The organism is Microbacterium sp. SGAir0570 (genome assembly GCF_005491085.2).
In the GTDB taxonomy this organism is placed as follows: Bacteria; Actinomycetota; Actinomycetes; order Actinomycetales; family Microbacteriaceae; genus Microbacterium; species Microbacterium arborescens.
The window spans coordinates 2,320,697-2,434,436 of sequence record NZ_CP027929.1; the positions used below are offsets into that span (position 1 = coordinate 2,320,697).

Consider the following 113,740-nt stretch of genomic DNA (forward strand, 5'->3'; position numbering starts at 1 on the left):
GGCAGAACGTCGATGAGGCACGCGGCACCCTCGAGGCGGCCGGCTTCGCCGTGAACGTCGCCGAGCCCACCGACTCGACCGAACCCGAGGGCCGGATCGTCTCGCAGGACCCTGGTGCGGGTCGTGCCCCGGGCGGCACGACGGTGACCATCACCCCGAGCAACGGCCAGGGCGCAACGGTGCCGCCGGTGACGGGCAACCCGCAGGAGGCGGAACGCCAACTGCGAGCGGCAGGCTTCACCAGCGTGACGACGGCGTGCACCGAGAAGGACGATTCGCCGCAGCCGACGGTGACGGGCACCAGTCCCGCCGCGGGCGAGGCGGTTGGCCGCGGGACGCAGATCACCATCGAGTACACCGCGAAGACCTGCTGATGGCCGGCGTCCGCAGGACGCTCTCCACGATCGCCACCGCCGGCGCCTTGGGCGCCGGCGGTGCGGTCGTGTGGGGGGTCGGAATCGAGCGCTATCTGTTCACCGCCCGGCGTCACGAGGTTTCCGTGCTGCCGGCCGGTAGCCCGAGTATCACCGTGCTGCACCTCTCCGACGCCCACATGGCGCCGTGGCAGCAGCGCAAGCAGCGGTGGATCGCAGACCTCGCCGAGCAGACGCAGCCCGATCTCGTGGTCAACACGGGCGACAACCTCGGCCACACCCGAGGCCTCGACGGCATCCGCCGGGCCTTCGCTCCCCTGCGCGGCGTGCCCGGATTCTTCGTCCACGGTTCGAACGACGTGTACGAGCCGAGCGGACGGAACCCCCTGCGGTACTTCACGGGCCCGTCGCAGCACGCCAAGGCGGCGCCGAAGCTCGATACGGCGGCGATGGACTCGTTCTTCGCAGGCGACCTCGGCTGGTCCGAGCTCGACAACGCCGCCGCCACGGTGCGCGTGGCCGGCCTGCGGATCGACGGTATCGGCGTCGACGACGCTCACCGCGACTGGGACGACCTCGACGCGCTCCCCGGCGCTCTGGCAGCCCTGGAAGGCCGCAAGCGCGCCGACCTGACCCTCGGGGTCACCCATGCCCCGTATCGCCGCGTGCTCGACCGTTTCGTCGATCTGGGAGCCGACATGATCTTCGGCGGGCACACCCACGGCGGGCAGGTGCGGATCCCCTTCGCCTCGCGCGCCCTCGTCGCCAACTGCGACATCCCCCTCGACCAGGCGCGCGGACTGAGCTCGTGGGGCCCGACGTCTGTGCCGCTGAACGTCAGTGCGGGTCTCGGACACTCCATCTACGCGCCCGTGCGGTTCGGATGCCGCCCGGAGGCATCCGTCATCGTCCTCCGCGCCCGGGCGTGAGCCGATTCGTCTTCCGAGCGAGATCGGGGTAAGCTTGGAGGGTTGCCACGGGGTGTGGCGCAGCTTGGTAGCGCGCGTCGTTCGGGACGACGAGGCCGCAGGTTCAAATCCTGTCACCCCGACAGCGAAGAGGCTCCGCCGCGAGGCGGGGCCTCTTTCATGCCACCGGAGAACGGAGCACGGATGCCCATCCCCCGCCTGGTCGCCTTCGACCTCGACGACACGCTCGCTCCCTCGAAGAGCGCCATCGACCCGCGCATCGGACGCCAGCTGCTCGAGCTCGCGGCCCGCGTCGAGGTCGCGATCATCTCCGGCGGACAGCTCGCGCAGTTCACCGCTCAGGTCGTCGACCAGCTGCCCGAGACGGATGCCGAACTGCTGTCGCACTTCCACCTGCTTCCGACCTGCGGCACCCAGTACTACCGCCTCTCCCCCGCCGGCATCGAGACGATCTACGCCCGCTCGCTGACCGACGACCAGAAGACCCGCGCCCTCGCCGCTGTCGAGGAGGAGGCGCGTCGCCTCGGGCTGTGGGAGACCGAGACCTGGGGTCCCATCCTCGAAGACCGCGGATCGCAGATCACCTTCTCGGCGCTCGGTCAGCAGGCTCCCGTCGACGCGAAGATGGCGTGGGACCCGACCGGCGAGAAGAAGAACGCGCTGCGCGCGGCGGTCGCGGACCGCATCCCCGACCTCGAGGTGCGCGCCGGCGGCTCGACGTCGGTCGACATCACCGAGCGCGGCATCGACAAGGCATACGGCATGACCCGTCTCATCGAGCAGAGCGGCATCCCCCAGGACGACATCCTGTTCGTCGGCGACCGTCTCGACGAGAACGGCAACGACTACCCCGTGCTCGCGATGGGCGTGGCCTGCCACGCGGTCGAGGGCTGGGAGGACACCGCCGACTTCCTCGACCGGCTCATCCCCACGCTTCCGCTGCGCTGATGCGCTGATGCGCTGACGCGGACGACCCCGCGCGACACGTGCTCGGGCCCCGGGCCGGCCAGCCGATCGGCTGCCGGCACCGGGGCCCGCTGCTTTGCGTCCCGTCGTCAGGCTCGGGATGCGGTTTTGGCGCGCGACGGGGCGCGACGAGGGGCTGAGCCTGCGATCGGCACGAGCCGCTGGAGCTGAGTGACGTGACGGGGCTCGAGCTCCTCGAGGCTCGAGACGCCGAGCAGCTGCATCGTTCGCTCGATCTCGCTGCGGAGGATCGCTATCGTACGGTCGACGCCCTGGCGACCGCCGGCCATGAGCCCGTAGAGGTATGCGCGCCCGATCAGCGTGAACTTCGCACCCTGCGCGATCGAGGCGACGATGTCGGCGCCGTTCATGATGCCGGTGTCGACCATGACGGTCGCGTCCTTGCCCACCTCGCGCACGACCTGCGGCAGGAGATGGAACGGCACGGGGGCGCGGTCGAGCTGGCGACCGCCGTGGTTCGAGAGCACGATGCCGTCGACCCCGAGGTCGATGAGCCGCTTGGAGTCCTCGACGTTCTGGACGCCCTTGACCACGATCTTCCCGGGCCACATGCCACGGATGACCTCGAGGTCGTCGTAGCTGATGGTGGGATCCATCGCGGCGTTGAGCAGCTCGCCGACGGTGCCCCCGGTGGTCGTGAGCGACGCGAACTCGAGCTTGGGCGTCGTCAGGAAGTCGATCCACCACCAGGGGCGCGGGATGGCGTTGACGATCGTGCCGACGGTCAGGGCGGGCGGGATCGAGAATCCGTTCCGCTTGTCGCGCAGGCGGGCACCCGCGACGGGGGTGTCGACGGTGAACATCAGGGTGTCGAAGCCCGCCTCGGCGGCCCGCTTGACGAGGCCGTACGAGATCTCTCGGTCGCGCATGACGTAGAGCTGGAACCAGTTGCGTCCGTGCGGGTTCGCGGCGCGGACGCCCTCGATCGAGGTCGTTCCGAGCGTCGAGAGGGTGAACGGGATGCCGGCCGCGCCCGCGGCGGACGCTCCGGCGCTCTCGCCCTCGGTCTGCATGAGGCGGGTGAATCCCGTCGGGGCGATTCCGAACGGCAGGGCCGAGCGCCCGCCGAGGATCTCTGTGGACATGTCGACCGACTCCGCGGGACGCAGGATGTCGGGGTGGAACTCGATGTCCTGGAACGCCTGGCGCGCTCGCGCGAGCGAGATCTCGCCCTCGGCAGCGCCGTCGGTGTAGTCGAAGGCCGCCTTGGGCGTCCGGCGCTTCGCGATGGTCCGCAGGTCGTCGATCGTGAGGGCCGACGTGAGCCGGCGGCGACGACCGTTCAGATCCGGGGCCTTGAACTGCATCAGTTCGAGCAGCTCGGGGATCTTGGGCAGCTGACGGGTGACCATGTCTCTCCTCTGTTCCGGCCGGGGGCCGAAGGGGTCGGGTCGGATGGATTCAGGTGGATTCGGGGCGGACGGGGTTCGCTGACGCGTAGTACCCCGTGATGTGGTCGTGGACGGCGGTCCGGGCATCCGCGACCCGCCGCTCGTCGATCGCGGCCACGATCGCGTTGTGCTCGTCGCGCAGGCGGTCGACCGCGCTGTTCCAGTCGGGAATGCGCGCGGCACCCTCGAGCACGTAGTCCTCGATCGAGGAGCGGAGGCCGGCCATCATCGCGGCGACGACCTCGTTTCCCGACGCCTCGGCCAGGGCGACGTGGAACTGGGCGTCCAGCGCCAGGAAGTCGGCGGGACTGAGGTCGGCGGCATCCATGGCGCGGAGCGCCTCGCGGGCCCGTTCGAGATCCACGTCGGACGAGCCGGCGAGCTCGCCGGCGACCCACTCCTCGAGCAGGAGACGCGTGTTCACGACATCCGAGATGGCGAAACCCTGCGCCGCGACCTGCAGGCGCAGCAGAGCCTGCATGCCGCCGGTCGGCCGCGCGACCACGATCGCGCCGGCGCTGGGACCCGAACCGGTCGCGGTGCGGATGAGGCCCATGACCTCGAGCACGCGCAACGCCTCTCGGACGCTCGAACGCCCGACGCCGAGCTGCGCGACGAGGTCGCGTTCGGACGGCAGCCGGTCGCCGGGACCGAGCTTGCCGGCGAGCAGATCGGACTCGATCTTCTCCAGTACGACGCGCCAGGCGCGCGCCGGGGTTCCGTCGGCCATGACGCCCCTCTCGTTGGTGGCCGGACCACGATACATCTTGTGGTCTGACCGCGCAAAGCGCTGGACGGGCGCGTCGTGAAACGTATCAGGCGCGAGTCGCGTCAGGCGAGGCGACCACCCGACTCGCGGAGGTAGCACTCGGCGCACATCGACTCGTAGGTGACACGATCGAGAGCGAGCTCGTCGATCGCGACCTGGTCGCCCTCGAACACGAAGCGTCCACCGACCAGACGGGCGTTGAAGAGCGCCTTCCGTCCGCAGCGACAGATCGTCTTGAGCTCCTCGAGGCTGTGCGCCAGCTCCATCAGCCGAGCGGAACCGGGAAAGGCCCGGGTCTGGAAATCGGTACGGATGCCGTAGGCCAGCACCGGGACGTTCTCCTCGACGACGGTCCGCAGCAGATCATCGACCTGGTCGGATGTCAGGAACTGCGCTTCGTCGATCAGGAGGCAGGCGACATCCGAACCGGTCTCGGCACGGACGCGATCGCGATGAACGCCGAAGACGGCCCGCAGGTCATCGTCCGCGCCGACGAGGAAGTCGACGTCGCGCTCGACTCCCAGCCGACTGGCGATCTGCCCCGCGCCCTTCGTGTCGATCTCGGGCTTGGCGAGGAGAACGTGCTGGCCGCGCTCTTCGTAGTTGTAAGCCGCCTGCAGAAGAGCCGTCGACTTGCCGGAGTTCATCGCTCCGTAACGGAAGTAGAGCTTGGCCATGCCCGTCAGGGATTGATCGCGAGCGCTTCGGCGGTCGCCTCGATCGACGAGCGCGCGGCCTCGGCCCGCGGGTTGAGCGGCTGACCGTAGCTGGGGATGAGCTTCTTCAGCTCGGGCTCCCAGCCCGCGATGCGCTCGGGGAAGCACGTCTTGAGGAGTCCGAGCATGATGGATGCCGCCGTCGAAGCGCCCGGCGAAGCGCCCAGCAGACCGGCGATCGATCCGTCCGCGGAGGTCACGACCTCGGTGCCGAACTGGAGCACGCCGCCCTTCTTCGGGTCCTTCTTCATGACCTGAGCACGCTGGCCGGCCTGGATCAGCTCCCAGTCCTCGTCCTTCGCGGTCGGCATGAAGACGCGGAGCGACTCCACCTTCTTGCGGTGGTTCTTCAGCAGCTCGCCGACCAGGTACGAGATGAGGCTCGGATTGTCGACCGCGACCTTCAGCATCGGCAGCAGGTTGTGCAGACGCACCTGGGCGACGATGTCGGTGATGCGCCCGTTCTTGAGGAACTTCGGGCTGAAGGTCGCGAACGGACCGAACAGCAGCGACGCCTCGCCGTCGACCACACGCGTGTCGAGGTGGGGAACCGACATCGGCGGGGCGCCGACGGAGGCCTGCGAGTACACCTTGGCCTTGTGCTGCGAGACGACGGCGGGGTTGGTGGTCTTGAGGAACTGCCCGCCGATCGGGAAGACGCCGTACCCCTTGATCTCGGGGATGCCCGACTTCTGCAGCAGCTTCAGCGCCCAGCCTCCCGCACCGACGAACACGAAGCGCGCGTCGGTGTGGCCGGGGGTCTTGCCGAGGCGATTGCGCCAGAAGACCCGCCACGAGCCGTCCTTCTGGCGGCGCAGGGTGCGCACCTCGCGGTCGGTGATGACCTCGACGCCCTGCTCCTGCAGGTGCGAGAACAGCTGACGGGTCAGCGATCCGAAGTCGACATCCGTGCCGGCGGGAACCCGCGTCGCGGCGAACGGCTCGCCCTTGCGGCGCTCCTGCATCAGCAGCGGCGCCCACTGGTTGATGACGCGCGAGTCCTCGGAATACTCGATGCCCGCGAAGAGGGGCTGGTCCTTGAGGGCCTCGTAGCGGCGCTTGAGGAAGGCGACGTCCTTCTCACCGCGGACGAAGGTCATGTGGGGGGTCGCGTTGATGAACGTCGAGGGCTCGTCCAGGATGCCGCGCTCGATGAGCGAGGCCCAGAGCTGCCGGCTCTGCTGGAACTGCTCGTTGATCGTGATCGCCTTGCCGGGATCGACCGAGCCGTCGGGCGCCTCGGGCGTGTAGTTCAGCTCGCAGAGCGCAGCGTGGCCCGTGCCCGCGTTGTTCCACGGGTTCGAGCTCTCCTGCGCCAGATCCGACAGGCGCTCGTGCACCTCGATCTTCCAATCGGGCTGGAGCTGCTTCAGCAGCACACCGAGCGTGGCACTCATGATGCCCCCGCCGATCAGGACGACGTCGACCTTTTCACTCACGATGCACCAGTCTATCCCGGTGGCGGCGCGCGGCATCCCGCCGCCACCGTGGTCGGGTCAGAGGCGCTCGGCGACGATCTCCGCGATCTGCACGGCGTTCAGCGCGGCGCCCTTGCGCAGGTTGTCGTTGCTGATGAACAGGACGAGCCCCTTGCCCTCGGGTGCGGACTGATCGGCACGGATGCGGCCGACGAAGCTCGGGTCGTTGCCGGCGGCCTGCAGGGGCGTCGGCACCTCCTCGAGCACGACGCCGGGCGCCGCGGCCAGAACCTCCCGCGCCCGCTCGGGCGTGATGTCCCGCGCGAACTCGGCGTGGATCGACAGCGAGTGGCCCGTGAAGACCGGGACGCGCACGCAGGTCCCGGCCACCCGCAGGTCGGGCAGCTCGAGGATCTTGCGGCTCTCGTTGCGGAGCTTCTTCTCTTCGTCGGTCTCGTTGTCGCCGTCGTCCACGAGGTTGCCGGCGAACGGGATGACGTCGAACGCGATCGGGGCGACGTACTTCTCGGGCTGCGGGAAGTCGACCGCCGAGCCGTCATGCACGAGATCGAGCGTGTGCCCCTGAGCGAGGACACCCTCGACCTGACCGAGGAGCTCCTCCGCACCCGCGAGACCCGAGCCCGAGACCGCCTGGTACGTCGAGACGATGAGGCGCTCGAGACCGGCCTCGGTGTCGAGCACCTTCAGCACCGGCATCGCGGCCATCGTGGTGCAGTTCGGGTTCGCGATGATGCCCTTGGGGGGGTTCACGGTCGCGTGGGGGTTGACCTCGCTCACGACGAGCGGGACCTCGGGGTCCATGCGCCAGGCGCTGGAGTTGTCGATGACGACGGCGCCCGCCTCGGCGAAGCGCGGGGCGTGCGCACGCGATCCGGTCGCACCGGCCGAGAAGAGGGCGATGTCGATGCCGGCGGGATCGGCCGTGGCGACATCCTCGACGATCACGTCGTGGCCGGCGAACTCGATCGAGGTTCCCGCCGAGCGAGCGGTCGCGAACAGGCGCAGCTCGCGGATCGGGAAGTTCCGCTCGATGAGAATCTCGCGCATCACCTTTCCGACCTGGCCGGTGGCGCCGACGACGGCGACGGAGAGTCCGGAATCGGAGATGCGGGTCATAGCTGTTCCTTGCGTGAAGCGGGATCGGGTTTCCGCGATTCTATCGGCGCGGCGATACCGCCCCGACGCACGTGACAGCCGATGACCGTGCGAATCACGCCATCTCGGGACGGTTCCACTCCCCCGGCACGGCCAGCGCGCCGTAAGCCACGTCGACCCCGTCCGTGCCGACCGACGCCGTGCAGACGAGCAGCGACAGGGTCGGCACGCCGTACGGACGGTTGTCGCGGATGATGGCCGCGTCGTCGGTCGCCGGGGTGACCGCGGTGTCCTGGAGCACGTCGAGCCAGGGCTGCAGCCCGTTCGCGTGCTCGAGCTCGAGCTCGGGCGCAGCCGAAGCGAAGGCGCCGAGCCAGCGACGGATGCGGGCCGTGCGCGGATCGTCGACGTCGTCGTGAGCGATCATGTGGGTTCCAGGAGCCAGGTCGACGGTGCGCAGGGTCGCGGCATCCCACATCGTCACGCGGACCCCCGCGGCGGAGACATCGACGAGGTTGAAGCCGTGGGTGGGCGGGGCTCCCACCGGAGGCTGTCCGGCGACCGCGTCGAGCACGATGCCGCCGCGCGAGAGCGCCGGCGCATCGTCGGGCAGCACATCGGCGCGATTGAGGATGACCGCGAGGCGGGGCGCGGCGGGGTCGGCGGCCAGCCAGGCACCGCCCGCCCGACGGTCGCGCACGCCGATGACACCGGGGTACGCGTCGGGCCACCACGGACCGACCGGATCCCATGCGCGGGCCGGATCCTCGTCGCGCACGGCCAGCAGCCGAACCGGACGGCTCGGATCGGCGGGCACCTGGATGACGACGGTGCACATGGGATCACTCGCTCTCGGCACCCGACGGTCGCTCCGCGCACCCGCCCGGGGCCGTGGGAGGATCGGGGGCATGTTCATCGTAGTCGGGGTCACCGGAGGCATCGCCGCCTACAAGAGCGTCCACCTCGTACGGCTGCTCGTGCAGCAGGGGCACGAGGTCCACGTCATCCCGACGGACGACTCGCTGCGCTTCATCGGCCTGACGACGTGGGAGGCGATCAGCCGCAATCCCGTCACGACCTCGGTGCACGACGACGTGGCCCGTGTGCGGCACGTAGCCCTGGGGCAGAGCGCGGACCTCGTGATCGTCGCGCCCGCGACGGCCAACACGATCGCGTCGATGACGGCGGGGCTGGCATCCGATCTTCTCGGCACCACGCTTCTCGCCACGACGGCGCCCGTCGTGGTCGCCCCGGCGATGCACACCGAGATGTGGCGGCACCCGGCGACCACCGCCAACGTCGCCACGCTCCGCGAGCGCGGTGTGCTGATCGTCGGTCCCGCGGACGGCCCACTCACCGGCGGCGACAGCGGCCCGGGTCGCATGTCCGAGCCGGAGGACATCGTCGCCGCGGCCCTCGCGCTCGTGTCCCCGGCACCGGCCGACCTCGACGGCCTGCACGTCGCGGTCTCGACCGGCGGAACGCGAGAGCCGCTCGACCCCGTGCGCTTCCTCGGCAACCGGTCGAGCGGCCGCCAGGGAGCGGAGATCGCCGTCGAGGCGGCGCGGCGCGGCGCGGCCGTGACCCTCGTCGCGGCATCCGTCGACGCCGGCGTCCTCGACGCCGCCGCCGCGCACCCGCGCATCACGATCCGGCATGTCGAGACGGCGGCTGAACTCGGCGAGGCGATGTCGGATGCCGCCGCCGCGGCCGAGGTCGTCATCATGGTCGCGGCCGTCGCCGACTACCGCGCCGCACGGGTGTCGGATCACAAGCTGCGGAAGGAAGACGGTCCGCTCGAGACGATCGAGCTCGTGCCGAACGACGACATCCTCGCGAGGCTCGCCGTCGCTCGCCGCGACGGTCAGACCGTCGTCGGGTTCGCCGCCGAGACCGCCGACGACGACCTGCTCGGGCGTGCTCGGCGCAAGCGTGAGCGCAAGGGCGTCGACCTCCTCGTCGTCAACGAGGTCGGGTGGGACGCCGGTTTCGGCTCGGGCGAGAACGCCGTCGCCGTGATCGGTGAGGGCGGGACGGTGGTCGCCGAGGCCGCGGGCGCGAAGAGCGCAGTCGCCCGTGCGGTCTGGGACGCGATCGTCGCCACCCGCTCCGCGCACTGACCGCTCGGCAGGCGACGCCCGCCCGAGCCCGATACATCCGTCGGACGCGTGGTGCCCCTGAGCACTCTCCGCGGTGCGTGGGCCTCACGAGCCCCACCGGTCCGACCGATGTATCACCATGCGGGGTGTCAGCGGAGCGCGCGCTCCCGGATGAAGGCCGTGAGCGCGGCGGCGTCGTCGGGCAGGTCGACGACGTGCTGGGGCGCGTCGAGCATGGCCTGCAGCTCGTCGGAGTAGGTCAGCTCGACGCCGATGGCCTCGCGGATCGTCTCGGCGAACTTCTCGGGCTTGGCCGTCTCGAGGACGAGCATGACCTCGCCGGACTCGACGTACTCGCGCGCCACCGTGACGCCGTCCGCGGTGTGCGGGTCGATGATCTCGCCCGTCCCCTCGTGGACCGAGCGGATGGTGGCGAGACGGTCGGCGTGGGTCGAGGTCCCGCTGACGATGCCGAACTCGGCCGTGAAGCGCGCGAGATCGGCGGAGAAGTCGGCGAAGCCCTGAGTCTCGAGCTCGCGCCAGGCCGCGACGACGCGCTGGGGGTCGCGACCGACGAGCTCGAAGATGAAGCGCTCGAGGTTCGACGCCTTGGAGATGTCCATCGACGGGCTCGAGGTCTGCAGCGTCTGCGCCGCCGAACGCGGGCGGTAGATCCCCGTGCGGAAGAACTCGTCGAGAACGTTGTTCTCGTTCGCCGCCAGCACGAGCCGCCGGATCGGCAGGCCCATCTCGCGGGCGTAGAACCCCGACAGGATGTTGCCGAAGTTGCCCGACGGCACCGTGATCGAGACCTCGGCGTGGCCGTCCGCATCGGTGGCTCGCAGCCACGCCCAGAAGTAGTAGACGACCTGGGCGGTGATACGGGCGAGGTTGATCGAGTTGACGGCGCCGAGGTGCAGCTCGCGCTTCACCTCGAGGTCGCCCGCGAGCTCCTTGACGAGGTTCTGGCAGTCGTCGAAGACGCCCGCGACGGCGATGTTGTGGATGTTGGGCTCGTCGAGCGAGAACATCTGCGCTCGCTGGAACGGGCTCATGCGCCCCTGCGGCGAGAGCATGAAGACCGCGATGCGCTCCTTGCCGCGCAGCGCGTACTCCGCCGCCGAGCCGGTGTCACCCGATGTCGCACCGAGCACGTTGAGCACCGAACCGGTGCGCTCCAGCGCATGCTCGACGACCTGCCCGAGGAACTGCATCGCGAGGTCCTTGAAGGCGAGCGTCGGTCCCTCGGAGAGCCCGACGAGCGTCATCCCGTCGCCGATCGGGCGCAGCGGGACGACCGCGTCAGGGAAGGGGGCGTACGCGGCCTCGGTCATGCGCGCGAGGTCATCGCGCTCGATGTCGGTCGCGAAGAGCGCGAGCACCTCGGTGGCCAGCTGCGGGTACGTCAGCGCCCGCCAGCGCTCGAGCGTCTCGGGTGAGACGGTCGGCATCTCCTGCGGCACGGCGAGGCCGCCGTCGGTCGCGAGACCTTCGAGGAGCGCGTCGCAGTACGGCAGCGGCTCAGCGCCGCCTCGGGTCGAGATGTACAGCACGCGGGCTCCTCGGTGACGGGTCGGGGACGGCTTTCGATTCTCGCAGGTGCCGCGCCTGCGCGGCGACGGCGGGGTGCCGACGATCGGAGGGGGTCAGCGACCGGTGCCGGCGTAGACGACGGCTTCGGTGTCGCCGTCGAGCCCGTAGGCGGTGTGCACGACGCGCGCGGCCTCGGCCAGCTCGTCGCCGCGGACCACGACCGAGATGCGGATCTCGGAGGTCGAGATCATCTCGAGGTTGACGCCGGCGTTCGACAGCGCCTCGAACAGCGTCGCGGAGACACCCGAGTGCGTGCGCATGCCCGCTCCCACGACCGACAGCTTGCCGATCTGGTCGTCGTGCACGAGGCTCTCGAACCCGACCTCGTTCTGCTCCCCCGCGAGGGCGCGGAGCGCGAGCGTCGCATCCGTCTTGGGCAGCGTGAACGAGATGTCGGTGCGTCCCGTCGCAGCGGCCGACACGTTCTGGACGATCATGTCGACGTTCGCACCCGACTTCGCCACGATCTTGAAGATCTCGGCGGCCTTGCCCGGGACGTCGGGCACGCCGATGACGGTGATCTTGGCCTGGCTGAGGTCGGTGGCGACGCCCGCGACGATCGGCTCTTCCATCTCTTCTTCCTTTCGGCCTTCGGGCAGCGTCATGCCGGGACCGAGCACGAACGTGCCGGTTCCCGAGCTGAACGTCGACCGGGCGTTGATCATGACGCCGTGACGGCGGGCGTACTCCACCGCACGGATGTAGAGGACCTTGGCGCCGTTCGCGGCGAGCTCGAGCATCTCCTCCGCCGAGACGACGCCGAGCTTGCGAGCCTTGGGCACGACGCGCGGGTCGGCGGTGTAGATGCCGTCGACGTCGCTGTAGATCTCGCAGACGTCGGCCGAGAGGGCGGCGGCGAGCGCCACGGCCGTGGTGTCGGATCCGCCGCGACCGAGCGTCGTGATGTCGCGGGTGTCGCGGTTGAACCCCTGGAACCCCGCGACGATGACGATCGCCCCCTCGTCGAGGGCCTCGCGCAGGCGCACCGGGGTGACGTCGACGATGCGCGCCGCGCCGTGCGTGGCGTCTGTGATCATGCCCGCCTGGCTGCCGGTGAACGACCGGGCTTCGAAGCCCATCGAGTGGATCGCCATCGCCAGGAGCGCCATCGAGATGCGCTCGCCCGAGCTGAGGAGCATGTCGAGCTCGCGGGGAGCCGGGATCGGGGCGACCTCGTTCGCGAGATCGAGCAGCTCGTCGGTCGTGTCGCCCATCGCGCTCACCGCGACGACGACGTCGTGACCGGCGCGACGGGTGTCGACGATGCGCTTCGCGACCCGCTTGATGCTCTCCGCGTCGGCGACGGACGACCCGCCGTACTTCTGCACGATCAATGCCATGTGGGACTCCCGGATGCCGGTGCCGGCGCGATTGCTACGGGCGCCCGGATGCCGCGCCCACCGGACCATCTTACGGAGCGTCCCATGCGCGCAGCGCCATGTGACGACCCGCCCGGGGGCGAGGCTGCGGGCGCACGGACCTAGGCTGGAAGGCATGGGACGCCGCTCGCTCTTCACGGCGCTGAACGCGCTCGTCCACACCTCCGATCCGGCCGGCGGCCCGGCGACGGAGATGCTTCCGGTCATCGACGACGCCTTCGCCGTACGGGTCCTCGATCTGGCGATCCGGCTCGGGGAGACGATGCTCGTCGCAGGTTCGCCCGCGAGCGAGGTGACGCTGACGATCGTGCGGGTCGCGGGTGTGTACGGACTCGACCCCGTGCACGTCGACGTCACGTACAACTCGATCACCGTCGCGCACCATCGCAGCGGTGAGGACCGGCCCATCACGCTCATGCGCGTGGTCCGCGGCGCGGCGCCCGACCATGCGCGTCTGCAGCGATTGCAGGCGCTCGTGACCGAGATCCGCTCGGGACTCCCCCTGGATGCCGCAGCCCTGCGCTTCCGCGGCATCCGTCGCACACCGTTCCGGTACCACCAGCCCGTCGCCGTCTCGGCGCAGGCGCTGCTGGCGGTCGGGGTCGCGGTGATGTTCGGCGCGAACTGGCTCGTCATCGTGCTCTCGTTCCTCGCCGCCGGGTCTGCGGCCGTCACGCAGTTCCTGCTGGGCCGGGCGCGCGTGCCGTTCTTCTTCAGCCAGATCGCCGGGGCGTTCGTGCTCACGATCGTCGCGGCGGCCTCCCCACTCCTGCGCGCAACGGGGTGGGAGGCCGCGATGACCATGCGGCCCTCCGTCATCGTCGCCTCGGGCATCGTGCTCATGCTCGCGGGCCTCACGGTGGTCGGTGCCGCCCAGGACGCCATCGACGGGTTCGCGTTGACAGCCATGGGCCGCATCCTCGAGCTCGTGACCCAGACCCTCGGCGTCGTGCTCGGCATCCTCGCCGGCATCGAGACCGCCCGGGTCATCGGGCTGGGCCTCGAGGCGCCGACGGAGGCGCTGCCCCTCGGCCCCGTGCCGCTGCAGTTCCTCGGCGCGGGCCTGATCGCCCTTGCGGTCGCCGTCATCAACGGAGCCGGGCTCCGCATCATCGTCGTCAGCGTCGCTCTCAGCGTGGTCGCGTGGCTCGGCTACGTGGCGGCGGCGGCGATCGGCTTCGAGACGGCTGCGGCGAGCGGCGTCGGGGCGTTCGTCGGCAGCCTCGTCGGCATCCTGGCCGCCTATCGTCTGCACGTGCCCTCCGTCGCGATCACGACGGCGGCGATCCTGCCCATGGTCCCCGGCGCCGCGGTGTTCCGCGGACTCCTCGGAGTCGTCGAGTCGGGCGACAGTCCCGCGACCCTGCTCACCGGGTTCAGCACGCTCGCAGCGGCAGCGACCGTCGGCATCGCCCTGGCGGTAGGCGCGTCGCTCGGCATCTACCTGGGTCAGCCGCTCCGCGCGTCGCTGGGGTCGGTCATCCGTGCTCGCGCACGGGTGCGCTGACACCGGCAGAAGCGGAACGGCCGCGCCGCGCGCAGGCTGTGAGCCTGCCGCGGACGCGGCCGAGGTGACGCTAGCGCGAGATCAGCCGAACAGTGCGGCGGCCTCCTCGTAGCGGTACAGCGGAACGGTGTTCAGCTCGCCGAGGGCCTCGTCGAACGAGACGCGGACGATATCGGTGCCCTTGAGCGAGACCATCTGGCCCCATGCACCGTCGACGAGCGCGTCGGCCGCCGCGAGCCCGAGGCGCGTCGCGAGAACACGGTCGAACGCGGACGGCGAGCCGCCGCGCTGGATGTGGCCGAGCACGGTGGCGCGCGTCTCGATGCCGGTCAGGCGCTCGATCTCGGGGGCCAGTACCTCGCTGATGCCGCCGAGGCGGGGACGGTTGAACGCGTCGAGCCCCTTGTCGCTGTAGGCCTCGTCCTGGCCCTTGAGCTTGAAGCCCTCCGACACGACGACGAGCGGCGCGCGGCCACGGTCGAAGGCCTTGGTGACCTGGGCCGTGATCTCCTCGATCGACATCGGCACCTCGGGGATGCAGATGACGTGGGCGCCTGCGGCGATGCCGGCGTGCAGGGCGATCCACCCGACGTGACGGCCCATGACCTCGGCGACCATGCAGCGCTGGTGCGAGTCGCCGGTCGTGCGCAGCCGGTCCATCGCGTCGGTCGCGATGTTGACGGCGGTGTCGAAGCCGAACGAGTAGTCGGTCGCCTTCAGGTCGTTGTCGATCGTCTTGGGCACACCGAGCACGTTGATGCCGTCGTTGGCGAGACGGTTGGCCGCAGCGAGCGTGCCTTCGCCGCCGATGGCGATGATGCCGTCGATGCGGTGCTTGTCGAGGGTCGCCGCGATGTTCTCGGCGCCGCCGCGGGGGCCCTCGTACGGGTTCGTGCGGCTCGTGCCCAGGATCGTTCCGCCGACCTTCGACAGCCCCTTCACCTCGTGGCGCGTGAGCGGGAAGAAGTCGCCGTCGACGACGCCGCGCCAGCCGTCGCGGATGCCGACGAACTCGATGTTGTACGAGGTGGTGCCCTTGAGCACGACGCCTCGGATGACAGCGTTGAGTCCGGGGCAGTCGCCGCCGCTGGTGAGGATGCCGATCTTCATGGGGAGATCCTTCGTTGTTGCTCAAGGTGGAGTGTGGCGACGCTGCCTCAGGTCGAGACTATCGTCGCGGCGCGGGTGCTGCCAGGCGAGCCACCGGGAGAACTCGCCCAGCCGGGGCGCGCGCATCCGACAGCCTGCTCGAACGAGCTTGGCACGGAAGCTGCGGCTGCGACACGATCGGATGATGCGCAGAATCATCGACCGCCTCGCGGCGGCCTTCGGAGGCGCCGAACCCGACTACGTCGCCGAGATCGCCGCGGCCACCGACGACGCTTCCGACGTCGTCCTCGCCCATGCCCGGTGCTTCCCCGCCGCCTATACCCGCGGCGGCACAGCGGGCGTGATGTCCGTGGAGGGCGTCATCGGCAACGCCGCCCTCTCGGCGGCGCAGAACACGATCGCGGGAGCCCGTCATGTCTCGGGCGACGCGGGCTCGATCGCCGCGGACCTGTCGCGCGACGCCGCCCTCCGCATCCTCGCGCTGGGCGAGCGCCGCGTCACGTGGTGGGATTTCGGCATGTCGGGGACCCACCCGCCGGCGGAGCTCGTGCAGAGCGTCGCGCGAACGGCGGTGGGGTCGATCACCGACACCGGCGAGCGCGCTCAGGGCGGCGCCGTCGTGGTCCGTTTTACTTTCGTCGACGGGTCGACCTTCGACTACCGCTTCATCCGCCCGTCGGACGAGTTCTGGTCGGTCGCGAAGACCTATCCCGCGGCGCCCTGACGAACGACGGCCGGGCGCCGGTTCGATGACCGGGCCCGGCCGTCGCCGAAGAACGCTGCTCAGTCGGCGCCGAGCGCCTGGCGGAGCAGGTGCATGAGGGCCGACAGCTGCACCGAGTCGCTCGAGGTCGGGTCCACGGCCTCTCCGTCGAGCGCGCGGGCGGCGAGGCCCTGCTTCGAGTCGATCAGCTCGGCGATCTTCGTGTCGATCGTGTGGGCGGCGATGATCCGCCAGGCGGTGACCGGCTCCTCCTGACCGATCCGGTGCACGCGGTCGATCGCCTGCGTCTGCTCGGCTGCGGTCCACGACAGCTCGGCGAGGACGACGTTGGAGGCGGCCTGCATGTTCACGCCGACACCTGCCGCCGTCAGCGAGCACACCGCGATGGCGACATCCGGGTCGTTGTTGAAGGCGTCGATGGCGTCCTGGCGGGCGGTCGCGCTCTGATCGCCGCGCAGCGAGACGGTCCGCAGCCCGGCGGCCGCGAAGTGGGCCTCCGCGGCGTCCATGACGTCGATGTGCTTGGCGAAGAACACGACTTTACCCACCGACCGCTGCAGCTGAGCGGCGTAGTCGGCGGCGAGCACGGCCTTGGCCTGGCCGATGCGGCGGACCATCGTGAAGACGTTCTCCGCGCCGGCACCGGCGGCCTTCGATTCCTCGAGCTCCTGCGTCGCGACGAGGCGCACGATGTCGGAGTCGGCTTCGCCGACGAGCACGCGGTCGCCGCGCGCCTCGATGATGCGACGGTACCGGGCGGCCAGACGCTCGCCGAGCTCGTGCTCGGCCTGGCGGATCGACCGGCCGTACTCGTCGTCGAGCTGCACGGGCAGGTCGGCGATCAGCTTGTCGGGAAGGTCGGCGGCGACGTCCTTCTTCTTCCGGCGCACGATGCCCATCGAGATGACGGCGTCGCGAGCAGCGGGATAGAACGCCTTGTCGGCCGGCGTGAGGCCGGTCTCGTCCAGACGCTCCATGAGCGCAGGCCCCGGCTTCTCGCCGTTGGTCCAGCCGAGGAACCGCCAGATCGCGTCGAAGTCCTCGACGTCGTTGATCAGCGGCGTTCCCGTCAGCGCGAGCATGAGCGGGTCGCGCACCTGCTCGCGGATGCGGCCCGCGAGGGCGAGCACGTTCTGCGAACGCTGCGAGCTGAGGTTCTTGATGAAGTGCGCCTCGTCCACGACCATGCCGCGCAGGCCGATCGATCCGAGCCACGAGAGGTGACGGTCGAGCACCTCGTAATTGACGATGAAGACGTCGGCGAACGCGTCGATCTGGTCGCCGTCGCCCGAGATCACGGTCGCGCGGCGCTGGGGCGTCCAGCGCTCGACCTCGCGGGCCCAGTTCATCTTGACGACGTTCGGCACGACGGCCAGCAGCGGATAGGCACCGGCGACGGATGCCGCGAGCACCGACTGCGCCGTCTTTCCCAGACCCGGCTCGTCGGCGAGCAGGAACGAGCGGTGACCGGCTCGCACCGACTCGAGGAACCGCGACTGGTGCGGCATGATCTCGAGGCCCTTGGGCGACAGACGATCGAACTCGGGCACGGGAGGAAGGTCCATCGAGGCAGCCGCCCCGCCTGCGCCGGACTCGAACGCCTTGTAGAGCGGCCCCATCAGCTCCCAGCCGTCGAGCCGACGACGCGGTGTGTCGTGCGGGGCGTGCAGGTCGGGATCGGGTGCGAGGAACGGGTTGGCCTCGCGGCGAGCGACGACCTGCGGAGGCGTGACCTGCCGGTCGGCGAGGGCCGGAGGCACGACGGGGGCCTGCACCGGGACGACGTCGGTGATGATCAGCTCGTCCTCGGGCAGCTCGGCGCCTGACTCGAGCAGCCAGTCGCGCCGCATCCGCTTGGCGACCGGCGATGTCGCCTGGTCGACCTCGAGCAGCTGGATGAGGGATGTGTCTCGCGCCGCGGTCTTGGCGAGGATGGTGGCGACGCCGTCGAGCCGCTTGAGCAGCTCTGCGCGGGCGGCGGCGGAGACGTTCTCGTCTGCCTTCACCCGCGCACGCTCTTCGCGCACCAGGAAGGCGATGACCTGGAACTTCACGCGATTGGTCGGTCCGAGCTTGCCTCGCTGCGCCTTCGCCTCGACCTCGCGCACCTTGCGGGCGAGGATCGGGATGAGCGGGGCGTCGTCGTCGCGTCGGGCGGACGAAGACTTCCGTCGGCGGTTGGCGGTCGCTGCGGCGGTGGCCATGGTCGGCATGCTCCTCCTGAGCCTGAGTGCCGGAGTTCCGTCGTGACGGAAACGTACGGGTGCCGCTCGAACGGACGCCGAAGCGTCATGCGAGCGAAGGGCGAATCGCGCCGGCCGGCCGCGGGCACTCGCTTCAGCGAGCTGCGGCGTCGAACCCGACGATGTCCCCGGCAACCATTCTATGCCACGACCGGCGCGGCCCGCGAGGTGGGCGCGGGGCGCGCCGGTCAGCCGGGGCGGCTACGCGCTCCGGCGCGCGGGTCGCAGCGCCGATCGCAGCCGCAGGCTGTTGAGCACGACGAAGACGCTCGAGAACGCCATGGCGGCCGCGGCGACCATCGGGTTGAGCAGGCCGGCGACGGCGAGCGGGACGGCGGCGACGTTGTACGCGAACGCCCAGAAGAGGTTCCCGCGGATGATGCCGAGGGTACGACGGCTGAGTTCGATCGCCTCGGCCACCGCCCGGGGGCTGCCTGCGGTGAGCGTGATGTCACTGGCGTGCTTGGCGGCGTCCGTGCCGCCGCCCATCGCGATGCCGAGGTCGGCGGCGGCGAGGGCGGCCGCGTCGTTGACGCCGTCGCCGACCATGGCGACGCGCTCCCCCGCGGCCTGGCGACGTCGCACCTCGTCCAGCTTGCCCTCCGGGCGCACATCGGCGACGACCTCGTCGATGCCGAGCTCGCTGGCGACCGCTGCCGCGGCCCCGGCGTTGTCTCCGGTCACCAGGACAACCGAGGCTCCCGTGCGGTGCAGCCGCGTCACGGCTTCGCGGGCGTCGTGGCGGACACGGTCGGCGACCGCGATGACCGCTCGGGCGGCGCCGTCCCAGCCGACGGCGACGACGGACGCTCCGGATGCAGCGGCCTCGCGCGCCGCCGCATCGAGCTCGGCACTCAGCGCGCCCAGGCGCTGGGCGACGAAGGCGACGCTCCCTGCGGTGACCTCGCGCCCCTCGACGGACCCGCTGACGCCGCCGCCGGGAACCCCGGTGAAGTCAGTCACCGGAGGAACGGCGCCCGCTGCCGCGACGATCGCGCGGGCGATCGGGTGCTCGGAGGCCGACTCGACGGCGCCGGCCGCGCGCAACGCCTCGTCGCCGTCGATCCCGCCCGCGGTGACGACGGAGGCCACCGACATCCGCCCCTCGGTGAGGGTGCCGGTCTTGTCCATGAGCACGACATCGATGCGCTCGGCCGCTTCGAGGGCCTCGGGTCCGGTGATGAGGATCCCGAGCTCGGCACCGCGACCGGTGCCGACGAGAACGGCGATGGGCGTGGCGAGACCGAGCGCGCAGGGGCAGGCGATGATGAGGACGGCGACGGCGGCCGTGAAGCCCGAGGCCACGGGCGCACCGGCGATGATCCATCCGACCAGGGTCAGCACGGCCACGACGATGACGACGGGGACGAACACCGCGGAGACGCGGTCGGCGAGTCGCTGCACACGGCTCTTGCCCGACTGGGCCTCGTCCACCAGACGCGCCAGGTGAGCAAGACGGGTCTCGTCGCCGACCGACGTGGCGCGCACGCGCAGGCGGCCGCCCGAGGCGATCGTCCCGCCGGTCACCTCGGAACCGGGGCCGACGTCGACGGGTACCGACTCGCCCGTGAGCATGCTCTCGTCGACGGCGGCCGCGCCGTCGACGACGACGCCGTCGGTCGCGATCTTCTCGCCGGGGCGCACCACGAACTCGCCGCCCACGCGGAGCGCCTCGATGCCGACGCGGCGACCGTCCGAGAGCTCGACGTCGGTGGCCCCCAGCTCGAGCAGGGAGCGCAGGGCGGCTCCCGCGCGTCGCCGCGAGCGCTGCTCGATGTAGCGGCCGAGCAGGATGAGCACGGTGACGGCCGCGGCGACCTCGAAGTAGACGAGCGACGTCGGATCGTGCACGGGGCCGAAGAGGACGACATCGTGACGGATGCCGATGCGGCCGGCAGATCCGAACAGCACCGCCCACAGGCTCCAGGCGAAAGCGGCGAAGGTGCCGAGCGTGACGAGGGTGTCCATCGTCAGGGCGCCGTGGCGCGCGTTGGCGAACGTCGCGCGGTGGAAGGGCCAGCCGGCCCAGAACACCACCGGCGCGGTGAGGACGAGCGACACCCACTGCCATCCGGGGAACTGCCATGCCGGCACCATGCCGAGCACCACGACGGGCGCCGCGAGCACGATGCCCCAGATCAGCCGGGTGCGCAGGGTGGTCCGGCACGGCACGTCCTCGACGTCGTGCTGGTGACCCGCCCCGTGGTCGTGCGCTGCGCCGTGGTCGTCGTGCTCCTCGGGTGCGTCGTGCGCGCCCGAGGGGTGCGCCTGCGGGCGCCCCCGCGGCGCGCGGACCCGAGCGCTGTACCCCGCTTCACCGACGGCCTGGACCAGGTCGTCGACCGAGACCGCGGCGGGATGCTCCACGCGCGCGGATTCGGTCGCGAGGTTCACCGTCGCGTGGACACCGTCCAGGCGCTGCAGCCGCTTCTCGACCCGGGCGACACAGCTCGCGCACGTCATCCCCTCGATGTCGAGGACGGCGTGGCTGCTCTCCCGCCCGGCGGTGTCCGCGCTCATCAGCGTCGTCCGGTGACGGTGTAACCGGCCTCGGCCACAGCGGCCGAGACGACGTCGTCGTCGGGCGGCTGCACGGCCGTGACCGCGACGGTGCCGGCGTCGACGTCGACGGCGACGTCGGAGACACCCGGAACGAGCCCGAGCTCGCGGGTCACCGCTGCGGCGCAGTGCCCGCAGGTCATGCCTTCGACGGTGTAGGTCTGAGTCGTCATGATGCTCCTTCTTCGTTCGAGGACGCCAACAGGATACCCCCTAGGGGTATTCCCGTCGATGCCTGGACATCCGAACGGCGTACGCTGAAACCATGTCCACGATCTCCGAGCGCGAGCTCGCCGCGACCCTCGACCACGCCATCCTCAAGCCCGAGCTGACCCGCGAGCAGGTCGACGCCGAGCTCGACATCGCCGCCGAATGGCGGGTCTTCTCGGTGTGCGTGCGCCCCTCCGACATCGCGCACGCCGTCGCGCGACTCGACGGCACCGGCGTCGCCGTCGGCACGGTCATCGGCTTCCCGCACGGCACGACGTCCACGGCGGCGAAGGTCGCCGAGGTCCGTCAGGCCGCCGCCGACGGTGCCTCCGAGTTCGACATGGTCGTCAACATCGCCGCGCTGCGTTCGGGCTTCGACGACGTCGTCGTCGACGACATCCGTGCCGTGGTCGAGGCAGCCGAGGGCAAGATCGTCAAGGTGATCCTCGAGACCAGCCTGCTCGACGACGAGCAGATCGCCCGCGGCAGCCGCCTGACCGAGGCCGGCGGAGCCGACTTCGTCAAGACCTCGACCGGCTTCGCCGGGGGCGGCGCCACCGTGCCCCACGTCCGCCTGATGCGCGAGAACGTCGGCGAGGCCGTTCAGGTCAAGGCCTCCGGCGGCGTGCGCAGCTTCGCCGACGCGGTCGCCATGCTCGACGCGGGCGCCACGCGCCTCGGCACGAGCGGCAGCGCGACGATCCTCGGCGAGGCGCGCCGGCTCGAGGCCGGCGGCGAGGCCACCGGCGCCGTCGACGAGTCGTCGTACTGACCACGCGGGCCGCGGCCCGCTCCGGTGCGCGAGGCGCCGGCCTCAGGCGAGGGCCTCGCGCACCCGGACGACGTCGTCGTCCATCTGCTCGATGAGCGCCGGAATGCCCGCGAAGGCCACCATCCCGCGGATGCGGGCCGTGAAACGGACCTCGACGCGGTGACCGTAGAGGTCGAGGTCGGTCTCGTCGAGCACATAGGCCTCGACCTGCCGCTGCGGGACGTCGTCGAACGTGGGGTTCGTGCCCACCGAGATCGCCGCCGGATAACGGATGACGCTTGCCGGCAGCATCCCGTCGGCACCGGGCATCCCGAGGTCGATGAGCCATCCGGCGTACACGCCATCGGCCGGGATGAACCCCGCGGCATCGGTCGCGAGGTTCGCGGTCGGGTATCCGAGCTCGCGCCCGCGCTTGAGTCCGTGCACGACCTCGGCCTCGACCGCGTGAGGGCGGCCGAGCAGGCGGGCGGCCCCCGCGACGTCGCCGGCCGCGAGCAGATCGCGCACCCAGGTCGATGAGACGCGCCGTCCGGCGTCGCGGGCACGGACGTCCGTGACGACGTCGACGTCGAACCCGTGCTCGCGCCCGAGTGCGGCGAGTACCTCGGGATCACCCTCGCCGCCGCGACCGAACCGGAAGTCGTCGCCGACGAGGACCCCGACGGCGCCGAGCGCGCGAACGAGGATGCTCTCGACGAAGTCGCGTGCCGAGAGCGCGGCGAGCTCCGCGTCGAATCGCAGCACGAGGACGGCATCCACCCCCGCCGCCGCGAGGAGGCCGATCTTCTGATCGAGCGCGACGAGCGGCTCGGGGCACAGCTCCGGACGCAGCAGGCTCAGCGGGTTGCGGTCGAAGGTGACCGCGACGACGCGCGCGCCGCGCGCGGCGGCATCGACCCGGGCCCGGTCGATGACCGCCCGGTGCCCCGAGTGCACGCCGTCGAACTTGCCGATGGCCACGACGCTCGGGCCGAAGTCTGCGGGAACCTCGGCGGGGTCTCGATAGACGGTCACCATGACGATCCCTCCAGGACGGCCGGACGCTCGCGGCTGTCCTCAGCGCCGTTGCGGTGCGACACGAGCCACCAGATGCCCACGAACGGCAGGGCGAGCGGAACCCAGAAGTAGCCGAAGCCGTAGCCCGACCAGACGGTCGCGTCGTGCGAGAACAGGTCGGGAAGCACGAGGCTGAGCGTGCCGACGACGAGGACACCCACCAGCTCGAAGCAGATCGCGACCCACGCGATCGCGTACCAGGTGCGCGACCCGGACTTCACCAGTGCGACGGTGGCGAGCACGTACACGAGGGCCGCGGCCGCCGACAGCGAGTACGCCAGCGGTGCGTTCGAGAAGTCCTCCACGATCTGGACGAACGAGCGTCCCGTCGCGGCGAGCGCCATGACGGCGTACACGACCACCAGAACGCGGCCGATGCCGGTCATTCGAGGGCGGGGATGATCCATGACCTCACCAATGATAGGTGGCACGCGGGCGGCTTCAGACGACCTGAACCGTCCAGATCACCTGCATCCGCCAGACCATGATCGCGACCGACAGTGCGGCCACCCCGAGGATGACGGTGCTCCAGCGACTGCGTTCGACGAGCGCCCAGAACACGGCAGCGGGCGGCAGCAGCACGGCGGAGACGAGATACACCCAGAACTCCAGGAGACTCCCCGACGGGGCGTTCCCCGCGAGCGGCGCGATGATCGCGACGACGACCTGCGCGATCAGGAGCACCTCGACGAGAGCGAGCGACCCGACCGAGAGATCGCTCGGGCGGCGGTTGGCGAGGCCGAGGACGGTGCAGAGCAGGCCCGCGGCGACCGCCACCGCCACCTGCACGATGGTGAAGACCGTGATCATGCGTCCTCCGCCATGTTCATGAGGCTCTTGACGTCGGCACCGCGACGCTCGACGATGCCGACGAGTCGTCCGTTGGGATCGATGGCCGCCGGATGCGGCGCCGACAGGCGCGCCGCCGCTCCGAGGAGTCGCTTGCCGTGGCGCAGGTCGCGCGCCTCCTCGGCGCTCACGTCGAAGGCGCCGAGCACCGCGGCCGCGACATCCGCGTCGCGCAGCAGCTGCGTGTCGGGGGCGATCTCGGTCGCGGCATCCGAGACCGCGAACGGTCCGATGCGGGTGCGGCGCAGGGCCGTGAGGTGTCCCCCGACGCCGAGGTCGGCACCGAGATCGCGAGCCAGCGCCCGGATGTACGTGCCGCTCGTGCAGTCGACGACGACATCGACGTCGACGGCGCGGGATGGTCCCCCCTCGGCGGCGCCGGGGTCGGCCTCGAGCGCGACCTCGCGCACGTCGCGCACGTCGAAGCGCGAGACGGTGACGCGACGTGGCTTCAGCTCGACTTCTTCGCCCGCGCGCGCGAGGTCGTACGCCCGCTTGCCGCCGACCTTGATCGCCGACACCCGGCTGGGCACCTGGTCGATCTCGCCGGTGAGCGCCGCGATGCCGCGATCGATGCCGCCGCGGTCGACCGCGGCGAGTGCCTCGTTCGTCGCATGGTCCGTCACGGTGCCGTCTGCGTCGTCGGAATCGGTCGAGACGCCGAGGCGAATGGTCGCCTCGTACGTCTTGTCGAGCCCCACGATGTAGGTCAGCAGGCGAGTCGCCGGCCCCACACCGAGGACGAGCAACCCCGTCGCCATCGGGTCCAGCGTTCCGGCATGACCGATCTTGCGGGTGCCGAGGGCTCGGCGGGCACGGGCGACGACGTCATGACTGGTCATCCCGCCCGCCTTGTCGACGAGCAGGATGCCGCGGAGCGCGGTTTCGGGCATGCCTCCCAGCCTACGGCGGCACCCCGCCGGCCCCGGACGCGGTCAGTCCAGCGCCAGCTCCACGGTCGCGAAGGAATGCGGCGGCATCGTCACGACGAGCTCACCGCCCTCGAAGGCGGTCGTGAGGGGCCGCGGCTCGACACGGTCGGGCACGTCGGCGTCGTTGTACGTCGTCGCGCTGTCCGCCCCCAGCACACGGGCACGCGTGACGCGCGCGCCGCGGCCGCGGAGGTCGATGCGCACCTCGCACTCGTCGTCCGTCGAGAGGTGGGTGAGCGAGATGAGCGCCGCCCCCTCCTTCGTCGAGGCCGACATCGACACCAGCGGCAGCTCTCCCCCGCGCGCCGTCGTCGCGGGCGCGTCGAGCACGTGGGCGGCGAGCGCACGGGCGTCCTGGTGCCCCTTGTTCATCTCGAACACGTGATACGTCGGGGTGAGGACGAGCTTGTCACCGTCGGTGAGGATCATCGCCTGCAAGACATTCACCGTCTGGGCGATGTTGGCCATCGAGATGCGCCGCGCGTAGCGGTGGAAGATATCGAAATGGATGCCGGCGACGAGGGCGTCGCGAATCGTGTTCTGCTGGAACAGGAACCCCGGGTTGGTCCCCTTCTCGGCGTTCCACCACGTGCCCCACTCGTCGCAGACGAGGCTCACCCGGTTCTCGGGGTCGTACGAGTCCATGACCGCGACGTGTCCGCGGACGACGCGCTCGAAGTCGCGAGCGTACGCCATCGTGTCGTAGAACTGCTCGTCGGTGAACGTCGTCGCGTCCTCGCGATTGATGCCCGATCCGGTGTGCGTGTAGTAGTGGAACGAGATCGCCTGGTACGGATGCTTGTCGTACAGGTTCGCGGCGTGCGACTCGACGAGTGTCTTCACGAGCACCCGCGTCCACTCGAAGTCATCCTCGTTGGCGCCGGCAGCGATGAGCGTCAGCCGGTTCTCGCCGTGATCATGGCAATAGGTCGCGTACCGCCGTGCTTCTTCCGCGTAGAACTCGGGAGACAGGTTGCCGCCGCACCCCCAGGGCTCGTTGCCGATGCCCCAGAACGGCACACGCCACGGCTCGTCGCGACCGTTCTCACGGCGCAGCCGCGCCATCGGGCTGTCGTCGTCACGCGTGAGGTATTCGACCCACTCCGACATCTCCTGCACCGTGCCACTGCCGACGTTGCCGTTGACGTACGCCTCGGTACCGAGCAGGTCGCACAGATCCATGAACTCGTGGGTTCCGAAGTGGTTGCTCTCGACGACGTCGCCCCAGTTCGTGTTCGCGATCTTCGGACGCTGCTCGCGCGGACCGATCCCGTCGCGCCAGTGATACGTGTCGGCGAAGCATCCGCCGGGCCAGCGCAGGTTCGGGATGTCGAGCGCGCGGAGGGCATCGACGATGTCGGTGCGGATGCCGCGGATATTGGGGATCGACGAATTCTCGCCGACCCAGAAGCCGTCGTAGATGCAGCGCCCGAGGTGCTCGGCGAAGTGCCCGTAGATGTGTCGGCTGATGCGATCGCCGACGACGTCGAGGTCGATGACCGCACGTGCGGACGAGGTCATGTGGTTCTCCAGTGCTCGTGCTCGGTGAGCGGGACCAGCGGAGGACGCTCCGCGGTCGTGGTCAGGGTGATGCGGCGGCCCTCTCGCGCCGACCGGGTGAGAGCGCTCATGATCTCCAGGACGTGCAGGGCGACCTCGCCGCTCGCACGCCCCGCGCCGGCGCCGCCGCGCACGACGTCGAGAACCCCAATGCCGCGGCCCGCGCCTCGGTAGCCGGCGCGCGGTGCGATCGCGGTCCACTCCGCTGCCCGCGGCCGGCGCATGGTCACCTCGCCGTCGAAGAAGTTGGGGTCGGGCAGGGTCAGCGAAGCGCTCTCGCCGTGCACCTCGATCGGTGCGGCATGGGTCGCGGCGGCGTCGAAGCTGAAAGTCACCGTCGACAGGGCACCGCCGGCGTGCTCGAGCACGCCGGTGACATGCGTGTCGATCTCGACGGGGATGCGCTCCCCCGCGCGCGGACCGGAACCGATCGTGCGCTCGTCGCGGGACCGCGATGACGCGCCCGATACGCGCACGACGGGCCCCAGCAGATGGAACAGGGCCGTGAGGTAGTAGGGCCCCATGTCGTAGAGCGGTCCGCCGCCTTCGCGATAGTAGAAGTCGGGATGCGGGTGCCAGGCCTCGTGTCCCGACGACAGCCACGTCGCGACCGCCGCGACCGGCCGGCCGATCTCACCGGCGTCGACGACCGCGCGCGCGGTCTGCACCCCCGACCCCAGCACGGTGTCGGGAGCCCCGCCGACCCAGGCACCGTTCGCGCCGGCCATGACCCCGAGCGCCTCGTCGAAGGTCGCGGCCAGCGGCTTCTCGCCGTAGACGTTCTTGCCCGCGGCGAGTGCGGCGCGCGCGACCTCGCCGTGGGCGGCGGGGATCGTCAGGTTCACCACGGTCTGCACCGCCGGGTCGGCGACGAGCTCGGCGACCGACAGCGCCCGCGCCCCCGGGAACCGCTCGGCGACCGACCGGGCGCGGTCGGCGTCGAGGTCGGCCGTCGCCGCGATACGGACGGCGGGGTGTTCGCCCAGCGTCTCCAGATACTGGCCCGAGATGACCCCGAGGCCGACTACACCGATGCCGTGCGGCTCGCCCACAGCATCCCCCTCTCGATAATGGTGCGGACGTTGACGTCGCGCAGGACGACGAGACTGTGCCCCGGCGTCGCGACGAAGATGCGCCCCTGTCCCCACTCGCGCGTCCAGACGGCGGGCGAGGTGATGGGGCGGTGCCACGGGTGGTACGGCTGCACGGGGTGCGTCGTCGTCGCGAGAACGTCGTTGAGGTCGTCGCAGAGCACCCAGTACTGCTCCGTGCGCAGCGTGAAGTCCTCGAGACCGGCCATGATCTGCGACCGGCGCCCCGCGTCGGTGAGGTCGACGGTGTAGCAGAGGTAGTTATCGGTCTCGTCGCCGACCCGGGCATCGGGGTGCTTCGCGGGATGCGTCGCGAACTGCCCGCCGATGAGCTGCAGGTAGTCGGAGTTGTCGCGGTACGAGTCGGCGATGCCGCCGTGCCAGCCCGCGAGTCCTGTTCCACGCTCGACCGCGTCGCGGAGGCCCGCGAAGGCCTCGCGCGAGATCTTCGACATCGTCACCGATTGCACGATCAGATCGGTGCGCTCCATCGTCTCCCGGTCGGTGTAGACCTCGTTGTCCTCTTCGATGCGGACCTCGAAGCCGTTCTCCTCGAGGAACGGGACGAAGAGGTTGGTGGCCTCGACGGGCTTGTGCCCCTCCCAGCCGCCTCGGACGATGAGCGCCTGTCTCGCGGTCATGAGCTGACCCCTTCCACTCGGATGCTTCTGCTGTCGGATGCCGCGCTCTCCTCGACCGCCGCGAGCACGCGCTGCACCCCGGCGGCCTCGGCGAACGACGGATGCGCGTCGATCTCACCGGCGACGGCGCGGACGAAGTCGACGCTCTGATGCGTGAACAGGTGCTCGTAGCCGAGCCCGTGCCCCGCTGGCCACCAGGCTCCCGCGTAGGGGTGCTCGGGCTCGGTCGCGTCGATGCGCCGGAAGCCCTGCTCGCCGGCGGGGAGTGTCGCGTCGGCGAAGAGCAGGTCGTTGAGGTGCGAGAAGTCGAAGGCGACCGCCCCGCGGTCGCCGCTGATCTCGATGCGGTTGGCGTTGCGGTGGCCCGTGGCCATGCGCGTCGCCTCGAAGACGCCGAGAGCGCCGTCGGAGAAGGATGCCGTGAACGCCGCGGCGTCGTCGACGGTGACGCGCTCGGCCCCGGCCCCGGCTCCGGCCCGGCCGCCGAGCCCGACGCGCTCGTCGAGGACGGGACGCTCGTCGACGAAGGTGCGGAGCGTGCCCGAGACGCTCGTGATGCGCGATCCCGTGAGCCATTGGGCCGCATCGATGCTGTGCGCTCCGATGTCGCCGAGAGCGCCCGATCCCGCGCGGTCACGATCGAGGCGCCACGTGAACGGAGCCTCCGGATCGGTGAGCCAGTCCTGCAGGTACTGGGCGCGGACGTGCCGGATGCGGCCGACGCGGCCCTCCTCGATCAGGCGCCGCGCCAGAGCGAGGGCGGGCGTGCGGCGGTAGCTGAACCCGCACATCGCGACGACGCCGCGGGATGCCGCCGCGGCGGCGGCATCCGTCATCCGGTCGGCGTCGGCGACGTCATTGGCCAGCGGCTTCTCGCACAGGACGTGACGGCCGGCGTCGAGGGCGGCGAGCGCGATCTCGGCGTGGGTGTCGCCGGGGGTGCAGATGTCGACGGCGTCGATGTCGTCGCGTGCGATGACGGCGCGCCAGTCGTCGCTCGACTCGGCGATGCCGAACCGCGACGCGGCATCGGACGCACGCTGCGCATCGCTGCCCGCGAGCACGACGACCTCGGGCTCGAACGGCAGATCGAAGAAGCGCGGAGCAGTGCGCCAGGCGTGCGCGTGCATCCGTCCCATGAACCCGGTTCCGATGATCGCGATGCGCAATCGTCTCGACATCCTCGTCTCCCTCCGCACCGGTGCGTGTGATCGCGGACCACGATGTCACAGCCTCTCGACGCGGCCGTCGCGCTTTGCGCAAAATAGGCGCATGCCGTCTCACCGACCGAGTCTCACCGACGTCGCCGCGGCCGCCGGGGTCAGCGTCGCGACAGTCTCACGCGCGCTCCGCGGGCGCGGCGAGCTGTCGCCCGAGACCCGCACACGCGTGCTGCATACGGCCGAAAGGCTCGGGTACACGCGGGGCGGAACACCGCGAGGCCGGCCTCGCGGCGGTACGTCCCGCATCTTCGATCTGGTTCTGGGGCACTTCCACGATCCCTACACCGACGAGGTCGTCGCGGGAGCCCACACCGCTGCATCGCGCCTGAGCTACGACCTTGTCCTCACCGCCGAGCGCGACGATCCGGGCGACGACTGGCCCGCTCGCATCCGCTCGCGGGGATCGGCAGGGGTCGTGCTCGGCCTCATCCTGCCCACGGCCGCTCAACTGGAGATCGTGCAGAGCGCGGGCATCCCCGTCGTCCTGCTCGAGCCGCCGTCGGGGACCACCCAGCGCGTGCCGAGCGTGCGGAACACCGATCACGCGGGCGGCTCGGCGGCGGCGGAGCACTTGCTCGCGCAGGGCGCGCGGCGCTTCATCGTCATCGGCGGCGCTCCGTCCTACCGGTACGGCCGCGCGCGGATCGAGGGCTTCCTCTCGACGCTCGACGAGACGGCACCGGCCGCGCCCCGCATCCTGACGACGGCGGACTGGGGCGCGGCGGACGCGCGGCGGGCGTGCGCCGCAGCGCTCGACGACCTCGGCGGCGAAGGCCCCATCGGACTCTTCGCCTGCTCCGACGAGATGGCCGCGGGCGCCTACCGGGCGATCGCCGAGGCCGGGCTCGCGGTGGGGCGCCACGTTCTCGTCGTGGGATACGACGACGTGCGTGGTGCGCGGTGGCTGCATCCCCCGCTCACCACGATCCGCCAGCCCATCCGCGAGATGGCCGCGGCAGCGGTCGGCCTCCTCGCGCAGATGGCGGGCGGCGCCCAGCTCGCCGACGAGGTGGTCGAGCTGCCCACGGTCCTCGTCGCCCGCGGCTCGACCGGCCGCCCCCGGTGACGACCGCCGCGACGGCTCAGGATGACGCGACGACCGGGAAGTACACGGCGTAGCGCTCGTCGACGATCTCGTTCAGCGGCACGAATCGGATGCCGGCCGAGTTCCCGACACTGCGGTATCGCGTGAGCCACTGCGACCACTGCCTCTCATCGTCGGCGGCCAGCAGCGTCGCCGGGTCGGAGCTGTCGCCCACGAGCGGCGTCTCACGGTCGACGAGGCCCGCGAGAACGACGGCGCCCTCGACGAAGGCGACGGTCTCGGGCTCGTCGGGAATCGGCACCGTTCGCAGTTCGAATCCGAAACCCAACTCGACCTCGGTGCGCCCGCCGGGGTGATCGAGCTCCACGAAGCTCCCGCGACGCACCACCGCGAGGTCCGACCGAACGTGCACCTCGCCCATGGTCCAGGCCGGCACGCGCATCCGGACGCGGCCCCCGACGCTCGCCGGCGACTCGATCACGACCGACACCCGCAGCGCGTGCGGCCGATGCGCCGGGCCACCGGGGCCCGCGTTCGCGTCCGGACCGACGTAGAGCGCGTCGTCGAGGGTGCGCACCTCGACAACGAGGCGGCCCGCCGCGGTCTGCGCATCGGCGCGGACGGGGATGTACTGCGCGACGGTGACGGCGTCGTCGTCCGCGTAGACCGCGAGCGAAGAGTGCCGCGTGTGCGCCTGCACCACCGTGCCGTGGCAGCACCAGAAGTCTTCGGTGGGCGATCCCCATTCCTTGCGCGAACCGCTCTGCAGGGGCAGGAAGTAGCTCACCATCCCGGTGCCGGGATGCTGCTGCGCCAGGATGCCGTTCACCAGATTCGCCTCGATGTAGTCGAGGTACGACGCCTCCCCGGTCCACCGGTAGAGCACGTCCGCCAGCCGGATCATGTTGTACACGGCGCAGTGCTCCTGCGTCTTCGTGCCCCGCCGCGCGGCGAAGGCGAACGGCGGCGTCCAGATCTCACCCGAGGTCTGTCCGCCCGTGCAGAAGGTCCCGCGTCGCGTGACGGCCCAGTCCCAGTACGCCTCGACGACGCGTCGCCAGCGTTCCTCTCCGGTGACCTCGAAGGCGCGGGCAGCGCCCAGCACCTCGGGGATCGTGGTGTTGGCGTGCATGTTGGTCAGCATGTCCTCCCCCGCCAGCAGACCGTCGAAGAGCGACCGGTGGTCGTACCGGTCGAGGAGCTCGCGATACATGTGGTCGCCGGTGGCGTCGAGGAGGTCTGCCCACGCCTCGAGCATGCCGCCCGTCTCGACCTCGAGGATGGCCTGGAACTCCTCGGGCTCGAATCCCCGCGCCCATTCCGCGAGCACCCCGGCCGCCCGGTGGGCGATGCGCAGAGCTCGCTGGTCGCCGAGGTCTCGGTAGACGTCGACCAGACCCATGAGGGTCTTATGGATGTTGTACTGCGGCGCCCACACCTCGCGCCCCTCGGCGAGGCGGCGCAGGAATGTCTGCGGAATGCCGAACACCCAGCCGTCCCCGGCATCCTGGCACGCCTCGAGCTCATCGAGGACGACCGCGAGCTTGCCCCGCAGCACGGGGTCTCCGGTGACGGCGACCTCGCGCGCGGCAGCCGACATCCAGTGCCCGACGAAGTGGCCCCGCAGAAGCGCGCCCGGTGTCTCCCAGCCCCAATGGCGCCCCCAGCCGCTCTCGACCCCCGGGGTGGCCGACGGCTTCAGGTGCCATCCCTGGTCACCGATTCCCGCCTCGATGCGGTGGTTCTGCACGAGAGCGCGTTCGTCGAGCGACGCGAGGTACTCGCGGTTGACGCGGCGACGGCGATCGTAGGTGCCTGCGAGCAAGCGGGCGGCACCGGGCGCGAGAGCGGATGCGGTCATGGTTGTGCCATCTCCTTCGATGTGCTGAGATCGATCTCTGACTGTACCGCCCGAGCGATGCCAGCAGAATAGGAGCATGGATTCCATGCGCGTGATCCACCTCAGTGCCGAGGGAGTCTCCGTCGTCATCGCGACGACGAACGACGGGATGCCGGAGATCGTCCATTGGGGCGCGGCCGTGACGTCGGCAGAAACCGATCTCCTCACGTTCGTCGAAGCCGAGAACAGAACCGGGATGGTCGGTGATTCCGATGTTCCCTACCGCGCGAGCATGCTTCCCGAGCACAGCCGCGGGTGGTTCGGAGCACCAGGGCTGTCGGCGCATCGCGGCGGCTCGGGGTGGGCGCCCCGCTTCGCCCTGCGCTCTCTCGCCCTCGACGGCGAGGAGGTCGGAGCGGGGGTGACGTACGCGTACGGGGGCCGCGTCAGCGCCGTGCTCCACGACGCGTACGCCGAGATCGAGCTCGGACTAGAGATCGATCTCACGTCAGATGGGCTCATTCGCGCCCGCGCCCGAGTCCGAAACACGGCCGACGCCGACATGGCAGCGGTGCCGCTCGAGATCCACGCCCTGGCTGTCGCCCTTCCGATACCGACGTGGGCGCAGGAGGTGCTCGACTTCACCGGCCGGTGGGGACACGAGCGCATTCCGCAGCGGCATCCGATCGTCCGCGGCGATCATTCGCGCATCTCGCGCCGAGGCCGCACCGGCTTGGACGCGACGCTGGTCCAGGCGGTCGGGACCCCGGGCTTCTCGGCGAGCACCGGCGAGGTGTGGATCGGACACGTCGGGTTCAGCGGCAACCACGAGCACACGATCGAGCGGACCGACGGGCGCCTCCACTTCCGGGGCGGTGAGTCGTTGCTCCCCGGCGAGATCCGGTTGGCGCCCGGCGAGGAGTACTCCGGGCCGTGGGTGTTCGGCAGCTACGGATGCGGACTCGACGGCGCCGCGGCGCGCTTCCACTCCTACCTGCGTGAGCGCTCTCGTTCGTCCCGCCGCCCCCGCCCCGTGACGATGAACGTCTGGGAGGCGGTGTACTTCGACCACGAGCACCGGGTGCTCGTCGACCTGGCGGCCCGCGCCGCCGAGCTCGGCGTCGAGCGCTACGTCCTCGACGACGGCTGGTTCCGCGGGCGCAACGACGACCGTGCGGGGCTCGGCGACTGGACGCCCGACCCGGTCGCGTGGCCCGCCGGCCTCCGCCCCCTGGCCGACGAGGTCCGCGCTCTCGGTATGGAGTTCGGGCTCTGGGTCGAGCCGGAGATGATCAACGAGGACTCGGACCTCGCCCGTGAGCACCCCGAGTGGATCCTCCGCGCGGGACCCGAGCTTCCTCCGCGCTACCGGTTCCAGCAGGTGCTCGACCTCACGCAGCCGGGCGCCTTCGACCACATCCTCGCGGCCCTCGACGGGCTCATCGACGATATCGGCGTGAGCTACCTCAAGTGGGACCACAACCGTGACCTCATCGCGGCCGGGCACCCCCGTTCGGGCACCCCCGCCGTCCACGAGCAGACCCTCGCGGTGTACCGCCTCATCGACGAGCTCCGCCGTCGCCACCCCGACCTCGAGATCGAGAGTTGCGCCTCCGGCGGCGGGCGGGTCGACCTCGGCATCCTCGAGCGCACCGACCGGATCCATCCGTCCGACAGCCACGATCCACACGATCGCTTCGGCATCCTGAGGTGGACGGGGCTGCTGGTGCCCCCGGAGATGATGGGGTCGCACGTCGCCTCCCCCGTCTCGAGCGTCACGGGCCGCATACACGATCTGCAGTTCCGGTGCGCCGTCGCATTCCTCGGGCACTTCGGCATCGAATGGGACATCCGCGACCTCGACGCCACCGACCGGCGCATCCTCAGCGACTGGATCGCGCGCTACCGTCGGCACCGCGAGCTCATCGCGACGGGGCGCACCATCGGTGCGGGTGAGCTCGACGCCACATCTCCGCAGGTGCGTGGCGTGGTCGCCGCCGACCGTTCGGAGGCGCTCTTCACGATCGTCACTCCGACGACCTCGCCCGACACGATCGCCCGCGTGCGGTTCCCCGGCCTGGCCGCCGACCGCAGCTACCGGGTGTCGGTGAGCGGCTCGGACTCGTTCGGACCGCCGTGGCAGGTTCCGGCGTGGCTCCGGGAGAGCCCCGATCTCGGCGGTGACGGCGACGGCGAGCGCGAGGGCCGCGGTCCGGTGATCGCGGGGGCCGTGCTCGCACGCGTCGGGCTGGACTTCCCCACGTTCCACCCCGACCGCGCGGCGGTCGTTCACCTCGCGGCGGTGGTGGGCTCGTGATCGGCGAGCGCCGGGCTGCCGCATCCCGTCCCCCCATGGGGTGGAACAGCTGGGATTGCTTCGGGTCGTCCGTGACGGAGGCCGAGGTGCTCGCGAACGCGGAGTACGCCGCCGAACACCTACTCGCGTTCGGGTGGGACACGATCGTCGTCGACATCCAGTGGTACGAACCCGATCCGGGTGCGCACGACTATCGAGAGGTCTCTCGTCCGCTGCTCGACGCCTGGGGACGGCCCCTCCCCGCGCCCGGGCGCTTCCCCTCCGCTGCAGGCGGCAGCTTCCGGCCGCTCGCCGACCGCGTCCACGAACTCGGCCTGCGCTTCGGGGTCCACCTCATGCGCGGCGTCCCGCGCGCCGCCGCGGATGCGGGACTGCCCGTCTCGGGCCACCCCGACGCGACGTGCGACTCGATCGCTGATCGTGCGAACGTCTGCGCGTGGAACCCCGACAACTACGGCGTCGACATGACCGCGCCCGGCGCGCAGGAGTACTACGACTCGGTCATGGCACAGCTGGCCGCCTGGGAAGTCGACTTCGTGAAGCTCGACGATGTGCTCTACCCGCCTGTCGAGACGGCGGAGATCGCGGCGATCTCGCGCGCGATCGACCGCTCGGGACGCCCCATGGTCCTGAGCCTCTCGCCCGGCAAGCGACTGTCGCTCGCGCACCTCGACGCCCTCCGCGAGCACGGCCAGATGTGGCGGATCTCGGACGACTTCTGGGACGACTGGAGCCAGGTGGTCGAACAGTTCCAACGCGCAGCCCGCTGGGCGCCGTTCCAGATGCGCGGAGCGTGGGCGGATGCCGACATGCTCCCCTTCGGCCGCATCGGTGTGCGCGGACACGTCGGCGAAGACCGGCTCAGCCGCTTGTCGGTCGAGGAACAGCGCACCGTCATGACGCTGTGGAGCATGATGCGCTCACCGCTCATGATGGGCGGTCACCTGCCCGACACCCCGCCCGAGACGCTCGCGCTGCTGCGCAATCGCGGGGTCCTGGCGCTCCGTGACGGCGAGGAGTCGCGCGAGATCGTCCGCGACGGACACCTCGTCATCTGGAGCGCGCGTGTGGGGGCTCGGGCGTATCGTGCGGTGTTCTGGCTCGGCGATGACGAGCAGGAAGTCGTCGTCCACCTCGCCGATCTCGGGCTCGCGGGCACGGGGACGGCCGGTGCGTGTACGGACGTGTGGCATGGGAAGAGCGTCGAGATTGCCGACGGACGCGTCATGCTGACCGTGCCGGCTCACGGCACGCGTCTGCTCGTCTTCGACTGACACTCGGGATGCGCGGCCCCGCCCGACAGGCGAGCCGGCGCAAAGGGCTGTCATCTCGCCGCCGACACGACCATTCACGTCGGGTCGGCGTCGGGTCGGCGTCGGGGTGGCGTCGGGCCGACCGTCAGGGTACGCGGCGTGGGTCGATCCCGAGTCTGCCGGCGGCGTCATCGAAGCCCCCGGCGCGCGCGAGCTCCTCAGCACGCGCCGATGCCCGCTCGAACAGATCGTCGAACCTGACCGGTGCGCCGGCGGCCGCAGACGCCACGGCCGCCTCGACCATGGCGAGGCTGCCGATGTTCCGCGAGATCTCGCCCGACGGCTCCGGGCCGCCGTCGAGGGCCGTGACGAACTCGGCGAGCGCGGCATCCAGCCCCTCGGCGCCGCCCGCCAGTGCGACCGCCTGCGCGCTACCCTCTCGGGGCTGGACCACGACGTCGGTCTCTCCGTCCCAGGCAGCGGATCCACCGGCGGCGCTCCCCCGCCAGTCGCCGTTCCACGAGGTCGTGAGACCGTCGGCGCACCAGCTGCCGGAGTACGAGAACCGGCGCCCGTCCGCGAAGCGGAAGATCGCCTCGGCCGCGGCGGCGCCCCGATACCAGCTCCAGCTCGGCGAGAACTCATCGCAGAAGACCGAGACCGGTTCGCTCGAGAGCAGATATCGCGCCTGGTCGAACTGATGGATCGCCATGTCCACGAGCAGCGGCGACGGCATCTCGTCTCGGAAACCCCCGAACCGGGGGTTCTGGAAGAAGCGGACGTCGAGCTGCTCGGCGCCGCCGAGACTGACGAGGGCGTCGCGGAACGCCCGGATCCCGCGGGAGTGCCGACGCGACTGACTCGTCGCCATCAGGGTCCCGGTCGACGCGCTGACGGCGGACAGCAGCAGGGCCTCGGCCACGGTCGGCGTCACCGGCTTCTCGCTCAGGACGGGAACGCCCGCCCGCAGCGCTGCGGCGCTCACCTCGAGATGCGCCTGCGGGATCGTGACGTTGACGATCAGGTCGACGTCGAGGACGGCGAGCGCGTCACCGACCGAGCCGAAGCTCGGAACATCGAGTCCCCGTTCGAGTGCCGCGGCCCGCGCGGCGTCGGCGAGGATGTCGACGAGCCCGACGATCTCGAGATCGGGACGGCGAGCAACCGTGTCGATCCACGCCTTCCCCATCGCTCCCGCCCCGACGACGACCACACGACGGACGCGCTCCGTCACGACTGCTCCTCGCCGTCCCACTCCCGCGGAACGTCCCACTCCCCCGTGCGATGCATCGCCAAACGGGCCGCGCGGCGGGGGCGGTCGCTCCGAGCCCATCGTGCCGCGTTCGCGAGGACGAGCTGGATCTCGGGCTGATGGTAGACGGGATAGTCCTGGTCACCCGGCGAGAAGTAGAACACCCGCCCGTGACCGCGGAAGAACGTCATCCCCGATCGGAACACCTCACCGCCCGAGAAGTTCGAGACGAAGACCAGCTCGTCCGGCTGCGGCACGTCGAAGAACTCGCCGTACATCTCCTGCTCGGGGATGACGATCGGCTGCGGCACGCCGGCGGCGATCGGATGCGTCGGCGAGACCGTCCACACGAGCTCGCGGTCCTGCGCCTGCCGCCAGCGCAGCGCGCAGGTCGTCCCCATGAGACGGATGAAGATCCTCGAGAAGTGCGCCGAATGCAGCGCGACGAACCCGAGCCCGCCGAGCACGTGCCGGTGGACCCGCTCGACCACGACCTCGTCGACCTCGTCGTGCAGGAGGTGCCCCCACCAGAACAGCACATCCGTCTGCGCGAGCCGTTCCTCGCTCAGCCCGTGCTCGGGATCGTCGAGTGTCGCCGTCTCGACGACGGCGGCGTCGCCGAGCAGTCGCCGCAGGCCCACCGCGATGGTCCCGTGCATCGTCTCGGGATAGAGGGCGCGCGGGATGTCGTGATGCTTCTCGTGATGATTCTCGCCCCACACCAGCACGCGGATCGGGGCGGATGCGGTGCCGGTCACCCCTTGAACGCTCCGTCCATGATGCCCGCGACCATGCGGCGCCCGACGACGAAGAACACGATCAGCAGCGGCAGTGTCGCGAGGAACGATCCGCCCATCGTCAGCGCGAGGTCGATCGAACGGTTGGCCTGCAGCTGCTTCAGGGCGATCTGCACCGTGAACAGCTCGGGCGACTTCAGCACGATGAAGGGCCACATGAAGTCGTTCCACACCGAGGTGAACGTGATGAGTCCGAGCACGAAAGCCGCCGGCCGCACGACCGGGAATCCGATGCGCCAGAAGATCTGCCAGCTGTTCGCGCCGTCGATGCGCGCCGCGTGCATGAGCTCGTCATTGAGCGTGGTCGCCATGTGCTGCCGCATCCAGAAGATGCCGAACGCGCTGGCGAGCCCCGGAACGATGATCGCCTGCAGGGTGTCGACCCAGTCCAGCCACGAGATGATCAGGTACTGCGGGATGACGCTCAGCTGAGCGGGCACCGTCATGGTGAGCAGCACGATGACGAACAGGGCGCCCCGGCCCCGGAACTGCAGCTTCGCGAAGGCGAATCCCGCGAGCGCGCACAGCAGTGACGCGATGACCGCGATCGAGAGCGACACGATCGCGCTGTTCAGCAGCGACTGGAAGAACGGGACCGTGTCGAACACCTTCGTCGCGATGTCGAAGAAGTTGAGCCCCGGGTAGAAGCGCGGCGGGATCGAGGTGACGGCGGAGGCACCCACCGAGGCGATCACGAACATGTAGTACAGCGGGAACACGCTGATCACGACAGCGATCCCGAGCAGGACGTAGACCGGCCAGGGCACTCGGCCGACGCGCCCACCGCCGCGCCGCGGACGCTTGCGGGGCGCGCTCAGCGCGGTCGGGTCGAGGGGACGCGGCACAGCTGTGTCGACGGCGTCGGACATCATCGGGCCTTTCGTGTGCGGGTGGTCAGGAAGAAGTTGATCGCCGAGACCACGACGACCACGACGAAGAGGGCGACCCCGATCGCGGAGCCGTAGCCGAACTCGAACTGGCCGAAGCCCTGCTCGTAGAGGAACAGTGCGAGGGTCTGGCACTGGCGCCCACCACCGCAGGTCAGCCCCGACTCGGGAGCCACCAGCAGGGGCTCCGTGAAGATCTGCAGCCCGCCGATGGTCGACATGATGACGGTGAAGATGATGATGGGCCGCAGCGACGGGATCGTCAGGTGGATGAACTGCTGCCAGCCGGATGCGCCGTCGACCGAGGCCGCTTCGTACATCTCGCGCGGAAGCGCCTGGAGCCCCGCGAGGTAGAGCAGCGTGTTGTATCCGAACCATCGCCACATCACCATCGACGAGATGACGATCCACGAGCCGACCTGAGACGACAGGAAGTTCACCGCCGGGATGCCGAAGAGGTCGAGCACCCAGTTGATGAGCCCGAAGTTCTTGTCGAAGATCTGCGCGAAGACGAGGGCGGTCGCGGCGACGGAGGTGATGTAGGGCACCAGGAGCGCCATGCGGAAGAAGTTCGCCATCTTCAGGGTGGCGTGGTTCAGCAGGTGCGCGAGCCCGAGCGCCAGGAGCAGCTGCGGGATGGTGGAGATGAGGAAGATCCCGAAGGTGTTCACGAACGCGTTCCAGAATCGGGCGTCTTGGACGAGCCGTTCGAAGTTCGCCAGGCCGACGAACGTCTGCTCGCCAATCGGGTTCCAGTCGAACAGGGCCACGTAGAACGTGAACAGCAGGGGGAACAGCCCGAAGATCAGGAAGATCACGAAGAACGGGGCGATGTAGACGTAAGGCGCGATGCGCTCGGCGAGCGGCTGTCGGATGGCGCGCTTCGGCGGGCGCTCGCGCCGGGCGGCCTTCTTGTCGATGGTGATGGCGGTGGCGGTGGCTGTCGCAGTCATGATGCGTCCTCGATGAGGGTGGTGGTCCGCCCGCAGACGGACCACCACCGAACGGGTAAGGTCAACCGCCGATCGCGGCCCGGGCGCTGTCGACGCCGGTCTGCCACGCGTCGCGCGGCGCGACGTTGCCCGCTTCCATGTCGACGAGGGCGTTCAGAAGCGCCGCCCCGATCGCGCTCGTGTCGGGCCCGTTGTGGAAGGACTGGAACTGCAGCACCGAGTTGCTGATGACCTCGCCGATGCGGGAATCGCCGAAGAAGGGGTCGGTGTAGCTGGTGACCTCGGTGCTCTCGAGAGCGCTCTTGGCGGCCGGGAACGTCCCGGTCCGGGCGAAATGCGCCGTCTGCCCCTCCGGCGACAGCATCGTCTCGATGTACTTCCACGCCGCCTGCGGGTTCTTCGCACGGGCCGGGATCGCGATGACACTGCCGCCCCAGTTACCGCCGACGCCGGGGATCGAGGTCACCCGCCACAGCCCCTCGGTGTCGGGGGCGTCGTTCTTGTAGCCCGACAGCATCCACGACGGCGCGGTGCTCACGGCGAACGCGCCGTTCGCCTTGCCGGGAGCCCAGCCCGACGACCACGCGGCGATGCCGGCGCTGATGCCCGCTTCGTAGGTGCGCACAGCGACGTCGAATGCTTCCTCGACCTGCGGGTTGGTGTCGAAGATGAGCTCACCGTCGGGGGTGTAGTACTTCTCGGTGACCTGGTTCACTGTCGAGAAGAAGACACTCGTCTCGACGTTGTCGACGAAGGGCTCTCCGGTCGCGGCCGTGTACTTCTTGCCCATCTCGATGAAGCCGTCCCACGTCGACCACATCTCGGCGACCTCGTCGGGGTCGGTCGGGAGCCCGGCGGCCTCGAACAGGTCGGCCCGGTACGCGAATCCCAGTCCGCCGATGTCGGTCGGGATGCCGATGATCGAGCCGTCCTCACCGGTCGCCTCGGCGATGGCCCAGTCGAGGTAGCCCTCCCCGAGCTCGTCGCCCCCGAGGGTGCGGAGGTCGATGAAGTTCCCGGGGTTCTCGATGAACTTCGGGAGCTCGTCGTTCTGGATCATGACGAGGTCGGGGACCCGTCCGCCGGCGAGGGCCGCGGTGAGCGCGGTGGCAGTCTCGGCGGTGCTGCCGACCTCCGACAGCTTCACCTTGGCGTCCGGGTTCTGCTCCAGGTACTGGTTGACGGAGTCCTGCTGCCCGATGCCGGTGAAAGACCAGAACTCGAACTCGGCGTTGGGGTCGTCGGACCCGCCGCCGGACCCACCGGATGTGCACGCGGTCATCGCGATCGCGACGACGCCGAGAGCTGCGACGGGCAGGGCCAGTCTGCGACGATTCACAACTGCTCCTCTTCTTTGGGGACATGTGATGTGCGCGGGGCGTTGAGAGACCCCGCTGAGAGATCGTTCTCTCATGCCGGGACACAGTATCCCGAGATCGAAGGGCTGGCAAGCCGCGGCATCCGCCAGTTTCGTCACCGGAACCGTAAGACCACGACCGGCAGACGATGGGTTGCGCGCAGCGGCTGCTGTCGTGCAAAGATCGTCGCGTCAGAGAACGATCTTTCGCTCGATGACCCTGACTGAGGAAGAGGGAGCCATGTCTCGACCGACCATCGTCGACGTCGCCCGCGCGGCCGGCGTCTCGCGCGCGACGGCCGCACGCGTCCTGGCCGGAGCGACGAACGTCGACCCGGCGATGGCCGCCGCCGTCGGCCGGGAGGCCGCACGCCTGGGCTACGAAACGAACTTCGCCGCGCGCGTGCTGCGCGGCGGGCGCGCCGGGGCGATCGGCCTCGTCATCGCCTTCGACGAGCTGGGCGGGTTGAGCGGCACATTCTTCACCGCGGTCATGAAGGGCGCAGCCAAGGGGCTCTCCGCCGGCGAGGTGCAGCCCGTCCTGCTGCCCGCCGATCACGAGGACCTCGATCGGATCCCGCGGTTCCTGCGATCGGGGGCGATCGACGGCGCCATCGTGGTGCTCCAGCACGAGATCACGCACCTCGTCGACCGACTCGCCGACTCGCCCGTGCCGATCGCGTGGGTGGGCCGCCCCCGCGGCGAGATCGGCCCCGACCCGATCGTGATCGACTCCGACAACTACGGCGGCGGAGTCCTCGCCGCGCGGGCGCTCGTCGAGCACGGGCGCCGCAACATCGGCATCATCACGGGCCCCCTCGACATGGAGCAGGCCCGTGAGCGCACCCGCGGATGGACCGACGAGCTGGCACGCCACGGCATCGAACCCGGCCCCATCGTCCACGGCGACTTCACCCTCGACAGCGGCACGGCCGCGATGGCGCGGCTGCTCCAGCGCGTCCCGACCCTCGACGGGGTGTTCGCCTGCTCGGATCTCATGGCCGCGGGCGCCATGCGCGTGCTGCAGGCCGCTGGACGCCGCGTCCCCACGGATGTCTCGCTCGTCGGCTTCGACGACATCCTGCTGGCCGCGGCGAACGACCCCCCGCTGACGACCGTGCGCCAGCCGCTCGAGGAGATGGGTCGCGCCGCCGCCGACACGCTGCTCGGCGCGATCCGGGGAGCCGACGTCGAACGCGTGCAGGTGCTTCCCACCTCGCTCGTCCACCGCGAATCGCTGTGACCTCGGCCCCGATGTGAGCGCCCGCCCGGAGCTGGTCTTCCGCAGCACAGAGCCCGCCGACTCGTGGGAGGACGGCCTCATCGTCGGAAGCGGGAGGGTCGGCGCCGTCGTTCACGGGCCCGGCGACGAGCTGCGTATCTCGATGGCGCACGAGCGGTTCTTCCTCCCGGCGAATCCCCGCCCCCCGGCGCCGCTGCTGCACCCGGTGCTCCCGCGACTGCGGACGGCGCTCGCCGCCGGAGACTCGGGGTCGGCCGACGGGCTCCTGGGTGCGGCGCTGACCGATGCCGGGTTCACCGATCTCGTCTGGACCGACCCGCTCGCCCTCTGCGGCTCGCTGACGGTGACGACCCCGGGTGGGTGCGCCGCGACGACGCGGGAGATCGACCTCGTCCGTGGCGTGGCGAGCGTGACCTGGCGCGACCACTCCGACACGTTGCATCGGGTCAGCGTCGTCGCCCCGCGCGCGACCGACACGATCGAGCTCGCCCTCGAAGCCGGGGCCGACACCGAGATGCGCATCCGCCTGGCGCTCGACACAGTCGACGACACCCCCGCCGCATCGTTCGCGCCCGACTACACCGGCACCGTCACGGGCCGCGTGCGCGCCGGCGACACCGGGCGCCTCGAGATCGTCGACGTCGCCGGTCGAATCCTCGCCGCCGCGACCGCGACGACCGCCGAGTCCGGCGTCGTCTGGCGGCGGGATGCCGACGGGCTCGAGGCGCGCGTCCTCGTGCCCGCGGGCGCGAGACGGACGGTGCGCGTCGATCTGTCGGTCATCGGGCACCCGTTCGTTCCCGCACCCGCCGCCGACTGGGGCGAGCGTCTCGACTCGCAGGAGCGCGCTCATGGCTCGCTCGTCACGACATCACTGCTCGACCTCGACGGCGCATCCGACACGGTCGCCACGACGACGGAGCGGCTGTGGCGCGAAGCCCGCTCCGGGAACCCCGAGGCCGTCCGCCGCGCGATCGAGATCGCGTACATCTCGGGCAGGTCGAACATCATCTCGTCGACGGGCGAGCTACCCCCGACCCTGCAGGGTGTCTGGCAGGGCACCTGGAGGCCGGCGTGGTCGGCCGATTACACCATGAACGGAAACGTGCAGAACGGGGCTCTCGCGGGCGTGGGGGTGACGGGAACGCCCGAGCTCGCGCTCTCGCTCCTCGGCCTCGTCCTCCCGCACCTCGACGACTATCGAGAGAACGCGCGCCGGGTCTACGGTGCCGACGGGATGCTGCTCCCCTCGCGCATGTCGACCCACGGGATCGCCAATCACGTCGACCGGTCCTTTCCGCATGTGTTCTGGACCGGCGCCGGCCCGTGGGTGCTGCGCATCGCGGCCGACACCGTGGCCCTCACGGGCGACCGTTCGGTCGTCGACGACCGGCTCTGGGAGCTCGTCGAGGGCGTGCTGGCGTTCGGTGAGACCGCGACGGTCGTGGTCGACGGCATCCGCCACTTCTCACCGAGCTACTCGCCCGAGAACACCCCCGACGGCTCGGCGACGCCGCTCGCGATGGACGCCGCGATCGATGTCGCCGCCTATCGCGACGCCGCCCGCGCGGCCCGTCTGCTCGGGCGCGCCCGGGGCGACGACTCGCTCGACGACCGCTGGCAGGCGCTCGCGAGCAGCGTGCCCGACTTTGCCGTGGCTCCCGACGGGACGCTGGCCGAGTGGCTCGACCCCGCCGCGCAGGAGAACGCCGCGCACCGGCACGTCTCGCAGCTGTATCCGCTCTGGTACGAGACCGACGAGATGTTCGGAGCCGACGCGCCACCGGCCGCCGCGCTGCGACAGGCTGCGCAGCGCACGATCGACGCGAAGGTCGCGTGGCGTGCCGCCGATCCCGCTCCCCCGCCCGGCCGCATGGAGATGGCGTTCGGGCTCGCGCAGATCGGTCTGGCCGCGGCCGCGCTCGGTGACGCCGAGACGGCGGTGCAGTGCGTCGAATGGCTCTCGCTCCTGCATTGGCGGCCGTCGCTCACGACGACCCACGACGCCGACAGCATCTTCAACCTCGATGCCAGCGGCGCGCTGCCCGCCGTCGTCGCGTCGATGCTCAGCCGGTCCACCGTGGACTCGCTCCACCTGCTGCCCGCGCTCCCTGCGCGGTGGCCCCGTGGCCGCATCACGCGGCTCCGCGCGCGTGGCGGCATCGTGATCGACCGACTGTCGTGGGACGAGGCGTCGGCGACCGTCGAGGTGCGCAGACTCGCTGCGGCGTCGTGGCTGTGTCCATCGGGCACCACGACGGTGCACGCCGGCTCGGGCTTCACATGGGCGGACGAGCACGGCGGCGAGCACGGCGGCGCGCGCATCGTCGAGCTGGGCGAGGCCCCCGTCACCCTGCGGATGCGGCGGAAGGCGAGCACCACGGCGGAGGGGACGACATCGGCATCGTAGGCTGAACGGATGCCGGACCTCGCCTCGCCGCTCATCGCGTGGTACCGCGACAACGCGCGCGACCTTCCCTGGCGACGGCCCGGATTCGACGCCTGGGGCACGCTGGTCAGCGAGTTCATGCTGCAGCAGACGCCCGTGGCTCGTGTGATCCCGCTGCTGGAGGCCTGGCTCGAGCGATGGCCGACACCGGCGGATCTCGCCGCCGCGGCCCCCGCCGACGCCGTCCGGCAATGGGCGAACCTGGGGTACCCACGACGTGCGCTCTGGCTCCACCGCGCCGCCGTCGAGATCCGCGACCGCCACGCCGGCGTCGTCCCCCGTGACGTCGACGATCTGCTCGCGCTCACCGGCATCGGCGACTACACGGCACGTGCCGTCGCGGTCTTCGCCTACGGCGACCGGCACCCCGTCGTCGACACCAACACCCGGCGAGTTCTGGCGCGGGCCGTCCAGGGCCGTTCACAGCCGGGTCCGGCGGCCAAACGCGACCTCGTCGACATGGCCGAGATCCTGCCCGACGACATCGCCGCGTCGACTGTCGTGAACGCGGCGGCGATGGAGCTGGGTGCGCTGGTGTGCACGGCGCGCGTACCGCGGTGCGACGCGTGCCCGCTGGCCGACCGCTGCGCGTGGCGTGCCGCGGGCTATCCCGACACCGGCGACACCCGCGTGAAGCAGGCGCGCTACGAGGGCAGCGACCGGCAGGCGCGAGGCGCGATCCTGCAGGTCCTGCGCGCAGCGACGACTCACGACGTCGCCGCGGAGGACGTCATCGGCGACTGGCCCGATGCGGCTCAGCGCGACCGTGCGATCGATTCACTCGTGGTCGACGGCCTCGTCGAAGCCGTCGACGGTCGGCTGCGTCTGCCGCGCTGACCGGACAGAAGAGGGATGCCGCTGTGCCGCGGCATCCCTCTTCCTCAGTCCTCGTCCTCGTCGGCCTCGCGAGGCTTGACGTAGGGGTCGGCTTCTCCCGCGTAGCTCGCGCCGGTCGCGGTGGCGGCGGTAGCGGCATCCCGCTCGCGCGCCTCGCGGAGCAAGTGCTCGATGTGGCCCGCGTTCTCGGGAATCGCGTCGAGGATGAACTCGAGCGTCGGGGTGACCCGGACGCCGAGCTTTCGGCCGACCTCGCTGCGGAGCATGCCCGTCGCCGCGCGCAGCGCATCGGCGGAGTCGGCACGCTCCTGGTCGGAGCCGTACACGGTGTAGAACACCGACGCGTGCTGCAAGTCACCCGTGACCCGCACGTCGGTGATGGTCACGAAGCCGAGGCGCGGATCACGCAGCCCCTTCTCCAGCCGCTCCGCGACGAGCACGCGGATGCGATCGGCCAGACGCGACTGACGTTCGCTGGACATACCTTCTTCTCCCTCTTCCCCTCCACCCGCTCGGCGGATGGAGGCAGCGAAGGCGTTGGATGCCTCCTCGATAGTCGGGGTCTCGGGGGTCCTGTTATCGAGGAGGCATCCAACGCCGTAGCGTCTGACGAAATCAGCCGCGCGGCTTCTCCACCATCTCGGTCGTCTCGATCTCGTCGCCGATCTGGATGTCGTTGTACTTGCCGAGGCCGATACCCGCTTCGAAGTCCGTACGGACCTCGGTGACGTCGTCCTTGAACCGGCGGAGCGACTCGATGGCCAGGCCATCGGCGATCACGACACCGTCGCGGATGACGCGCGCCTTGGCATTGCGCGTGATCGTGCCCGAGCGGACGATGACACCCGCGATGTTGCCGAACTTCGAAGAACGGAACACCTCGCGGATCTCGGCCACACCCGACTGGACCTCTTCGTACTCCGGCTTGAGCATGCCCTTGAGCGACTGCTCGACGTCGTCGATCGCGTTGTAGATGACCGAGTAGAACCGGACGTCCACACCCTCGCGGGCGGCGCGCTCGCGAGCCTTCGTGTCGGGACGGACGTTGAAGCCGATGACGATCGCGTTGTCGATCGTCGCCAGGTTGATGTCCGACTCGGTAATGGCGCCGACGCCGCGGTGGATGATCCGCAGCTGCACGGAGTCGTCGACCTCGATCTTGAGCAGCGACTCCTCGAGGGCCTCCACGGCACCCGAGACGTCACCCTTGATGATGAGGTTGAGCGACTCGACCTTGCCCTCTTCGAGAGCGCGGGTGAAGTCCTCGAGCGAGATGCGCTTGCGGGCCTTGGCCAGCTGGGCGTTGCGCTCGGCGGCCTCGCGCTTCTCGGCGATCTGACGCGCGGTGCGGTCCTCCTCGGTGACGATGAACACGTCGCCGGCTCGGGGCACCGAGTTCAGACCCTGCACCTGCACCGGACGCGAGGGGTAGGCCTCTTCGACCGGGTCGCCGTTCTCGTCGATCATGGCGCGGACGCGGCCGTAGGCCGTTCCCGCGACGATCGCGTCGCCGACACGGAGCGTTCCGGACTGGATGAGCACCGTGGCGACCGAACCGCGGCCCTTGTCGAGCTTCGCCTCGATCGCGACACCGCGTGCAGCCTTGTTCGGGTTCGCCGTGAGGTCGAGACCGGCATCGGCGGTGAGCAGCACGGCGTCCAGGAGCTCCTGGATGTTGGTGCCCTGTCGCGCCGACACGTCGACGAACATGACGTCCCCGCCGTACTCCTCGGCGACCAGACCGTACTCGGTGAGCTGCTGACGGACCTTGGCCGGGTTGGCGTCGGGCTTGTCGACCTTGTTCACCGCGACCACGATCGGCACGTTGGCGGCCTGCGCGTGGTTCAGGGCCTCGACCGTCTGCGGCATGATGCCGTCGTCGGCCGCGACCACGAGGATCGCGATGTCGGTCACCTGCGCACCACGGGCACGCATGGCGGTGAACGCCTCGTGACCCGGGGTGTCGATGAAGGTGATCGCACGCTCGATGCCCTCGTGCTCGGTCCAGACCTGGTACGCACCGATGTGCTGCGTGATGCCGCCGGCCTCGCCCGCGACCACGTTGGTCTGACGGATCGCGTCGAGCAGTCGCGTCTTACCGTGGTCGACGTGGCCCATGACGGTGACCACCGGAGGACGGATCTCGAGGTCTTCGTCGCTCTCGGCCTCCAGCTCGGCGTCGAGGTCGAGACCGAAGCCCTCGAGGAGCTCTTTGTCCTCGTCCTCGGGCGAGACCATCTGGATCTTGTAGCCGAGCTCCTCGCCGAGCACCTCGAAGGTGGCCTCGTCGAGCGACTCGGTGGCCGTGGCCATCTCACCCAGGTTGAACAGGATCGTCACGAGCGTGCCGGGCTGCACGGTGTAGCCGCGCAGCGCCTCGAGCTTGTCGGCGAAGTCGGCGATCGATGCGCCGCGGCGCAGGCGGATGATCTCGCCGTTGCCCTTCTGAACGTTGACGCCGCCGACGACCGGCGCCGACCGCATCTCGAACTCCTGCCGCTTCGCCCGACGCGACTTGCGCTGCTTGGACTTGCCGCCACCCTTTCCGAACGCACCCGCGGTTCCGCCGCCGGGGCCGCGACCGCGACCACCGCCGCCGCCGGGACGACCGGCGAAGCCGCCGCCGGGAGCACCCGGACGCTGGAAGCCGCCGCCGGCACCGCCGGGACGACCGGGACCGCCGGGACGCTGCTGGAAGGGCGCGCCGGGACGACCGCCGCCACCGGGGCGACCGGCGCCACCGGGACGCGGAGCACCGGGGCGCGGCGAACCGGGACGCGGAGCCTGCGGACGCGGGATGTTTCCAGGCGTGGGCCGCTGACCCATGCCCTGCGCCGACGCGAAGGGGTTGTTGCCCGGACGCGGACCGGCGGGACGCTGACCCATGCCCTGCGAGGGGGCGAAGGGGTTGTTGCCGGGGCGCGCGCCGCCGGGACGCGGCGGCTGCGAGCCACCGGGCGTGGGACCGGCGGGCTTGGCCGGACCGGGCTTGCCGGCCCCGGGCGTCGGAGCCGACGGAGCCGAAGGCGCGGCGGGGGTCGCCGAAGGTGCGGCAGGGGCCGCCGGAGCCGCCGGGGCGGACGCCGCAGGTGCAGCGGGAGCGGCCGGCGCAGCCGGAGCGGCGGGCTTGGCCGGACCGGGCTTGGCGGCCGGACCGGGCTTGGCGCCGGCGGGACCGGGCTTGCCGGCGCCCGGGCGCGCAGCACCGGGCTTGGCACCGCCGGATGCCGCGGGAGCGGGGGCCGCGGCAGCGGAGCCGCCCTCAGCCTCGAGCGCAGCCCGCAGCTTGCGAGCCACGGGGGGCTCGATGGTGGATGAGGGGCTCTTGACGAACTCGCCGAGCTCCTTCAGCTTCGCGAGCGCGACTTTGCTGTCGACGCCGAGTTCGGAAGCGATCTCGTGTACGCGTGGTTTTGCCACAATTCTCCTGTCTGAAGGCCCACCCTCGGACAGGGCGGACCGCTTAAGCGCGGACGGGTCTCATTTCGAGCCGTTCACTTCGTGTCCATAGCCGTTCAGCCTTTGCGCTGGTGATCAATCGGGAAATCCTGCGTGTCCAGTGGGCCGGACACCCGCAGGGCTCGTCCGAACGCGCGGCGCCGCAGTGCGGCATCCATGCATTCGCGCGTCTCGTGCACCCACGCGCCCCTGCCCGGCAGCGACGCGGCTCGATCTGCGATCAAGACGCCGTCGCGGGCCACGACTCGCAGGAGTGAGGACCGGGAGGCACGCGCGCGGCAGCCCACGCACGTTCGAACAGGTTCCATTCTACCCCCTCGACCGAGTTCCCGGTTTCGTCAGGACTCCAGGATCGAGTCGGGCTGGATGTCGATCTTGGCGCCGGTGAGCTTCGCGGCGAGGCGGGCGTTCTGGCCCTCCTTGCCGATGGCGAGCGACAGCTGGTAGTCGGGGACGAGCGCCCGAACGGCCTTGGTAGCCGCATCGAGCACGAAGCTCGAGGTCACCTTGGCCGGCGACAGCGCGTTGGCCACGAAGGTCGGCAGGTCGGCGTTGTAGTCGATGATGTCGATCTTCTCGCCGCCGAGCTCTTCCGTGACGGCGCGGACGCGGCGGCCCAGCTCGCCGATGCAGGCGCCCTTGGCGTTGATCGAGGGGTCGTTGGCCTTGACCGCGATCTTCGTGCGGTGACCGGCCTCACGGGCCAGCGAGGTGATCTCCACGAGACCGTTGGCAATCTCGGGCACCTCCATGGCGAAGAGCTTGCGGACGAGTCCGGGGTGGGTGCGCGACACCGTGATCGAGGGACCCTTGGTGCCCTTGGAGACCGAGGTCACGTACACGCGCAGGCGCGAACCGTGACGGTACTCCTCGCCCGCGACCTGCTCCTCGGGCGGGAGGATGGCCTCGATCGTGCCGAGGTCGACGTGCACCATGCGAGGGTTCGGCCCCTGCTGGATGACACCGGCGACGATGTCGCCCTCCTTGCCCCGGAACTCTCCCAGCACGGCGTCGTCGGCGATGTCGCGCAGGCGCTGGCTGATGACCTGCTTCGCGGCGAACGCGGCGATGCGGCCGAAGTCGTCGGGAGTCGACTCCTCCTCGCCGATGACGGCGCCGTCCTCATCGCGCAGCGGCACGTAGATGGCGACGTGACCGGTCTTGCGGTCGAGCTCCGCACGAGCCCCCTCGGGCAGCTCGCCGTCGGGCGAGGTGTGCTTGGCGTACGCCGTGAGGACCGCCTGCTCGATGATGCGGACGAGTTCGTCGAAGGGGATCTCCTTCTCTCGCTCGACGGTGCGCAGCAGTGAGAGATCGATGTCCATGGGGGCCCTCCATATTCAGCTCTTGTCCGGGCGCGTTTCGCGCTCCCGGCATCCATCCCACGTTACCCGATGGGGCTGTGAACGTGTTTGCCCGGCCCCGAGGAGACCGCGATCGGCGGATGATCTCGCGATACTGGGGGCATGACCGAACGCGCTCCCCGCCTCGCAGACCCCGGACTGATCGGACTGCTCGGTTTCGTCATCGCCACCCTCACGGCGCAGCTGGAGCATCTCGGGCTGCAGAACGAGAGCCCGGTGTTCTGGGTCGGCGCCGTCTTCGGCGGCGTGGTCCAGGTCACCGCGGGGATGCTCTCCTACTTCGCGGGCGACGACTTCCACTTCATCGTCTACAACGCCTTCGGGTGGTACTGGATCTGCATGCCCGGCTTCCTGCTCGGCGGCGAGCTCGGGTTCTTCGAGGTCGAAGGACCCGCACGCGGCGTGTTCACGCTGATGTTCTCGATCCTGGCGCTCGTGTTCGCCCTCTCGGCGGCATCGCGCAACACCGTGCTGCCCGTCACGCTGCTCGCGGTCGCGGTCGGCCTCGGACTGCAGACGATCACGGCGTTCGGCGGGCCGGCGGCCGTGGGGGCAGCAGGCTCGGTCGCGCTGCTGGTCGCGTCGGCACTCGCGGCGTACATGCTTCTCGAGAAGTTCTACACGCGAACGCTGGGCCGCAGCATCCTGCCTCTGGGCCCCGCGTGGTTCCGGCCCGCCTCACCTGTATCGATTCAGGCGCATACTGTTTGAGGACCGGGCGGCCCGCGCTGCGGGAGACGACGCCCGATCGTGACATCGGTCGCGACGACGGCTCTGCCGCCGCGACCGCAACGCGAAAGGAACCTCACATGACCACCAACGCGCACGCCGCCGTCCTCCACGGCCAGGACGCCCCGTTCACCTTCGAGGAGATCGTCCTCGACGACATCCGTCCGAACGAACTGCTCGTGAAGGTCGCCGCCACCGGCCTGTGCCACACCGACCTCGCCGTCCAGCACGGTCACATCCCCGCGGCGTTCCCGTTCGTCCTGGGGCACGAGGGCGCGGGCACCGTCGAACAGGTCGGCGACGCCGTCGTCGGCTACGCCGTCGGCGACAAGGTCGCGGTGTCGTTCGCCTCGTGCGGCCACTGCACCAACTGCCTCACGGGACGCGAGGCCTACTGCCGCAACTTCATGGCGCTCAACTTCGGCGGAGCCCGCGAGGACGGCTCGGCCACCATGACCGCGGCCGACGGCTCCGCCGTGCACGGGTCGTTCTTCGGACAGTCCTCGTTCGCCAGCCACGTCATCGTCGAGGCCCGCAACGCGGTGAAGCTGCCCGCGACCGCCGACGTCGAGATCGCGGGACCCCTCGGCTGCGGCGTGCAGACGGGAGCCGGCACCGTGCTCAACTCGCTCGACGTCCCCGCCGGCGCATCGGTCATCGTGACCGGCACCGGCGCCGTGGGCCTGTCGTCGATCATGGGCGCGAAGGTCGCCGGCGCCACGACGATCATCGCGGTCGACATCATCCCGGAGCGGCTCGAGTTCGCGGCGAAGCTCGGCGCCACACACACGGTCAACAGCAAGGACGAGGACGCGGTCGCACGCATCCTCGAGATCACCGGCGGGGTCGGCGCGGACTACGCCGTCGACACCACCGCCGTTCCCGCCGTCGTCGACACGATCGTCGCCGCCACCGCATTCGGTGCGAAGATCGCGCTGGTCGGTGTGCCGAAGCCGGGCACCGAGATCGCGCTCGCCTCGATCTCGGGCTCGGGCAAGACCTTCGTGGGCGCGATCGAGGGCGACGCGGTGCCGCAGAAGTTCATTCCCGAGATGCTCGCGCTGCACGAGGCCGGACGCTTCCCGTTCGACCAGCTCATCACGAAGTACCCGTTCTCGGAGATCGAGCAGGCCATCGCCGACACGCAGTCGGGCAAGGCGGTCAAGGCCGTCCTCGTCATGGACTGACGGTCCGGATACGCCGATCGGGCCGGAGCATGCACATGGGTGCGCGCTCCGGCCCGATCCGTCTGGTCGGGCGCGGGAGGCCGTAGGCTCGCGGGATGGCCGAACACGGGGTGCACGACGCGGCGAGCGCCGTCGAACGGCATCCCGCGGCACGTGTGCTGGCCCGAGGCGGTTACGTCGCGAACGGCTTCGTGCACCTGCTGATCGGGTCGCTCATCGTCGCGGTGGCCTTCGGCGGCGAGCGCGACGCCGATCAGACGGGGGCCTTCCGCGCGGTCGCGGAGCTTCCGCTCGGTTTCGTCGCGCTGTGGGCTGCGGCCGCGCTCCTGGCGGCGCTGGGCGTGTGGCATCTCGCCGAGGGCATGCTCGCCTCGCGGCGGCGGCGCGGCGCGGCCGTCTGGGCGCTGCGGGTCTCGGAGTGGGGACAGGCGGTCGTGTTCCTGTTCTTCGGCGGGTTGTCCGCCGCGGTGGCGCTCGGTGCACGTCCGCAGGCCGACGAGGCCGCGCGCGACGCGAGCCGCGGCATCCTCGCGCTTCCCGGCGGGGTCTTCGCGATCGTGCTCGTCGGGGTCGGTGTCGCGGTCGCCGGAGTGGTCTTCGTCGTCATGGGCGTGCGCCGTTCGTTCCACACGAAGATGACGATCCCCGATGGCGCCGTCGGTCGCGCCGTCGAGGGCCTCGGGATTCTCGGCTTCATCGCCAAGGGCATCGCTCTGGGGTCGCTGGGCGGAGTGCTCATCGTCGCCGCCGTGAGGTCCCGCGCCGAGGAGGCCGGCAGCCTGGATGCCGCGATCCGAGCGCTGCTCGACCTGACGTTCGGCCCCGAGATCGTGGTCGTCGTGGGAGCCGGGCTCATCGCCTACGGCGTGTTCACCGTATTCCGCGCGCGCTACGCCGACCTCTGAATCCGCAGCAAGGAGTGCGCCGGATGCCGCGACCTGCGCGGCATCCGGCGACCGGAGGCTGAGATCAGCGGGCGGTGAGTCGAGCGACAGCGTCGGCGACCGCGACGGTCTCGCGCTCCCCCGTGCGGCGGTCCCACAGCTCGACCTGGCCGTCGGCCGCGCCGCGCCCGACGATGACGATGCGCGGCACACCCACCAGCTCGGCGTCGCCGAACTTCACGCCGGGCGACACCTTCGGGCGGTCGTCGTAGACGACCTCCAGGCCCGCCGCCTCGAGCTCGCCCGAGAGCTGCTCGGCCAGCTCGAAGGCCGCGGCATCCCGGCCCGTCGCCACGACGTGGACGTCGAACGGCGCGACCGATGCGGGCCAGATGAGTCCGCGCTCGTCGTTGTTGAGCTCGGCGATGATCGCCAGGATGCGGGTCACGCCGATGCCGTACGACCCCATCGTGACCGTGACGAGCTTGCCGTTCTCGTCGAGGACCTTCAGCCCCAGCGCCTCGGCGTACTTGCGGCCGAGCTGGAAGACGTGGCCGATCTCCATGCCACGCGCGATCGAGACCGGACCCGAGCCGTCGGGGGCCGGGTCGCCCTCGCGCACGGTGGCGACCTCGACGAACGCGTCGGCCGTGAAGTCACGACCCGCGACGAGGGAGTGGACGTGCTTCTGGTCGATGTTCGCGCCCGTGATCCACGAGGTGCCGTCGACGACGCGGGGGTCGAGGACGTAGCGGATGCCGGTGGCCGACTCCTCGCCGAGCACCGGGCCCTCGGGCGACCAGGGGCCGATGTACCCCTTGACCAGCAGCGGGTTCTCGGCGAAGTCCTCGGCCGTCGCCGGCTCCACCTCGGCCGGCGCGAAGGCGACCTCCACGCGCTTGTCGTCGACGTCGCGGTCGCCGGGCAGGCCCACGACGACGAGCTCGCGCGTTCCGTCGAGGTGCGTGAGGGCCAGCACGACGTTCTTGAGCGTGTGCGCCGCGGTGTAGTCGCCCTCGAGGTTCGCGTTGACGTGTGCCACGAGCGTCTCGATCGTGGGGGTGTCGGGCGAGTCGAAGACGACCGGCTCCGGCAGCCCGTCGACCGGCCCCGCCTCGGGGACGACCGTGGTGAACGCCTCGACGTTCGCGGCGTAGCCGCCCGCCGAGCGCACGAACGAGTCCTCGCCGACGGGCGTGGGGTGCAGGAACTCCTCCGACCGCGACCCGCCCATGGCGCCGGCATCCGCCTGGACGATGACGTACTCGAGACCGAGGCGCTGGAAGATGCGCTCGTACGCGTCGCGCTGGGCCTGGTAGCTCGCCTCGAGCCCCGCGTCGTTCGCGTCGAACGAGTAGGCGTCCTTCATCGTGAACTCGCGGCCGCGCAGCAGACCGGCGCGGGGGCGCGCCTCGTCGCGGTACTTGTCCTGGATCTGGTAGATCGTCAGCGGCAGGTCCTTGTACGACGAGTACAGGTCCTTCACCAGGAGCGTGAACGCCTCCTCGTGCGTGGGCGCGAGCAGGTAGTCGCCGCCCTTGCGGTCCTGCAAACGGAACAGCAGGTCGCCGTACTCCTCCCAGCGCCCCGTCGCCTCGTACGCCTCGCGCGGCATCAGGGCCGGGAAGTGCACCTCCTGGGCGCCGGCCGCGGCCATCTCCTCGCGCACGACGCGCTCGATCTTGGCCTTGACGCGCAGGCCGAGCGGCAGCCACGCGAAGATGCCCGCCGCCTGCGGTCGGATATAGCCGGCGCGGATCAGCAGCTTGTGACTGGCGACCTCGGCGCCCGCGGGGTCTTCACGGAGCGTGCGGAGGAACAGGTGCGACATACGGGTGACCACGAGTCGAGTCTACGGATCCCGCGGGGCCGCGATGTGCGCACGAACGTTCGTCATCCCGTCGCGTCTCGCATCGCCGACAGCACGCGCTCGGCGGCATCCACGACGTCCGGCGCCTCCATGATCTCGACGACATTCACGCCATCGGTCGCGAGGAGGTACGAGCTGTCGGGACGGATAGCACCGACGCCCCGCACGGCCTCGGTCGCGCCCGCGACGTCGACTGACACCGGAACGTCTTGTCGCCTGTCACCTGCGGCAAGCCGATCCCATTCCCACGCGCCTCCGGGATAGATCGTCACGATGACGGCGTCGAGACGCGCTGAATTCGGCGCGTACCAGCGGCAGACGGTGCCGAGCCCCGCGTCGCGCGCGATCTCGATATGAACGTCCGCGCCGAAAGCCGACGGGTAGCCCTCGACGAAATCGGTCGTGCCGAGGATGTCGGCCACCGAGACCTGTTGCAGCAGCTCATCGCAGGTCGTCGGAGACCACCACGCGGCGGTTCGAGCGGCCGGAGTCGGTCGACCCGCATCCGCAAGGGCTGAGATGAAGAGCGGGGCGACCGCGTCGAGTCGTGCAGTGACGACCTCGTTGCTGACTCCAGCAGCCTGACCGAACAAGCCGCTGACGGTCACGAGCATCCAGGTGTCGTCATCGGACAACGCCCGACGGCAACCCTCGTTGTCGTAGCTGAAACCCTCGCACACCGTGTCGGAGTATGTCGAGACGACGCCGGCGGGAACGACGCTCGCTGGAAGGGCGTAGACCGTCACGGATTCGAAGGTTGCGGATTCCCACGAGCAGCCGAGCCCACCGAGCGTCCGAACCTCGGGTGTACTGACGTCCGTTGCTGGCCCGACCTCCACCCCGAGGGACGCCGACAGCGCGCCCGTATCGACCACCTGCGCACAGTCGCCCTCAAAGGCCATGGTCGGGGCGAGCAGCTGCGGCTCCGGATCCGGGGTCGCTGTCGGGGTGGGCGCTGGCTCCCCGGTCGGAGTCGGTGTGGGCGTCGGCGTCGGGGCCGGCGTGGACGTCTCGACGGGAGTCGCGATGCGGTCGTCCGGGCGGAGGGCCGCGAAGGTGACGCCAGCGACGACGACGGCCACGAGGGCCGACGCGGCCGCTCCCGCGACGATGCGCGAGCGGCGGGCGCGGGCTGCCCGCATCCGCTTGGCGCCACCGACGACACGATCGCGCAGATCGCCGTGCTCGTTCGGGGTGAGCTGATCGTTCAGATCCACGATGCCTCCAGCGCCGTCATCTCGTCTCGTAGCCGGCTCTTCGCCCGTGAGAGGCGTGACTTCACCGTGCCGACCGGGATGCCCAGGGTCTGAGCGACGTCGCGCTCCGGGTAGCCTTCGAGCACGCTGAGGACGACGACGCTCTGCTCACCGGCCGGCAGCTGCTTGAGTGCCGCGAGCACACCGCTCTCGTCGTGGGCGGACGGTGCTGCGGATGCCGCCGCCGCCGGGGTCTTCGCCAGCAACGCTCGGTAGCGCCGCCCCGCTCGCTCGAGATTGCGCGCCGCGTTCGCGACCGTCGTCAGCAGCCACGGCAGCGGCGACCCGTCGACCAGGCGCACGCCTGTGCGCTTGCGCCAAAGCTCGAAGAACGCGATGGCGACCGCGTCCTTCGCGTCCTCGCGGTCGGTCAGCAGCCGGGTCGCGTGCCGGAACAGCCGCGGCTCGTATCTGTCGAACAGGTCTCCCAGCGCGGACTCGTCGCCCGCCCGCAGTCGCTGCCATGCAGCGGCTTCATCATCTCCCACACCCTGTAGTGTCCGGCACCACCGAGAAGGTTCGCGGTCGTGCGAACTAATCTGAGCGGATGACGACCGTACCGGAGGCCGCGGAGCAGCGACGTGAACCGATCGAATGTCGGAGCAGGCGCCTAGCCTGAACTGATGAGAACCGTGCTACTGACCGGGTTCGAACCCTTCGGCGGAGACGCGACGAACCCATCGGGCGACGCGGTCAACCTGGTCGCCGACCATTGGACGGGCCCGGAGAACCTGGTCATGGCGGTGCTGCCGGTGACCTTTCACGGGGCCAGGTTGCAGCTGCTCGAGCTCATCGTCGAGCACTCCCCCGACGTCATCATCGCGACCGGCCTGGCCGGGGGCCGCACGGGGATCGCCGTTGAACGCGTCGCGCTCAACCTCAAGGACGCGCGGATCCCGGACAACAGTGGCGAGCAGCCCGTCGACGAGCCGTCGGTCCGGCACGCGCCCGACGCACACTTCGCGACGCTGCCCGTGAAAGCGATCGCCGCGGACATCATGGCGGCGGGCATCCCCGCCTCGATCTCGTATTCCGCGGGCACCTTCGTCTGCAACCACGTGATGTTCACGGCCCTGGATGGCGGCGAGCCGGGCGATCGCGCCGCCGGCTTCATCCACGTTCCCTACGCCACCGAGAATGCACCCGAGGACCAGCCGTCGCTGCCGCTCTCTGACATTGCGCAAGCATTGCGCATCGCCATCCGCACGTCGTTGGACACCGAGATCGACCACTCGTATACAGCAGGCTCCATCTGGTGAGAGGCAGCTGGCTCGTCAGCTCGAGAACGCGAAGAGCATCCGTCCGAGGATCTGATCCACGAGGTCGAGGAATGGCGGAGGCGTCGGTCGCGCCAGCCACGTCCAGTTCGACGACCGGCGACTCTCCGCCGCGTCACGGAACCGATCTCAGGCGGTGACGACCTGCGCCGTACCGAGGGGCGCGTCGGGGCCCAGCTCGTCGGCGATACGGCGGGCCTCTTCGATGAGCGTCGCGACGATCTCCGACTCGGGCACGGTCTTGATGACCTCGCCCTTGACGAAGATCTGGCCCTTGCCGTTGCCCGACGCGACGCCGAGGTCGGCCTCGCGAGCCTCGCCCGGCCCGTTCACCACGCAGCCCATGACCGCGACGCGCAGCGGCACGGTGACATCCTTCAGACCCGCCGTGACGTCGTCGGCGAGCGTATAGACGTCGACCTGCGCGCGCCCGCATGACGGGCACGAGACGATCTCGAGCTTGCGCTCCCGCAGATTGAGCGACTGCAGGATCTGGTGTCCGACCTTGACCTCTTCGGCCGGCGGCGCCGACAGCGAGACGCGGATCGTGTCTCCGATCCCCTCTCCCAGCAGGATGCCGAACGCGGTGGCGCTCTTGATCGTCCCCTGGAACGCCGGGCCGGCCTCGGTCACCCCGAGGTGCAGGGGCCAGTCACCGCGCTCGGCGAGCTGCCGATAGGCCTTGACCATGACGATCGGGTCGTTGTGCTTGACCGAGATCTTGAAGTCGTGGAAGTCGTGCTCCTCGAAGAGCGACGCCTCCCAGACCGCGCTCTCGACGAGGGCCTCCGGGGTCGCCTTGCCGTACTTCTCCAGCAGACGACGGTCGAGAGAACCGGCGTTGACGCCGATACGCAGCGAGACGCCCGCGGCCTTCGCCGCATTCGCGATCGCTCCGACCTGGTCGTCGAACTTCCGGATGTTGCCCGGGTTCACGCGCACCGCGGCGCATCCGGCGTCGATCGCCTGGAAGACGTACTTGGGCTGGAAGTGGATGTCGGCGATGACGGGGATCTGGCTCTTCTTGGCGATGATGTGCAGCACGTCCGCGTCGTCCTGCGAGGGTACGGCGACGCGCACGATCTCGCAGCCGGACGCCGTGAGCTCGGCGATCTGCTGCAGCGTTGCGTTGATGTCGGTGGTGGGTGTCGTCGTCATCGACTGCACGCTGACGGGGGCTCCTCCCCCGACGAGCACCTTTCCGACACGGATCTGCCGGCTCTTGCGGCGGGGGGCGAGGACGTCCGGAACCTGGGGCATCCCGAGATTGACAGCTGGCACGGGCACAGCCTACGCGGCAGGGCCGCAGACGGGCTGGGAGCCGCGCGACACCGCATCCCTCGTGCGGGTGTGATAATTTCGGCCCATGCGCACGCGCCTCTCCTGGTGGCACACCGCCTAGGCGGTGTGTTCGACGTGCACACGTTTCAGACCGCCCGGCGTTGAAGGCCCGGCGGTCTTCTTCGTGGGGCGGGCGCTCCGACGAAGAAAGACGACGATGACCGGTTCCCTCCCGACCCTGACCGATCTCGCCGCGAGCGGTGAGCCGTTCGCGCTCATCGCGCGCGACGGGGCGAGCGTCGAGGTTCTCCGCGGCGACGTCGTCGACGTCGACCGGCTCGCCGACATCCCGCTCGACGATGCCGACGGCACACCGCGCGAGGTGCTCGCCCTCGTGCCGTTCCGTCAGGTCGTCGAACGCGGCTTCGTCTGTCACGACGACCGGGCGCCACTGCGCTGCCTGCGCGTCGCTGACCACGATTCCCTGCCCCTGGCCGAGGCACTGCGCCAGCTGCCGTCGGAGCGGGTGCCGCTCGAGGACGCCGGGTTCGACATCTCCGACGACGACTACGCCGACATCGTCCGCCGCGTCATCGCCGACGAGATCGGCCGCGGCGAGGGAGCCAACTTCGTCATCCGCCGTGATTTCACCGCGACGGTCGAGACGGATGCCGTCACCGCCGGCCTGACCTGGTTCCGCGCACTGCTTCAGCATGAGCGCGGCGCGTACTGGACCTTCCTCGTCGTGACCGACGGTCACGTCGCGGTCGGCGCCAGTCCGGAGGCCCACGTCAGCGCGCGCAGCGGAGCGCCGGCGGAGCCCGGGACGAGCATCGTGACGATGAACCCGATCTCCGGCACCTTCCGGCATCCCCGCGGCGGCGCGACGGCCGAGACCCTGACGGAGTTCCTCTCCTCCACCAAGGAGACCGAGGAACTGTTCATGGTCGTCGACGAGGAGCTGAAGATGATGTCGGCCGTCTGCTCCGACGGGGGCCGCATCACGGGGCCGCATCTGAAGGAGATGTCGCGCCTGACCCACACCGAGTACATGCTGCGCGGCTCGAGCACGATGGATCCGCGCGACATCCTCCGCGAGACGATGTTCGCCCCCACCGTCACGGGATCGCCCATGCAGAACGCGTGCACCGTGATCGCGCGGCAGGAGCGCACGCCCCGCGGCTACTACTCCGGCGTCGCGGCCCTGTTCACGCCCGCGGCCGGCGGCGGCCACGACCTCGATGCGCCCATCTTGATCCGCACGGCCTACCTCGTCGACGGCCGGCTGCGCGTGCCGGTCGGCGCGACGCTCGTGCGGCACTCCGACCCGGCGGGCGAAGTGGGCGAGACCCACGGCAAGGCGGCCGGCGTCCTGGGCGCGATCGGCGCCGTCGACCGCGACGAAGCGCCCGCGGCGATCGCCGACACGACGGCCGTCGACGAGGACGCGCCGGCCGCGCACCGCCCGCGGCTCGGCGACGATCCGACCATCGCGGCCCTGCTCTCCTCGCGCAACGCGCGTCTCGCGCAGTTCTGGCTCGACCCGCAGGCCGCCGAGGGCGGGCCGTACGCGGGCCGCGAGGTGCTGGTCGTCGACGCCGAGGACCGCTTCACCACGATGCTCGGACACCAGCTGCACCACCTCGGGTTCACCGTTCGCATCGCTCCCTGGCACGAGGTGACGGATGCCGCGGTCGACGAGGCCGGCCTCGTCGTCTTCGGTCCCGGCCCGGGCGATCCGCGCGACGGCGCGAGCCCTCGCATCGCCCGCATGCGAGAGCTCGTCGGCCGGCGCGCCGACGCGGGCACTCCGCTGCTCGCGGTCTGCCTCAGCCACCAGATCCTGGCCGACCGGCTCGGCATCGCGCTGGCCCCTCTCGCGTCGCCCCATCAGGGCCTGCAGAAGAGCGTGGATGTGTTCGGGCAGCCGGCATCCATCGGGTTCTACAACACGTTCACGGCGCGCGTCGCTCCCGGCACCGACCGCCTCGGCGACACCGAGATCGCGGCCGACCCGTCGTCGGGTGACGTGTACGCGCTACGCGGTCCCGCGTATGCGTCGGTGCAGGGGCACCTCGAGTCGATCCTGTCTCGAGATGGCCTGCCGACGCTCGAGCGGCTCATCGGGTTCGCGCTCGAGCCCGTCGCCACCTGACCGCCGCCGCAGCGCGGCGAGCGCGTCAGCCGAGGATCGAGATCGGGTTGAAGACGTCGGCGAGGATCAGCGTCCCGCCCATGACGATGAGCGCGATCACGACGACGAAAGTGACGGGCACGAGCTTCGTGGCGTCGACCGGCCGCGGCGCCGGGCGGCGGAAGAGCTTCGCCCAGGCACGCTTGATCCCGTCCCAGAGGGCCACCACGACGTGTCCGCCGTCGAGGGGCAGCAGGGGCAGCAGGTTGAAGATGAACAGCGCGATGTTGAGCGAGCCGAGCAGGCTCAGCAGGTCGACGACGCGGTCCTGAATGGGCGCTTCGGTCGCGGCTACCTCCCCCGCGATGCGCCCGGCGCCGACGACCGACAGCGGCCCATCGGGATCGCGTTCCCCACCGGTGACGAGGGCGACTCCGGTTTCGTAGACCTTGACGGGCAGCTGCCAGATGACGCTCGCGACGGCGCCGAGCCGCTCGACCGCCGCCTGCGGTCCGGTCCAGATCGGCTGCGGCACGTTGATACGCGTTCCCGTCATACCGACGAAGCCGACCTCTTTCACCTCGGTCGTCCCGTCCGCGGCCATCACGGGGCGTTCGGCGGCGATCGGGGTGACCTCCAGCGTGACGCGGTCGCCGTCGCGCTCGACGATGATCGGGATCGTGCGCCCCGGCGACGCCTGGATGATCGCGGTCGCCTCGACGTAGCCCGTCACCTCGGTGCCGTCGACGGCGACGATGATGTCGCCGGGGCGGATGCCGCCTGCCGCGGCCGGTGAGACGGGATCACCGGGCTCGCACGTCGTGCGCTCGACGCCGGCCGGGACGACGCACTCGTTCACGCCCGCGATCGTCGTCGAAACGCTCGGCAGTCCGATGGCGCTCAGCGCGATGCCGAAGAGCACCATCGCGAGTACGAAGTTCATGAGCGGCCCGCCGACCATGATGACGATGCGCTTCCACACCGACAGCTGGTAGAACGCCGGTCGCGTGTCGTTCTCGACGAGGGTCTCGGCGTTGGCGAGGCGGGCGTCCTGCACCATCGCCCCGAAGAAGCGACCGCTGCGCCGGGTGGCGGCCTCGGGATCCTCGGGTGCCGGCGGATACATGCCCGACATCGAGATGTAGCCACCGAGAGGCAGGGCCTTCACGCCGTACTCGGTCTCGCCGAAGCGCCGCGACCAGAGGGTCGGCCCCAGGCCGATCATGTAGCGGCCGACACGCACGCCGAACAGCTTGGCGGGGACGAGGTGCCCGACCTCGTGCAGCGCGATCGAGACGGCGAGCCCGACGACGAGCAGCACGACGCCGATGACGAAAGCGAGGACGGTCACGACCGCTCAGAGTACCCGCCGAGTCTTTGAATCGGCCCAGGCCGTAAACTCCCACCATGGAGCGGGCGCAGAGTGCGGCAGTGCGGCGTGCTCGCGCGCTGCGGGGAACCGCCTCCGCCGCGATCGCCACCGTCTTCGCCGCCACGGCCCACACCATCTCGGGCGGGCTGGCGCCGCTCTGGCTCATCGTCGTCGCGACGCTGCTCGCGGCGCCCGCGGCCGTCTGGCTCGTCGGCCGCGCACCCTCGGCATGGCGCACCGGCCTGGTCGTCCTCGCCAGTCAGGGCCTGTTCCACACCTTCTTCTCGATCGCGGGTGCCGCTGATCCGGCGGCGCCGGTCCCGCACACCCACGGCGGGGGGCTCCCCGCCCTCGCGCCTCTCGCGCATACGCACGCCGTGAGCTCGGGAATGACGGCGACGCATGTTCTCGCCGCAGCCGTGACCGTCGCCACGCTCGTCGCCGGCGAACGCCTGGTGCGCGCCATCCATCGGGGCATCCTGCGGTTCGTGCGATTGATGTCGCCCTCGGTTCGTGCGCGGACTCCGATGCTCCGTCCCGTCCCGCGCCGCGAACGCGTCGCAGCGGCACGTCGCCTCCGTTTTTCTCTGTCACTCCGGGGTCCGCCGGTCGCCACCGTGTGACCTCCCCTTCCCGTAGCGGGCCGCATGACGCTGCCCGCATGTTCTGAGAGATGACAATGACCCGCACCATGACCGCGCGCCGCCGTGCGCGCCTGGCCGTCGGCGTGACCGCCGGCGCCGCCCTCGCCCTCGCCCTCCCGCTCGCCGCTTCGGCACACGTGCACGTGACGCCGGAGGAGGTCGCCGCCAACGGCTCGACCCGTATCGACTTCTCGTTCAGCCACGGCTGCGACGGGTCGCCCACGACGGCACTCGTCGTCGACATCCCCGCCGAGGCACAGGGCGCGACCCCCGTCATCGACGGCGCGTGGACCATCACGACCGAGGCGGGCGAGAACGGCGTCCCCACACGCGTGACGTACACGGCGGTCGCGCCCATCCCCGACGCGTACGCCGCCTCTGCCGGCATGAACGTGATCTTCCCCGGCTCGGCCGAGGGCGAGAGCTTCGCCTTCCCCGTCACGCAGCAGTGCGAGACCGGCGAGGCCGCCTGGGTGCAGGTCGCTGAAGACGGTCAGGACCCGGACGACCTCGAATACCCGGCTCCCGTCGTGGTCGTCGGAGCAGCGGCGGCCGACGCGCACGGCGGACACTCCGAGGGCGGCCACTCGTCCGGCGACACGGCCGATGCGGCCGACGCGGAGACGACCGCGGCATCCTCGTCCGCGGCCGATCCTCTGCCCATCTGGCTCTCGGCCGGGGCTCTCGTCGTCGCGGCCGCAGCGCTCGTCCTGGCCATCACCCGCCGACGCGCCTGAGCACAGCCGGGGCGGGCGCGTCAATCGACGCGGCCGCCCCGGAACCCGGGTGAGACAATGGTCGCAATGCCTACCGACGCCCCGAACCTCCCTCCCGTCCTCCGCCCCGAGAGTCCGCCGCGCCGCTCCCTGACAGAGCTCGCGGCGCACGTCGGCGGGCGGATTGTCGGCGCCGCCACCGACGTCACCGTGACGGGCATCACCCTCGCGACGGCAGATCTACGCCCGGGCGAGGCTTTCGTCGCGATCCAGGGTGCCGTCCGGCACGGTGCCGACTTCGCAGCGCAGGCCGCCGCGACGGGCGCAGCGGCCATCGTCACCGACACTCGCGGGGCCGAGCTCGCCGCCGACGCCGGTCTGCCCATCGTCGTCGTCGACGATCCGCGGGCCCGACTGGGCGAGCTCTCGGCCTGGGTCTACGGAACCGGCCGCGAGGACCGTCTCCCCCTGCTGTTCGGCACGACCGGGACGAACGGCAAGACCAGCGTCTCTCACCTCATCGAGGGGATCCTCGGTCAGCTCGGAGTCGTCACCGGCCTGTCCTCGACGGCGGAGCGCCACATCGCGGGCGACGTCATCGTGTCGCGGCTCACGACCCCCGAGGCCTCGGAGTTCCACGCGCTGCTCGCCCTCATGCGCGAGCGCGGCGTCGACGCGGTCGCCGTCGAGGTGAGCGCGCAAGCGCTGACCCGGCACCGCGTCGACGGAGTGGTCTTCGACGTCGCCGGGTTCACCAACCTCACCCACGACCACCTCGACGACTACCGAGACATGGCGGAGTACTTCGAGGCGAAGCTGCCGCTCTTCCTCGCGGACCGGGCGCGACGTGGGGTGGTGTGCCTCGACTCCGACGCCGGCGCGCAGATCGTGGCGCGCGCGGAGATCCCCGTGACGACGATCATCACTCCGGCGATCGCCGAGACCCCCGCAGCGACAGCGGACTGGACCGTCGAGATCGTCGAAGAGCGGCAGGACGGCACCGAGTTCCGGCTGGTCGGGCCCGGTGGCCGACAGCTCACGACGACGGTTCCGGTGATCGGACGGCACATGGCCGCGAACGCCGGTCTCGCGATCGTCATGCTCCTCGAGGGCGGATACGCGTGGGACGAGCTCGTGCGCGTGCTCGACGGGCACCGCATCGATGCGCACCTGCCCGGCCGCACGCAACGCGTCTCGGGCGACCGCGGGCCGGCCGTGTACGTCGATTTCGGGCACTCCCCCGACGCGTTCGAGAAGACCCTCGCCGCCGTGCGGCGCGTGACCCCCGGGACCGTCGTGATGGTGTTCGGCGCCGACGGCGATCGCGACAAGACCAAGCGGCACGACATGGGGGCGACGGCCGTCCTCGGCAGCGACATCCTGATCGTGACCGACCACCACCCGCGCTTCGAGGATCCCGACGCGATTCGGGCCACCCTGCTCGAGGGCGCTCGGCGAGCGCGACCGGATGCCGACATCCGCGAGTCGTCGCCGCCGGAGAAGGCGATCATCGAAGCCGTCTCGCTCGTCGGAGAGGGCGACGCGATCCTGTGGGCCGGCCCGGGACACCAGGACTACCGCGACATCCGCGGAGTCCGCACGCCCTACTCGGCTCGCGAGCTCGCTCGTCGAGCGCTTCGGGATGCCGGCTGGCCGGTGCCCGAGCCCAGTTGGGCCGTGCCCTACGCCGACTGAGCGCGTTTGTGGTCGGACCACTGTGAAAAATCGGCAGTCCCCCGCCGTCCTGTCGCTCCCGTGCACGATCGCCGCACCCTCTGCGGCCCGGGCGTAACGTCGGCCGCAGGCACGCCGCGGCAGGCACGACCAGCGCCTTCCCCGCTCCCCGGCGGGCCTTCCGACAGGACGAAGGACCCACGATGAGCACAGTCATCCCGACCACGACAGCACACGACGACGACGCGGTCCCCGCCGCGTGGGAGGGCTTCGCCCCGGGCCCGTGGCAGGACGACATCGACGTCCGCGACTTCATCCAGCGCAACTACGAGCCCTACACCGGCGACGCGTCGTTCCTCGTGGGACCGACGGCCCGCACGACCGGGCTCTGGCAGACGCTCAGCGAGATGTTCCCGGCGGAGCGCGAGCGCGGCGTGTACGACGTCGACGCCCTCACCCCCTCGACGATCACGTCGCACGCTCCGGGCTACATCCGGCGCGAGGACGAGCTGATCGTCGGTCTGCAGACCGACGCGCCGCTGCGTCGCGCGATCATGCCGAACGGCGGCTGGCGCATGGTCAAGGGAGCCCTCGAGACGTACGGCTATCCGGTCGACCCGACCCTCGAGACGATCTTCACGCGCTACCGCAAGACCCACAACGACGGCGTCTTCGACGTGTACCCGCCGGCCGTCCGCCGCGCCCGCAGCAGCCACATCATCACGGGCCTTCCCGACGCCTACGGTCGCGGCCGGATCATCGGCGACTACCGGCGCGTCGCCCTGTACGGCACCGACGCGCTCGTGGCGGCGAAGAACGTCGAGCGGGCGGAACTCGACATGCACCCCTCGACGGAGAACATCCTGCGCTCGCGTGAGGAGAACGCCGAGCAGATCCGCGCCCTGCACGAACTCGCCGAGATGGCCGCCTCGTACGGCTTCGACATCACCCGGCCCGCCGCCACCGCCCGCGAGGCGATCCAGTGGCTGTACTTCGCCTACCTCGGAGCGGTGAAGGAGCAGAACGGCGCCGCGATGAGCTTCGGGCGCAACACCGCGTTCCTCGACGCCTACATCCAGCGCGACATGGCGCGCGGCATCCTCACCGAGGTCGAGGCGCAGGAGCTCGTCGACGACCTCGTCATCAAGCTGCGCATCGTGCGGTTCCTCCGCACGCCCGAGTACGACGCGCTGTTCTCCGGCGACCCGACCTGGGTGACGGAGTCGATCGGCGGTGTCGGCGAGGACGGACGCACGCTCGTGACCAAGACCGCCTTCCGATTCCTGCAGACGCTCTACAACCTCGGCCCGGCACCCGAGCCCAACCTGACGGTGCTGTGGACCGACGCGCTGCCCGACGGCTTCAAGGAGTTCTGCGCGCAGGTCTCGATCGACACCTCGTCGATCCAGTACGAGTCCGACGACCACATCCGCGCGCTGTGCGGTGACGACGCGGCGATCGCATGCTGCGTCTCGCCGATGACGGTCGGCAAGCAGATGCAGTTCTTCGGGGCTCGGGTCAACCTCGCCAAGACTCTCCTGTACGCCATCAACGGCGGACGCGACGAGGTGAGCGGCAAGCAGATCGCGCCGGCCGCCGCCCCCGTCTCGGGAGACGTGCTCGGGTACGACGACGTGCGCGAGCGCTTCCGAGTGATGATGGAGTGGCTCGCCGAGACGTACGTCGACGCGCTCAACTGCATCCACTTCATGCACGACAAGTACGCCTACGAGCGTCTGGAGATGGCGCTGCACGACGGGAACGTCCTGCGCACCATGGCATGCGGCATCGCCGGCCTCTCGGTCGCCGCCGACTCGCTCTCGGCCATCAAGTACGCGAAGGTCGAGCCGGTGCGCGATGCATCGGGTCTCGTCGTCGACTACCTCGTCCACGGCGACTTCCCCACCTTCGGCAACGACGACGATCGCGTCGACGAGATCGCCCGCGAGCTGGTGTCGGACTTCATGTCGATGATCCGCAAGCACCAGACATACCGCGACGCGGTCCACACCCAGTCGGTGCTGACGATCACGTCGAACGTCGTGTACGGCAAGGCCACGGGCAACACCCCCGACGGACGCCGTGCCGGCCAGCCCTTCGCCCCGGGCGCGAACCCCATGAACGGGCGCGATACGCACGGGATGCTGGCGGCGGCGCTGTCGGTCGCGAAACTGCCCTTCGACCAGGCCCAGGACGGCATCTCGCTGACCACAACCGTGACGCCGAGCGGGCTCGGACGCACGCCGGACGAGCGAGTCCGCAACCTCGTGGGACTCCTCGACGCGCAGATGGCCTCGGACGGCTACCACCTCAACGTCAACGTGCTCACGCGCGAGACGCTGGAGGACGCGATGGTCAACCCCGACAAGTACCCGCAGCTGACCATCCGGGTCTCCGGCTACGCGGTCAACTTCGTGCGACTGACCCGAGAGCAGCAGCTCGACGTCCTCAGCCGCACCTTCCACACGGGAGTCTGAGTCCCGTGTCCGCCATCCTGGTGCCGGGCGCGGCCTGCACCGCCGATCTGAGCGACCCCCGTCACGACCGTCTCGCCGCACGACGGTCCGGGCATGTCGCGAGCGTGCACTCCTGGGAGCTCGTCACTTCCGTGGACGGCCCCGGCACCAGGATGACCCTCTTCCTCGCGGGATGCCCGCTGCGCTGCCAGTACTGCCACAACCCCGACACGTGGCGTCAGCGTGACGGCGAGCTCACCGAGCTCGATGACATCGTCGCCCGTCTGCGCCGGTACCTGCCGGTCTTCCGGGCGACGGGAGGAGGACTGACGATCTCCGGCGGTGAGCCGCTGCAGCAGGCGACCTTCGTCACGCGCCTGGCCCGGGCCGCCGCCGAGCTCGGCGTCCACGTCGCCATCGACACCTCGGGGAATCTCGGTCGCGCGGCATCCGATGCGCTGCTCGACGACGTCTCGCTCGTCCTGCTCGACGTGAAGTCGGGCCTGCCCGACACCTATCGCGAGGTCACCGGGCGCGACCTGCAGCCGACGATCGACTTCGGCGACCGCCTGGCCGCTCGTGGCACGCCCGTGTGGATCAGGTTCGTGCTCGTGCCCGGACTCACGGATGCCGTGGAGAACGTCGACGCCGTCGCCGACATCGTCGCCCGATGGCAGAACGTGCACCGCGTCGAGGTCCTGCCGTTCCATCAGATGGGTACGTCGAAGTGGGAGCGACTCGGCATCCCCTACCCGCTCGCCGGGCGACCGACGCCGGATGCCGAGCTGCTCGCGCGGGTCCGCGGTCAGTTCGCGGCGCGAGGCCTCACCGTCTACTGACGGCGGCCGTCATCGCGTCGCACCGATCGCGCGGTCAGCGGCGTTCCGCGCCCACGACTCGGCCTCCGCGAGCGACTCCCGTGTGAGCTCGCTCGGCGGACGGTGCGCGTCGACGACGCGCTCGACGGTCTCGACGATCCCGAGGAAGCTCAGCGCCCCGGCGTGGAACGCCTCGACGGCCTGCTCGTTCGCGGCGTTGAACACCGCCGGGTAGGTTCCCCCCTCTCCGCCCACGCGCTTGGCGAGGGCGACAGCCGGGAACGCTGCGTCATCGAGCGGCTCGAAGGTCCACTCGCCCGCACGTGTCCAGTCGAGCGGAGCGCCGACGCCCGCGACTCGGCGCGGCCAGTCGAGGCCCAGCGAGATCGGCAGGCGCATGTCGGGCGGCGAGGCTTGGGCGATGGTGGAGCCGTCGATGAACTCGACCATCGAGTGCACCACCGACTGGGGATGCACGACGACGTCGATGCGGTCGTAGTCCACGCCGAACAGCAGGTGGGCCTCGATGACCTCGAGCCCCTTGTTGACGAGCGTCGCGGAGTTGGTCGTCACGACGCGTCCCATATCCCAGGTGGGGTGAGCGAGCGCCTGCGCGGGGGTCACAGCGGCCAGCTCGTCGCGCCGGCGGCCGCGGAACGGCCCACCGGATGCCGTGAGCACGAGCCGGCGCACCTCGTCGGGCTCGCCCGACCGCAGGGCCTGCGCGATGGCGGAATGCTCGGAGTCGACCGGAACGATCTGACCGGGCGCGGCGAGAGAGGTGACGAGCTCGCCGCCGACGATCAGCGACTCCTTGTTCGCGAGCGCCAGTGTTCGACCCGACTCGAGCGCGGCGAGAGTGGGCCCCAGCCCGACCGACCCGGTGATGCCGTTGAGCACCACGTCGGCGTCGACATCACGGACGAGACGTTCCGCATCAGCCGCGCCGAGTGCGGTGCGGGTCACCCCGAAGCGAGCTGCCTGCTCCTCCAGCATCCGCGCGTTCGACCCGGCGGCAAGCCCGACGACCTCGAACCGGTCGCGCCGGGAGTCGATGACGTCGAGCGCCTGCGTCCCGATCGAACCGGTGGAGCCGAGGATGATGACGCGACGCATCCCGTCAGCCTAGGTGCTGCGGGTGCCGGGTTGGTTGGCGCGGCGGCGGGCGACCTCAGCCTGCGGCCGGCGCGGGCGTGCGCTGGACGCCGAGGATGTCGACGACGAAGACGAGCGTCTCGTTCTGGAGCTCGCTGCCCTCCTGCGCGCCGTAACCCGCGGCCGGCGGGATGACGACGAGCACCTGCGAGCCGACCTGCTGTCCCTCCAGGGCCTGCTGGAAGCCGGCGACGACCCCGTTCGTCGGGAACGCCGCAGGCTGGCCGCGGTCCCAGCTCGAGTCGAACACCGAGCCGTCCGACCACTTCACGCCGGTGTACTGCACGAATGCGGTGTCGCCGGGCTGGATCGTGGCGCCGTCGCCGGTCTTCAGGTTCGCCAGCTTCACCTCGGTCGGCGCGTCGGTGCCGGGGAGGGTGATGGTGGGGGCGCCGTCGTCGGCGAGCTCGACCGTCGGCATGCCGTCGACGGGCGCCTGGTCGGCGCCGGTCGCCCGAGTCGGGAGCTTCTCGACGCCCTCCGCGACGACCACCACGGCCGTCCGGCCCTCGCCGAACGCCGACCCGGGAATCGCCAGAGCCGCCGTCGAGCCGAGCGGGGCGCACTCGAGCGCCGCGACGAACACCGAGTACTGCTGGGCGTCGAGCAGGACCGGAACCAGCCCGGAGTCGTCGGGCGAGGTGTCGCGCGACTGCTCGAGCAGTTCGCCCGTCGCGCCGTCGTAGATCGCGTAGGACCCCGACACCAGGTCGCCCGAGTGGAGGTCCTCGCCGTCGCCGCGGGTCGTGAGCGTCCGCTCGATCTCGGCGGGCTCGAGGCCCGGGTCGACCGTCGCCGTCAGCTCGGGCGCCGCGCCCGACACCTCGATGCTGTCGGAGGACTCCCCCGGCTGGGCGTCGACGAGGCACTGCTCCGACCCGCCGGAAGCGTTGGGGCTGGGCGACTCGGTGGCCGTGTCACCGCCCGCGCAACCGGCGAGCGCAAGCGCCGAGACGGCGACGACGGACAGAGCGGCGAACGGGCGCAGACGCACGGAGAACCTCTTCGATCGGGGAGACGGAACTGTCATCCTCTCGCACCAGCATCAGTGCGCGCTGAGAACCCGGGGCGCCCTCCGTCAGCGTTGTGGATTGCGACGGGGCGATGTCGGAGGCCCGTGGCAATATTAGAACATGCATTCGAATGGCGGGATGAGCGGCGGGATGTGCAGCGACGGTGACGTCGCTGCGCTCGCAGCTCTGGTGGCGGATGCGGAGGGGGCGGCGGATGCTGCGCGGTTGGCCCAGATTCGTGAGGTTCGGGTGCTCGCCGCCGCCGGGGTTCTCGCGGAGAAGCAGGCCGCTGGGGCGTCGGAACGCGTGAAGGCGCGTGAGATGGCGCTGCGCGGAATCGCCGCCGAGCTGGCTGGGGTGTTCGTCGCGACCGACCGGACCGTGCAGCGCCGCATCGACGAGGCGCGAGACCTGGTCGAGAACTATCCGGTGACGATGGCGGCGTGGGGGGACGGGCGGATCGTCCGCGGGCATGTGCGGGTCATCCAGGAGACGGGATGCCTGGTACCCGCGGAGGAGCGGGCGGAGTTCGAACGCGTCGCGGTCGAGCGGTGCGAGGGCGAGACCCCGAACCGGGTGCGGGACGCGTTGCGGATGATCGCCGAGCGGATGCACCCGCGGAGTTTCACGGAGCGGCATGAAGAGGCCGCGGCGGGGCGGTGCGTGCGGGTGCAGACCGGCGCGGATGGGATGTCGAATCTCATCGCGACCCTGCCGACGGTGATCGCGGATGGGATTGTCGACCGGCTGACGCGGCAGGCCCGGGAGATCATCAACGTGCGGCAGCAGGCCGACGCGGCGTCCGGTGGCACTGGCGCTGGCGCTGGCGCTCGAGCCGACGCGGCGTCCGGTGGCGCTGGCGCTCGAGCCGACGCGCGTGGCGCGCGAGCCGACGCTAACGGTGGCGGTCCCGGTGCCGACACGACGATTCGCGACGGGTCGTCGTTCGTCGACGATGCGCGAAGCATCGATCAGGTCCGCGCCGACGTGCTCAGTGACCTCCTCCTCGCCGGCACACCCGCCCTCGACCCCACCGCGACCGGCGACGGCAACGGAACCCTCGGAGCGATCCGGGCGCACGTTCAGGTCGCGGTCTCCGCGCTCACCCTCATGGGGCAAGACGACGGGCCGGCCGATCTCGCTGGCCGCTCCCCCATCGATGCCGCAACCGCGCGGGAGCTGGCGGGCAACGCCACCTCGTGGGACCGGCTACTCACCCACCCGGTCACCGGGACCGTGCTCGAGTGCGACACCTACCGGCCGACCGCCGCCATGGCGCGACTGCTGCGGGCCCGCGACCAGCACTGCCGATTCCCCGGCTGCCGGCAACCGGCGATCCGCTGCGAGCTCGACCACACAATCGCTGCCTCCGACGGCGGTGCGACGCACGTGTGCAACCTCGCCAACCTCTGCAAACGACACCACGACGTCAAACACCACACCCGCTGGCGAGTCCGACAACTCCCCGGCGGAAGGCTCGTCTGGACCTCCCCCACCGGACGGATCTACCGCGAAGACGCACCACCACCATTGGTGGCGTTCACGACCGCGGGTCCACCCGGACCGGGAGCTCCACCGTTCTGACGATCCGTACTCGATACGGCCTCGCCCGCCCACGTCGGTCGTGTGCGCTCGCACAACATGTCCGCGCAGTTATGCGTTCCGCAGTAGCCTCGTCTGGTGAACGCTGACGCAACCGAGCCGCAGTCCGGCGAGCCCGGCGAGCACGACGAAGCCGCAGCCGCCGTCGAAGCAGTCCCCGGAATCGGTCTCACCTACGTGATCGGCCGGTGGGTGCTCGCACCGCTGGCTCGCATGATCTACCGGCCGCGCATCGAAGGACGCGAGCACTTCCCCCGGAAGGGCGCCGTCATCCTGGCGAGCAACCACCTCTCCTTCATCGACTCCTTCGTGATCCCCATGGCGTCGCCACGCCCGGTGCGGTTCCTCGCGAAGTCGAGCTACTTCGACGGGACCGGATTCCGCGGGTGGCTGTCGCGCGAGTTCTTCTACGCTGCAGGCGCGTTCCCGGTACGCCGCGGAGCGGGCCAAGCCGCGCTCGATGCCCTGGACCAGCAGAAGAAGATGCTCGACGCCGGATGGTCGACGGCGCTCTACCCCGAGGGCACGCGCTCTCTCGACGGCCGCCTCTACAAGGGGCGCACCGGTGTCGCCTTCCTCGCGCTGCAGACCGGCGCACCGGTGATCCCCGTCGGACTCATCGGGACGAGCGACATCATGCCCGTCGGGGCGAAGTTCCCGCGGCTCCGTCCGCGGGTGACCGTCCGCTTCGGCGAGCCACTCGACCTCAGCCACCACGGTTCGGCGGACTCCGGTCGAGCCCGCCGCAACGCCACCGACGAGATCATGGCTGCCATCCACGCCCTGTCAGGTCAGGAGCTGGCAGGCGCTTACAACGAAGCCCCGCCGCAGAACACCGTCGAGCGGATCAAGCAGGCTCTGCCGCACGAACGCCGCTGACCAGACAGGTCACTCCTCGCCCGAGACGAGGATCGTCGGCTCGTGGCGCACCGGGAAGTTCACCGAGTTCGCGATGAAGCACCAGGCATTCGCCTGAGCGTGCGCCTCGAGCGCCGCCTCTCGCATCGAGGCCTCCGCGACGACGACCCGGGGTCGCAGGACGACCTCCGCGAACGCGCCGCCACCCCGCCCGTCCTCACGCATCGTTCCCGTCGCGTCATCGGTGTACGAGACGACGACGACCCCCGCCGTCACGCACGCGTGAAGGTACGACAGCAGGTGGCATTCGGAGAGCGCCGAGAGCAGCAGATCCTCCGGGTTCCACCGGGTCGGGTCTCCGCGGAACGGCTTGTCGCTCGACGCCGCGAGCGACGGCTTTCCGTCGATGCTCAGCGTGACGGCCCGGTCGTAGTCTCGGTAGCCGCTCGTTCCGGTGCCGCGATTCCCGGTCCACTCGGCCCGGACGCAATAGCGGTGCTCACCCAACATGCAGACAGTCTGACACGCGGCACGGCGGGGCCCGCGACGGTAGGCTGTCGGGGTGCCGCAGACCTTCGCCGTTCCCGCCGCCGTCGAGCTCGCGGTCGTCGAGCGCAGCGGTTTCATCGAGTCCCGTCACGCCGGCGCAGCGGTCGTCCTGGGAGCCGACGGCAGCCCGATCCGCACCCTCGGCGACGTAGACGCACCGATCCTGCCGCGCTCGACCCTCAAGCCCCTGCAGGCACTCGCCAGCATGACCGCCGGAGCCTCGCTCGAGGGGGAACGGCTCGGCCTGGCCACCGCCAGCCACTCCGGCACCGATCGGCACGTCGCGGTCGTCCGCGGCATCCTGAACGACGCAGGCCTCGGCGAGGACGATCTCGGCTGCCCACCGGCCTGGCCCGGCGACACCGCCACGCGCGACGAGATCGTGCGGGAACTCGGCACCCCCACCCGCATCCGCATGAACTGCTCGGGCAAGCACGCCGCGATGCTGGCTGCGTGCGTCGCGAGCGGCTGGGACACCGCCACGTATCTCGACCCTGAGCATCCGCTTCAGGTGCACACGCGGGAGGTCATCGAACGACTGACCGGCACGAAGGCCTCGGCGATGGCGATCGACGGATGCGGCGCCCCCGTCTACGCGATGAGCCTCATCGCGCTCGGGCGCGCGATCCAGCGCATCGGCACCGCGAGCGAGCGTTCGCCGTTCGCACTGCACCGCATGGCTGGTGCCCTCGTCCGGGCCGTTCGCGAGAATCCCTGGACGATCGATGGTCCCGGGCGACCCGACACCGTCGCGATCGAGCGACTCGGAGTCTTCGCGAAGACCGGCGCCGAGGGCGTGCTCGTCATGGTGGCCCCCGACGGGACCACGGTGGCCCTCAAGGTGCTCGACGGCAACGGCCGCGCCGCGTCGGCGATCGCGCTCACCCTGCTGGTGCGGGCAGGCGCCCTCGAGGCCGCACCCGTGGCCCGCGTGATCTCTCATCTTCCGCTGACCGTGCTCGGCGGCGGACAGAACGTCGGCATCATCCGGCCGACGGTGTAGCGGCTCCTCACGAGGGAGCGCAGAAAGGACTGCCATGCGCATCAGCGTTCCCAGCGAGGTTAAGAACAACGAGTACCGCGTTGCGCTCACACCATCGGGTGTGCACGACCTCGTCGTCAACGGCCACGACGTGTTCGTCCAGCGCGGTGCCGGCGAGGGCTCGTCGCTGCCCGATTCGGAGTACGCCGACGCCGGAGCAGTGCTGCTCGACGACGCCGACGAGGTCTGGGCGCGCGCCGAGCTGTTGCTGAAGGTCAAGGAGCCGATCGCGAGCGAGTACCACCGCTTCCGCGATGACCTGGTCCTGTTCACCTACCTGCACCTCGCGGCCGACCGCCCGCTCACCGAACGGCTCGTCGAGAGCGGCATCACCGCCATCGCCTATGAGACCGTGCAGCTCCCCGGCGGGGGCCTGCCGCTCCTCGCACCGATGAGCGAGGTCGCCGGCCGCCTCGCCCCGATGGTGGGCGCCTCCACGCTGCTCCGCTCGGCCGGCGGTCTCGGCCTGCTCATGTCCGGTGTCCCCGGCACCCGGCCCGCCGCGGTCACGGTCATCGGAGGCGGAGTGGCCGGCGCGAACGCCGCATACATCGCGGCCGGCCTCGGCGCGGACGTGACGATCTTCGACACCAACATCCAGCGCCTCCGCTTCCTCGACGACCACTTCCAGGGGCGGGTCAAGACCGCCGCCTCCAACCCGCTCGATCTCGAACGCGCGGTCGTGGCTTCCGATCTCGTGATCGGATCGGTGCTGATCCCCGGCGCCAAAGCCCCCAAGCTCGTGCGCAACGAGACCGTCGCACGCATGCGACCGGGTTCGGTGCTGGTCGACATCGCCGTCGACCAGGGCGGCTGCTTCGAGGACACCCGGCCGACGACCCACGCCGATCCCACCTTCCGCGTGCACGACACGGTGTTCTACTGCGTCGCGAACATGCCCGGCGCCGTGCCGAACACCTCGACCTCAGCTCTCACGAACGCGACACTCCCCTACGTGCGGCAGATCGCCCGCCACGGCTGGCGCCGGGCGCTGAGTTCCGACCCCGCGCTCGCGGCCGGACTCAACACCGCCGCGGGCCAGGTCGTGAACGAGGGCGTGGCAGCAGCGCACGATCTCACGGCAGGCTCGCTGGCCGTCGCGCTGGGCTGAGAGGCAGGACGACCCGGCGGACACGATCCGTCCGCGTGTCGATGACCCACGCGCGCCCGCGGCCCGGCACGGCGTAGGGCGGCAACCGCCGGCTGCCCGTCACGAGCCGCAGCTCAGACCCGCAGGCGGCGTCGACCACGAGCTGAACCCGCGTCTGCGCGCCTGCCGCCGCGCCGCGCCAGCGACCGATCCATGCCTCAGGGGTGCCCCACACGACCCTCCCCGGGCGTAGGGACGTCGTCTGCTCCACAGAAGTGACCTCGAGGCCGCGACTGCGCCAGTGGTCGAGCACCGCCTGCGTGGCGCCCGTGGGCGGTGCCACGAACGCTGTGGCGAAGCTCGGCTCGAACACACCGGGGAGCGCTGCCTCGCCGCGCGGCGGAGGAACGTCGCCGGGATCGGCGAACTGGACGAGCGCACCACCCCATCTCCCCCGCCCCGCCGGCGCCGACGGGTCGTGGTGCGATGGGTCACCGCCGAACGAGACGTGCTCCGACCGCGAGACCGCTGTGAGCACCGCACGATCGGGCAGAAGGTCGATGATCCTCCCGACGGCTCCCGTTATCCGCTGCGCCGCGCAGACGAACTGGATGCCGCGGGCTCGAGCGTCGCGCGCGACGCGTTCCAGGATCGCCGCCGCGGCGGCGCTGTAGTCGTCGGGCAACGCCGCGAGCAGGCGGTCGAGATCGTCGACGACGACCACCCAGCCCTCCGGAACGTCATCGAGCGCGGTGACGACGTCCCACGCCGCCTCGAGGTCGCCGGGTACCCAGCACAGCCGGTCGGCGGGCACCTGTGCCGCGATGGTTCGCAAGAGCGTCGTGCGCCCCGACCCCGCGCGTCCGAGCACCCCTGCTCCCGGCGCACGTCCGTCGAGGACCACGACGCGCCGACGCTGCTCTGCCGGCTCGTCGGCCACACCCAGAACGAGGGCCCCCTCCCGCCGCACCTCGGCCAGCGCGATGTGAGCGGGCAGCGGCGGCAGCCAGGGGCGACGGGCCGGAGTCGCTCCCGCGGCGGCTCGAGCGATGTCCGCAATGGCCTCGGGAGGACACAGACTCACCCGCAGCAGGTGCGGCTGCGCGTCCGCCGGACGCTTCACCAGCGCGGCACCGCGGTCCGCGCGTCCACCGGGCAGTGCCGCAGCCTCCGCCGACCCGAGCACGGCGCGCGACTCCGCGCCATCGGCCACACGCAGGGCGATCCGCAGCGGCGCATTGGCGAGCACCGCTTCGCGGTACCCCGCCGCACGCTGCGTCGCCAGCACGAGATGCATCCCGAGCGCGCGGCCGCGTGCGGCGATGTCGGCGAACACGTCGTGCATCGCGGGGTGAGCGGCCGTAAGCGCGGCGTATTCGTCGACGACGACCACCAGCCGCGGCAGCGCATCGGACGCCTCGGCGATGTCACGTGCCCCGAGCTCGGCCAGGACCCGTTCCCGGCGCCGCACCTCGGCGGCGAGGCTCTCGATCGCACGCACAGCGTTCCGGTCGTCGAGATCCGTCACCACGCCTGCCACGTGCGGCAACGACGTCAACGCGTCGAAAGCCCGACCGCCCTTGAAGTCGATGAGCAGGAAATTCACCCGCGACGGCGGCGAGGCCCGCGCGAGCGACGCGATCCAGGTCACGAGCAGCTCGCTCTTCCCGCTGCCGGTAGCCCCCACCACGACCGCGTGCGGCCCGTCGTCGACGAGATCGACGATCACAGGACCGCCGCGGCCGGCTCCGAGCACCGCGGTGAGCCCCGCGCCGCCGGGGCGAGGAAGATCGTCGAACGGCAGTGGCGTCACGTCGTCGCCGCCCACCGCGGTGGCCCGTTCGCGGAGCAGCGCGACGATCGTCGTCGCCTGGGCCCGGCCGATCGTCTCCGGACGCAGCACCGAGGAGGAACCGCTATACCCCAGCACCGCTTCGTCGACGCCGGACACTCGCACGACGGCGGCGCATTGCGGGGGCGGGGCAACCGAGTCGACGCACACGATCGCGATGTCGGCATCCGCGGGTGGCGCCCCTGACCCCCACCAGAGCCGCAATCCTGCGAGCACCGACGCGTGCGGGAGCTCTCGGGCCCAGTCCTCGGCCGCGGCGACGAGCGAGACTTCGCCCGGCCCGTGGACGAGGCAGATCTGCAGCACGAGAGCTCGCGCGATCGACGCCGCGGGCGCTGCGGGCCCGACGACCGCGATCCCCGCCGTGAGCGGGACCGTGACCGGCGCGTCGCGCACGGTGGCGGCGGCCTGCCGGAACTCCGGCGGCGCGTCACCATCGACACGCGTGCGCGACGGCGCGTCGCCCGATCCCACGACCACCAGGTCGCGGGCGGGCCTCGGACGCCACAGATCGTCGGGGGCGGCGAGGAGTCGGGCGACATCCGGCGTCGTGCGCCAGCGGTCGGCGCGCTCGTGTGCGTGGCGCTCGTCCAGCTCGGCGTGAGCGGACCGCAGGCCGGCAGCGGCGCTCCCCGCGGAGCTGCGCCGCTCTCGACGCGCCACGCGCATCCCGTCGAGCAGCGACGCGACCGCGACGAGGGGCCCGAGCGCCGCGAACCACAGCACCGTCGGCGACCCCGTCATCTGCCAGAGGAGGACGGCACCCGCCACCGGGACCGCCAGCGCCCACACCGGGAGCGGCGGACGCCGTGTCTCAGGCCGCGGCGGCGGCAGCCGGATCGGGTCGTCGAAGGGGACGGTCGGATGCACGCGTCCGAGTCAAGCAACGCACTCGTGGTGCCACCATCCTGATGGCGCAGGAGGTGGAGAGCCGGGTTCAGTCCGCGTTCGGGGAGGAGGCGTCGTCGGCGCTGCGGAAGTGCGCGTCGAGCACGATGATCGTCACGTTGTCGCGACCGCCGTTCTCGAGCGCGGCGGTCATCATCGCCGAGACCGCCGCAGCGGGATCGGGGTTCTCGAGCAGGAAATGCAGGATTCCGTAGTCCGTCAGCTCCTTCGTGAGCCCGTCGCTGCAGATGACGAACCGGTCGCCGTCGACGACATCCAGACGCACGTAATCAGGAGTGACACCGTCGCTCGGCCCGACGGCGCGCGTGATGACGTTCCCGTACGGGTGCTGCTCCGCCTCCTCGGGGCTGAGCCGCCCCGCGGCGACGAGCTCTTGGACGACGGAATGGTCGGTCGTGACCTGAGCGATCGCCTGGTCGCGCAGGAGGTAGACCCGCGAGTCGCCGATGTTCAAAGTCGTCCACTGCGGTTCGCCGTCGACGATGTCGAGGTACACGCCGGTGACGGTGGTGCCGGTTCCGTCGTCGGTCGTCTCGGGGTGATCGGCGATGTCGCCGACAGCCCGCTCGAGAGCCTCTTCGATGTCTTCGGGAGTGACGACGCCGCGATCGGCGACACCACGGAGACGATCGACGGCACTCGCGCTGGCGATCTCGCCGCCGATGTGTCCGCCCATGCCGTCGGCGACGATGAACAGCGGATACTGCGCGAGAACGGCATCCTGGTTGCTGTCGCGTCGACGTCCGGTATCGGTCGCGGCGGCCCACCGGAGTTCGATCGCACCGGACGGGACGTCCACGATCCGGGATTGGGTCGTGGGGTCGGGCACGCTGTCACTCTTCTTTCGTCGACGGATGGGCGTGTCACACTCTAGTGGACGCACCCGTGGTGCGGGATTCCGTCAGCCCGCGGCGGGGTCCGACGGAAGCGGGAAGAGCGAGTCGATCGTCGCCAACTCATCGGCGCTGGGCTGCCACGCCGAGGCCGCCGCGGCGTTCGAGCGCACCTGCTCGGGAGAGGTCGCGCCGGCGATCACGCTGCTCAGCGCGGGCTGCGCCAGGAGCCAGCCGAAGGTCGCCTGCACCATCGTGATGCCCCGCTCATCGCAGAACGAGCGGTAGGCCTCGATGGCATCCCACGGCGCGTTCTCCCACAGGTGACGCCGCTCCCGAGCGACACGCGTGTCGGCGGGAATGTGATCCCGCGTGAACTTCCCGGTCAGCAGGCCGTTGTGCAGCGGGAAGTACGGCAGGAAGCCACGGCCGAAGTGCCGGACGGCCGGCAGCACCTCTCGCTCGGCGGCGCGCGCGAGCAGGCTGTAGTGATTCTGCGCGGAGACGAACGGCACATCCCCGCGGGCGCGTGCGACCGCCTCCGCCTCGGCGATCTGCCACCCCGCGAAATTGGAATGGCCGATGTAACGGATCTTCCCTTCACGAACGAGTTCCGACAGCGCGTCGAGCGTCTCCTCGATGGGCGTCTCGGGGTCGGGCGTGTGCAGCTGATAGAGATCGATCCAGTCCGTCTGCAGACGCTCGAGCGACGCCTCAACCGCTCGACGGATGTAGACGCGCGACCCCTTGGCGCCGGGCAGACCGAGGTCCACCGCACTGTGGCCGAACTTCGTGGCCACGACGACGCGGTCACGGCGCCCGTGCAGCGCTTCGCCCATCAGAGTCTCGGACAGGCCGGGCTCCCCGCCGTAGATGTCGGCGGTGTCGAAGAAGGTGATGCCGGCGTCGAAGGCGGCATCCAGCACGGCGACCGTGCCGTCCAGCGTCTGTGTGGGCGTCCCCCGCCGACCGAAGTTGTTGCATCCCAGCCCGACGGCCGAGACGAGAAGGCTGGAGGTTCCGAGTCGCCGGGTCTGCACTGCGTCGTCCATCCTTCCACCGTAGACCCGGGGCACGGTGTGCACGGCCGAGACGAGGAGGAGCCCCCGTCTTTCGACGAGGGCTCCTCGGGTGTTCACTGCCGCGGGGCGTCCGGAGCGGGAGGCTCGGTGGTCGGCGGCGTGACGGGCGGCTGTGCTGCCGGCGGCGGGTAGGCACCGGCCGGAGGTGCCGGCGGAGCAGCGGGCGGCGGGTACGAGCCGGCCGGCGGGGTGCTGGGGGCCGCGGGCGGAGCGTATCCGGCGCCGGGGGCACCGTAGGCGCCGGCTGCAGGAGCTGCTCCGCCATCGGGCTGAACGGGGATCCCCTGCCAGACGGTCGTGTCGCGAAGGAACGAGGTGCGCCACGGCGAAGGCTGCACGTTGGGGTTCCACGGCGAGCTCGAGAAGGCTGCGATACCCAGCCAGATCAAGCCGCCGATACCCGGCAGGATGTAGAGCAGCACGAGCGGCCAGTCCTTGCCGAGCTTCTGGCCCACGCGAACGCTCGCCAGAGCGAGAGCGATGATCGCGAGGTAGCTGAAGATGAAGCCGATCGCCGGGATGTTGCTCAGCACGACCGTCGCGACGAGCGCGCCCAGCATGACCCAGGGCGAGATGTCACCGAGCTTCGCGAAGACCAGCTCGCGATAGATCGGCACCCAGGCACGCCACTTGCCCTGCACACCGGCCTTCTCGAAGATTTTCATGTAGAAGAACGAGCTGATGATGTAGCCCGCGAGCGCGAGGATCAGGATGATGGGAAGGATCAGCAGGAGAAGGGCGAGAACCGCGCCCGCCCCCGCACCATCGTCGTAGTAACCCGACATGAACGACCTCCTCAGTCGTGACCTGGACGACGCGCTCGCGTCGTCGGTCGCCGCTCATGCTAGCGAAACACGGGCTGTCGCGTGAGACGATGACGGCCGGTCCCCGCTGACTCAGACGACGAGCTCGAGTTCGCCGGATACCGCTGCCTCGCGCAGCACCCACCCGTTCGCATCCGCCCAGGCGACGAGATCGGCTCGCGACGCCACCGCCGGCGCCGAAAGCGCGAGCGCGCGGGTCAGCTCCCCCTTCGCGTGCTTGTTGAAATGGTTCAGCGCGCGTACCGTCCCGTCGGCGCCGGCGGAGACGACGCGTACGAAGGCCGACGACATCGCCGCAGGCACCGGAGCGAGCGCCACATAGGCCTCGGATCGCAGATCCAAGACGAAAGGCGCATTCGTCTCCCCCAGCGCGGCGGAGCCTGCGGCAGCCCAGTGACGCCGGAGCGGCGGGATGCCGGGGAGTGATGCCCCGGCCGCGAGACGGTACGCGGGGATCGGGTCGAGTGCGGCGACGGGACCGAATGGCGCCGACTGGATGAGCACGTGCTCCCCGAGCCAGTCTCGTGCGGCGGAATCGAGATTCGTCGAGCCCAGCGCATCGAACAGCACACCCGTGTAGCGGTCGACGGCCGGCATCGTCGGAGACGTCGTCAGCTCGGCGTTGACCGCGACCTCGCCCCGCTGACGGGCGCTGAGCTTCAGCACCCGCGCTGCGGCATCCGGGTCCGCCGACAGTGCGACGAGGGCAGCGACCGCGGCCCGTCGCTCGGGGGCCAGCTGCGGCAACGCGAGCGCGTCGATGTCGAGCGGCGCGCCGGTGCCGCCGGCACGCTTGGTCTCGGAGGGTGGCAGCAGCACCAGCATCCGTTGTCTCCCTTCAACGCGAGAGACCGCACCCCGGAGGGTGCGGTCTCTCGTAGACGCGGTACGGGTCAGGCCAGCGCGGCGTTGCCAGCCACGATGGTGAGCTCGTCACCCTCCATCGACAGGAAGCCGTCCTGCGCGTTGGCGACGATCTTCTCGCCGCCCGGCTGCGTGATGCGCACCTGGCCCTCGGCGAGGATGGCGAGCACCGGCTCGTGCCCCGCCATGAAGCCGATCTCGCCCTCGACGGTCTTGGCCACGACGAGGGATGCCTCACCCGACCAGACCTCCGCCTCGGCGGAGACGAGCGTGACCGTCAGAGCCATGTCAGCTGTTCTCCTTCTGGATCTTCGCCCACTTCTCTTCGACGTCGCCGATACCGCCGACGTTGAAGAAGGCCTGCTCGGCCACGTGGTCGAAGTCGCCCTTGACGATCGCGTCGAACGACTCGATGGTCTCCTTGATCGGGACCGTGGAGCCCTCGACACCGGTGAACTTCTTCGCCATGTAGGTGTTCTGCGAGAGGAACTGCTGGATGCGACGTGCACGCGACACGACGATCTTGTCCTCTTCGGAGAGCTCGTCGACACCGAGGATCGCGATGATCTCCTGCAGTTCCTTGTTCTTCTGCAGGATCTGCTTCACGGCGGTGGCCACGCGGTAGTGGTCCTCACCGATGTAGCGCGGGTCGAGGATGCGGCTCGTCGAGCTCAGCGGGTCGACGGCCGGGTAGAGACCCTTCGACGCGATCTCGCGCGAGAGCTCGGTCGTCGCGTCGAGGTGAGCGAAGGTCGTCGCCGGGGCGGGGTCGGTGTAGTCGTCAGCGGGGACGTAGATCGCCTGCAGCGAGGTGATCGAGTGACCGCGCGTCGAGGTGATGCGCTCCTGGAGCACACCCATCTCGTCGGCGAGGTTGGGCTGGTAGCCCACGGCCGAGGGCATGCGGCCCAGCAGCGTGGAGACCTCGGAGCCGGCCTGCGTGAAGCGGAAGATGTTGTCGATGAAGAGCAGCACGTCCTGCTTCTGCACGTCGCGGAAGTACTCCGCCATCGTCAGGGCCGACAGGGCGACGCGCAGACGCGTCCCCGGCGGCTCGTCCATCTGGCCGAAGACGAGGGCGGTCTTGTCGAAGACGCCCGCCTCCTCCATCTCGTGGATGAGGTCGTTGCCCTCACGCGTGCGCTCACCGACACCGGCGAACACCGACACACCACCGTGGTCCTGCGCGACGCGCTGGATCATCTCCTGGATGAGGACGGTCTTGCCGACGCCGGCACCACCGAAGAGGCCGATCTTTCCACCCTGGACGTAGGGCGTGAGGAGGTCGATGACCTTGATGCCGGTCTCGAACATCTGGGTCTTCGACTCGAGCTGGTCGAAGCTCGGCGCCTGGCGGTGGATGCCCCAGCGCTCGGTGACCTCGATGGTCTCGCCCTCGGCGGCGTTGAGAACGTCGCCCGTGACGTTGAAGACCTTGCCCTTGGTGACGTCGCCGACGGGGACCGTGATGGGGCCACCGGTGTCGCGCACCTCCTGGCCGCGGACCATGCCGTCGGTCGGCTTCAGCGAGATCGCGCGGACGAGGTCGTCGCCGAGGTGCTGAGCGACCTCGAGGGTGATCTCGGTCGACGCGCCGTCGATCGTGATCGTGGTCTTGAGCGCGTTGTAGATGTCGGGGATCGAGTCGTGCGGGAACTCGATGTCGACGACGGGGCCGGTGACGCGCGCAACGCGGCCGACGACCGACGTGGCTTCGGCAGTGACGGTGGTCATGTCTGTCTCTTTCGGTTGGTCTTACTTGCCCGACGCCAGAGCGTCGGCGCCGCCGACGATCTCGGCGATCTGCTGAGTGATCTCGGCCTGGCGAGCGTTGTTGCGCAGGCGGGTGTAGTCGGTGATGAGCTTGTCGGCGTTGTCGCTCGCCGACTTCATCGCCTTCTGCGTCGCGGCGTGCTTCGCGGCGGACGACTGGAGCAGCGCGTTGAACACGCGGCTCTGGACGTAGACCGGCAGCAGCGCGTCGAGCACCGTCTCGGGGTCGGGCTCGAACTCGTACAGCGGATAGACCGGAGCCTGGTCCGCCGTCGCGGCATCGGCCTCGACGACCTCGAGGGGCAGCAGACGGACCGCTTCCGGCGTCTGCGTCATCATGCTGACGAAACGGTTGTACACGAGGTGGATCTCGTCGACGCCGCCGTCTTCGCCGCCCTGAGCGTAGGCGTCGAGGAGAGCCCCGGCGACCTGCTCGGCCGTGCTGAAGTGCGGCGTATCGGTGTCACCCGTCCACTCCCCCGCAGCCCGCATCCGGCGGAACTGGAAGTACCCGACGGCCTTGCGACCGATGAGGTAGTAGTCCACTTCCTTGCCCTGCGACCGCAGCAGCTCGGCCAGCTCGAGACCCTCACGGAGGATCTGCGAGTTGAACGCGCCGGCGAGGCCGCGGTCGGAGGCGAAGATGACGACGGCGGAACGACGGATCGTTTCGCGCTCGGTCGTCAGCGGGTGCTCGACGTCGGAGTGGGTCGCCACCGCGGAGACGGCACGCGTCACAGCCCGCGCGAAGGGAGAGGACGCGCGGACGCGTCCCATCGCCTTCTGAATGCGCGAAGCCGCGATGAGCTCCATCGCCTTCGTGATCTTCTTGGTCGTCTGAGCAGAACTGATCTTCTGCTTGTAGACCCGGAGTTGTGCGCCCATAAGTGTGTGTCGTCCTCCGCGTCAGCCGCGGCGGCCCTTGACGATCTGCTCCTGGTTCACGTCATCGGCCTCGGCGGCGGCGGTCTCCTCGTGGCCCGGCTTGTTGATGGCCTGGCCCTTCCCGCCCTGGAACTCGAGCACGAACTCGTCGACGACCTTCTCGAGCTCGGCGACGGTGTCGTCGCCCAGCACGTTGGTCTCACGCAGCGTGTCGAGGATCGACGTGTTGCGCTTGAGGTAGTCGAGCAGCTCGCGCTCGAAGGTCAGGACGTCCTCGACCTCGATGGTGTCGAGCTTGCCGTTGGTTCCGGCCCAGATCGAGACGACCTGCTCCTCGACGGGGTACGGCGAGTACTGCGGCTGCTTGAGCAGCTCGGTCAGACGCGCACCACGCGCCAGCTGACGACGCGACGCGGCGTCGAGGTCCGACGCGAACATCGCGAACGCCTCGAGCGAGCGGTACTGGGCGAGCTCGAGCTTCAGCGTTCCCGAGACCTTCTTGATGGACTTGACCTGAGCGTCGCCGCCGACGCGCGACACCGAGATGCCCACGTCGACCGCGGGACGCTGGTTGGCGTTGAACAGGTCGGACTGCAGGAAGATCTGGCCGTCGGTGATCGAGATCACGTTGGTCGGGATGTACGCCGAGACGTCGTTGGCCTTGGTCTCGATGATCGGCAGACCCGTCATCGAACCCGCGCCCAGGTCGTCCGAGAGCTTCGCGCAACGCTCGAGCAGACGCGAGTGCAGGTAGAAGACGTCACCGGGGTACGCCTCGCGGCCCGGCGGACGACGCAGCAGCAGCGAGACGGCGCGGTATGCCTCGGCCTGCTTCGACAGGTCGTCGAAGATGATCAGGACGTGCTTGCCCTCGTACATCCAGTGCTGGCCGATGGCCGAGCCGGTGTACGGAGCGAGGTACTTGAAGCCGGCGGGGTCGGATGCCGGAGCCGCGACGATCGTCGTGTACTCCATGGCACCGGCGTCCTCGAGCGCGCCCTTCACCGAAGCGATGGTCGAGCCCTTCTGGCCGATGGCGACGTAGATGCAGCGAACCTGCTTGTTGACGTCGCCCGACTCCCAGTTGGCCTTCTGGTTGATGATCGTGTCGATCGCGATCGCCGTCTTGCCGGTCTGGCGGTCGCCGATGATCAGCTGACGCTGACCGCGGCCGACGGGGATCATGGCGTCGATCGCCTTGATGCCGGTCTGCATCGGCTCGTGGACCGACTTGCGCTGCATGACGCCGGGTGCCTGGAGCTCAAGGGCGCGGCGGCCGGTCGTGGCGATCTCGCCGAGACCGTCGATCGGGTTGCCGAGCGGGTCGACGACGCGGCCGAGGTAGCCCTCGCCGACACCGACCGAGAGAACCTCGCCCGTGCGGGTGACCTTCTGGCCTGCTTCGATGCCGGCGAAGTCGCCGAGGATGACGACACCGATCTCGTGCTCGTCGAGGTTCTGCGCGAGACCCTCCACGCCGTTGTCGAAGCGGACGAGCTCGTTCGCCATGACGCCGGGCAGACCCTCGACGTGGGCGATGCCGTCCGCCGCGTCGACGACGGTGCCGACCTCGGTCGCGGCGGCCCCGGTGGGCTCGTACGCGGCGACGAAGTCTTTCAGCGCGTCACGGATGACATCCGGGCTGATGGACAGTTCTGCCATGGTGTTCCTTCGGTCCTGAGTCTGAGGGTCCGGATGCATCCGGCCGGTGCGCCCCTGCGGGCGGTGAGGTGGGTCAGCCCGCCAGTCGCTGGCGGAGATCGGAGAGGCGGGAGGCGACGGTCGCGTCGATCACGTCGTCGCCGATCTCGATGCGCAGCCCGCCGACGACCGCGGGGTCGACGACGAGGTTGAGCGCGACAGGCGTGCCGTAGCGGTTCGAGAGGGTCTCGGCGAGGCGGGCGCGCTGCTGATCGTTGAGCGAGGTCGCCGTGCGGACGCTCGCGACGACGCGGCCGCGCTGGTTCGAGACGATGCGGATGGCCCGCTCGAGCAGCTGACGCACGCGGCGCTCGCGCGGACGCTGCACGATCGCCGACGCGATGAGCCGCGTGGCGGCACCGGCGCGTCCCTCGAGGAGACGATCGACGAGCGCTCCCTTGGCCGAGGCCTCACCCAGCCGGCTGCCGAGGGCGAGCTCGAGCTCGGGGTTGGCCGAGACGGTGTGCAGCACCCCGAAAAGCTCGTTCTCGAGGTCGCCCTGGTCGGCGACCGCCGCGGCGCGGATCGCCAGTTCCTCGACGGCGTCGACGAAGTCGTCGACCGAGGACCAGCGCTGCGCGACGGCGGTGCGCAGCAGCGACACGGTCTGCGGCGCGAAGGCCGGACCGAACACGTCGCCGACGACCTTGTCGCGGGCCTGCGGCGAGGCCGCGTTGTCCGTCAGCGCGCCGCTCAGCTGCGGCGAGTCCGCCAGAGCCCGCGCGGCGACGAACAGCTCACCGGACACGTCGAGCGTGAGCCCGGGGGTCTCGGCGATCGCCGCCGTCGTCGCGACGAGTGCCTGAGTGGTCGCGCTGCCCATCAGTTCGACGCCTTCTCGGAGGCCTCGAGCTCGCTGAGGAAACGGTCAACGACGGCCTGAGCCTTCTGGTCGTCGGACAGGGTCTCGCCGATGACGCCGCCGGCCAGGTCGAGGGCCAGCGTGCCGACCTCGCTGCGCAGCGAGACGACGGCCGCCTGACGCTCAGCCTCGATCTGCGTGTGCGCTGCCGTGGTGAGGCGCTCGGCCTCGGCCGATGCGTTCTGCTTCGCCTCGGCGACGATCTTGCGACCGTCCTCGCGAGCGGCGTCACGGATCTCACCGGCCTCCTTGCGGGCCTCGGCCAGCTGAGCGGTGTACTCCTCGAGTGCCGCCTCGGCCTTGCGCTGGGCTTCATCGGCCTTGGCGATGTTGCCCTCGATGGCCGCGCTGCGCGCGTCCAGCACCGTGTTCAGGCGCGGCATCGCGTAGCGCACCACCACGAAGATGATGACGAGGAAGCAGACAGCCGACCAGATGATGTCGTAGACCGCCGGGAGGATCGGGACCTGGTTGGATCCCTCCTCCGCCGCAAGCGTGACAAGAGCGTTCAGCATCCTGTCTCCTTATCTGTGGGTCGCGTCGGGATCAGAGCGCGTTGAAGATGAACGGCGTGACGATGCCGATCAGCGCGAGGATCTCGATGAACGCGACACCGATGAACATGGTGCTCTGCAGGCGGCCTGCGAGCTCGGGCTGACGGGCGGTCGACTCGATGGTCTTGCCGATCATGATGCCGAGGCCGATGGCCGGGCCGATGGCCGCGAGGCCGTAACCCACGGTCGCGATGTTGCCGGTGACCTGGGCGAGAACCGTCGTTGCGTCCACTGGTGTTTTCCTTTCGTAGGGCGAGCAGCCGGTCAGCTGCTCGTCAGTGCTCTTCCGCGACCGCGAGCTGGATGTAGACCGCGGTGAGGATCGTGAAGACGTAGGCCTGGAGGATCGAGACGAAGATCTCGAAGAGGGTGAAGGCGAAGCCCATCGCGAGCGTTCCCGCCGCGAGCGGCGTGAAGGCGTTGAGGCCCAGGAGGAAGAACTGGGTCGCCGCGAAGAACAGCACGAGCATGAGGTGGCCGACCATCATGTTCAGCAGCAGTCGCAGGAAGAGCGACACCGGGCGCGCGATGAAGGTCGAGATGAGCTCGACGAGCGCGATGATCGGCAGCAGGTAGACCGGAACACCGCTCGGCACGAGCGAGTTCTTGATGAAGTGCCCGACGCCGTGCTTGCGGATGCCGGCGTAGATGAACATGACGTACGCCACGAGCGCGAACACCAGCGGCGCACCGGCCACCGAGGTTCCCGCGATGTTCATTCCGGGGATGACGCCGGTGAGGTTCATGAACAGGATCGTGAAGAACATCGCCGTCAGCAGAGGCAGGAAACGGCGGCCGTCCTTCTCGCCCAGGACCTGGTACACGACCTGGTCGCGGACGAAGCCGAAGCCGAACTCGACCACGCTCTGGAACCGGCCGGGCACCACCGAGAGGCGGCGCGTGCCGACCACCAGGAAGATCACCAGCGCCACGGTCGCGATGACCTGGACCATGCTGATCCGGGTGAATTCGAAGGGCGTGCCTTCGAACAGCAGAGCCGGCGGGAAGAAGTCGGAGATGGACGGCGGGTGGAACTCGTTGTCCGATGCCGCCGCTGCGACAATCGTCGTCGCTTGAGTCAACGTATTGGCTCCAGCTTCTCGGGCCAGCCAGGACTAGCTCGGTGAGGGTTAGAAGGGGAACAACTCCAGCGGGGCCTCAGTGTCGTCACTGCACACCAGCCGCAGAGTGTAGTCCCACACTACCAAAGGTTACGGCTCGACCTAATCCTGGATCGTGTCGCGCGTCGGAAGCGCGACATCCGAGGCCCCCGAGAGCCGCATCCGGCTGAGCACGACCAGATCGACGACGAGCGACGCGATCGCCGCCACGATCACGGCGAGGGCGAAGATCCCCCGCTCGAGCCACTCCACCTGGAACAGCAGCAGCAGCGCGACGATCACGAGGACGAACTTCAGCAGCCACCCGCCGAGCACGACGGCGAAGAAGATCTGGAGCCACTGCGGGTGCCCGTACCAGTGGTTGCCGATCAGGATGCTGAGCGCGGTGAACGCCGGGAAGACGATGCCGACCAGCGCGCCCAGCACACCGCTCCACGCGCCCTCCGTGCCCGCGACGAGTCCGCCGACGAGCGCGAGCGCCGCCGCGACGACGACGCCGACGATCAATCCCCAGGTGAGCGCTGCGCGCAGGATGGGCGTGCTGGAGATGCGGCGGCGAGCGGCGGGATCGGGGGTGTTCGCAGTCACGAGGAGGGCTCTTTCACGGGGACGGCCGGGCGCTGAGGGCGCGCGGGGATGAAGGTCACGACGAGGCACGCGGCGACGCCGAGGACGAGGAAGCCGAGGCCGAAGAGGTAGTCCCCCGGCCAGGCGGCGGTGGTTCCGATGTACATCAGCAGCACCGAGAGGCTGACGACCGTCGTCCAGGCGTAGAAGATCAGCACGGCGTCGCGGTCGCTGTGACCCATGTCGAGCATGCGGTGATGCAGGTGCTTGCGGTCGGGCGAGAACGGCGACTTGCCCCTCGACATGCGGCGGATGACCGCCATCCCGAAGTCGAGCAGCGGCAGGAGGACCACGACGACCGGCAGCAGGATGGGGATGAACGCACCCAGCAGCTGCGATCGGCCGAACACGTCGTTGTCGCCCGTGGCCGGGACGAGGGTGCCCGTGACGAGAATGGCCGAGCAGCTCATGAGCAGTCCGATCATGAGCGCTCCGGAGTCGCCCATGAAGAGCTTCGCGGGGTTCCAGTTCAGCGGCAGGAACCCGGCGCACACGCCGAGGAGCACGACGGCGAGGAAGGATGCCAGGTTCGCGTAGCTGCTCGCGCCGAAGTCGCGCCCGAGCAGGTAGGTGTAGGTGAAGAAGACGCCGTTCGCGATCAGCGCGACGCCCGCCACGAGGCCGTCGAGACCGTCGATGAAGTTGACGGCGTTCATCACGACGACGATCGAGAACACCGTGATGGTGAAGCTCGCGGCGCTCGACACGACCGTCTGACCGCCGAGGGGGATCGTGTACATCTGCACTCCCCCGAAACCGACGACGATGGCCGCCGCGGCGAACTGCGCACCGAGCTTGATGAGCCAGTCGAGGTCCCACAGGTCGTCGGCGACCCCGACCACGACGATGAGGGCGGTCGCGGCGAGGATGGCCCAGATCGGTTCGGGTTTGGCCCAGAAGATCGCGAAGAACGGGATCTGCGAGGAGGTCAGGATGACCGCCGTGGCGCCGAGGAACATCCCGACGCCGCCGAGCCGCGGCGTCGGCGTCTTATGGACGTCGCGGTCGCGGATCTCGGGGTAGAGCTTGTACCGCAGGCTCACCTTGAGGACGAGCCACGTCAGCCCGAAGGTGACGAGGGCCGTGACCACGAAGGTGGCCAGGTAGAGCCTCACGCGACGCTGCCGCCGGCGGTCTCGCCGGTACCGCTCCCGGAGCCGGGCTCCATCGGCGTGCGGTTCGCCGCCTCGGCGTGCTCGGGCTCCGGGTCGGGCTCGAGCAGGTCTCCGAGCACGTCGCGCAGCGCCTCACGGCTGACAGCTCCCTCGCGCAGCACGCGCACGGGAGCGGGGTCGGAGCCGACCAGCGTCGTCGCGTCGATGATCGTCGAGGCGATGCCGGTCGCGGCCGGGCCGCCGTCGAGATAGACCGAGACGCTGTCGCCCAGCATCCGCACCGCGTCGTCGATCGTGACGGCGGCGTTCATCTTCGTGCGGTTCGCGCTCGAGACCGCCAGCGGCCCGCACTCCTCGAGAAGCTCGAGAGCGAAGCGGTCGGCGGGCATCCGCACGGCCACGGTTCCTCGGGTCTCGCCCAGATCCCACGACAGCGACGGCTGGGCCGGCAGGACGATCGTCAGGCCGCCGGGCCAGAACGCTTCGACGAGCCGTTCGACCGGTTCGGGCACCTCTGCCACGAGCGCGCGCATCGTGGCGATGCCGGCGACGAGCACGGGGGGCGGCGACTGCCGTCCCCGTCCCTTCGCGGCGAGCAGCTTGGCGACGGCCGAGGCGCTGAAGGCGTCGGCGGCGACACCGTAGACGGTGTCGGTGGGCAGGACGATGAGATCGCCGCGGCCGATGGCCTGGCGCGCCTGGCGCATGCCGGGGAGGACCTGGGTCTCGTCGCGGCAGTCGAAAACGGGAGACATGACCGCTCCAGTGTACGGCGGACCCCGGCCGCTCTCAGGAGCGGACGGCCGTCGTGGTGCGGTCGCGCATCGTGAGATCGGGATGGGTGGCCGCTGCCGACCACCCGTCGGAGGCCAGGATGCTGCGGATCGCGGCCCCCTGCAGCTCGCCGTGCTCGATGACGATACTGCCCCCGGGATGCACCAGGCGGAGCCCGACTCGCGACAGGGTCCGCACGACATCGAGGCCGTCGGCGCCGCCGTAGAGCGCCGCCGGCGGGTCCCACAGCCGCACTTCGGGGTCGCGCGGGATCGCGTCGTCGGGCACGTAGGGCGGGTTCGACACGAGCACCGAGACGGTGCCGTCGAGCTCCGGGAAAGCGCGCTCGAGGTCGATGAAGGCGAGGCGGGCGTTCGAAGCCCCGACGAGGGCGAAGTTCTCCTTCGTCCAGATGAACGCGTCGACGGAATTCTCGGCGGCGAAGACCCGGGCGTGCGGCACCTCCGTCGCCAGCGCCAGGGCGATCGCACCCGACCCGGTGCCGAGGTCGACGGCGACGGGCTCGGGGCCCGCGGCAGCACGCAGCAGGTCGATCGCGATCTGCGCGACCGATTCCGTCTCGGGACGCGGCACGAAGACGCCGGGACCGACGCGGAGCTCGAGGTGGCGGAACGGTGCAACCCCGGTCAGATGCTGCAGGGGCTCGCGCGCCGCACGGCGGGCCACGAGGTCGGCCAGTCGCGCGGCCTCTTCCTCGCCGATCGAGTCACCGCGGAAGACCGCGGCCGACAGCTCGCCCCGTCCGATGCCGAGGACGTGCGCGGCGAGGAGCTCGGCGTCGACCTGCGGGGTCGGGACGAAGGCGGCCTCGAGTTCGGCGGTCGCGGCACGCAGGACCTCGGTCAGGGTCGATGCGGGAGGGGGCGCGGTGCTCATGGCGCCGACAAGCCTAATCACGAGTGCGGATTCGTCACATTCGGCTCCCACGGCGAGGGGCGACAATAGGCTGGGGCGACGATCCCGCCGCGACGCGGCATCCGCTCGAAAACCCGAAAGGCAGACATGTCCGACCCGGTCACCCACGGCATCCACCCCGACATCACCACCGCGTACGGCAACACGCCTCTCGTGCGGTTGAACCGCGTCAGCGAGGGCCTGCCGGGCACGGTGCTCGCCAAGCTCGAGTTCTACAACCCGGCGTCGTCGGTCAAGGATCGCCTCGGCATCGCCATCGTCGACGCCGCCGAGAAGGCCGGCGCTCTCCAGCCCGGCGGCACGATCGTCGAGGGCACGAGCGGCAACACCGGCATCGCACTGGCCATGGTGGGCGCAGCGCGCGGCTATCGCGTCATCCTCACGATGCCCTCGTCGATGTCGATGGAGCGCCGTCTGCTGCTCAAGGCGTACGGCGCCGAGCTCGTGCTCACCGACCCTTCGCTGGGCATGAAGGGCGCCGTCTCGGAGGCGGAGAAGATCGCCGCCGAGACGCCGGGAGCAGTCCTCGCGAAGCAGTTCGCCAACGAGGCCAACCCCGACATCCACCGCCGCACGACGGCCGAGGAAATCCTCCGCGACACCGACGGCCAGGTCGGCTACTTCGTCGCCGGCATCGGCACGGGCGGCACGATCACCGGCGTCGGCCAGGTGCTCAAGGAGCGCCTCGCCGATGTGAAGGTGGTCGCGGTCGAGCCGAAGGACTCCCCTCTGCTGACCGAGGGGAAGCCCGGCCCCCACAAGATCCAGGGCATCGGGCCGAACTTCATTCCGCCGATCCTCGACCAGGGCGTCATCGACGAGGTGCAGGATGTCACCTTCGACGACGCGATCCGCGTCGCGCGCGAGGTCGCGCAGAAGGAAGGCATCCTCGTCGGCATCTCGTCGGGTGCGGCCGTCTGGGCCGCGCTCCAGGTCGCAGCGCGTCCCGAGGCCGAGGGCAAGAACATCGTCGTGATCATCCCCTCGTTCGGTGAGCGCTACCTCTCGACCCCGCTGTTCGAGGATCTGCGCGAAGACTGATGGGATCGCTCCGAGCACGCATCCGCGAAGACCTGGCCGCCGCGAAGCTCCGCGACCCCGCGGCGCGCAGCGGCCTCGAGATCGCGTTGCTGTACCCGGGGCTGCACGCGGTCTGGTCGTACCGCATCATGCACCGGCTGTGGCTCCGGCGCGCGCGATTCCTCGCGCGCGCCGGGTCGCAGCTGACCCGCTGGCTCACGGGCATCGAGATCCATCCCGGAGCGCGGATCGGCAGGCGTTTCTTCATCGACCACGGCATGGGCGTCGTGATCGGCGAGACCGCCGTCGTCGGTGACGACGTCATGCTGTACCACGGGGTGACTCTGGGCGGTCGCACCCGTCACGCCGGCAAGCGGCATCCCACACTCGAGGACGGTGTCGCCGTCGGCGCCGGCGCGAAGATCCTCGGTCCGATCACGATCGGCGCCCGAAGCGTCGTCGGCGCCAACGCGGTCGTCACGAAGGACGCCCCCGCCGATTCGGTGCTCGTTGGCGTGCCCGCCCGTCCTCGTGTCCGCCGCGAGGGCGAGGACACCCGCGCGGTGCTGACCGCACCCGAGTACCACATCTGAGTCTGATCGCCGGCTCCCGTCGACTTGCCAGAAACGGCGGATGCGGGGGCCACCGGACCCGCCGATCCTGGCGAGTCGACGCGCCAGCGCGAGGAAGCGCGAGGGTCAGTCGTCGGCGAGAGCCGCCAGGCGGGCCTCTTCGTCGGCGGCGATGCAGCTGTCGATGACGGGTCCGAGGGCGCCGTCCATCACCTGATCGAGGTTGTAGGCCTTGTAGCCCGTCCGGTGATCCGCGATGCGGTTCTCGGGGAAGTTGTAGGTGCGGATGCGCTCGGACCGGTCCATCCCGCGGATCTGCGAGCGGCGGGCGTCGGATGCCGCGGCATCCCGCTCCTCCTGCTGCTTCGCCAGCAGCCGGGCGCGCAGCACGCGCATGCCGGCCTCGCGGTTCTGCAGCTGACTCTTCTCGTTCTGCATCGAGACGACGATGCCCGTGGGCACGTGCGTGATCCGCACGGCGGAGTCGGTCGTGTTGACCGACTGCCCGCCGGGGCCCGAGGAGCGGAAGACGTCGATCTTCAGGTCGTTCGGGTCGATCGTGATCTCTTCGGGCTCATCGACCTCGGGGAACACGAGCACGCCCGTCGTGGAGGTGTGGATGCGCCCCTGCGACTCGGTGGCGGGCACCCGCTGCACGCGGTGCACCCCGCCCTCGTACTTCAGGTGCGCCCACACTCCCTGCGACGGGTCGGAGGACGATCCCTTAATGGCGACCTGGACGTCCTTGTACCCGCCGAGGTCGGACTCGTTGCGCTCGAGAAGCTCGGTCTTCCAGCCGCGCGAGGCGGCGTACTGCATGTACATCCGCAGCAGGTCGGCGGCGAACAGAGCGGACTCCGCTCCCCCTTCGCCCTGCTTGATCTCCATGATGACGTCGCGGGCGTCGTCGGGATCGCGCGGGATGAGCAGGCGACGCAGGCGCTCCTGCGCCTCGCGCAGCCCCTCCTCGAGGGCCGGCACCTCCGCCGCGAACGCGTCGTCCTCACGAGCGAGCTCGCGAGCCGCCGCGAGGTCGTCGGATGCCGCGACCCACGCGTCGTGGGCCGCGACGATCCGCGACAGCTCGGCGTAGCGCCGGTTCACGCGCTTGGCGCGCGCGGCGTCGGCGTGCACCGCGGGGTCGGAGAGCTCCTCCTGAACCGCGCGGTGCTCGTCGAGCAGCCCTCGGACCGACTCGAACATGATCAGCGGATGCTGTTGTCGTGCCCGCCCGAGTGCGTGGTCGGCGCCGGGATCGACTTCTGCATCTGAACGAGGAACTCGACGTTGGACTGCGTCTCCTTGAGCTTGTCGAGGATGACGCCGAGCGCGTGCTGCTGGTCGAGCCCGGCGAGGGCACGGCGCAGCTTCCACGTGATCTTGACCTCGTCGGACGAGAGCAGCATCTCTTCGCGACGCGTCGACGAGGCGTTGACGTCGACGGCGGGGAAGATGCGCTTGTCGGCCAGCTGACGCGACAGACGCAGCTCGCTGTTGCCCGTGCCCTTGAACTCCTCGAAGATGACCTCGTCCATCTTGGACCCGGTCTCCACCAGCGCCGTCGCGAGGATCGTGAGCGAACCGCCGTTCTCGATGTTGCGCGCCGCGCCGAAGAAGCGCTTGGGCGGGTACAGCGCCGACGCGTCGACGCCACCGGTCAGGACGCGTCCCGACGTCGGAGCCGACAGGTTGTAGGCGCGGCCGAGGCGCGTGATCGAGTCGAGCAGCACGACGACGTCGCGGCCGAGCTCGACGAGACGCTTGGCGCGCTCGATCGCGAGCTCGGCGACCGTGGTGTGGTCCTCGGCGGGACGGTCGAACGTCGAGGCGATGACCTCGCCCTTGACCGTGCGCTGCATGTCGGTGACCTCTTCGGGACGCTCGTCGACGAGCACGACCATGAGGTGGACCTCGGGGTTGTTCTGCGCGATCGCGCCGGCGATCTGCTGCAGCACGATCGTCTTGCCGGCCTTGGGCGGCGCGACGATGAGACCGCGCTGTCCCTTGCCGATCGGGGCCACGAGGTCGATGATCCGCTGGGTCAGCTTCTCGGGGCCGGTCTCGAGGCGCAGGCGCTCCTGCGGGTACAGGGGCGTCAGCTTGCCGAACTCGACGCGGCCGGCGGCGTCCTCGACGGACAGGCCGTTGATCGAGTCGACCTTGACGAGCGCGTTGTACTTCTGCCGGCTCGACTGCTCGCCCTCGCGGGGCTGCTTGATCGCGCCGACGACGGCGTCGCCCTTGCGCAGGTTGTACTTCTTGACCTGGCCGAGCGAGACGTAGACGTCCTGCGGGCCGGGGAGGTAGCCGGTCGTGCGGACGAAGGCGTAGTTGTCGAGGACGTCGAGCACACCGGCGATCGGGATGAGGACGTCGTCCTCGCTGATCTCGGTCTCGAACTCGTCGCCGCCCCCGCCCTGGCCACGCCGCTTGTTGCGCTGGCGGCCACGGCCGCTCTGGCCGGGCGCGTCGTCGTCGTCCGGGCCGTTGTTGCCGCCCTGGTTCTGACCCGCGCCCTGGTTCTGGTTGCCGCCCTGATTCTGGCCGGCCTGAGCCTGGTTGCCCTGGGCGTTGTCCTTATTGCGGTTGCGGTTGCGGCTGCGCGACCGGCTCCGCGAACGGCCGGACGACTCGCCGTCGCCCTCTCCGGACTCGGTCTTCGACGAGTCGTCGGAGGATGCCTCGGCGTCCGGCGCCTGCTCGGCGGGCGTCTCGGAAGCGCCCTCGGCAGCCGGAGCGTCGGCGGATTCGGCCGGGGCGTCGGTGCTCGGAGCGGCCTCGGTCTCGGCGTCCTTCTTCGCGTTGCGGCCGCGGCCACGGCCACGCGCCGGCTTCTTCGGCGCCTCGGTGCTCTCCGCCGGGGTGGTCTCTGCGTCGGCGGTCGCCTCGGCGGCATCGGCGGCCGGAGCCGTCTCGTCGGCGGTCGACGCGGCCTCTGCCGAGACGACGTCCGCGGCGGGCGCCTCCGCGTCGGACGCGGAGGTCTCCGCGGGCGCGTCGGACGCAGCGGTCTCCGCGGCGGGCGCCTCGTCGGTGGCCGGGACATCGGTGCTCTTGGCGCGGCGGGGCGCGCGCTTGCGCGGCGCCTTCGCCGGCTTCTCCGCGGGCGCTGCGGCCTCGGCGGGCTCGGCGGGCGCCGCGGCCTCGGCGGTCTCCACGGCCTCCGCCGGGGCGTCCGCCTCGGCAGCAGCAACGTCCGAGGCGTCAGATGCCGCGGCTTCGGCGCGCGTCTCCTCAGCGGGGGCAGCCGCCTCGGTGGGCGTCTCCACGACGGCATCCTGCTGCTCGGCCGCTTCCTCGGTCGGGGCGTCGACGGTCTCGTCGATCGTCAGGTTCTCGGAGTTGGACTCCACGAGTGCTCCTCTTAAACGGTGGATATGTCAGAACCGCGTCCAGCGCCGTCCACGGCGGGCGCCATCCACCTGCCACACGCGTCCGGCCGACGGCACGGGGTATGGATCAGGGGTGTTCGCGGTGATTCGCAGAATTGCGACGGAGGCTCAGATCACAAAGGTGTGGAACCCTCCGTATGGTCCCTCACCATACCACCGCGTACATCGACCGCCAGCATCCGCGCGTCCCACGGGGTGTCTGTGGTATGCGCGGCGACCTCGGCGGCGGCGAGGCGCTGGCCCGGACCATCGGCGAGCACGAGGACGCTGGGGCCGGCACCCGACACGACCGCCGCGAACCCCTCGGCGCGCAGGGCGCGCACGAGCTTGTCGGTCTCGACCATCGCCTGCGCCCGGTAGGACTGGTGGAGCTTGTCCTCGGTGGCGGCCAGCAGCAGATCGGGGCTCTGCGTGAGGGCCGCGACGAGCAGCGCGGAGCGCGAGAGGTTGAAGATCGCGTCTTCACGGGTGACCTGGAGGGGATCGAATCCTCGGGCGACGGATGTCGACATCGTGAAGTCCGGCACGAACACCAGCGGCGCGACGCCGCGGTGGACGAGGAGCTTCTTGTGCTGCGGGCCGTGCTCGTCGACCCACGCGATCGTGAGGCCGCCGAACAGGGCCGGCGCGACGTTGTCGGGGTGCCCCTCGAGCTCGGTGGCCAGGCGCAGCAGCGCATCGGCGCCGATCTCGACGTCACCCGCGAGGAGGCCCTTCGCCGCGAGGAGGCCGGACACGACCGCAGCACCCGACGAGCCCATCCCCCGCCCGTGCGGGATCGCGTTGACCGCTTCGAGACGCACGCCGGGCATCGTCCGCCCGAACGCCTCGTAGGCGTAGGCCATCGCCCGCACGACGAGGTGCGAGGCATCGGTCGGGACGTCGGCGGCGCCCTCGCCCGCGACGGTGATCTCCAGGCCCGGGTCCGGCAGTTCCGTGACGATGAGTTCGTCGTAGACGCTGAGCGCGAGCCCCAGAGTGTCGAAGCCGGGGCCGAGGTTGGCGCTGGTCGCGGGAACGCGCACCTGGACCGACCGGGTCATGCCGTCGCCTCCGGCGCGAGATCGAGCACGGATGCCACCTCGGAGGTGGTCGCGTCGACGACGACCGGCTCGGCCTGACGGCCGTCCGCGTTACGGAGAGCCCACTGCGGGTCCTTCAGGCCGTGACCGGTGACGGTCAGCACGACCGTCGAGCCGGCGGGGATGACGCCCGCTTCGGCACGGTCGAGGAGTCCTGCGACGGTGATCGCCGACGCGGGTTCGACGAACACGCCGGCCGTGCTCGCGAGGAGCTTCTGCGCCGCGAGGATGCGCTCGTCGTCGATGGCTCCGAACCAGCCCTGGGTCGCATCGCGCGCCTCGAGGGCGAGGTGCCACGACGCGGGGTTGCCGATGCGGATCGCCGTCGCGATGGTGTCGGGGTCTTTCACGACCTCGCCGCGGACGAGCGGCGCCGATCCGGCGGCCTGGAAGCCGAACATCCGCGGCACGCGCGTCGCTGCCCCGCGGGCGGCCTCCTCGCGATAGCCCCGAGCGTGAGCCGTGTAGTTGCCGGCGTTGCCGACGGGCACGAAGTGGAAGTCCGGCGCGTCACCCAGCTGCGACACGATCTCGTACGCCGCGGTCTTCTGTCCGTCGATGCGGTCGGGGTTGACGGAGTTGACCAGGTGCACGGGGTAATGGTCGGCCAGTTCGCGGGCGATCTCGAGACAGTCGTCGAAGTTGCCGCGGATCTGGATGAGACGCCCTCCGTGCGCGACGGCCTGGCTCAGCTTGCCCATCGCGATCTTGCCCTCGGGGACGAGGACGGCAGCCGTGATGCCGGCGTGCGCGGCGTAGGCCGCCGCAGACGCCGACGTGTTGCCCGTCGAGGCGCAGATGACCGCCTTCGCGCCGTGCTCGACGGCGCGCGAGAGCGCGACCGTCATGCCGCGGTCCTTGAACGAACCCGTCGGGTTCATCCCTTCGAACTTCACCCAGACGTCGGCGCCCGTACGGTGCGAGAGCTCGCGAGCAGGGACGAGCGGCGTGCCGCCCTCCCCCAGGGTGACGACGGTCGAGGTGTCGGTGACGTCGAGGCGGTCGGCGAACTCGCGCAGCACTCCCTGCCAGACATGCGCCATGTCAGTCCCCCTCCACCCGCAGCACCGACACGACGCGCTTGACGACGCCGCTCTCGCCGAGCGAGGCGACGGCATCGCTGAGGTCCTGCTCGCGGGCGGTGTGGGTGCCGATGACCAGGCGGGCGGTCTGGACATCGCCGTCGGCGACGATCGTCTGCTCGAGCGTCGCCACCGAGACGTTGCCGTCGCTGAGGAGGCCCGCCACCGCGGCGAGGACACCGGAGCGGTCGTCGACCTCGAGTGTGATCTGGTAGCGCGTCGTGACGTGTCCGATCGGGACGACCGGCAGGTTCGCCCGGGTGGACTCCCCCACGCCCACGCCGCCGGCGATGTGGCGGCGGGCGGCCGAGACGACGTCGCCCAGCACGGCCGACGCGGTCTGCACCCCGCCCGCGCCCGCGCCGTAGAACATCAGATCACCCGCGGCCTCCGCCTGGACGAAGACGGCGTTGTTGGCTCCGTGGACGCTCGCGAGCGGGTGCTCGCGCGGGACGAGCGCGGGGTACACACGCACCGAGATCGTCTCGCCCGACGGCGACACCTCGGCGTCGGCGAGCCGCTCGCACACGGCGAGGAGCTTGATGACGTAGCCGGCCTTGCGTGCGGCATCCATCATGTCGGCGTCGATCTGGGTGATGCCCTCGCGGTGCACGGCGTTCAGCGGCACGGCGGTGTGGAAGGCGAGCGACGCGAGGATCGCGGCCTTCTGGGCGGCGTCGTACCCCTCGACGTCGGCCGTCGGGTCGGCCTCGGCGTACCCGAGCGCCTGCGCGTCGGCCAAGACGTCGGCGAAGTCCGAACCCTCGCGGTCCATGCGGTCGAGGATGTAGTTCGTCGTTCCGTTGACGATGCCCATGATGCGCTGCACCCGGTCGCCGGCGAGCGAGTCGCGCAGCGGGCGGATGATCGGGATGGCGCCGGCGGCCGCAGCCTCGTAGTAGATCGACGCGCCCACCTGGTCGGCCGCTTCGAACAGCTCGGGTCCGTGGGTCGCGAGCAGCGCCTTGTTCGCCGTCACGATGTCGGCTCCGGCACCGATCGCCTGGAGGATGCTCGTGCGCGCGGGCTCGATGCCGCCCATGAGCTCGATGACGATGTCGGAGCCGACGAGGAGCGGCTCGGGGTCGGTCGTCAGCAGCTCGCGGGGGAGCTCGACGTCTCGCGGCGCATCGATGTCGCGCACCGAGATACCGACGAGGTCGAGGGCGGCTCCGGCCCGATCGGCCAGTTCGTCTCCGTGCTTGAGCAACAGGGCGGCGACCTGCGAGCCGACGGCGCCGGCTCCGAGCAGGGCCACGCGCAGGCGGCGATAGTCCGTCATTCGGCTCCTTCTGTGGGGATGCCCGCGTCACGGGCGAGCAGGTCATCGATCGTCTCGCCGCGGACGATCACCCGGGCGACGCCGTCCGAGACGGCGACGACGGGCGGGCGGGGGACGTAGTTGTAGTTGCTGGCGAGCGAGTAGCAGTAGGCCCCCGTCGCCGGGACGGCCAGCAGATCACCCGGGGTGACGTCGGCGGGCAGGTATTCGGCATCGACGACGATGTCTCCCGACTCGCAGTGCCGACCCACGACACGCGAGAGCGCAGCGGGCGCGTCACTGCGACGGTTCGCGACTCGTGCCGAATAGGCCGCTCCATAGAGGGCGGGCCGTGCGTTGTCGCTCATGCCGCCGTCGACGCTGACATACAGACGCTCGAGCTCGTCGCTGACGCGGACCGGCTTGGTGGTGCCGACCTCGTACAGGGTCACCCCGGCGCGGCCGACGATGGCGCGGCCGGGCTCGAAGGCGAGCATCGGCAGCGGGATGTCGTGGGCCTCGCACTCGCGGGCGACGGCCGCGACGACCCCGTCGGCCAGGTCTTCGATCGGGGTCGGGTCGTCGACGCTGGTGTAGGCGATGCCGAAGCCGCCGCCGAGGTTCAGCACCGGCACGTCGCCGCCGCCCAGAAGGCGGGCGTGGACGGCCACGAGCCGCGACGCCGACTCGGCGAAGCCCGCCGTACCGAAGATCTGCGATCCGATATGGCAGTGCAGCCCCACGAAACGCAGTGAGGGCAGCTCGCGGATGCGAGCGACCACGGCCTCGGCATCCGTGAGCGCGAAGCCGAACTTCTGGTCTTCGTGCGCCGTCGCGAGGAAGTCGTGGGTCTCGGCGTGCACGCCGCTGTTGACGCGGACGAGCACCGGCTGGACCGCCCCGCGTGCGGCGGCGATCTCGGCGATCCGGTCGATCTCGACGAGGCTGTCGACGATGACGGACCCGACTCCGAGTTCGACGGCGCGCGCGAGCTCGAGGCGCGACTTGTTGTTGCCGTGCAGCCCGATGCGCGCCGGATCCGCTCCGGCCGCCAGCGCGACGGCGAGCTCGCCGCCGGTGGCGACGTCGACCGCGAGTCCCTCCGCCGTCACCCAGCGCACGATCTCGGTGCTCAGGAACGCCTTGCCGGCGTAGTAGACGCGCGCAGTCGTGCCGTGACGTGCGGCAGCGGCGTCGAATGCCTGACGGACGCGACGCGCCTGCGCGACGACGGCATCCTGGTCGAGCACGTAGAGCGGCGTGCCGAACTGCGCGGCCAAGTCGGTCGCCGCGATACCGCCGATCGACAGCGCGCCGCTGTCGTCGCGGCCGGCGCGAGGCGGCCAGACGGCTTCGACCAGTGCGTTGACGTCGGCGGGAGGAAGCAGCCATTCCGGCACGGCAGGGCGGACGTCGGACGCGGACACGGGAACACCAATCGGGAGAGACGCTGACCGTCCGGCAGACGAGGCCGCGACGGTGCCGCCAGTCTAGGACACCCGCCGTGCGGGCTCCGCCGGTGTGACCGCCCGCGACAGACACGGCCGTGAGCCCGCTCACGAGAGCGACGAGGGCGTGTCCTCTTCCGCGAGCCGGGCGACGGCCCGGCGGATCCGTGCGGCCCGCGCAGCATCCGACGGCGCGCTCAGGACAGGATGCAGGATGGAGTACCGCTCGGCGGCGCGGAGCGCGGCGAACCGGCGGGATGCCGCGGGCGACGCCGCGAGCGCCGCCTCGAGGTCGACCGGCATCGCAGCCCCGGCCTGCCCGGCGTAGGCGCGCTCCCACCGTCCGTCGGCGCGCGCACGGTCGACCTCGATCTGCCCTCTCGGGCGCATGCGACCCTCCGCGACCAGCCGCTCGATGATCCCCACGTTGCGCAGCGACCAGATCGAACGGGCGCGGCGCGGTGTGAACAGCTGCAGGAAGGTGGACTCGTCTCGGGAGTTCCGCCGGCCGTCGATCCAGCCGCTGCAGAGCGCCTCGTCGAGCGCCTCGGCGTACGTCAGCGACGTCGGCTCCGTCACGTTCTTCTTCGCGAGCACCAGCCGCACGCCGTCGGAGTCGGACTCGTAGACATCGAGCCAGGCTCGCCACGCGGCCGCATCCGCGACGACGAGAAGAGGCGGACCGCCGGCATCCGCTGTCATGAGCACTCCACCCTTGTAGCCTGGCGCAGGAGGCGACCATGGGCAATCACACCGATGATGCAGCACGACTCGACGAGCGCATCGGCGCGCTGAAGGAACGCATCTACGCCACCGTGACCGGATTGGCGATCCTCGCGGGCCTCTTCACCGCCGAGCACGTCACGGTCACCGAGTCGATCTTCGCCCTCGCGGTCGGCATCTTCGCCATCGCCGCCGCCGGCTTCGTCGCTGAAGTCATCGCCCATCAGATCGGGCATCGGCAGTTTCCGAGCGGACGAGAGCTGGCGGTCATGGCGCGGACGGCCGTGGTCGCCCTCGGAACCGCGTCGCTCCCCCTGCTCGCGCTGCTCCTCGCCCTGCTCGACGTCATCGACCTCGATACGGCGCTGATCATCGGGATCATCGCCGACGCGGCGGTGCTCGTCGGGGTCGTGCTGCTCGCCAGCGCGCGCACGGGTCTGACAGCGCTGCAGCGTCTGATCGCATCCGCGCTGCTGCTCGGGCTGGTCGCCGTGGTCGCCATCGCGCTGCTCCTCGCCCACGGCCACTGAGCGCGGCGAGGCGGCTGGCTCAGGCGCAGGTTCCGTCGGCCTGAAGCGCCGGATCGCGGATGATCGCTCCGTCGACGTCGACCTCGGCGACCAGTGCGCCGCGCTCGACGCGCACCTCGCGCAGCGTCAACCCGGCGGGAAGGCGATCGCGGATGCAGATCGGGTAGTCGCGCAATACCCCGTCGGTGGCCGAGCCGAACCGCTGACGGAGGTCGTCGCCGGTCAGTTCCGCACCGCCGAGCCGCACGGCGGCGGGCGTGAGAACGATGTCACCGTCCACGGCGCTCGGAGTCAGGTCGAGTCCGAGCGGGACGGAGAGCGCGAACAGCGGCATCTCGACCTGCACCGTCACGTTCGGCGGGTCGAGCTCGACCCCTGCTCCCGAGACCCCGGAGACCTGCGAGAGCAGGGTCTCCAGCTGGTCCTCCGCGAACACCACCGTCGCCTCGGCCGACCCGATGTCGCCCCCGTCGGCTCGGATGGGGACATCGGTCGCGCGCACCGACACGTCGGCCAGGACGTCGCCGAGCGGGATGCCGTCACTGGAAACGTCGAGACGGTCGAGCCGGCCCCCGATGACCTGCGGCAGCACCGGCTCGTCGAAGCCGACGTCGATCTGCTGGTCTTCGGGCAGCGCGAGGCGGGTGATGATCTGCTCGCGCACGGTGTTCGTGAGGATGCTGCGCGTGATGCTCTCGGCGACGAACCACGCGGCGATCGCGAGGCCGACGACCACGACGAGAGCGATGATCCACGGCAGTGCCCGCCGCCGTCGCTTCGGCGACACGGGGATCGCCTCGGGCAGCGGAACGGTGGGCTGCGTGGCACCGCTCACGTCGGTCACATCCGTTCGGGGGCGCTGACGCCCAAGAGGTCGAGCCCGTTGCGCAGCACCTGTCCGGTGGCGTCGTTGAGCCAGAGCCGGGTGCGGTGGAGGTCGGTGACCTCCTCGTCGCCGAGCGGCGTGACACGGCAGGTGTCGTACCAGCGGTGGTAGAGGCTCGCGAGCTCCTCGAGGTACCGGGCGACGCGGTGCGGCTCGCGCAGTTCGGCGGCGAAGGCCACGATGCGCGGGAACTCCTGGAGCGCGCCGAGGAGAGCCGACTCGGTCTCGTGGTCGAGCATCTCCGGAGCGAAGGCGTCGCGGGTGACGCCGGAGTCGGCGGCGTTGCGCGCGACGTTGTGCGTGCGGGCGTGCGCGTACTGCACGTAGAACACGGGGTTGTCGTTCGTGCGCTTCTGCAGGATCTCCGGATCGAGCGTCAGCGGCGAGTCGGCGGGGTAACGGGCGAGCGAGTAGCGCAGTGCATCGGTGCCGAGCCAGTCGCGCAGGTCGTCGAGCTCGATGATGTTCCCGGCGCGCTTGGACAGGCGGGCACCGTTGACCGAGACGAGCTGGCCGATCAGCACCTCGATGTCCTTCTCGGGGTCGTCACCGGCCGCGCCCGCGAGCGCTTTCAGACGGTGGACGTACCCGTGGTGATCGGCGCCCAGCAGGTAGATCTTGTGTGCGAAACCGCGATCGCCCTTGTTGAGGTAGTAAGCGGCGTCGGCGGCGAAGTAGGTGTACTCGCCGTTGGAACGGCGGATGACGCGGTCTTTGTCGTCACCGAAGTCGGTCGTCCGCACCCAGACGGCGTCATCCTGATCGAAGACGTGTCCCTGCGCTCGCAGGCGGTCGACGGCCTGGTCGACGAGGCTCGGTCCGCCGTCGGCGGGGGTCGCGTGCAGGAGCCGCTCGCTGAAGAAGACGTCGAAGTGCACGTTGAACTTCTCGAGCGAGTCCTTCAGGTCGGCCATCTGAAGCTCGTAGCCGAGGTCGAGTGCGACCTGCTCCTGCTCCTCGGGCGCGAGGGTCAGCAGATCGGGGCGCGCCGACAGGACCCGCCGCGCGAGGTCGTCGATGTACGCGCCCGGGTAGCCGTCTTCGGGCGTGGGCTCTCCCTTGGCGCTCGCGAGCACCGAACGCCCGAACCGCTGCATCTGCGCGCCAGCGTCGTTGATGTAGAACTCGCGAACGAGCTCGGCCCCGCTGGCCAGCAGCAGCCGGGCGATCGCGTCACCGAGCGCCGCCCACCGCGTGTGCCCGATGTGCATGGGCCCCGTCGGATTCGCGCTGACGAACTCGAGGTTGATCGAGTTGCCGGCCTGGCTGTCGTTGCGGCCGAAGGCGGCCCCGGCCTCGACGATCTCTCGTGCGAGCGCGCCGGCGGCGGCGGCATCCAGCCGGATGTTGATGAACCCGGGGCCGGCGACCTCGACGGATGCCACGCCCGGCGTCTCGGCGAGCGCCGCCGCGATCTCGGCGGCGAACTCACGCGGGTTCGTGCCGACGCGCTTGGCGAGCTTCATCGCCGCGTTCGACGCCCAGTCACCGTGGTCGCGGTTCTTGGGACGCTCGAAGACGAAGTCGGCGGCGGTGAGGCCATCGCTCGAGCCGGGGCGTCGCGCCTCGGCGAGAGGGGCGACGACGGACAGGAGGGCTTCGGCGAGAGCATCGGGATTCATAGCCCTCCGATTCTAGGCGGGCGGCCGCAGGCCCGATGCTGAACGTCTCGACGACGGCATCACGCGAGGGTGATGAACGCCTCGTGATCGTCTCGGGCGGGATCGTCGACGGTCGCGTCTCCCCCGGCGACCTCGGCATCGACGCGAAGATGCGTGAGCGCGACGTTGCCGCCGTAGTAGCTGAGGAACGCGCAGTCGGCGGCATCCCGGCCGGTCGCGATTCGGACGAGACCGCGGCGGTTCGACAGCCGGGTCGCGTCGATGACGTGCCAGGCCCCGTCGACATACGCCTCGGCGACCGCGTGAAAATCCATCGGACGCAGCCCCGGCGCATAGCAGGCGGCGTAGCGCGCGGGAACGTCCATCGCCCGCAGCAGCGCGATGACGAGGTGGGCGTAGTCGCGGCACACCCCCTGTCCGGTCGCGAGGGTCGTGACCGCGGAGTCGGTGCCGAGGCTGAGGCCGGGCGCGTAGGTCGTGTTCGTGGCCACGAAGTCGCCGATCGCCGAGACCAGTGCGGGCCCCTGCAGGCCACGGAACTGTCGGCGCGCGTGCGCGAACACCTCGTCGGACTGCGCATAGCGACTCGGCCGCAGATAGGCGATGGTGTCGAGTTCGCTCGTCGGCGACGGGGCGGCGGTGCCGTCGACGACCGCCCGGTAGCGGATGGCGATCGTCCCCGCCTCGCCAGCGACGCGGTGGATGCGGGTGCCGGTGGGAGAGGCGGGCGGGTCGACGATCTCGGAGACGGAGAGCGAGCGGCCGGCGAGCGTGATGCTCAGTTCTTCGTCGCGGAGAGACGCCGCGCGCGACGCGGCGATCTGCAGGATGACGTCGACGGGACCGGTCATCTGGAGGTCGAGTTCGGCCGTCAGGATGCGCTGCACCGGGTAATCCTCGCACGCGGCGAAGCGCCGTCGGGCCGCTCCCGGCGGTGATCGGATCGCCCACGATGGCAGGCTGGTGGTCGGCCACGAAACGAGGAGCCCTCATGTCGAAGACCGTCACCCTCATCCGCGCGTCGTCTCTCTCGGATGCCGCTGAATACGCGTACGCCGCCACCGCCCCCGCGGACGCGCGCCTCATCTTCCTCGCCGGTTCCTGCCCGCTCGCCGCCGACGGGTCGACGGTCGGCGTCGGAGACTACGCCGCGCAGGCGGCATCCTGCATCGAGAACATGAGAGGGGCGCTCGCCGCTGCCGGCGCAGGGATCGAGAACGTCATCAGCACCCGCGTTCTCGTCGCCTCGAGCTCGCAGGCCGACCTCGTCACCGCCTGGGAGGTCGTGCGCGACGCGTTCGGCGACCACGACGTGCCCAGCACCCTGATGGGTGTGACGGTACTCGGCTACGACGACCAGCTGGTCGAGATCGAGGCGGTCGCCGCCGTCCGCGACTGAGGGAGTCAGGCCTCGGGCCGCACGGTCCGCAGAACCATGCTCATCCCCGTACGCGCCGGGGCGACGTCGGTGAACCCGCGCGACTCGTACAGACGGCGCCCCGGCGGATCGGCGGTGAGCGTGATGTACGCGCCCTCGTCCGCACGATCACGGATCTCGGCGAGCAGCTCGTCGAGGATGAGCGACCCGAAGCCGTTGCCCTGGTGCGCCGGAAGGGTGGCCATGTCTGCCACGAGGAAGTACCACCCGCCGTCGCCGACGATGCGCCCCATCGCGACGCTCCGGCCGTCGGCGTCCGCGACGCGTCGGAACGCCCATGTGCCCGCGATCGCAGCCGCAGCCTGCGCCGGCGTCTTGGGCGACAGCCCGCTCTCGGTGCGCAGAGCGACGTAATCGGCCACGCTCGGAGGCGTGGTGTGCAGCGTGTAGCCGGGGGGAAGCGGGCGATCGGGAGTCACCCGTCCTTCCTACCCGATCGGATGACGTACCCTCAGCGTGTGCGAACCCGAAACGCCCGTCCCCGCCGCAGAAGCGTGTGGGCCGTCTCGGCGATCTCGGCCGCGGTGGTCGCGCTGGCGCTGACGGCGTTCCTGCGCCCCTGGGCGGCGCCCACGGCGGCGCCGGTGGCAGCCGCCCCCGGCACGGTCGTCAGGGTCGAGGCGGCGCCGCTCGCGCTTCCCACGGGTGCGCGCGTTCTGATCTTCGGCGACTCGTGGACGTACGGCTCCGCGGCATCCGATCCGACGCTCGGGTACGCGTATGTCGTCGCTCAGCGAACGGGGTGGACGACGATCGTCGACGGCGTTCGCGGCAGCGGCTACCTCAAGCCGGGCATCGACGGGCCCTCGTTCGGTGACCGAATCGCCGCGCTCGACCCCGCGCTCGATCCCGACCTCGTAATCGTTCAGGGGTCGATCAACGACCGCAGGCAAGGTGCGGCCGGGTACCGCGACGCTGTGAACGCGGCGTGGGACGACCTCGCGGCGACCTACCCCGAAGCGCGCATCGTCGTACTCGGTCCGGCGCCGCAGGTGCTTCCCGTGGAGAGCGAGACGGCCCGCATCGACCGGGATCTCGCCGAGCTCGCCGGTGCCCGGGGCTGGTGGTACCTGTCCCCCATCGCCGAGGACTGGATCACCGAGGCCAACTACAGCGACGTCATCGACACGAGCGCCACGGGCCGCGACCACCCCTCGACGGCGGGGCACGCTTATCTCGCCGATCGCCTGGCGGCCGACGTCGCGGCGATCACCGAAGCACCGGTGGTCGCCGCCGAGCCCGCCCCCGAGCCGCTCGTCCCCTGAGCCGCTGGCCTACGAAGGCCCCGCGCTGAGGTGTTCGTGCACGAGGCGCCAGCCCGAGCCGGTGCGGTGGAAGACGTTGGTCGCACGACCGCGACCGCTTCGGGCCTGTCCGTCGATGTGTCCGCTCCACCGGTACGTGTAAACGGCCACCGCCGCGTCGGCGGCATCCACGACCCACTCGACGTCCTCCGCCCCGTAGACCTCATCGGGAATGAGCGCCCATGTCCGCTCGAAGTAGGTGCGGACCGCCGCGAGACCGGCGCAGGTGGCATCGCCGAAGTAGTACACCGCGCTCGGGTCGAGCACCTGTTCGACCTCGTCGAAGTCGTGGGTGTTGGTCGCGGCGATGTAGCGCGCGAGAGTGTCGGATGCGGTCATGCCCGGGTCCTTTCGTTCATCGCAGCGGCAGGGCCGGCGAGGGCGCTCATGCTCCACACCGGTGGCGCCTCGGGCGGCTCGGCCCGCGAAACCACCGAGAAGCCGTGTCGTTCGTAGAGCCGGACGTTGCGCTCGTCCGACGTGTCGAGCGCGAATCGGCCAGCGCCCCGTCGCGCGCCCTCCGCGAGCGCGAACCGGATGAGGTCGGATGCGAGACCGCGCCCCTGACGGGCGGGCACGACGCCGACCGTCTCGATCCGCCACGAGTCCGGCTCGCCCGGCTCGGAAGTGGCGTCACCGAGGCGCCCGAGCCGGTCGCCGTGCAGCTGCACGATGCGGTCGACGACGCCCGGCGCCGGCTCGGGTGCATCCGGCGGGAGCGCGGCGATCACTCCGTCAGCGGGGCCCGTGATCCCGACGAAGCCGTGGGCGTGCGCGTGCCGCAGGTAGACGAGCTGCAGCTCACGGAGCCGCCCCGCGTAGTCATCGTCGGGGATGACATGGCGCGTCCACGGGTAGTGCTCGAATGCTGCCGCGAGCGCATCGGCCGCGGCATCCAGTTCGTTCTCGGCGGCGAGACGAGTGCGAGGTGTCATGCGGGTGCATCCCGGGGTTGCTTGTGGTCGGATGCCGGCGCAGTCGGCGTCGCCGACCCGGATTCGACGATCGCCTGCAGCGTCGCCAGGTGACGGGCGAACGCCTCGCGACCGGCATCCGTGATGCCGACCCACGTCCGCGTCCGCCGGCCGACGGCTTCTTTCCGCACCTCGACGAGCCCCGCGTCGGCCAGCACGGTGAGCGTCTGCGAGAGGGTCGAGTCGCTCACCTCGAGCAGGTCGGCGAGGAAGCGGAAGTCGACGTCCTCGAGATTGCGGAGGGCAGCCAGCAGCGAGAACCGCACAGGCGAGTGGATGAGGGCGTCGATGTCCTTGCGCGGATGACTCATCGGCGTGAGCTCGGGAAGAGGCAGGCGAGGATCGGAGAGACCGACACGACTCCCGCGAGAACCCACCACCACGGCGAAGAGAGCTGCAGCAGTTGGAGCGCGGGGTCGAGCATCAGGGTGTACAGCGCGAACCACGTCGCGATCGCGATGCCCATATTCCGCAGTCCGTTACGGGGCACCGACCGCTGGTAGCGGAACGCGATGATCCAGATGCAGAGCGTGGCGAGGAGGAAGGGCGCGAACGCCTTCCAATAGCCGACGCCGGCGACGTCGATCGACAGGGTGAACGCGAGCGCGTACGCGGCTTGCGCCACGACGAAGACCCGGAACCATCGCGTGGCGCGACGCGCATCCCTCTCGGCCTTCGTGCCGACGGCGACCATGCGGGCTGCGTCATCGTAAGCGAAGTTGTTTTGCGTCATGCAATGACTTTAACACTTGTAAAGTGAGCGTCGCCACCTCCCCCACGGTCGTTTCGGTCGCCTCCGCGGTGATAGTCTCGATCGGCACGCCTCCGTAGCTCAGGGGATAGAGCGTTGGTTTCCGGTACCAAAGGTCGCAGGTTCGATTCCTGTCGGGGGCACCAGTGCGAGAAGGGGTCGCGGATCATTCAGACCTCGCGGCCCCTCCTTCGTGGCAACGAGGTGGCAACGCTCGCGGAGCGCTCCGCCTTGTTGAGGGCCTTCGCAACGGCGTCTAGATCGTCGTCGAACAGGTCCGCGTACACGTCGAGCGTCATCGCAGCCGACGCGTGACCCAGCATCCGCTGCACCGATTTCGCGTGCGCGCCAGTGGATACAGCCACCGACGCGGCCGTGTGCCGCAGGTCGTGAGGGGTGATTCGGGGGAACGTCTTGTCGGCGGCGCGCACCATCGCGATCGTCGCGGTGAACCAGCCGTTTCGAGATGCCGGCAGCTTGACGTGGGTCCTCCCGTCGCCGAACAGGAGCTCGTCGCGCCTCTCAGGGCTTCACCGCGTCGTTCTTGCGACCGGACGGACCTCTCGGACTGACCGACGACGGCCTGCCCTGGATCACCCAGGCGCAGAACTTCAACGCCGCCAACGCCGACATCAGGGGCAACCAGGGCGGCGTGCGCACGACGAGTGGCCGGGCTGCGATCGTGGTGGACTCGGGACTCGTCAACTGCACGATCACAGCGGTGTTGGGCACGTCACTCGCGGGGCCGAACGCGGACGTCATCCACGCGGGCATCGCGTTCCGATCGCACGGCGCCACCGCCCTGAACTACGTGTGGGTCCTGGGAAACGGCAGACTCCGCTTCCAGAACCTCTCAGGTGGATCGGTCATATCGACCGTGGACTCCGCCCCCGGTGCTACTCCCAGGGCGCGGTACTCACAATCGAGCTCAACGGCGAGACCATCACCGTGAGGTCCGGAACGGACGTCGCCCTCACCGCGACGTCCGCAGTTGGCTTCGCGACGCCATCGACTCTGCACGGCATGATGGGCCACACCACGACAGAAGGACGCTGGTCCGTAATCTCCGTCCAGTGACGCGCTGCCCTTGAACGAATCGACGCCCCATATCAGCAGGGGGCGTCGATTTCGATCGACGAATAGTTGAGCGGAGCGTCAGCGTCCTGTCATCCCTCACCTTCGAGTGGGTGGGACGCCGGAGCGTGTCTAGTCACGGACGCAGGGCGTAACGGGGTGCGCCGCGACACACGCCTCAGAGCCCCGCGAGGATCTCATTGGCGCGACGTCGAACGCGTTCGACGTCAATCTCCACGCCGTCGTCGGTCGGCTCCAGTTCGATGCTGACAGAGTCGGCTGACTGCAAACCTTCCGACCTTGCGACGTCGGCGATCTGTTGAGCAGCGGCTTCGTGCACCTGATCGGAAACGAAACCCCATACCCCGTCGAAAAAGCTCCCCATGCCCTGACCCTAGCCACAGCTCCGCCCTGCGGCTAGAGCGCGTTCGTCACGGCTACTGGTTCGTCACACCAAGACGACGCAGCTCCGCTTCTACGGCTTGCAGCTCCAACTCCGACAGCTCCCGGCCGTCACTGTGGCGAGCCGAGTCCACAGACCGAAGCGAGTAGCCAGCCTGAGCGAACTCGTGCACGTCAACGACGACGAACACTTCCCCGACGCCGGGCACGTTGTAGGTTCCCATCCTCATAGCGGGACTGTAACCCGCAAGCTTAGACAGCACCTCCGGCCTTGTAGCTCCTGCCTCACGACGCGTTGAGGATTTGACCGCGTGGCTGGTTATGCTCGCCAAGTGATCACACCTTGGGCCCCCGTCGAGGTCGCGTCAGCTGACGAAATCTCGGGGGAGCCTCTCGGCACCAAAGAGAAGTACTGGGTGGTGAATCCTGAGGACGAGTCGGTCTGGCTGTTCAAGTTCGCCCGGGAGGGGCAGGGGCGCACGCTGGGTGAGGATTGGGCTGAGTGGCTGGTCCACCACCTTGCGACTTGTCTAGGCGTTCCGACCGCGCAAGTGATGCCAGCCCGTTGCGACGGGCGCCGTGGCATCGTCTCTCGGCGCACAAACAACCCCGAAGCGGGTCAACGACTCGATCACGGGAACAGTCTGCTCGTGGAGGTCGTTCCGGACTATGAATCAGCTAGAAAGCGAGAGAACCCGGGCTATACCGTGGCGGCAGTGCAACAGGCTCTCCGCTCAGCGACCGCGCCGCCCACCTTCACCGGTCCGTCGGAGATGGACGCCTTCGATGTCTGGGCGGGATACCTGCTGCTCGACGCCTGGGTGGCAGGTCGCGATCGCCATCATGAGAACTGGGGCGTGATTAGTAGCACCGAGGGTCGCGCTCTTTCCCCCTCGTTCGATCATGGCAACGCTCTGGGGTTCCAAGAGACTTCGTCAAAGCTCGCAAGACTGAACGATGATCTCGAGCTTCGATCTCGGTGGCTAGATCGAGGGCGCAGTCACCACTTCGCGGGCCGACCCTCGCTCGTCGACCTGGCCAAGGAAGCACTCAACCTGGCAAGCCCGGTCGCTCGACAGCACTGGGGGCGGCAGATGCAGTCCATCGACCTGCGGCAGGTAGCGGGTATCGTCTATGAAGTACCGACCGACACGATGTCGGAGGCCGCGCGTACCTTTGCTCTCAACGTTCTACTAGAGAACCGCGAAAGGCTCACCTCTTGAACTTGCCACTGCACGACACCACCTTCGAGGCGATCAACTCGGTCGACCGAAGCCTCCTGCTCGTGTGGCAGAATCCCTCCACGCGTCGATTCGTCCCGGTAGCGGAGTTGACCCACCTGGCGGATGGGCGCTTCTCGTTCAAGTACCTGCCCGCTGCGACTGAGACTGACGGATTCTACGCTCTGGTCGAGTACCCGGATCTTCGCAAGACCTACTTGAGCGACACGCTCCCGGTGTTCTTCGCGAACCGGGTCATGTCACCGGATCGCTACAACTATCGTCAGTACCTAGGCTGGCTGGGGCTGGCTGACGCCGAGCCAGACACCATCCCGGTAG

General features: G+C 70.2%; 108 protein-coding genes and 2 tRNA genes (2 of these 110 cut by a window edge). 36 read left to right on the forward strand and 74 right to left on the reverse strand.

Going from position 1 to position 113,740, the window contains the following annotated elements:
• From C1N74_RS11060 to C1N74_RS11075, 4 genes are all read left to right on the forward strand, one after another.
• Positions 1–374, forward strand: partial view of a transglycosylase domain-containing protein gene (locus C1N74_RS11060; RefSeq protein ID WP_071917838.1) — the 3' end only. 2,167 nt of this gene lie to the left of the window's left edge; only the last 374 of its 2,541 coding nucleotides appear in the window; the start codon falls outside the window, past its left edge; it ends in the stop codon at positions 372–374.
• Positions 374–1,303 (forward strand): metallophosphoesterase, encoded by a 930-nt coding sequence (locus C1N74_RS11065; protein WP_064955061.1) that lies wholly within the window; start codon positions 374–376, stop codon positions 1,301–1,303. The genes C1N74_RS11060 and C1N74_RS11065 overlap by 1 nt, the downstream gene beginning before the upstream one ends.
• Before the next feature lie 48 nt (positions 1,304–1,351).
• Positions 1,352–1,425 (forward strand) — tRNA-Pro (locus C1N74_RS11070).
• Between the two features lie 61 nt (positions 1,426–1,486).
• Positions 1,487–2,251: an HAD-IIB family hydrolase gene (locus C1N74_RS11075; protein ID WP_023955050.1), complete on the forward strand. Its 765-nt coding sequence runs from the start codon at positions 1,487–1,489 to the stop codon at positions 2,249–2,251.
• Positions 2,252–2,358: 107 nt separating this feature from the next.
• Here C1N74_RS11075 and C1N74_RS11080 read toward each other — a convergent pair whose 3' ends face one another.
• The 6 genes from C1N74_RS11080 to C1N74_RS11105 all read right to left on the reverse strand — a co-directional run bounded on the left by C1N74_RS11080 (position 2,359) and on the right by C1N74_RS11105 (position 8,538).
• On the reverse strand, positions 2,359–3,642 hold the full coding sequence (locus C1N74_RS11080) for an alpha-hydroxy acid oxidase (protein WP_023955052.1): 1,284 nt from the start codon (positions 3,640–3,642) through the stop codon (positions 2,359–2,361).
• 49 nt (positions 3,643–3,691) lie between these two features.
• A complete protein-coding gene (locus tag C1N74_RS11085) occupies positions 3,692–4,411 on the reverse strand; it encodes a FadR/GntR family transcriptional regulator (RefSeq protein ID WP_071917837.1) in 720 nt (239 codons plus the stop codon).
• 101 nt (positions 4,412–4,512) lie between these two features.
• Positions 4,513–5,127, reverse strand: a complete 615-nt coding sequence (locus tag C1N74_RS11090; RefSeq protein ID WP_023955056.1) for a thymidine kinase — start codon at positions 5,125–5,127, stop codon at positions 4,513–4,515.
• 5 nt (positions 5,128–5,132) lie between these two features.
• The gene (locus tag C1N74_RS11095; RefSeq protein WP_181405518.1) at positions 5,133–6,641 is read right to left on the reverse strand and encodes a malate:quinone oxidoreductase; all 1,509 of its coding nucleotides are present in this window, start codon (positions 6,639–6,641) and stop codon (positions 5,133–5,135) included.
• 21 nt (positions 6,642–6,662) lie between these two features.
• A complete protein-coding gene (locus C1N74_RS11100) occupies positions 6,663–7,721 on the reverse strand; it encodes an aspartate-semialdehyde dehydrogenase (protein ID WP_071917836.1) in 1,059 nt (352 codons plus the stop codon).
• Between the two features lie 94 nt (positions 7,722–7,815).
• On the reverse strand, positions 7,816–8,538 hold the full coding sequence (locus C1N74_RS11105) for an NRDE family protein (protein ID WP_137750538.1): 723 nt from the start codon (positions 8,536–8,538) through the stop codon (positions 7,816–7,818).
• Positions 8,539–8,608: 70 nt separating this feature from the next.
• On the opposite strand from C1N74_RS11105, the gene coaBC reads away from it, so the two are divergent.
• Positions 8,609–9,820, forward strand: coding sequence for a bifunctional phosphopantothenoylcysteine decarboxylase/phosphopantothenate--cysteine ligase CoaBC (coaBC, locus tag C1N74_RS11110; RefSeq protein ID WP_137750539.1), 1,212 nt, complete (start codon positions 8,609–8,611; stop codon positions 9,818–9,820).
• 128 nt (positions 9,821–9,948) lie between these two features.
• On the opposite strand, the gene thrC (C1N74_RS11115) is transcribed toward coaBC, so the two are convergent.
• Positions 9,949–11,352, reverse strand: coding sequence for a threonine synthase (thrC, locus tag C1N74_RS11115; protein WP_071917834.1), 1,404 nt, complete (start codon positions 11,350–11,352; stop codon positions 9,949–9,951).
• A gap of 93 nt (positions 11,353–11,445) precedes the next feature.
• Positions 11,446–12,732, reverse strand: coding sequence for an aspartate kinase (locus C1N74_RS11120; RefSeq protein WP_036305893.1), 1,287 nt, complete (start codon positions 12,730–12,732; stop codon positions 11,446–11,448).
• A 154-nt stretch (positions 12,733–12,886) separates the two neighbouring features.
• Here C1N74_RS11120 and C1N74_RS11125 point away from each other — a divergent pair, with 154 nt between their 5' ends.
• Positions 12,887–14,278 carry a threonine/serine exporter ThrE family protein gene (locus tag C1N74_RS11125; RefSeq protein ID WP_023955070.1) on the forward strand — a complete coding sequence of 464 codons (1,392 nt, stop codon included), beginning with the start codon at positions 12,887–12,889 and terminating at the stop codon, positions 14,276–14,278.
• Positions 14,279–14,359: 81 nt separating this feature from the next.
• Here the strand turns inward: C1N74_RS11125 and C1N74_RS11130 are convergent, their stop codons facing one another.
• Positions 14,360–15,388, reverse strand: a complete 1,029-nt coding sequence (locus C1N74_RS11130; protein WP_023955073.1) for a 6-phosphofructokinase — start codon at positions 15,386–15,388, stop codon at positions 14,360–14,362.
• A 184-nt stretch (positions 15,389–15,572) separates the two neighbouring features.
• Between C1N74_RS11130 and C1N74_RS11135 the strand changes: the two genes are divergently transcribed.
• Positions 15,573–16,112, forward strand: a complete 540-nt coding sequence (locus tag C1N74_RS11135; RefSeq protein ID WP_137750540.1) for a hypothetical protein — start codon at positions 15,573–15,575, stop codon at positions 16,110–16,112.
• Between the two features lie 59 nt (positions 16,113–16,171).
• On the opposite strand, the gene C1N74_RS11140 is transcribed toward C1N74_RS11135, so the two are convergent.
• The 3 genes from C1N74_RS11140 to C1N74_RS11150 form a co-directional block, all read right to left on the reverse strand.
• Positions 16,172–18,325, reverse strand: coding sequence for a DEAD/DEAH box helicase (locus C1N74_RS11140; RefSeq protein ID WP_103842284.1), 2,154 nt, complete (start codon positions 18,323–18,325; stop codon positions 16,172–16,174).
• 231 nt (positions 18,326–18,556) lie between these two features.
• A complete protein-coding gene (locus C1N74_RS11145) occupies positions 18,557–20,875 on the reverse strand; it encodes a cation-translocating P-type ATPase (protein ID WP_137750541.1) in 2,319 nt (772 codons plus the stop codon).
• Positions 20,875–21,087 carry a heavy-metal-associated domain-containing protein gene (locus tag C1N74_RS11150; protein WP_023955083.1) on the reverse strand — a complete coding sequence of 71 codons (213 nt, stop codon included), beginning with the start codon at positions 21,085–21,087 and terminating at the stop codon, positions 20,875–20,877. The genes C1N74_RS11145 and C1N74_RS11150 overlap by 1 nt, the downstream gene beginning before the upstream one ends.
• 92 nt (positions 21,088–21,179) lie before the next feature.
• Here C1N74_RS11150 and deoC point away from each other — a divergent pair, with 92 nt between their 5' ends.
• The gene (gene deoC / locus C1N74_RS11155) at positions 21,180–21,896 is read left to right on the forward strand and encodes a deoxyribose-phosphate aldolase (RefSeq protein WP_023955085.1); all 717 of its coding nucleotides are present in this window, start codon (positions 21,180–21,182) and stop codon (positions 21,894–21,896) included.
• A gap of 42 nt (positions 21,897–21,938) precedes the next feature.
• Here the strand turns inward: deoC and C1N74_RS11160 are convergent, their stop codons facing one another.
• From C1N74_RS11160 to C1N74_RS11195, 8 genes are read right to left on the reverse strand one after another with little or no spacing between them, the layout of a single operon-like run.
• Positions 21,939–22,910 (reverse strand): bifunctional riboflavin kinase/FAD synthetase, encoded by a 972-nt coding sequence (locus C1N74_RS11160; protein ID WP_064955106.1) that lies wholly within the window; start codon positions 22,908–22,910, stop codon positions 21,939–21,941.
• Positions 22,907–23,338 carry a hypothetical protein gene (locus tag C1N74_RS11165; RefSeq protein WP_023955089.1) on the reverse strand — a complete coding sequence of 144 codons (432 nt, stop codon included), beginning with the start codon at positions 23,336–23,338 and terminating at the stop codon, positions 22,907–22,909. Before C1N74_RS11165 ends, C1N74_RS11160 begins: the two co-directional genes overlap by 4 nt.
• A 55-nt stretch (positions 23,339–23,393) precedes the next feature.
• Complete coding sequence (locus tag C1N74_RS11170) at positions 23,394–23,762, reverse strand: hypothetical protein (RefSeq protein WP_023955091.1); 369 nt, start codon at positions 23,760–23,762, stop codon at positions 23,394–23,396.
• Positions 23,759–24,694, reverse strand: coding sequence for a tRNA pseudouridine(55) synthase TruB (truB, locus tag C1N74_RS11175; protein ID WP_137750542.1), 936 nt, complete (start codon positions 24,692–24,694; stop codon positions 23,759–23,761). Before truB ends, C1N74_RS11170 begins: the two co-directional genes overlap by 4 nt.
• A 42-nt stretch (positions 24,695–24,736) precedes the next feature.
• The gene (locus C1N74_RS11180; protein WP_023955095.1) at positions 24,737–26,254 is read right to left on the reverse strand and encodes an alpha-N-arabinofuranosidase; all 1,518 of its coding nucleotides are present in this window, start codon (positions 26,252–26,254) and stop codon (positions 24,737–24,739) included.
• Positions 26,251–27,345 carry a Gfo/Idh/MocA family protein gene (locus tag C1N74_RS11185; protein WP_023955097.1) on the reverse strand — a complete coding sequence of 365 codons (1,095 nt, stop codon included), beginning with the start codon at positions 27,343–27,345 and terminating at the stop codon, positions 26,251–26,253. Before C1N74_RS11185 ends, C1N74_RS11180 begins: the two co-directional genes overlap by 4 nt.
• Entirely contained in the window at positions 27,318–28,025 is a 708-nt protein-coding gene (locus tag C1N74_RS11190; protein ID WP_023955099.1) for a ThuA domain-containing protein, read from the reverse strand. Before C1N74_RS11190 ends, C1N74_RS11185 begins: the two co-directional genes overlap by 28 nt.
• The gene (locus C1N74_RS11195; RefSeq protein ID WP_064955077.1) at positions 28,022–29,206 is read right to left on the reverse strand and encodes a Gfo/Idh/MocA family protein; all 1,185 of its coding nucleotides are present in this window, start codon (positions 29,204–29,206) and stop codon (positions 28,022–28,024) included. Before C1N74_RS11195 ends, C1N74_RS11190 begins: the two co-directional genes overlap by 4 nt.
• 91 nt (positions 29,207–29,297) lie before the next feature.
• Here C1N74_RS11195 and C1N74_RS11200 point away from each other — a divergent pair, with 91 nt between their 5' ends.
• Positions 29,298–30,314: a LacI family DNA-binding transcriptional regulator gene (locus C1N74_RS11200; RefSeq protein WP_137750543.1), complete on the forward strand. Its 1,017-nt coding sequence runs from the start codon at positions 29,298–29,300 to the stop codon at positions 30,312–30,314.
• A 16-nt stretch (positions 30,315–30,330) separates the two neighbouring features.
• Here the strand turns inward: C1N74_RS11200 and C1N74_RS11205 are convergent, their stop codons facing one another.
• Entirely contained in the window at positions 30,331–32,154 is a 1,824-nt protein-coding gene (locus tag C1N74_RS11205) for a beta-L-arabinofuranosidase domain-containing protein (protein WP_181405519.1), read from the reverse strand.
• Between the two features lie 76 nt (positions 32,155–32,230).
• Here C1N74_RS11205 and C1N74_RS11210 point away from each other — a divergent pair, with 76 nt between their 5' ends.
• Both C1N74_RS11210 and C1N74_RS11215 read left to right on the forward strand, forming a co-directional pair.
• The gene (locus tag C1N74_RS11210; RefSeq protein ID WP_137750545.1) at positions 32,231–34,450 is read left to right on the forward strand and encodes an alpha-galactosidase; all 2,220 of its coding nucleotides are present in this window, start codon (positions 32,231–32,233) and stop codon (positions 34,448–34,450) included.
• A gap of 35 nt (positions 34,451–34,485) precedes the next feature.
• Positions 34,486–35,724 (forward strand): glycoside hydrolase family 27 protein, encoded by a 1,239-nt coding sequence (locus tag C1N74_RS11215; protein ID WP_137750546.1) that lies wholly within the window; start codon positions 34,486–34,488, stop codon positions 35,722–35,724.
• 124 nt (positions 35,725–35,848) lie between these two features.
• Here C1N74_RS11215 and C1N74_RS11220 read toward each other — a convergent pair whose 3' ends face one another.
• The 5 genes from C1N74_RS11220 to C1N74_RS11240 all read right to left on the reverse strand — a co-directional run bounded on the left by C1N74_RS11220 (position 35,849) and on the right by C1N74_RS11240 (position 40,931).
• Positions 35,849–36,937: a Gfo/Idh/MocA family protein gene (locus tag C1N74_RS11220; RefSeq protein ID WP_181405520.1), complete on the reverse strand. Its 1,089-nt coding sequence runs from the start codon at positions 36,935–36,937 to the stop codon at positions 35,849–35,851.
• Complete coding sequence (locus C1N74_RS11225) at positions 36,934–37,713, reverse strand: ThuA domain-containing protein (protein WP_137750548.1); 780 nt, start codon at positions 37,711–37,713, stop codon at positions 36,934–36,936. Before C1N74_RS11225 ends, C1N74_RS11220 begins: the two co-directional genes overlap by 4 nt.
• Positions 37,710–38,624 carry a carbohydrate ABC transporter permease gene (locus C1N74_RS11230; protein WP_233494953.1) on the reverse strand — a complete coding sequence of 305 codons (915 nt, stop codon included), beginning with the start codon at positions 38,622–38,624 and terminating at the stop codon, positions 37,710–37,712. The genes C1N74_RS11225 and C1N74_RS11230 overlap by 4 nt, the downstream gene beginning before the upstream one ends.
• A complete protein-coding gene (locus C1N74_RS11235) occupies positions 38,621–39,592 on the reverse strand; it encodes a carbohydrate ABC transporter permease (RefSeq protein ID WP_023955117.1) in 972 nt (323 codons plus the stop codon). Before C1N74_RS11235 ends, C1N74_RS11230 begins: the two co-directional genes overlap by 4 nt.
• 61 nt (positions 39,593–39,653) lie before the next feature.
• Complete coding sequence (locus C1N74_RS11240) at positions 39,654–40,931, reverse strand: ABC transporter substrate-binding protein (RefSeq protein WP_219994739.1); 1,278 nt, start codon at positions 40,929–40,931, stop codon at positions 39,654–39,656.
• A 259-nt stretch (positions 40,932–41,190) separates the two neighbouring features.
• Here C1N74_RS11240 and C1N74_RS11245 point away from each other — a divergent pair, with 259 nt between their 5' ends.
• Genes C1N74_RS11245 through C1N74_RS11255 form a run of 3 tightly spaced genes read left to right on the forward strand, consistent with a single transcriptional unit; the run spans position 41,191 to position 45,478 of the window.
• Positions 41,191–42,192, forward strand: a complete 1,002-nt coding sequence (locus C1N74_RS11245; RefSeq protein WP_137750550.1) for a LacI family DNA-binding transcriptional regulator — start codon at positions 41,191–41,193, stop codon at positions 42,190–42,192.
• 13 nt (positions 42,193–42,205) lie between these two features.
• Positions 42,206–44,602 carry a glycoside hydrolase N-terminal domain-containing protein gene (locus C1N74_RS11250; RefSeq protein WP_137750551.1) on the forward strand — a complete coding sequence of 799 codons (2,397 nt, stop codon included), beginning with the start codon at positions 42,206–42,208 and terminating at the stop codon, positions 44,600–44,602.
• Between the two features lie 9 nt (positions 44,603–44,611).
• The gene (locus tag C1N74_RS11255) at positions 44,612–45,478 is read left to right on the forward strand and encodes an A/G-specific adenine glycosylase (protein ID WP_137750552.1); all 867 of its coding nucleotides are present in this window, start codon (positions 44,612–44,614) and stop codon (positions 45,476–45,478) included.
• A gap of 44 nt (positions 45,479–45,522) precedes the next feature.
• On the opposite strand, the gene rbfA is transcribed toward C1N74_RS11255, so the two are convergent.
• The 4 genes from rbfA to nusA form a co-directional block, all read right to left on the reverse strand.
• On the reverse strand, positions 45,523–45,960 hold the full coding sequence (gene rbfA, locus C1N74_RS11260; protein ID WP_071919310.1) for a 30S ribosome-binding factor RbfA: 438 nt from the start codon (positions 45,958–45,960) through the stop codon (positions 45,523–45,525).
• 133 nt (positions 45,961–46,093) lie between these two features.
• The gene (gene infB / locus C1N74_RS11265; RefSeq protein WP_071919309.1) at positions 46,094–48,898 is read right to left on the reverse strand and encodes a translation initiation factor IF-2; all 2,805 of its coding nucleotides are present in this window, start codon (positions 48,896–48,898) and stop codon (positions 46,094–46,096) included.
• Between the two features lie 95 nt (positions 48,899–48,993).
• Positions 48,994–49,245, reverse strand: a complete 252-nt coding sequence (locus tag C1N74_RS11270; RefSeq protein WP_023955131.1) for a YlxR family protein — start codon at positions 49,243–49,245, stop codon at positions 48,994–48,996.
• Between the two features lie 30 nt (positions 49,246–49,275).
• On the reverse strand, positions 49,276–50,262 hold the full coding sequence (nusA, locus tag C1N74_RS11275) for a transcription termination factor NusA (RefSeq protein WP_023955133.1): 987 nt from the start codon (positions 50,260–50,262) through the stop codon (positions 49,276–49,278).
• Positions 50,263–50,403: 141 nt separating this feature from the next.
• Between nusA and C1N74_RS11280 the strand changes: the two genes are divergently transcribed.
• From C1N74_RS11280 to C1N74_RS11290, 3 genes are all read left to right on the forward strand, one after another.
• On the forward strand, positions 50,404–51,012 hold the full coding sequence (locus C1N74_RS11280; RefSeq protein ID WP_023955135.1) for an acetate uptake transporter family protein: 609 nt from the start codon (positions 50,404–50,406) through the stop codon (positions 51,010–51,012).
• A 98-nt stretch (positions 51,013–51,110) separates the two neighbouring features.
• Positions 51,111–52,217 (forward strand): NAD(P)-dependent alcohol dehydrogenase, encoded by a 1,107-nt coding sequence (locus C1N74_RS11285; RefSeq protein WP_088380190.1) that lies wholly within the window; start codon positions 51,111–51,113, stop codon positions 52,215–52,217.
• Positions 52,218–52,312: 95 nt separating this feature from the next.
• Positions 52,313–53,122 (forward strand): DUF1206 domain-containing protein, encoded by an 810-nt coding sequence (locus C1N74_RS11290; protein WP_103842259.1) that lies wholly within the window; start codon positions 52,313–52,315, stop codon positions 53,120–53,122.
• 64 nt (positions 53,123–53,186) lie between these two features.
• Here the strand turns inward: C1N74_RS11290 and C1N74_RS11295 are convergent, their stop codons facing one another.
• From C1N74_RS11295 to C1N74_RS11305, 3 genes are read right to left on the reverse strand one after another with little or no spacing between them, the layout of a single operon-like run.
• Positions 53,187–54,944 (reverse strand): proline--tRNA ligase, encoded by a 1,758-nt coding sequence (locus C1N74_RS11295; protein ID WP_137750553.1) that lies wholly within the window; start codon positions 54,942–54,944, stop codon positions 53,187–53,189.
• 50 nt (positions 54,945–54,994) lie between these two features.
• Positions 54,995–56,188, reverse strand: a complete 1,194-nt coding sequence (locus C1N74_RS11300; protein ID WP_137750554.1) for a hypothetical protein — start codon at positions 56,186–56,188, stop codon at positions 54,995–54,997.
• Positions 56,179–56,715 (reverse strand): RNA polymerase sigma factor, encoded by a 537-nt coding sequence (locus C1N74_RS11305; RefSeq protein ID WP_258317917.1) that lies wholly within the window; start codon positions 56,713–56,715, stop codon positions 56,179–56,181. The genes C1N74_RS11300 and C1N74_RS11305 overlap by 10 nt, the downstream gene beginning before the upstream one ends.
• Before the next feature lie 135 nt (positions 56,716–56,850).
• On the opposite strand from C1N74_RS11305, the gene pcp reads away from it, so the two are divergent.
• Positions 56,851–57,486 carry a pyroglutamyl-peptidase I gene (pcp, locus tag C1N74_RS11310; RefSeq protein WP_071919302.1) on the forward strand — a complete coding sequence of 212 codons (636 nt, stop codon included), beginning with the start codon at positions 56,851–56,853 and terminating at the stop codon, positions 57,484–57,486.
• Between the two features lie 147 nt (positions 57,487–57,633).
• On the opposite strand, the gene ispG is transcribed toward pcp, so the two are convergent.
• A complete protein-coding gene (gene ispG / locus C1N74_RS11315; protein WP_023955151.1) occupies positions 57,634–58,764 on the reverse strand; it encodes a flavodoxin-dependent (E)-4-hydroxy-3-methylbut-2-enyl-diphosphate synthase in 1,131 nt (376 codons plus the stop codon).
• A 238-nt stretch (positions 58,765–59,002) separates the two neighbouring features.
• Here ispG and C1N74_RS11320 point away from each other — a divergent pair, with 238 nt between their 5' ends.
• The gene (locus C1N74_RS11320; protein ID WP_137750556.1) at positions 59,003–60,940 is read left to right on the forward strand and encodes an anthranilate synthase family protein; all 1,938 of its coding nucleotides are present in this window, start codon (positions 59,003–59,005) and stop codon (positions 60,938–60,940) included.
• Positions 60,941–60,965: 25 nt separating this feature from the next.
• On the opposite strand, the gene C1N74_RS11325 is transcribed toward C1N74_RS11320, so the two are convergent.
• On the reverse strand, positions 60,966–62,270 hold the full coding sequence (locus C1N74_RS11325; RefSeq protein WP_064955600.1) for an RIP metalloprotease: 1,305 nt from the start codon (positions 62,268–62,270) through the stop codon (positions 60,966–60,968).
• Between the two features lie 56 nt (positions 62,271–62,326).
• Here C1N74_RS11325 and C1N74_RS11330 point away from each other — a divergent pair, with 56 nt between their 5' ends.
• The 5 genes from C1N74_RS11330 to pflA all read left to right on the forward strand — a co-directional run bounded on the left by C1N74_RS11330 (position 62,327) and on the right by pflA (position 68,620).
• Positions 62,327–62,914, forward strand: coding sequence for a hypothetical protein (locus tag C1N74_RS11330; protein ID WP_137750557.1), 588 nt, complete (start codon positions 62,327–62,329; stop codon positions 62,912–62,914).
• A 56-nt stretch (positions 62,915–62,970) separates the two neighbouring features.
• Entirely contained in the window at positions 62,971–63,672 is a 702-nt protein-coding gene (locus C1N74_RS11335; protein ID WP_103842245.1) for a DUF1775 domain-containing protein, read from the forward strand.
• 66 nt (positions 63,673–63,738) lie between these two features.
• Entirely contained in the window at positions 63,739–65,346 is a 1,608-nt protein-coding gene (locus tag C1N74_RS11340; RefSeq protein ID WP_137750558.1) for a Mur ligase family protein, read from the forward strand.
• Between the two features lie 182 nt (positions 65,347–65,528).
• Positions 65,529–67,802: a formate C-acetyltransferase gene (pflB, locus tag C1N74_RS11345; RefSeq protein ID WP_023955163.1), complete on the forward strand. Its 2,274-nt coding sequence runs from the start codon at positions 65,529–65,531 to the stop codon at positions 67,800–67,802.
• Positions 67,803–67,816: 14 nt separating this feature from the next.
• Complete coding sequence (gene pflA / locus C1N74_RS11350) at positions 67,817–68,620, forward strand: pyruvate formate-lyase-activating protein (protein WP_240482595.1); 804 nt, start codon at positions 67,817–67,819, stop codon at positions 68,618–68,620.
• A gap of 9 nt (positions 68,621–68,629) precedes the next feature.
• Here pflA and dxr read toward each other — a convergent pair whose 3' ends face one another.
• Both dxr and C1N74_RS11360 read right to left on the reverse strand, forming a co-directional pair.
• A complete protein-coding gene (gene dxr, locus C1N74_RS11355) occupies positions 68,630–69,715 on the reverse strand; it encodes a 1-deoxy-D-xylulose-5-phosphate reductoisomerase (RefSeq protein WP_064955605.1) in 1,086 nt (361 codons plus the stop codon).
• A 55-nt stretch (positions 69,716–69,770) separates the two neighbouring features.
• Positions 69,771–70,748 carry an FKBP-type peptidyl-prolyl cis-trans isomerase gene (locus C1N74_RS11360; RefSeq protein ID WP_137750559.1) on the reverse strand — a complete coding sequence of 326 codons (978 nt, stop codon included), beginning with the start codon at positions 70,746–70,748 and terminating at the stop codon, positions 69,771–69,773.
• A 139-nt stretch (positions 70,749–70,887) separates the two neighbouring features.
• Between C1N74_RS11360 and C1N74_RS11365 the strand changes: the two genes are divergently transcribed.
• Together C1N74_RS11365 and C1N74_RS11370 are read left to right on the forward strand one after the other, a co-directional pair.
• Positions 70,888–72,351 (forward strand): HNH endonuclease signature motif containing protein, encoded by a 1,464-nt coding sequence (locus tag C1N74_RS11365; RefSeq protein WP_137750560.1) that lies wholly within the window; start codon positions 70,888–70,890, stop codon positions 72,349–72,351.
• Between the two features lie 93 nt (positions 72,352–72,444).
• Entirely contained in the window at positions 72,445–73,248 is an 804-nt protein-coding gene (locus C1N74_RS11370; RefSeq protein ID WP_036305910.1) for a 1-acyl-sn-glycerol-3-phosphate acyltransferase, read from the forward strand.
• A gap of 9 nt (positions 73,249–73,257) precedes the next feature.
• Here C1N74_RS11370 and C1N74_RS11375 read toward each other — a convergent pair whose 3' ends face one another.
• The gene (locus C1N74_RS11375; protein WP_137750561.1) at positions 73,258–73,737 is read right to left on the reverse strand and encodes an OsmC family protein; all 480 of its coding nucleotides are present in this window, start codon (positions 73,735–73,737) and stop codon (positions 73,258–73,260) included.
• A 52-nt stretch (positions 73,738–73,789) separates the two neighbouring features.
• On the opposite strand from C1N74_RS11375, the gene C1N74_RS11380 reads away from it, so the two are divergent.
• Positions 73,790–74,779: an asparaginase gene (locus tag C1N74_RS11380; RefSeq protein WP_023955177.1), complete on the forward strand. Its 990-nt coding sequence runs from the start codon at positions 73,790–73,792 to the stop codon at positions 74,777–74,779.
• 34 nt (positions 74,780–74,813) lie between these two features.
• Complete coding sequence (ald, locus tag C1N74_RS11385; RefSeq protein ID WP_064955608.1) at positions 74,814–75,929, forward strand: alanine dehydrogenase; 1,116 nt, start codon at positions 74,814–74,816, stop codon at positions 75,927–75,929.
• Here the strand turns inward: ald and C1N74_RS11390 are convergent.
• The 17 genes from C1N74_RS11390 to prmC form a co-directional block, all read right to left on the reverse strand.
• Positions 75,895–78,630 carry an FtsK/SpoIIIE domain-containing protein gene (locus C1N74_RS11390; protein ID WP_137750562.1) on the reverse strand — a complete coding sequence of 912 codons (2,736 nt, stop codon included), beginning with the start codon at positions 78,628–78,630 and terminating at the stop codon, positions 75,895–75,897. The two genes, ald and C1N74_RS11390, sit on opposite strands and share 35 nt — an antisense overlap.
• Positions 78,631–78,697: 67 nt before the next feature.
• Complete coding sequence (locus C1N74_RS11395) at positions 78,698–79,498, reverse strand: PP2C family serine/threonine-protein phosphatase (RefSeq protein ID WP_023955184.1); 801 nt, start codon at positions 79,496–79,498, stop codon at positions 78,698–78,700.
• Between the two features lie 72 nt (positions 79,499–79,570).
• Entirely contained in the window at positions 79,571–80,554 is a 984-nt protein-coding gene (locus C1N74_RS11400) for an aldo/keto reductase (RefSeq protein ID WP_137750563.1), read from the reverse strand.
• A gap of 83 nt (positions 80,555–80,637) precedes the next feature.
• Positions 80,638–81,369 carry a large exoprotein gene (locus tag C1N74_RS16405; RefSeq protein WP_181405521.1) on the reverse strand — a complete coding sequence of 244 codons (732 nt, stop codon included), beginning with the start codon at positions 81,367–81,369 and terminating at the stop codon, positions 80,638–80,640.
• A 111-nt stretch (positions 81,370–81,480) separates the two neighbouring features.
• A complete protein-coding gene (locus tag C1N74_RS11410) occupies positions 81,481–82,233 on the reverse strand; it encodes a YaaA family protein (protein WP_071919291.1) in 753 nt (250 codons plus the stop codon).
• A gap of 68 nt (positions 82,234–82,301) precedes the next feature.
• On the reverse strand, positions 82,302–82,559 hold the full coding sequence (locus tag C1N74_RS11415; protein WP_023955192.1) for a F0F1 ATP synthase subunit epsilon: 258 nt from the start codon (positions 82,557–82,559) through the stop codon (positions 82,302–82,304).
• Position 82,560: 1 nt separating this feature from the next.
• On the reverse strand, positions 82,561–84,006 hold the full coding sequence (atpD, locus tag C1N74_RS11420) for a F0F1 ATP synthase subunit beta (RefSeq protein WP_023955194.1): 1,446 nt from the start codon (positions 84,004–84,006) through the stop codon (positions 82,561–82,563).
• A gap of 21 nt (positions 84,007–84,027) precedes the next feature.
• Positions 84,028–84,930, reverse strand: a complete 903-nt coding sequence (locus C1N74_RS11425; RefSeq protein WP_023955196.1) for a F0F1 ATP synthase subunit gamma — start codon at positions 84,928–84,930, stop codon at positions 84,028–84,030.
• Between the two features lie 21 nt (positions 84,931–84,951).
• Positions 84,952–86,592 (reverse strand): F0F1 ATP synthase subunit alpha, encoded by a 1,641-nt coding sequence (gene atpA, locus C1N74_RS11430; RefSeq protein WP_023955198.1) that lies wholly within the window; start codon positions 86,590–86,592, stop codon positions 84,952–84,954.
• 73 nt (positions 86,593–86,665) lie between these two features.
• A complete protein-coding gene (locus tag C1N74_RS11435) occupies positions 86,666–87,454 on the reverse strand; it encodes a F0F1 ATP synthase subunit delta (RefSeq protein WP_023955200.1) in 789 nt (262 codons plus the stop codon).
• Positions 87,454–88,008 (reverse strand): F0F1 ATP synthase subunit B, encoded by a 555-nt coding sequence (locus C1N74_RS11440; RefSeq protein WP_071919289.1) that lies wholly within the window; start codon positions 88,006–88,008, stop codon positions 87,454–87,456. Before C1N74_RS11440 ends, C1N74_RS11435 begins: the two co-directional genes overlap by 1 nt.
• A gap of 31 nt (positions 88,009–88,039) precedes the next feature.
• On the reverse strand, positions 88,040–88,279 hold the full coding sequence (atpE, locus tag C1N74_RS11445) for an ATP synthase F0 subunit C (protein WP_023955203.1): 240 nt from the start codon (positions 88,277–88,279) through the stop codon (positions 88,040–88,042).
• A gap of 43 nt (positions 88,280–88,322) precedes the next feature.
• Positions 88,323–89,129, reverse strand: a complete 807-nt coding sequence (gene atpB, locus C1N74_RS11450) for a F0F1 ATP synthase subunit A (protein ID WP_023955205.1) — start codon at positions 89,127–89,129, stop codon at positions 88,323–88,325.
• Between the two features lie 141 nt (positions 89,130–89,270).
• Positions 89,271–89,756 (reverse strand): hypothetical protein, encoded by a 486-nt coding sequence (locus C1N74_RS11455; protein ID WP_088380207.1) that lies wholly within the window; start codon positions 89,754–89,756, stop codon positions 89,271–89,273.
• Positions 89,753–90,910 (reverse strand): MraY family glycosyltransferase, encoded by a 1,158-nt coding sequence (locus C1N74_RS11460; protein WP_023955209.1) that lies wholly within the window; start codon positions 90,908–90,910, stop codon positions 89,753–89,755. Before C1N74_RS11460 ends, C1N74_RS11455 begins: the two co-directional genes overlap by 4 nt.
• A complete protein-coding gene (locus C1N74_RS11465; RefSeq protein WP_083990520.1) occupies positions 90,907–91,665 on the reverse strand; it encodes an L-threonylcarbamoyladenylate synthase in 759 nt (252 codons plus the stop codon). Before C1N74_RS11465 ends, C1N74_RS11460 begins: the two co-directional genes overlap by 4 nt.
• Before the next feature lie 34 nt (positions 91,666–91,699).
• Positions 91,700–92,581, reverse strand: a complete 882-nt coding sequence (gene prmC / locus C1N74_RS11470) for a peptide chain release factor N(5)-glutamine methyltransferase (protein ID WP_023955213.1) — start codon at positions 92,579–92,581, stop codon at positions 91,700–91,702.
• 126 nt (positions 92,582–92,707) lie between these two features.
• Between prmC and cysK the strand changes: the two genes are divergently transcribed.
• Together cysK and epsC are read left to right on the forward strand one after the other, a co-directional pair.
• Positions 92,708–93,661: a cysteine synthase A gene (gene cysK / locus C1N74_RS11475; RefSeq protein ID WP_023955215.1), complete on the forward strand. Its 954-nt coding sequence runs from the start codon at positions 92,708–92,710 to the stop codon at positions 93,659–93,661.
• Positions 93,661–94,233 (forward strand): serine O-acetyltransferase EpsC, encoded by a 573-nt coding sequence (gene epsC, locus C1N74_RS11480; RefSeq protein WP_023955217.1) that lies wholly within the window; start codon positions 93,661–93,663, stop codon positions 94,231–94,233. Before cysK ends, epsC begins: the two co-directional genes overlap by 1 nt.
• A gap of 105 nt (positions 94,234–94,338) precedes the next feature.
• Here epsC and prfA read toward each other — a convergent pair whose 3' ends face one another.
• The 7 genes from prfA to C1N74_RS11515 form a co-directional block, all read right to left on the reverse strand.
• On the reverse strand, positions 94,339–95,415 hold the full coding sequence (gene prfA / locus C1N74_RS11485; RefSeq protein ID WP_023955219.1) for a peptide chain release factor 1: 1,077 nt from the start codon (positions 95,413–95,415) through the stop codon (positions 94,339–94,341).
• 2 nt (positions 95,416–95,417) lie between these two features.
• Entirely contained in the window at positions 95,418–97,565 is a 2,148-nt protein-coding gene (rho, locus tag C1N74_RS11490) for a transcription termination factor Rho (protein ID WP_137750564.1), read from the reverse strand.
• 152 nt (positions 97,566–97,717) lie between these two features.
• Positions 97,718–98,647, reverse strand: coding sequence for a homoserine kinase (gene thrB, locus C1N74_RS11495; protein ID WP_137750565.1), 930 nt, complete (start codon positions 98,645–98,647; stop codon positions 97,718–97,720).
• Positions 98,644–99,729: a threonine synthase gene (gene thrC / locus C1N74_RS11500; protein ID WP_088380213.1), complete on the reverse strand. Its 1,086-nt coding sequence runs from the start codon at positions 99,727–99,729 to the stop codon at positions 98,644–98,646. The genes thrB and thrC (C1N74_RS11500) overlap by 4 nt, the downstream gene beginning before the upstream one ends.
• Before the next feature lies 1 nt (position 99,730).
• Positions 99,731–101,050, reverse strand: coding sequence for a homoserine dehydrogenase (locus tag C1N74_RS11505; protein WP_023955227.1), 1,320 nt, complete (start codon positions 101,048–101,050; stop codon positions 99,731–99,733).
• Complete coding sequence (gene lysA / locus C1N74_RS11510) at positions 101,047–102,456, reverse strand: diaminopimelate decarboxylase (RefSeq protein WP_137750566.1); 1,410 nt, start codon at positions 102,454–102,456, stop codon at positions 101,047–101,049. The genes C1N74_RS11505 and lysA overlap by 4 nt, the downstream gene beginning before the upstream one ends.
• A 129-nt stretch (positions 102,457–102,585) precedes the next feature.
• The gene (locus C1N74_RS11515; protein ID WP_023955231.1) at positions 102,586–103,179 is read right to left on the reverse strand and encodes a YdeI family protein; all 594 of its coding nucleotides are present in this window, start codon (positions 103,177–103,179) and stop codon (positions 102,586–102,588) included.
• A gap of 38 nt (positions 103,180–103,217) precedes the next feature.
• Here C1N74_RS11515 and C1N74_RS11520 point away from each other — a divergent pair, with 38 nt between their 5' ends.
• Positions 103,218–103,730, forward strand: coding sequence for a hypothetical protein (locus tag C1N74_RS11520; RefSeq protein WP_023955233.1), 513 nt, complete (start codon positions 103,218–103,220; stop codon positions 103,728–103,730).
• Positions 103,731–103,749: 19 nt separating this feature from the next.
• Here the strand turns inward: C1N74_RS11520 and C1N74_RS11525 are convergent, their stop codons facing one another.
• Genes C1N74_RS11525 through C1N74_RS11535 form a run of 3 tightly spaced genes read right to left on the reverse strand, consistent with a single transcriptional unit; the run spans position 103,750 to position 107,125 of the window.
• On the reverse strand, positions 103,750–104,565 hold the full coding sequence (locus tag C1N74_RS11525; RefSeq protein WP_023955235.1) for a DUF2993 domain-containing protein: 816 nt from the start codon (positions 104,563–104,565) through the stop codon (positions 103,750–103,752).
• 5 nt (positions 104,566–104,570) lie between these two features.
• Positions 104,571–106,238 (reverse strand): arginine--tRNA ligase, encoded by a 1,668-nt coding sequence (locus C1N74_RS11530; RefSeq protein ID WP_088380215.1) that lies wholly within the window; start codon positions 106,236–106,238, stop codon positions 104,571–104,573.
• A 59-nt stretch (positions 106,239–106,297) separates the two neighbouring features.
• Positions 106,298–107,125, reverse strand: coding sequence for a transglutaminase family protein (locus tag C1N74_RS11535; protein ID WP_064955621.1), 828 nt, complete (start codon positions 107,123–107,125; stop codon positions 106,298–106,300).
• A gap of 104 nt (positions 107,126–107,229) precedes the next feature.
• Between C1N74_RS11535 and C1N74_RS11540 the strand changes: the two genes are divergently transcribed.
• Entirely contained in the window at positions 107,230–107,637 is a 408-nt protein-coding gene (locus C1N74_RS11540) for a RidA family protein (protein ID WP_023955241.1), read from the forward strand.
• A 5-nt stretch (positions 107,638–107,642) separates the two neighbouring features.
• On the opposite strand, the gene C1N74_RS11545 is transcribed toward C1N74_RS11540, so the two are convergent.
• A complete protein-coding gene (locus C1N74_RS11545) occupies positions 107,643–108,095 on the reverse strand; it encodes a GNAT family N-acetyltransferase (RefSeq protein WP_023955243.1) in 453 nt (150 codons plus the stop codon).
• 39 nt (positions 108,096–108,134) lie between these two features.
• Between C1N74_RS11545 and C1N74_RS11550 the strand changes: the two genes are divergently transcribed.
• On the forward strand, positions 108,135–108,941 hold the full coding sequence (locus C1N74_RS11550; protein WP_036306130.1) for an SGNH/GDSL hydrolase family protein: 807 nt from the start codon (positions 108,135–108,137) through the stop codon (positions 108,939–108,941).
• 9 nt (positions 108,942–108,950) lie between these two features.
• On the opposite strand, the gene C1N74_RS11555 is transcribed toward C1N74_RS11550, so the two are convergent.
• The 4 genes from C1N74_RS11555 to C1N74_RS11570 are packed head-to-tail and all read right to left on the reverse strand — an operon-like array spanning position 108,951 to position 110,687.
• Complete coding sequence (locus C1N74_RS11555) at positions 108,951–109,319, reverse strand: nuclear transport factor 2 family protein (RefSeq protein WP_137750567.1); 369 nt, start codon at positions 109,317–109,319, stop codon at positions 108,951–108,953.
• Positions 109,316–109,915, reverse strand: coding sequence for an N-acetyltransferase (locus C1N74_RS11560; RefSeq protein WP_137750568.1), 600 nt, complete (start codon positions 109,913–109,915; stop codon positions 109,316–109,318). The genes C1N74_RS11555 and C1N74_RS11560 overlap by 4 nt, the downstream gene beginning before the upstream one ends.
• Positions 109,912–110,265, reverse strand: a complete 354-nt coding sequence (locus C1N74_RS11565; RefSeq protein WP_103842211.1) for a transcriptional regulator — start codon at positions 110,263–110,265, stop codon at positions 109,912–109,914. The genes C1N74_RS11560 and C1N74_RS11565 overlap by 4 nt, the downstream gene beginning before the upstream one ends.
• Positions 110,262–110,687, reverse strand: coding sequence for a hypothetical protein (locus C1N74_RS11570; protein WP_088380217.1), 426 nt, complete (start codon positions 110,685–110,687; stop codon positions 110,262–110,264). The genes C1N74_RS11565 and C1N74_RS11570 overlap by 4 nt, the downstream gene beginning before the upstream one ends.
• Before the next feature lie 88 nt (positions 110,688–110,775).
• On the opposite strand from C1N74_RS11570, the gene C1N74_RS11575 reads away from it, so the two are divergent.
• Positions 110,776–110,851 (forward strand) — tRNA-Arg (locus C1N74_RS11575).
• A 24-nt stretch (positions 110,852–110,875) separates the two neighbouring features.
• Here C1N74_RS11575 and C1N74_RS11580 read toward each other — a convergent pair.
• The 4 genes from C1N74_RS11580 to C1N74_RS16410 form a co-directional block, all read right to left on the reverse strand.
• Positions 110,876–111,211, reverse strand: a complete 336-nt coding sequence (locus C1N74_RS11580; RefSeq protein ID WP_309147430.1) for a tyrosine-type recombinase/integrase — start codon at positions 111,209–111,211, stop codon at positions 110,876–110,878.
• A 16-nt stretch (positions 111,212–111,227) separates the two neighbouring features.
• A complete protein-coding gene (locus tag C1N74_RS11585; protein ID WP_137750570.1) occupies positions 111,228–111,467 on the reverse strand; it encodes a hypothetical protein in 240 nt (79 codons plus the stop codon).
• Positions 111,468–111,957: 490 nt separating this feature from the next.
• Complete coding sequence (locus C1N74_RS11590) at positions 111,958–112,164, reverse strand: hypothetical protein (RefSeq protein ID WP_114599092.1); 207 nt, start codon at positions 112,162–112,164, stop codon at positions 111,958–111,960.
• A 52-nt stretch (positions 112,165–112,216) separates the two neighbouring features.
• Positions 112,217–112,405: a hypothetical protein gene (locus tag C1N74_RS16410; protein WP_181405522.1), complete on the reverse strand. Its 189-nt coding sequence runs from the start codon at positions 112,403–112,405 to the stop codon at positions 112,217–112,219.
• An 87-nt stretch (positions 112,406–112,492) separates the two neighbouring features.
• Here C1N74_RS16410 and C1N74_RS11595 point away from each other — a divergent pair, with 87 nt between their 5' ends.
• Both C1N74_RS11595 and C1N74_RS11600 read left to right on the forward strand, forming a co-directional pair.
• Positions 112,493–113,404, forward strand: coding sequence for a hypothetical protein (locus C1N74_RS11595; RefSeq protein WP_137750571.1), 912 nt, complete (start codon positions 112,493–112,495; stop codon positions 113,402–113,404).
• On the forward strand, positions 113,401–113,740 hold the beginning of the coding sequence (locus C1N74_RS11600; RefSeq protein WP_137750572.1) for an HIRAN domain-containing protein. 404 nt of this gene lie beyond the right edge of the window; only the first 340 of its 744 coding nucleotides appear in the window; it begins with the start codon at positions 113,401–113,403; its stop codon lies off the right edge, out of view. Before C1N74_RS11595 ends, C1N74_RS11600 begins: the two co-directional genes overlap by 4 nt.

Bases quoted from the DNA above. Each gene is read 5' to 3' on its own strand.
- C1N74_RS11065 (WP_064955061.1), top strand. From the start codon at position 374: ATGGCCGGCGTCCGCAGGACGCTCTCCACGATCGCCACCGCCGGCGCC.
- C1N74_RS11075 (WP_023955050.1), top strand. From the start codon at position 1,487: ATGCCCATCCCCCGCCTGGTCGCCTTCGACCTCGACGACACGCTCGCT.
- C1N74_RS11080 (WP_023955052.1), bottom strand. From the start codon at position 3,642: ATGGTCACCCGTCAGCTGCCCAAGATCCCCGAGCTGCTCGAACTGATG.
- C1N74_RS11085 (WP_071917837.1), bottom strand. From the start codon at position 4,411: ATGGCCGACGGAACCCCGGCGCGCGCCTGGCGCGTCGTACTGGAGAAG.
- C1N74_RS11090 (WP_023955056.1), bottom strand. From the start codon at position 5,127: ATGGCCAAGCTCTACTTCCGTTACGGAGCGATGAACTCCGGCAAGTCG.
- C1N74_RS11095 (WP_181405518.1), bottom strand. From the start codon at position 6,641: ATGCCGCGCGCCGCCACCGGGATAGACTGGTGCATCGTGAGTGAAAAG.
- C1N74_RS11100 (WP_071917836.1), bottom strand. From the start codon at position 7,721: ATGACCCGCATCTCCGATTCCGGACTCTCCGTCGCCGTCGTCGGCGCC.
- C1N74_RS11105 (WP_137750538.1), bottom strand. From the start codon at position 8,538: ATGTGCACCGTCGTCATCCAGGTGCCCGCCGATCCGAGCCGTCCGGTT.
- coaBC (WP_137750539.1), top strand. From the start codon at position 8,609: ATGTTCATCGTAGTCGGGGTCACCGGAGGCATCGCCGCCTACAAGAGC.
- C1N74_RS11120 (WP_036305893.1), bottom strand. From the start codon at position 12,732: ATGGCATTGATCGTGCAGAAGTACGGCGGGTCGTCCGTCGCCGACGCG.
- C1N74_RS11125 (WP_023955070.1), top strand. From the start codon at position 12,887: ATGGGACGCCGCTCGCTCTTCACGGCGCTGAACGCGCTCGTCCACACC.
- C1N74_RS11130 (WP_023955073.1), bottom strand. From the start codon at position 15,388: ATGAAGATCGGCATCCTCACCAGCGGCGGCGACTGCCCCGGACTCAAC.
- C1N74_RS11135 (WP_137750540.1), top strand. From the start codon at position 15,573: ATGCGCAGAATCATCGACCGCCTCGCGGCGGCCTTCGGAGGCGCCGAA.
- C1N74_RS11140 (WP_103842284.1), bottom strand. From the start codon at position 18,325: ATGCCGACCATGGCCACCGCCGCAGCGACCGCCAACCGCCGACGGAAG.
- C1N74_RS11145 (WP_137750541.1), bottom strand. From the start codon at position 20,875: ATGAGCGCGGACACCGCCGGGCGGGAGAGCAGCCACGCCGTCCTCGAC.
- C1N74_RS11150 (WP_023955083.1), bottom strand. From the start codon at position 21,087: ATGACGACTCAGACCTACACCGTCGAAGGCATGACCTGCGGGCACTGC.
- deoC (WP_023955085.1), top strand. From the start codon at position 21,180: ATGTCCACGATCTCCGAGCGCGAGCTCGCCGCGACCCTCGACCACGCC.
- C1N74_RS11165 (WP_023955089.1), bottom strand. From the start codon at position 23,338: ATGACCGGCATCGGCCGCGTTCTGGTGGTCGTGTACGCCGTCATGGCG.
- C1N74_RS11170 (WP_023955091.1), bottom strand. From the start codon at position 23,762: ATGATCACGGTCTTCACCATCGTGCAGGTGGCGGTGGCGGTCGCCGCG.
- truB (WP_137750542.1), bottom strand. From the start codon at position 24,694: ATGCCCGAAACCGCGCTCCGCGGCATCCTGCTCGTCGACAAGGCGGGC.
- C1N74_RS11180 (WP_023955095.1), bottom strand. From the start codon at position 26,254: ATGACCTCGTCCGCACGTGCGGTCATCGACCTCGACGTCGTCGGCGAT.
- C1N74_RS11190 (WP_023955099.1), bottom strand. From the start codon at position 28,025: ATGACCGCGAGACAGGCGCTCATCGTCCGAGGCGGCTGGGAGGGGCAC.
- C1N74_RS11195 (WP_064955077.1), bottom strand. From the start codon at position 29,206: ATGTCGAGACGATTGCGCATCGCGATCATCGGAACCGGGTTCATGGGA.
- C1N74_RS11200 (WP_137750543.1), top strand. From the start codon at position 29,298: ATGCCGTCTCACCGACCGAGTCTCACCGACGTCGCCGCGGCCGCCGGG.
- C1N74_RS11205 (WP_181405519.1), bottom strand. From the start codon at position 32,154: ATGACCGCATCCGCTCTCGCGCCCGGTGCCGCCCGCTTGCTCGCAGGC.
- C1N74_RS11210 (WP_137750545.1), top strand. From the start codon at position 32,231: ATGGATTCCATGCGCGTGATCCACCTCAGTGCCGAGGGAGTCTCCGTC.
- C1N74_RS11215 (WP_137750546.1), top strand. From the start codon at position 34,486: ATGGGGTGGAACAGCTGGGATTGCTTCGGGTCGTCCGTGACGGAGGCC.
- C1N74_RS11230 (WP_233494953.1), bottom strand. From the start codon at position 38,624: ATGATGTCCGACGCCGTCGACACAGCTGTGCCGCGTCCCCTCGACCCG.
- C1N74_RS11235 (WP_023955117.1), bottom strand. From the start codon at position 39,592: ATGACTGCGACAGCCACCGCCACCGCCATCACCATCGACAAGAAGGCC.
- C1N74_RS11245 (WP_137750550.1), top strand. From the start codon at position 41,191: ATGTCTCGACCGACCATCGTCGACGTCGCCCGCGCGGCCGGCGTCTCG.
- C1N74_RS11255 (WP_137750552.1), top strand. From the start codon at position 44,612: ATGCCGGACCTCGCCTCGCCGCTCATCGCGTGGTACCGCGACAACGCG.
- rbfA (WP_071919310.1), bottom strand. From the start codon at position 45,960: ATGTCCAGCGAACGTCAGTCGCGTCTGGCCGATCGCATCCGCGTGCTC.
- C1N74_RS11270 (WP_023955131.1), bottom strand. From the start codon at position 49,245: ATGGAACCTGTTCGAACGTGCGTGGGCTGCCGCGCGCGTGCCTCCCGG.
- nusA (WP_023955133.1), bottom strand. From the start codon at position 50,262: ATGGACATCGATCTCTCACTGCTGCGCACCGTCGAGCGAGAGAAGGAG.
- C1N74_RS11280 (WP_023955135.1), top strand. From the start codon at position 50,404: ATGACCGAACGCGCTCCCCGCCTCGCAGACCCCGGACTGATCGGACTG.
- C1N74_RS11285 (WP_088380190.1), top strand. From the start codon at position 51,111: ATGACCACCAACGCGCACGCCGCCGTCCTCCACGGCCAGGACGCCCCG.
- C1N74_RS11290 (WP_103842259.1), top strand. From the start codon at position 52,313: ATGGCCGAACACGGGGTGCACGACGCGGCGAGCGCCGTCGAACGGCAT.
- pcp (WP_071919302.1), top strand. From the start codon at position 56,851: ATGAGAACCGTGCTACTGACCGGGTTCGAACCCTTCGGCGGAGACGCG.
- ispG (WP_023955151.1), bottom strand. From the start codon at position 58,764: ATGCCCCAGGTTCCGGACGTCCTCGCCCCCCGCCGCAAGAGCCGGCAG.
- C1N74_RS11320 (WP_137750556.1), top strand. From the start codon at position 59,003: ATGACCGGTTCCCTCCCGACCCTGACCGATCTCGCCGCGAGCGGTGAG.
- C1N74_RS11330 (WP_137750557.1), top strand. From the start codon at position 62,327: ATGGAGCGGGCGCAGAGTGCGGCAGTGCGGCGTGCTCGCGCGCTGCGG.
- C1N74_RS11335 (WP_103842245.1), top strand. From the start codon at position 62,971: ATGACCCGCACCATGACCGCGCGCCGCCGTGCGCGCCTGGCCGTCGGC.
- C1N74_RS11340 (WP_137750558.1), top strand. From the start codon at position 63,739: ATGCCTACCGACGCCCCGAACCTCCCTCCCGTCCTCCGCCCCGAGAGT.
- pflB (WP_023955163.1), top strand. From the start codon at position 65,529: ATGAGCACAGTCATCCCGACCACGACAGCACACGACGACGACGCGGTC.
- dxr (WP_064955605.1), bottom strand. From the start codon at position 69,715: ATGCGTCGCGTCATCATCCTCGGCTCCACCGGTTCGATCGGGACGCAG.
- C1N74_RS11365 (WP_137750560.1), top strand. From the start codon at position 70,888: ATGCATTCGAATGGCGGGATGAGCGGCGGGATGTGCAGCGACGGTGAC.
- C1N74_RS11375 (WP_137750561.1), bottom strand. From the start codon at position 73,737: ATGTTGGGTGAGCACCGCTATTGCGTCCGGGCCGAGTGGACCGGGAAT.
- ald (WP_064955608.1), top strand. From the start codon at position 74,814: ATGCGCATCAGCGTTCCCAGCGAGGTTAAGAACAACGAGTACCGCGTT.
- C1N74_RS11400 (WP_137750563.1), bottom strand. From the start codon at position 80,554: ATGGACGACGCAGTGCAGACCCGGCGACTCGGAACCTCCAGCCTTCTC.
- C1N74_RS16405 (WP_181405521.1), bottom strand. From the start codon at position 81,369: ATGTCGGGTTACTACGACGATGGTGCGGGGGCGGGCGCGGTTCTCGCC.
- C1N74_RS11410 (WP_071919291.1), bottom strand. From the start codon at position 82,233: ATGCTGGTGCTGCTGCCACCCTCCGAGACCAAGCGTGCCGGCGGCACC.
- C1N74_RS11415 (WP_023955192.1), bottom strand. From the start codon at position 82,559: ATGGCTCTGACGGTCACGCTCGTCTCCGCCGAGGCGGAGGTCTGGTCG.
- atpD (WP_023955194.1), bottom strand. From the start codon at position 84,006: ATGACCACCGTCACTGCCGAAGCCACGTCGGTCGTCGGCCGCGTTGCG.
- C1N74_RS11425 (WP_023955196.1), bottom strand. From the start codon at position 84,930: ATGGGCGCACAACTCCGGGTCTACAAGCAGAAGATCAGTTCTGCTCAG.
- atpA (WP_023955198.1), bottom strand. From the start codon at position 86,592: ATGGCAGAACTGTCCATCAGCCCGGATGTCATCCGTGACGCGCTGAAA.
- C1N74_RS11435 (WP_023955200.1), bottom strand. From the start codon at position 87,454: ATGGGCAGCGCGACCACTCAGGCACTCGTCGCGACGACGGCGGCGATC.
- C1N74_RS11440 (WP_071919289.1), bottom strand. From the start codon at position 88,008: ATGCTGAACGCTCTTGTCACGCTTGCGGCGGAGGAGGGATCCAACCAG.
- C1N74_RS11465 (WP_083990520.1), bottom strand. From the start codon at position 91,665: ATGTCTCCCGTTTTCGACTGCCGCGACGAGACCCAGGTCCTCCCCGGC.
- prmC (WP_023955213.1), bottom strand. From the start codon at position 92,581: ATGAGCACCGCGCCCCCTCCCGCATCGACCCTGACCGAGGTCCTGCGT.
- cysK (WP_023955215.1), top strand. From the start codon at position 92,708: ATGTCCGACCCGGTCACCCACGGCATCCACCCCGACATCACCACCGCG.
- epsC (WP_023955217.1), top strand. From the start codon at position 93,661: ATGGGATCGCTCCGAGCACGCATCCGCGAAGACCTGGCCGCCGCGAAG.
- prfA (WP_023955219.1), bottom strand. From the start codon at position 95,415: ATGTTCGAGTCGGTCCGAGGGCTGCTCGACGAGCACCGCGCGGTTCAG.
- thrB (WP_137750565.1), bottom strand. From the start codon at position 98,647: ATGACCCGGTCGGTCCAGGTGCGCGTTCCCGCGACCAGCGCCAACCTC.
- thrC (WP_088380213.1), bottom strand. From the start codon at position 99,729: ATGGCGCATGTCTGGCAGGGAGTGCTGCGCGAGTTCGCCGACCGCCTC.
- C1N74_RS11505 (WP_023955227.1), bottom strand. From the start codon at position 101,050: ATGACGGACTATCGCCGCCTGCGCGTGGCCCTGCTCGGAGCCGGCGCC.
- C1N74_RS11515 (WP_023955231.1), bottom strand. From the start codon at position 103,179: ATGACAGCGGATGCCGGCGGTCCGCCTCTTCTCGTCGTCGCGGATGCG.
- C1N74_RS11520 (WP_023955233.1), top strand. From the start codon at position 103,218: ATGGGCAATCACACCGATGATGCAGCACGACTCGACGAGCGCATCGGC.
- C1N74_RS11530 (WP_088380215.1), bottom strand. From the start codon at position 106,238: ATGAATCCCGATGCTCTCGCCGAAGCCCTCCTGTCCGTCGTCGCCCCT.
- C1N74_RS11540 (WP_023955241.1), top strand. From the start codon at position 107,230: ATGTCGAAGACCGTCACCCTCATCCGCGCGTCGTCTCTCTCGGATGCC.
- C1N74_RS11555 (WP_137750567.1), bottom strand. From the start codon at position 109,319: ATGACCGCATCCGACACTCTCGCGCGCTACATCGCCGCGACCAACACC.
- C1N74_RS11560 (WP_137750568.1), bottom strand. From the start codon at position 109,915: ATGACACCTCGCACTCGTCTCGCCGCCGAGAACGAACTGGATGCCGCG.
- C1N74_RS11565 (WP_103842211.1), bottom strand. From the start codon at position 110,265: ATGAGTCATCCGCGCAAGGACATCGACGCCCTCATCCACTCGCCTGTG.
- C1N74_RS11570 (WP_088380217.1), bottom strand. From the start codon at position 110,687: ATGACGCAAAACAACTTCGCTTACGATGACGCAGCCCGCATGGTCGCC.
- C1N74_RS11585 (WP_137750570.1), bottom strand. From the start codon at position 111,467: ATGACGTCCGCGTTCGGCCCCGCGAGTGACGTGCCCAACACCGCTGTG.
- C1N74_RS11590 (WP_114599092.1), bottom strand. From the start codon at position 112,164: ATGGGGAGCTTTTTCGACGGGGTATGGGGTTTCGTTTCCGATCAGGTG.
- C1N74_RS16410 (WP_181405522.1), bottom strand. From the start codon at position 112,405: ATGGGAACCTACAACGTGCCCGGCGTCGGGGAAGTGTTCGTCGTCGTT.